Genomic DNA, 110,510 nt, shown 5'->3' on the forward strand with positions numbered 1-110,510 from the left:
GAAACCTTCTTCGACGATGTGACGGTGCCCAAGAGCTATGGCGAGGACGTCCCTGCCTATGTCGGTGAAATCAATCGCGGCTGGGACGTGGCGAAATATCTGCTCGGCCACGAACGCGAGATGATCTCGGGCGCCGATGGCGGCAACACCGGGACCATCGGCGCCGCACTGGCGCGCGCCAATGGCGACATCGATCCGGTGCTGCGCGCCGAACTGGCGCAGTTCGACGTCGATGCGCTGGCCTATGGCGCGATGGGCGAGAAATTCCTCGACGAAATCAAGGTCGGCAAGGCGCATCCCGCGCAGCCGAACATGATGAAATACGCCGGGACCGAGCTCAACAAGCGCCGCCACGAACTGATGATGGCGGCGGGCGGCTCGACCGCGCTCGAATGGGACAGCGAGGAGACCGGCGGCGGCAAGCCATCGCGCAACTGGCTGCGCACCAAGGCGAACAGCATCGAGGGCGGCACGTCCGAAGTCATGCTCAACGTCATCTCCAAACGTATTCTCGACCTGCCGGGAGCCTGATCGATGCCTCTTTATTACGACGACGACCAGGCGATGCTGGCCGATTCCGCAAGCCAGTTCATGGCCGAGGAAGGATCGACCAAGAAACAGCTGCGCCATTGGCGCGACCGCGACTGCAAGGATGGTTTCGGCCACGCGCTGTGGCAGCAATTCGCCGAAATGGGGTTCACCGGCATGCTGGTGGACGAAGATGACGGCGGGCTCGGCATGGGCCAGGTCGAAGCCAATATCGTGCTCGAGGAAATCGGTCGCAATCTGACCCCTTCGCCCTTCATGGCCTCCTCCGTGCTCGCGGCCACTGCGCTGAAGCATGGCAGCAATGATCTGAAGGGCCGCTGGCTGCCGCACCTCATCTCGGGCGAAAAAGTCTATTCGGTCGCCATCGACGAAGGCGCCAAGCACCGCCCCGAACGCATCGCCTGCAAGGCGGAAAAGTCGGGCAATGGCTTCAAGCTGTCGGGCAGGAAGGACTTCGTGGTCTATGGCGCCAGCAGCGAGATGATCGTCGTCGCCGCGCGCACCTCGGGCAGCGATAGCGACAAGGACGGCGTTACGCTGTTCGCCGTGCCGCAGGATGCCGCCGGGATGACGCACGACAGTGTGCGGCTGGTCGACAGTTCGATGGCCAGCCATGTCACTTTCGACAATGTCGAGCTCGATGGCGATGCGGTGATCGGCGAGGTCGATGGCGGCCGCGCCGTGCTCGATGCCATGCTGGTGGCGGGCCGGGTCGGCTCGGCCGCGGAAGGCGTGGGTGTGGCCCGCGGCGCGATGGACATGACCGTCGACTACCTCAAGCAGCGCAAGCAGTTCGGCAAGGTCATCGGCGAATTCCAGGCGTTGCAGCACCGCGCTGCGCATCTTTATTCCGAAGTCGAGATCGCCCGCGCGGTCACCGTCAAGGCCGCGCAGCTGGTCGATGGCGGCAGCGAAAAGGCCGATCTGATGGCCTCGGTCGCCAAGGCCAAGGTGGCCAAGGTCGCCGGGCTGGCGGTGCGCGAAGGCGTGCAGATGCACGGCGGCATCGGCATGACCGACGAATACGACATCGGCCTCTATATGAAGCGCGACCGCGCGCTGCAGGAATTCCTCGGCGACCAGTACTACCATGCCGGGCGCGTCGCGGAGCTGTCGGGCTACTGATCAAGCCGTCACCCTAGCGAAAGCTGGGGTCGCGGTCGGCATGCTCCGCACGGGCGGCGAGCGATCCCAGCTTTCGCTGGGATGACGAAAGGATGAATTAAATGAACCTAGAAGACCTGTTCAGCCTCAAGGGGCGCGTTGCGCTGGTTACCGGCGGCAGCCGCGGCATCGGCAAGATGATCGTCGAGGGCTTCCTCGCCGCGGGCATCGACCGCGTCTATATCAGCGCTCGCAAGATCAACGAGATCGAGGAAACCTGCGCCGAACTGGGCGAACGGGTGATCGGCATCCAGGGCGATCTGTCGACCATCGACGGGATCGAAGCGCTGGTGGAAGAACTGTCGGGCCGCGAAAGCAAGCTCGACATTCTCGTCAATAACGCCGGGGCTGCCTGGGGCGTCGATTATCTCGACTTCCCCGAGGCGGGCTGGGACAAGGTCATGGACCTCAACGTCAAGACGCCCTTCTTCCTCACGCAGAAGCTGCACACGCTGCTGACGGCCGCGGCCAGCGCGGACAAGCCGGGCAAGGTGATCAACATCACCTCGATCGACGGCCAGCGGGTCAACCCGTGGGAAACCTACAGCTATCAGGCATCGAAGGCCGCGCTGATCCATCTGACGCGGCGGATGGCCGCACGGCTGGTCAAGGATCACGTCTATGTCACCAGCCTCGCACCGGGGGCCTTCCCGTCGAACATGAACCGCGCGGCGCGCGACCACGAAGACGCGAGCGCGGCGGGCATTCCGTCGAAGCGCGTGGGCGACAAGTTCGATATGGGCGGCACCGCAGTCTATCTCGCCAGCCGTGCGGGCGATTATACGATCGGCGAAACGCTCACCGTCGATGGCGGGATCGTCAACGCCCTGCTGCCGACCCACTTCGCCGAACCCAGCTAAGGCCGGGTCGGCGGGGGCGACCCGTCAGGCGCAGAGGATGCAATTGCGGCCCGCGGCCTTGGCGCGATAAAGCGCCTGGTCGGCCTGCCGCAGCGATGCCGCATTGGCCTCGGCCCCGCCGGTGGCCAGTGCGACGCCGCCCGAGAACGAGATCAGCCCCATCGGCTCGTCGGTCTCGCGCAGCTTGAATTCCTTGTCGGCCAATTCGCTGCGCGCGAAATCGAGCAGCTTGACCGCCGCGGCGGCATCGTCGGACGGGATGACGACGATGAATTCCTCGCCGCCCCACCGGCCCACGAAATGCGGGCTGCAGGCGTCGTCCAGCGTATCCGCAACCAGCTTGATCACGCGGTCGCCGACATTGTGGCCATAGCGGTCGTTGACCGATTTGAAGTGGTCGATATCGCATAGCGCGATGATCCGCGGTTCGCCTTTCGCCGCGAGTTCGCCGAGATAGCCGTCGATCGCCCGGCGATTGGCAAGGCCGGTCAATTCGTCGCGCTGGGCATCGTGGCGCGCCGCCTCGAGCTCCTCGCGCAGCGCCTTGACTTCGTCCATCGCCGCGATCAGCCGGGTCTGCGTGTCGAGCGATTGCTCGATCATCCGCGCGACGATGGACAGCGTATTGCTGCTGTCGCCCGAAAATGCGCCCGCCTCTTCGCTCAGTTCACGCGCAAAGGCGCCGGTGGCATCGGCTGCCGAGGACGCGAGTTCGCCCAGCTTGATCGCCTGGTGCCGCAGATGCGCGGTCAGTTCGCCGTCATTGCGTTCCTGCGACCCGAATATCGCGATCCCGCCGTGGCGATCGAAAATCTCGTCCGCCTCGTCCTGCTTGATGCGGTAGCCTTCGGCGATGATCGCCTCGACCGCGCGGCCCATGGGCGAGCCCGCGTCGTTCAGCGCGATATAGGCGAGCGTGTAATTCTGCGGGGAGGGCGGCAGCCGGTGGCGTTCGAGAAACGCCATGACCTTCGCCGCATGATCGGACTGCATCGGGGACATATTTATCCGGCCGCCTCGAACTCTTGCCAAAACTCTGCCCGCCTAACGGTTGGCGGCGCGAAAAGGGCCCAAAGATTGAACATGCGCATATGCTGCGGGGTATCCCGGGCCCGTGTCAGGCCATCAGTTCGCGCACGAAGGGGATCAGCCCGGTCTGGCGCTGGCGCTTCATGCGTTCGGCGTCGAGGATTTCGCTGACCTTGTCGAAGCAGCTGCCGACATCCTCGTTGATCACTACGTAATCATAGGCGTCCCAGTGGCTGATCTCGGCGCGGGCGCGTTCCATGCGTGCGGCAATCACCTCTTCGGGATCGGTATTGCGGCTGCGCAAACGGCGTTCGAGTTCGGCGATGCTCGGCGGCAGGATGAACACCCGGACGACGTCCTGCTGGTCCTTCTGGAACAGCTGCTGCGTGCCCTGCCAGTCGATGTCGAACAGGAAGTCCTGCCCTTCTTTCAACGCATTGCGGATACGCCCCTTGGGCGTGCCATAGCGATGGCCGAAGACATGCGCCCATTCGTAGAAATCGTCTTCCTCGACCATGCGATCGAATTCGGCATCGTCGACGAAATAGTAATGCACCCCGTCCACTTCGCCCGCGCGCGGCGGGCGCGTGGTGACGCTGACCGAGAGCTTGATCTCGTCGTCGCTGCCGAGCAGCATGCGCGAAATAGTGGTCTTCCCCGCCCCGCTGGGCGAGGAAAGGATGAACATCAGCCCCCGGCGGGCAAGCGTAGCGGATTGCAGGGTGGATTCGGCCATGCGCGCTGTTGCCGCATCGGACGCCGCCAAATCAACCCCTGCGCGCAGTATCCTGTCAGATCTTGCTGTCGGAGGACGCCTGTTTGTGCAGCATGCGGTCACCCTTGCGGCGCGCCTGGCGCTTCGACTGGCTGCGATCGAACAGAACCTTCAGCGCGAGTCCGGTGGTCACCACCAATGCGCCGGGCACCGATTTGGTCGCGACCTTGGTCACGCCGTAAGCCGCCAGCGTGTGCACGAGGCTGCGGCTTTCGACCGCATCCTTGGCAAACTGCTTGCCATATTGCCGGCCCAGCACTGCCTTTTCGACCGCCATGCGCGACAGCCGTCCAGCGCTGCGCAGCAGGATGTCGTGGATGATCAGATTGGTCGCCGGATTGGTGCTCGGGCCCGGCACCGGATCGTCATGCGACGGCGACCCGTCGGTCACGCGTTCGAGTCCATCGCCGACCACATCGGTCAGATGGTTGGGTTTGTCTTCGTCGGTCAGTCCGAGTTTCGCCATGTCATGTCCCGCTCTACCGGGAAGACCCGGCGCTTACTTCTTGCGGCCGAAATCGACCGTGACGACATTGGAGCCGTCATCTGCCCCTTCAACGGCTTCGCCTACCGCCTGTTCCGTCCCGTCGTTATCGGGATGTTCGGTCGGCGCGGGGGCCATGTCGGCGACGGTCGCCTGGAACTGCAGTCCGAAATCCACCGCCGGATCGACGAATTGCGTGATCGCGGCATAGGGAATGTCGAGTTCGGCGGGGACCTGGTTGAACGACAGGCCGACGGCGAAGCCGTCTTCGCGCACGTTCAAATTCCAGAACTTGTTCTGCAGCACGATGGTCATCTCGTCGGGGAAACGCTCGCGCAGGGCGGCCGGGATCGAGACGCCGGGGGCGTGGGTCTTGAAAGTAATGTAGAAATGATGCGCGCCGGGCAGTTCGCTGCCGCCCTGCTCGATTTCGCCCAGCACGCGCCCGACCACGGCGCGCAGGGCTTCCTGCACGATGGAATCATAAGGGATCAGGCTGTCGGGCGTATCGTCGCTCATGCCGCGCTAGGTGGAGTGGCATGCGGGCGGGGTCAAGCGGTTTAAGAACGCCTTTACCGTGTAAGTGGTGCATTATCTTGCGCCTCGCCGCGCGCGGCTCTAGCGCGGCGGCATGCGTACAGGCCGGATCGAGCGAAACACTGCGGAAACCAAGATCCTCGTCGAGATCGATCTCGACGGGACGGGATCATATCAGGTCGAGACCGGGATCGGCTTTCTCGATCACATGGTCGAACAGTTCGCCAAGCATTCGCTGATCGACGTCACGATGAAGGTCGATGGCGACCTCCATATCGACCAGCATCACACCACTGAAGACAGCGCGCTGGCGCTGGGCCAGGCGCTCGCCGCCGCGCTCGGCGACAAGGGCGGGATCGCGCGTTACGGCAGCGCCTATTCGCCGATGGACGAAACGCTGGCCCGCGTCGCGCTGGATATTTCGGGTCGTCCCTACCTCGTCTGGAAGGCCGGGTTCAGCCAGGAAAAGCTGGGCGAATGGGACACCGAGCTGATCGAACACTGGTTCCATTCGGTCGCGCAGACCTGCGGGCTGACGCTGCATGTCGAACTGCTCTACGGCAGCAACAACCACCATATCTGCGAAGCGATCTACAAGGGGTTCGCGCGCGCGATGCGTGCGGCGGTCGAAGTCGATCCGCGCAAGCGCGGTGCCATCCCCAGCACCAAGGGGCAGCTCGGTGGGTGAAATCGTCGCGCTTGTCGATTACGGCGCGGGCAATCTGCATTCGGTTGAAAACGCGCTGCGCCGGGTCGGTGCGACCGTCAAGGTAACCGCCGATCCCGATGTGCTGCGCGCCGCCGACCGGATCGTGCTGCCGGGCGTCGGCTCGTTCAGGGCCTGCGCCGAGGGGCTGCGCGCCGAGCAGGGCGTGATCGAGGCCATGCGCGAGCGGGTCTTCGTCGGCGGGGCGCCGTTCCTCGGCATTTGCGTGGGCATGCAATTGCTCGCCACGCGCGGCCTCGAACATGGCGAGACGCCGGGTCTGGGCTGGATCGACGGCGCGGTGCGCAAGATCGAACCGAGCGATATCAGCGTGAAGGTCCCGCATATGGGCTGGAACGATGTTGCCCCGATGCCGCATGCGCGCGGGCACGATGTGCTGGTTGGCGGCGAGGCCTATTTCCTGCATTCCTACCATTTCAAGGTGCGTCACCACGAAGACGTGCTGGCGATGACCGATCATGGCGGCGGGCTGGTTGCCGCGGTCGGGCGCGACAATGTCGTGGGCGTGCAATTCCATCCCGAAAAGAGCCAGGCCTACGGGCTCGACCTGTTGAGCAAATTCCTCGAATGGAAGCCGTGATTTCGCCGACGTTACCGCGCTGCCCCCGGGCCGAAGCCGCACTGGACACCAGATCATGATCGTATTTCCCGCCATCGACCTCAAGAACGGCCAGGTCGTCCGCCTTGCCGAAGGCGATATGGACCGCGCGACCGTCTATGGCGACGATCCGGCGGCGCAGGCCGCCCTGTTTGCCGAAGCGGGCGCCGACCATTTGCATGTGGTCGACCTCGACGGCTCTTTCGCGGGTTCGGCGCAGAATCGCGGCGCAGTCGAGGCGGTCGTCGCGGCCTTCCCCGGACGCGTCCAGCTGGGCGGCGGTATCCGCACGCCCGCCGATGTCGAAGGGTGGTTTGCGGCAGGTATTGCGCGGATCGTGATCGGCACCGCGGCGCTCAAACATCCGCAATTCGTCAAGGACATGGCGCGCGACTATCCCGAGGCGATCGTGGTCGCGGTCGATGCGCGCGACGGCATGGTCGCGACCGATGGCTGGGCCGAGGTTTCCGACGTTCCGATCGCCGACATGGCGCGCCGGTTCGAGGATGCGGGCGTCGCCAGCCTGCTGTTCACCGACATCGGGCGCGACGGAATGCTCAAGGGCGTCAATATCGATGCCACCGTGGGGCTGGCGCGGCAGGTGGACATTCCGGTGATCGCCAGCGGCGGGGTCAAGGGCCTCACCGATATCGATACGCTCGCGCAATTCGCGAAGGACGGCATCGAGGGCGTGATCACCGGCCGGGCGCTCTATGACGGGCGGCTGGATCTGGCCGCTGCGCTACGCGTGGCGACGCGCGCATGACCGTCCGCATCCGTGTCATACCCTGTCTCGACGTCCGCGACGGGCGCGTGGTCAAGGGTGTGAACTTCGTCGATTTGCGCGATGCGGGCGACCCGGTCGAACAGGCGCAGGCCTATGATGCGGCGGGCGCGGACGAGCTCTGCTTCCTCGACATCTCCGCCAGCCATGAGGGGCGCGGGACGCTGCTCGACATGGTTCGCCGTACTGCCGAGGTCTGCTTCATGCCGCTGACCGTGGGCGGCGGCGTGCGCAGCGTCGAGGATGCGCGCGCGCTGCTGCTCGCCGGGGCGGACAAGGTCGCGGTCAATTCGGCGGCAGTGACGCGCCCCGAACTGGTGCGCGAGATCGCCGAGAAATTCGGCAGCCAGTGTGTCGTCGCCAGCGTCGATGCGCGCGCGTTGACCAGCGGCGATGTGCGCGGCTGGGAAATCTACACGCATGGCGGGCGCAAGCCGACCGGGATCGACGCGGTCGAACACGCGATCCGGCTGGCCGAGCTCGGGGCGGGCGAACTGCTGGTTACCTCGATGGACGGCGATGGCACCAAGAACGGATATGATGTCGATCTGACCCGCGCGATTGCCGATGCGGTGTCGGTGCCGGTCATCGCCAGCGGAGGCGTCGGCCAGCTCGACCACCTCGTCGAAGGCGTGACGCGCGGCCATGCGAGCGCGGTCCTTGCCGCCTCGATCTTCCATTTCGGCGAACACACCGTGGCTGAAGCGCATGCCGCGCTGCGCGCCGCGGGATTGCCCGCGCGCGGCTGACGCGGGCGGCGTCCCTTCACGGGACAGGGCCGGCGCGGTTCATCCTGTGTAGCGCCGACCCGTGATATGGAGCATCCATGACCAGCCAGTTCATTTCGCTGGCCGCGCAATTCGCGGATCTCGGCGGTCCCGCCGGTCTCGCCGCGCGGCTGGTCGAACCGAGCACGCTGACGCTGGTCGCGGTCGGGATTGCGGGCGTGCTGGTCGGGCGCTTCATGATCGGCCGCAACTGAGATTGACGCTGTGCGCAGGCGCCGTGCATAGCACGCCGTATGGACACGCTTTCCCGTCTCGCCCAGACCATCGCGCAACGCCGCGCGGCCGATCCGTCGCATAGCTATGTCGCCAGCCTCCATGCCAAGGGCCTGCCGCAGATCGCGCGCAAGCTGGGCGAGGAAGGCGTCGAGGCTGCCATTGCGACCCTGTCGGGCGATGACGGAGAACTGGTCGGCGAGGCGGCGGACATCCTCTTCCACCTGCTCGTCGCGCTGGATGCGCGCGACATCGATTTTGCCGAGGTCCTGGCCGAACTCGACCGGCGCGAGGGCGTGTCCGGGATCGACGAGAAAGCCAACAGGAGCGCCTAATGCCGATCGACCCGACGCTGCCCTTCGATGACGACAATATCTTCGCCAAGATCCTGCGCGGGGAAATCCCCTCGACCAAGGTCTATGAGGACGATTGGGCCTATGCCTTCGAGGACATCAACCCGCAGGCCGAAGTGCACACGCTGGTCATTCCCAAGGGGCGTTATGTCAGCTGGGACGATTTCAGCGCCACGGCGAGCGCGGAAGAGATCGCGGGCTTCGTCCGCGCGGTGGGCCAGGTCGCGCGCGACAAGGGGCTGGTCGAACCCGGCTACCGGATGATGGCCAATATCGGCGCGCACGGCGGGCAGGAAGTGCCGCACCTGCATGTCCATATCTTCGGTGGTGAGCCGCTGGGGCCGATGATCGCCGGGCGATAGGGCGCACGGGGCGCGACCGGCGCGGTCGGTTCGATACCGTTTGCGCACCCGAATAAGGTTGACCGAATCCCCGCCGCCGGTTAACGGCCCGCTTGATTTCGACGCGTCGGGACACCATTTCCGGCGCGCATTTATTTCCAGAGAGACATCATGAAGATCCGCAACAGCCTCAAGTCGCTCAAGGCCCGTCATCGCGATTGCCGCGTCATCCGTCGCCGCGGGCGCACCTATGTCATCAACAAGACCAACCGCCGCTTCAAGGCCCGCCAGGGCTAATTGGCGCGTCGCCCGCTGGGCGGCAGTCTTGCAGACCGGCCCGGCTCCGAGAGGAGTACGGGCCGTTCGCGTTTGAGGTGATGTGATGCAGGTTGAGGCCGTCGTATTCGATGTGGGCCGGGTGCTTTACCAATGGCAACTGGCGCATCTGTTCGAGAAGATCGTTTCCGATCCCGACCGTCTCGCCAAGCTGCTCGACGAAGTGGTGACCGAGGAATGGCACTTCGAGGCCGATGCCGGGCGCTCGCTTGCCGACATGGTCCCCGAACGCATCGCGCTCTACCCCGATTTCGAAGCCGAGATCCGCGCCTATGCGGCGCGCTTCAACGAGACCATTCCGGGGCCTGTCCCGGGCAGCCATGCGCTGGTCGAGCGACTCGACGCGCGCGGCATACCGCTATTCGCCATCACCAATTTCGGGGCCGAGTTCTGGGCCGGCTTTCGCCCCACCGCGCCGATCTTCGATCGCTTCGGCCAGATAGTCGTCTCGGGCGAGGAAAAGCTGGCCAAGCCCGACCCGGCGATCTTCGCGCTGGCACAGGACCGCTTCGGCAAGCCCGCCGAAGCCATGCTGTTCATCGACGACAACCCGGCCAATGTGGAGGCGGCCGCGGCCTGCGGCTGGCAGGTCCATCATTTCACGCAGGCTTCCGCGCTTGAGGGCGATCTCGCGAGTCGCGGGCTGATATAAAAAAGCCCCGGCGATCGAATCGCCAGGGCCCGCAAGGTAGCCACCCGAAGGAGAGGGGTGGGATTGGATACGGTTCAGCCGTTGCACTGCGCCAGCTTGTCGGCCTCGAGAACCTTGTCGTCCGCGGTGAACGCGGCGATTTCGCCATGTTCGCGCTGGAGTTCGCGGCACATGCGCAGTGGGCGTGAGCGGCCCTTCTGGGCCACGCAGGTCGTGCCCTGGCAGATCCAGGCGACACCGCCGGCCACGGTGGTGGTCCGTTCGGCAACCGGCTGCGCCAGTTCGACGGTGTAGAAAATGCCGTTGGAACGGGCTTCGGCAGCGGTCGGTGCGAGCAGCGCACCGAAGGTGAGCGAAGTGTAGGCAAAGGCGGCGGCGATGACGCCGACATTGATCGACCGGGGGAGGGGGGAGGTCATGGGGAAGTCCTTCCTGATTGCAATTATATCAACAGGGCTTGTGATCCACGCAATTGAGTTTCATTTAGCAACCTGTTGTGGGGAGGCTGTCTAGGCGTATAGGTTGCGTAATGCAACCCACATATCTAAAAATTTGGCAAAAGCCGATTATTCGCTAGATAGGTTGCTGGAAAAGGACTGAATTTATGGGTGACATCCGCGAACCGCTCCGTGAACTGACCGAATGCGGCCTGCCGCAAGCACTCGAAGTCATGGGCGAGCGATGGTCATTCATGATCCTTCGCGCCAGCTTCAACGGCCTCCACCACTTCGAGGAATTCCTCAGCGAACTCGGGATCGCGCGGAACATCCTGTCCAATCGGCTGGCCAAGCTGGTCGAGCACGGGATCCTCAAACGCGATCCCTGCGCCGATGATAAGCGCAAGATCGAATATCGCCTGACCGACAAGGGGCTCGATCTGCTCCCCGCCATGGTCGCGCTGCGCCAATGGGGCCAGAAATACGGCGCCGAAGTGGTCGAAAACCCGGTGCTGGTCGACGAACGCGACCGCCTGCCGATCGGCCCGACCGCGATTCTCAGCCATGACGGCCGCATTCTCGGCCCGGCCGATCTCCATTTGGTGGAGCGCGCCAATCTCGGCATTCGTGCCGATGGCAGCAAGGCCGAAGCCGGTGCCGCGTTGAAGCGTGGCGGCGTGGTCGACATTGCCAGCGCCCGCAAGGCCAAGAGCGCGGCCTGAACGACTCGGTCGAGCGTACCGGCGACGGACGCTATATCATCGTTCGCGGCCGGTTGTGGCGCGCCAGCAATCCCGCCTTGCCCGAGGCCGAACGCCAGCGTCTGGTCGACCGGCTGATGGATGCCCGCCGGGCGGTGGCGGCGGCCAAACGCGCGAAGGATGCCGCTGCCGAAAGCGCAGCCCGCGTCCAGGTCGATGCTGCGAAAATCGCGCTGGGTGAGCGCGGGCCGGTGTGGTGGGACGACGGCGCGCCCGACTACAACCGCCATCTGGTCAAGAACACGCCCTATGCGGTGGCAGCGCCCGAAGCGGATTAATTGCGTAGCCGGCGCCGCGCTGCCTCGCCCGGATCGATCTCGTAGGAGATCCTGATTCGCACCCACTCGCCGACCATCGGGCGGCCCCCGCGCTGGGGCGGACGGACCTTGAATTGCCACGCCGCCGCCAGCACCGCCTGGGCGATACCCGACCCTTGCGGCGATTCGCCCACCACGACGCAATCCTCGACACGGAAATCAGGCACGGTACGGCAGTCGATCAGCCCCCAGCCGGGCCCCTGTGCGGTCGACAGATACCCGGCGAGCTCATCGTCATACGGCCTGCGATACCAACGCGCGGCATAAAGCGGTTCGCCATTCGGCCCGCTCCCCGCGATCCGCGGCGTGTCGCCGGGCGAGGAGGTGTCGGGCGGACCATAGGCCTGCGGCTTCTCGGCCGGCGCTGGCGGGGCCTGCTGCGGGACGCGCTCTAGCGAGAAATCATTGCGCAGGACCGGGCGCGGTACGGGCAGCGGCGGGGTGACTTGCGGGCGGGGCTCCGCTGCCGCGTCCTCAGGCTGCGTCTGCGAGACCTGCGGCTGTGCCGCTTCGGGGACCTCCGCAGGCGTGGGTGCGTCGGCGACTGCCTCCTCCTCGTCTTGCGACGATGTGGTGAAGGCAACCAGCGTATCGGTCATGGCGACCACCTCGCGCTTCACGCTACCAAGCGAAAGCAGCACCAGCACTAGCAGGATCTCGACCGCCAGCGCGAGAGCGAGCGCGGGGATCCGCTGACGCCATTCGGGCGGCAGGTCGTCATACCGCTGCCGCAAGCCGGCGATCGGGGAGGCGGGTTCGGTCACGGGAACAGGGTTTCTCGAAATCGCGGTGTCTCGCCGGTTACCGGCACGCGCCGGTCGCACATCTACGCCCCACATCTGCGCGCATGGGCGATTGCGCGCGCGCCTTCAAGCAAAGACTGCGGGCCGGTAACGATTGCCGCGGCCCGCCCCGCCGAACGCCGCAGTGGCACCGTGACGTCATTGTTAAAGCGATCTCAACAAGTCGCTGTCACAAAGCCCCATTGTAACGAATCCACCCAGCAGAGCCGGACCTGCCTTGTGATCGAAATCGAAGTTCAAAACGAGACGCACCAGGATGTGCACCGCATCAAGGTGATGAACGTGCCACGCATTGGCGAAGGTATTCGCCTGCGCGAGCCCAGCGGCCAGTGGGCGTCCTACGATATCCTCGACGTGTGGTACCAGCAGGCCGAATATGGCGAAGTCTGGGTGCCCTATATCCATGTCCGGATGACGCCCGACGAGATGAAGACCGCCGAAATGGCGCGCGTGAACCCCTTGGTCGACAAGGGGCAGCAGGTGCCGATCGAGGATTTCCTCAAGAAGTTCGAAGGCGACCACGAGCACGAAACGGTCAAGCTCAACCTCGACATGAGCGAGGACGTCTGAGGCTCAGGCGCGCGGCGGCTGTCGCCGATAGCTGAGCGCTTCGGCGACATGGATGCGCCCGACCTGCTCGGCCCCCGCCAGATCCGCGATCGTCCGCGCAACGCGCAACATCCGCGTATAGCTGCGCGCCGATAGCCGCATTGCGGTCGCGGCCTGCAACAACAGCTGCCGTCCGGCCTCGTCGGGTTCGGCGAATTCCTCCAGTGCGCTGCCCTCGAGCTCGGCATTGGTCCGGGCGCCGGTTGCCTCTGCGCGAGCCGACTGGCGCTGGCGTGCGGCCGCGACTCGCGCGGCTACCTCTGCGCTGCCTTCCGCAGGCGGGGGCAGCGCCAGATCGGCGGCGCTGACCGGATCGACCTCGACATGCAGATCGATGCGATCGAGCATGGGGCCCGAAACCTTGCCCTGGTAATCGGCGGCGCAGCGCGGGGCGCGGCTGCAGGCCAGCGCAGGGTCGCCCAGATGGCCGCAGCGGCACGGGTTCATCGCCGCAATCAGCTGGACATTGGCGGGAAAGGTGACGTGCGCATTGGCGCGCGCGACATCGACCTTGCCCGTTTCGAGCGGCTGGCGCAGCGAATCGAGCACCGCGCGCTGGAACTCGGGCAGTTCGTCGAGGAACAGCACCCCCAGATGCGCGAGACTGACCTCGCCCGGCTTGACCCGCAGGCCGCCCCCGGTGAGCGCCGCCATGCTCGCCGAGTGATGCGGCGCACGGAACGGGCGCGCGCGGCTGATGCGCCCCTCGGCCAGCGTCCCGGCGACCGATTGCACCATCGACACTTCGAGCGCCTCGGCAGGCGCAAGCGGCGGCAGGATGCCCGGCAGGCAGCTCGCCAGTAGCGATTTCCCCGCGCCCGGCGGGCCGATCATCAGCAGGTTGTGTCCGGCTACACTCGCACGGATAAATGCTGTGGAAAGCGGTCGAGAATGGCGGGAAGTGGGCCGTTAGCGGTCTGTCCGGTTTGCGAATTGATCAGAGTAATTGCTGACATTCAGAGCACCTCTATTCAGCAGATATGCCGCTCCTCTCGACCACCGGCGGATGGCTACGCGATTAAGTGGCCAAGGCAAAAAACCTTTGATGGGAGCGCCGACAGGATATCAATCGGTTCGGAAAATAACGAACGACCAGCCGATTAAGCGCCTGAGCAGTTAGGCTGAACAACGCGGGCGCGTAAAATCCGCACCGGCTGCTCAAGGATTTGTTCTGCCATGGCAGCCAAGGGGCTGTCCGAGCTTACAGGCTGCTTGTGAATCTCGCGGACCACATCCATTCCGCAGATGACCTGCCCAAATACTGCAAAACCCTGTCCATCGGGATTGCGTTTACCGCCATGGTCGAGCGCGGGCTGAGGGCCGATCGATACGAAGAAAGACATGGCGGTGGTGGTGCCGATATCCCCGCGCGGCAACGACACCGCGCCGTCGATATGCTTCAGTCCGGTCTGGTTCGTGCCCTCGTGAGGAATGGGATCCTGATCGAGCGGTGGAGCGTGCTCACCAACAGCCGCCTGGACAACCTCGATCGGATTTTCCGTCCTGTCGTTATCCGGGCGCACCGCGCGGAAGAAACTGCCGCCATCATACTGTTGCGCGTTCACTTGTCCCAAAAAGGCGTCGCTCGAAGCTGGCGCCTCCTTCGAATGGATCAGAATGGTAATGACCCCGGCGTCCGTCTGTAGTTCGACAGCGGGATCCCCGTGCTCGCAGTCACGGCTTTCGACGACCGAAGGCAGCAGCACCCCCCACGCAGTCATCAGGCCAAGGATCGCGGCCCGCCGTATCACTCTGGCTTGCTCTCGGGTTGGCCATCCTTCCCGGCCTTAGATGCGCCGCCCTTCCGGCGCTTCATCTCGGCAATGGTATAGTCATAGCCGTTGATCAGCTCGAACTCCTTGGGCGGCGTTTTGCCTGCCAGATGTTCGACGAAATAGTCCCACCCCCGGCGTTGCGCGTAGCCCGTGTAAGAGTGGCCAGCACGCGGAGCGATCACCAGGTCGAAGTCCTTGTTCTCGTCCTCCAGCTTCTGGACCAGATTGAACAATGTGCCAGGCTGGACGCCCGTATCCATGAGGCCCTGATAAAGCAGCAGTTTGCCCTCCAGGTTCTTGGCATAGGTGAGATTGGCCTGCGCTAGGTAATTGTCGCCATCCAATTCGCCCTGATAACGCTCCCCCCAGCTATGCCAGAAGTCCCGCTGATCGTGATTGCCTGCACCGGAAACCGCGACTTTGTAGAAATCGGGGTAACGCAGAATCGCGCTGGTGCTCATGTAACCGCCACCTGAAAAGCCGGTGATACCAACCCGGTCGAGGTCCATATAGGGGTAGCGCTGCGCGAGCTGCCGGATGGCTGCGATATGATCCTCGACCTCGCTCGCCTTTTCGACGGCACCGTAGGAATGCTCATGGAATTCCCGGTCGCGGCCGGTCGTCCCGCGTCCGTCGATGATGACGGTGACGAAGCCTAGCTCAGCCAGCGGCATCGCCATATTGGCAAGTCCGTCCAGCGCGACCGGCACGACCGCCGCCTGCGGACCGCCGTAGATCAGGTCGATGACCGGGTATATCTTGCTTGGATCGAAATCGCTCGGCCGAAAAATCGCACCTTGTAGTATGGTCTTGCCGTTTGCGGCCTTCACCAGCACCGGTTCGGGCCGGCGGAAGCCCTCGGGCACATGGTTCAGGCTTGCGGTTTCGAGCGTCGCAACCTCCCGCCTGGATCGCGTCCTGATCACGCTGACCGCCGGCCGGTCGATCCGCTGGCGCGTTTCCACCCAGTAATCGCCGCTTGGCGAAACGCCGCTGCCGCGCGGCGCGCCGCCCAGCAGAAGCGCGAAGGACACGCCGTTGCGCCCGTCCGGCGCAATAAATCGGTGATCGTCGCCCTGGCTGAGAATTTCGCCGTTCCCGGTATCGAGATCGATGCGAAGAATCTCCTCGTAGTAGGGGTTCTTGGTCGGATCCCGGCCGGAAATGGAGATGAGCACCTCGCCACGGCTTTCATCCGCGCTCACGATGCGACGGACACCATAGGCATCGTCGGTCAGTTTGCGCACGAGCTGGCCGGTGGCAAGATCGTACAGATAGAGCTGTGGCCTGCCGGTTCGCTCGGAATACCAGATCACCTGGTTTCGTTCGGGCAAAGGAACGATCGAAGCCGCTTCATAGACGTTGTCGGACAGCTCGACGTAGCCGTCCGGATTGGTTTCGCTAAACAGCTCGGTCGTATCGCCCGTGCTTGCATCGGCGGAGATCAGATGAGCGGCTTTCTCTCCGCGCTCGACATCGACGAAGAACACGCGTTTGCCATCGCCGCCCCACCACGCTCGGCCGCCGTTGAAGGGCGCGTCGAGCATGCGACCCGCTGGCAGGTCGCGGTATTTGATGGGCACCTGTTTGCCGTCTTCGACGTCGACCACCAGCATGCGATACATCGGGATGTGCAGATCGCCTGGGAAGGCATAGGGCATGCTGAATGCCACCGGCCTTACGCCATCTTCGGGCGCATATTGAATGAAGGGGACGTCTTTTACCTGCCGATCGTCGGTCTGCACGGTGAAGACGCGCTTCGAATCCGGGGCCCAGCGCAACTCGCTGCCCCAAGTGAACCCTCTCGATGCGCCCGGTTTGGTGGCATAGGCATAGCGTTCCTGGCCATCGGTCGTAATGGGCTTTTCTTCGCCGGATTCGAGGTCTCGAACCCAGATATTCCAGTCCTTCACATAGGCTTCCAGCTTCCCGTCGGGGGAAACCACCGGCGCGGAAAGCAACGCATCCCCTAACTCTTTCAACACTCCATTGCTGTCGTAGGAATACCGCTTCTGAAATGCGGAAAAGGTGATCGTTCCATCGCCATCGACATATAGGTCGGTGATGCCCAGGTCGTCGGGCGGGAAGATATTGCCGCTTTTCTTTGTAAGCTTGGCCGCGAGGTCGCTGTGATCGAACAATAGCCGTGAATTGCCGGTGCGCGCGTCGACCAGGGTATAGGTACAGCCCGCTTCGGTCTGCTTGCAATACCAGAAGCGGTCTTCGCCGCCGATCCAGGTCGGGATGACCTGATTGTTCAGCGAAACGGGGCTTCCCCCCCGTGCGAGCATAGCCGCCCGCTCGTAACGCGCTTCCATTTCAGCGGTGGCTGCCGGCTCTTCTACCGACGTGTGCTGCTGCTCCGCCGTCTGGGCAAGTGCAGGGGCGGACGTAAGCGCGATCGCACACATGCCTGCAAGCAGGCCGTAATGGCGTTTGGTATTCATGAGTTTCTCACCTGAATTGCTACGGGCGGCCTGAACTTGCTCTCTCAGAAGCTGGCCCTGACCTGGGCGCCAAACGAACGCGGTATCGGGCGGCCGGGATAGGGAAGCGAGCCAAAGGCGGGATAGGTAACGCCGTATTCGTTGAGGATGTTCTTCGCGAACAACTGAATGGAAAACCCCGAAATTTCGGTGCCGACGTTGAGGTTCAGAAGGTGCTGCGTTTCCGACAGCGCCGGAACCGCCTGGAAACTGCGGAACCAGACCTGAATTCCATCGGCAAACTGATAGTCGAGACGTGCAAATGACGGCGCATCGCCCAGATCGAACCGGTATTCTGCAGACGCCGATCCCGAGTAACGCGGTGCGTAATCGGCGCGGTCGCCGGCAAAATGCTCCACGGTCGTCGTCTTGTATTCCATGTTGTTCCAACCGCCCGTCAAAGACAGCGTCAGCGAAGGAACCGGGCGATAGGTCAGCTGGGCGTCGATGCCGTTGCCGGCCATCTTGGCACCATTCACGGTATAGGTGTTCAACCCGTTGGGCGCGGTCGCGACGGACTGGATGTCGCTCCAGACATTGCGGAACACTGCGACTTCGCCGGTGAGACGCCTGTCGAACGATTCGTATTTGGCACCCAACTCGTAAGTCCAGACGGAGTCGGGATCATAAGAGGGCGGTATGACGACCGTTCCCCCGCCGACCGAGGTCGTGTTGAAGCCGCCGCTCCGGAAGCCCTTGGATGCGGTCGCATAAAGGTTGAGCGAGTCGCTGACCAGGTAAGATATGTTCAACTTGGGCGTAAAGGCACTGAAGGTATCTGCGCCTTGATCGAGCGATGGAGTGCCAAAAATCCTGGTGGCCGAGTTGGTCGTCCGCTTGTCTTCGAAATAACGACCACCGAGGTTCAAATCCAGTCCGGAGAGCAGTTCATAGGTAAGGTCGCCGAAAACTGCCCACGATTCAGAGGTTCCTTCGGTGTCGCCGAAATAGTAGTCGGCCGGGACTGCGGTGACCGGGTCGCTTTCCCCGGATACGAGACTCGTGCTTCTCGAGTTGCGATAGAAAGCCCCGATGAGAGCGCGCAGTCCGGTCGAGCTATCATACTGAGCGCGAACCTCTTGCGAAAAGGCGCGAAAACTCGAAGCTCCGTTGAAGACATAGGAGTTCAATGTCCCCGGCTGAAGTCCCTGCAAAAGCTCGACGGTTGGTGCCAGGATATCGGTGATATCGGTGACGTTGCTCCCATTGCGCTCCTGCCAGCTTGTCGCGCTCACCAATGATACCGCGCCCAGGTCGTAGTCGAGAACGGCGCTGAAAAGATTGATCCGATTCTTGATCGGGGTCGGAACCGCATAATAGACCTGACGATCCTCGTCTGCGGTATTGTTGCCTCCCGTGTCGATCTCCTGGTGCGACGCGAGAAGGGTCGCGATGAGATCCTCGCCAAGCCTGGCCAACAGTTTTCCGCGCACGAAGTAAGAACTGCCACCATTCAGGTTCTCTTCGCCGGTGCGGGGATTGTCGATCCAGCCAGCGATACTGGTATAGCCGCCGGCTACCCGCAGCCCGAGCTGATCCTCCACCAGAGGCAGATTGAACACGCCTTCGCCACGCCAAGCCAGTTCGCCGCCTTCTACGACGCTGAGTTCGCCTAGCGCCGATCCGCTGACAGCCGAGAGCTCGGGATCATTGGTGATGTAGCGGATGGTGCCGCCCATCGCACCTTGGCCGTAGAGGGTCCCCTGCGGACCGCGCAACAGTTCCACTCGTGCAATATCGACGAGCCGAATATCGGGCCCTTGGTCGGGCGCTTCGGTGTTGAGCGGAATTTCATCGAGATACTGCCCGATCTGGGCAAGACCGCTGAACGAAGACACGCCACGGAACTGGATGCGCTGCTGGCCCGGTCCGAACTCCGAAATGGAAAGGCCAGGAACCGTGTACTGCAGATCGGTGATTGTCTCTGCATTTCGGTTGCGGATTTCCCGCTGGCTTTTGACGCTGATGGATATCGGCACGTCGAATGCGGTCTCGGTGACTTTCTGCGCAGTCACCACGATCTCGTTGCTATAGTCGTCGGCGGACTGGACCTGTGACCGCGCAGCCTGAGGGCCCTGCGCGCGCGGCACTTTCGGGCTGGATTTTACTACGTAAACGCCCTGCGCGGTCGGTTGGGCCACCAAGCCGGTGCCACGCAGTGCCAGATCCAGTGCATCCTCGGTCGAATAGCTACCTTTGACCGCACGGCTGCGCTTGCCGCGAACTTCGTCTCCATCGAATATCACCTGGGACTTCGTGATCGAGGCGATCGCGCGAAGCGCCGACCCGATATCCTGCGTGCGCAGTTCGAAATTGTAGGTTTGTTGCTCAGCCTGCGCGGGTGTGGCGCTAGCCGCAACCACGATTGTAGCCAGACCGCAAAAAAGGGGCCAGTACGCATGGACATGATTTCCCCCCGGATTGTGGTCTTCATGGTACGATCGGTGGATCGCCCTCACACCATCTGACGCACGAGGTCGGGATTCACGCCCGATTATTTTTCGGGCAGTTTCAACTTTGCACTCGAAATCACAATCTTCTTCTCGTCCGCGCTGACCCTGACGGGGTACAGAGAGGCGACACCGCTGACGAAGGCGGCAGTATCGCCTGCATCGAACTCGCCATTGATGATCAGTCGTCCGGCAGCCGCATCACCCAGCACTATCGGAGTGTCCGAGGTCCGGTTCACCCGTTCGATCGCGAGCGATAGAGGTTCATCGATAAAGCTCAATCGACCGCCCTCCCAGCTAAGGGAACGCTCCACATCGCCGGGCGCAATCGTGGCCGTGCGAGCCTTTGTGGACAAGATCAGCTCCTGGCCGGGCATGAAGACCCGATCGCTCAAGGAGCCGTCTGCCAACAGCTTGGACGCATCCGCCAGATCGGTTGCCTCGGCCTCGTCGAGCACCGCGACATGCCCTTCGTAGAGAAATACTCTGATCTGTTGAGGCAGAAGTTCGACACTGAAGGCGGTGCCGATTGCGACAACGGTCTTGTCGCCCGCGGTTACAATGAACGGACGCAGCGGATCACTGGCGACGTCGAACTTGGCCCGTCCGCGTTCGATCGAAAGGGCGCGTCGCTCACGAGAATAAGTAACCTCGACACTGCTCGCAGCATCGAGCGAGAGCTTCGAGCCGTCTTCGAGACTGACGACCCTGCGCTCTCCGATACCGGTCGTATAGATTTCGGACTGGTTCCCAATGAACACCAGGCCGGTCAGCACGGCGAGAAGCATGACAGCGGCCGCAAAACCCGCGCCCATGTATACAAAACGCTTGGGCATTGGCTCATGCCAATCCGGCTGCCCCTCTTCCATCGCTGTTAACGCCTGCGCGCGCAGCGAGAGGAAGCCAGGCATTTCCGCTATCGCATCGGCCCCTTGCCAAACCAGAACCATTTTCTCGAACGCTTCTTCGTGGCGGGGGTCGGCACAGATCCAGGCGTCGAATTCCCTTTGTTCGGAGAGATCCAGTGCGTCTTCGGCAAGCAGGCAGCACCACTTCGCTGCCTGCTCTTCGAAGGGGGTCACACCCTCATCTTGGGTGGGAAAACTCATGGTCTTTTCTCTATCCGGCGTGCGAGCGCGACCATGGCGCGGGTAATGTGCTTCTCGACCGTGCGCACGTGGAGGGCGAAACTGTCGGCGATCGTCTGTTTGTCGATTCCCTCGACACGGTAGAGAACGAAAATCTGGCGAGTGGGCTCGGGCAGGGCCTGAATGCCTGACCACAGCGCTCCCAGTGTTTCGCGCGCTACAAGGGAGCGGTGCGGATCAAGCGGGTCGATACCCAGGCTTGTGTCCTGAAGAACCCGCGAACGATAGGCGTGACGCACACGTTGGCGGCGTGCGTGATCCCGCAAAATATTTGCGGCTATGCGAAAAATGAAGGGCTCGCTTACCTCCAGATTATCCTCGCCCTTGCGGGCGAGACGAATGAAAACCTCCTGCGTCATATCTTCGGCTTCGGCATGACTCGACACCCTGCGGCGAAAGTACGCGAGCAGTGCTGGTCGATACTGACGGCTAACCCTTTCAAGTTCGGCTGGGGCTCGCTCTGTCACGCACTCTCCTTGCCAACGTATTCATTGCCTTAAACGCGCGACCGCCCGTTATGCGCCCGCCAAACTTCTCGAACCCTAGATTGACGCCTCCATCTACACGGAATTCGTCATAGAGGGTTATGTTGGGTTGGAACAAATGTCCCTATCCTGAGGTTAATCATATCAGGCTGCAATCTCTGCTAATTACAAGAAGGATTGGAAGATGGAACTGACCGTCGAAAGGTTCGATCTCGACGATGCGGTTCGACTTCCGAACACTGACCGTCCGACGCCCCCAGGTGCTGTCATACCGACTGATTTCTATTTCGTCGTGGATGAGCAGACGGAACAGATCATCGAGCCGATCGCGATCTTCCTCTTGCAGAAGTTCAACGGACCTAACTCCTACAAGGGTGGGATTTGGGCGAAGGCCGCTTCCGCAGAGGCCGCAGCCAACGATCTGAAGAACTGGTGGAGTTTCATCGATGCACATCCGGGTGTCGAAGACTGGACCCAAGTCAGCGACCTAGTGCTAAACCAGTACATCCGATCCTTGGTGAAGATGCCGAGCAAAAAGACCGGTGACTTCCTCGATGCGGCGAGCATACGTCGTTACTGCGCATCGATCGAGAGCTTCCATGGTTTCGCCCGCGAAAAATGGCCGCAGCACAGCTTTCCTTCAATGGAGCGCGCTCGCGCGCTTCTCGGTAGCGCGGGCGGGGCTCCCAGTCATGCTGCGGATGAGCAACCGCGACCACTGTCACCGAAGAACATGCGGAAGCTGAATGCGCATATCGGCCCGAAGCCCTCCGAGGCGTCACAGAGCGAGTCCAGTAGAACGCGGCTCGCCTGGATGATCGCACATCAAACCGGACTACGCGTCGATGAGATAGTCAATCTCAAGGCCACCACCTTCGCCGATCTCGACATCAGCAGAAGGGCAGAGTTGTCGGTGGTGATCTTGACGGTATCCAAGACCAAGGGGCTCAAAGCGCGTGAGGTCTTCTTCCCCGTGTGGCTCGTCGGCGAGATAAAAACTTACATCGCTGGTGAAAGAGAGAGAAGTCGCAGGAAGGGTGCACCCCTTCTTGGTGCGGATGAACCTCAGAACCTGCTCCTCAACCGTCCAGACGCACCTGCCGGCAACGCGGGAAAGCGAGCCACTGCTGCAACAATCGAAGCCGACTTCGCGCGCGCCATCAAGGACGCCGACCTCATGCGGACCGAAGAGCATCTCGCGGGAACCAAGGATGCGACACTCGTCGAGGTCGCCATGCACACGTTCCATGACGGCAGACATACCTACGCTCACGGGGTCTTCGGAGGTCTGTTGGAACAGGGAATGGTCACCGACGCCGCTTGGCTCCTGCTGCGCAACCGGCTCGGCCACAAGCATACCCGAACGACGATCGACACCTATCTACGATCATTCAGCGAGATACCAGGCAACACCTCCGACCGGCTGGCCGAATATCTCGCCAAAACCGAGGATCGAAACTTCGTATGAGCAGCGTCGGCAGGAGGGATGCGGGAAGCGACCGCGCGGAATTCGCGCGAAGGCTCAAGGAAGATACTTTCGGCGAGCTTATCGAGGAAACGCTTTTCGAACGAAACGGTGTCACTTTTGCCAGATTCGATGATCACGGGATCAAGCGGCCTTTTGATTTGGGATACATCGATGAGTTCACAGATCCGGAAGCGGGCAGAGCGCTCATCGAGGGCTTCGTGGTGGCAGCGGCAGAGTGCAGTGGCTATGGGGGCAGGTACTCTCTCTACAAAGACATGAAATACAAGCTAGGCGGGTTCCTGCAGGGCCGCTCAATTGCCGGACCCGAATCTTTCGATACTGATCTGATCTCCGAGTTCGGTGATTGGCTTACAGAACGATATGCAGGCAAGCGCCGCCAGAAGGCGGCGGGTATCAATGTAGTCCGACGCCTCATTGATGCATGGCGTAGAATGCCGGCTTGGCAAGATCGCGTTTGCAGCGAGATAGCCTTTCCACCGCAACGCAAGGATCGCAGGTCTCCGACGGTGACCACGGATCCCTCGCTGAGCGAAGCGGATTACGAGAAACTGTGGTCAGTAGCTGCCCGCAAGTCCCGCAGGATCATTGCGCTCCATGAGCGTCGGAAGATCGCACTCGAGAAGTGGGAGGGTCGGCAGATCGAACTTTCGGATATGAAACGATCGCCAATCGCTTTGGCCGCCTATCTTTCTCGGACTTACGCGGACGAGATACCACCTCCTTACACGAAGATCAGCGGCCGTTACCTCGGCAGACGCATCAAGGTCCGAGATTGGCAGCGGGCTCGTGGAATTCTCATGCCCAGCGTGGACGAATTCATTCCTGCGATCATCATCCTCACCCTAATCTTCGCACTCAACCCATCAACCATCCAGGGCTTCCGCCACAAACGCGACTATCGACGGGAGGAAGTGCTCGGACGCGAGCGGCTCTTCATCATGCCGGTGAAGCGCCGAGCGAAGGGAAAGAAGCAGCGCAACAGCATCGTCTGCACAGAGGATGGTGACAATCCCTCGCGCATTCTCAGGTATGTCGAAGAGCGCACGGCTTTTCTCCGAGCCCGTTCCGAACCCCCGCATACCGAGTTGCTCTTCCAGTGGATCACCAAGGACGGCCTGCGCTCCTTCGCGGGCTCGGACTTCACATTCCGTACCGCGTTGGCGAAGTTCGCGAAACTCCACAAGCTGGAGGGGCTCCAGCTGAAGAAGCTGCGTCCGACCACCCTCGATGCGATCCACAAGATCACCGGAGGCGACCTCCTGCAGGTCAGAGATCATGCCAACCACGAATCCATCCAGACGACGTTCGTGGACTACCGCACCGATGCGATAGCGAGACGTGACGAGGAGAAACTCGGGCGGGCAATGATGCAGAACGAGCGCTACCTCGCGACTGGGGGAGTGATCCGTTCCTTCCTGGTCGATCCGAAACTGGACCGTGGTTCAGCAACACCGGGCTACGCCTGCCTCGATCCCCTGGACAGCCCGATCCCCGGTGAAGTGAAGGGGAGGCTCTGCGCAGCCTACGGGCGATGCCCCATCTGCCCGCTCGCCGCCGTCCAGCCGACGCCCAGCGGGTACGCATATCTGCTGAAGTTCCTCGACAAGATCGACGAAGCGTTCACAAGCGAACTCGTGAGCGGTCCCGAATGGATCGGTCGATGGGCGATCGTGAAGAAATCGGTGCTGCTGCATCTTCTCATGTTCGACGATGAAACGGTTCTGGCTGGGGAGCGGCAGCCGACACCGGAACTGCCGGCGATAGAGTGATGATCTCGGGCTCATCCAAACATCGACCGTTGAACCTTCGGGATCTCGCGCCACTCGCCGAGTTGGTGGCGAGAGACCCCTGGATATCCGGTCGTAGCCGGTGGTCGGACAAGCGATGGTACCTAGATGGCAAGACGCCGGGGCGTCCTCCGTTCTCGATTCACTGGCGGCTGGACGGCGTGAACGCAGAATTGGCGAACGAGTTGAAACTACTCGCCGCATGTCTTCTGCTTCCACGCCATGCGGATATTGCCTTGCAGAAGTTCTCCAATGGTCCGGTGATTGAGATCGCGCTCGTCTACCTTGCAAGGTTCATGGTCGAGGAGCGATATGAATCAATATCTGATCTGGATGTTGCGGCGTTCGCGATATTCAGAAGGCATCTCGAAGGGGCGGCCTCGCAGCCCTTCGATTTCTTGACTTCAGAGACCTATCCCGAAGATGATTGTGACGAGGCAGGCGATTTCTCGAGCCAAACCGGATCGGATCGCGACGTCGCCGCCGACGACATCGAAGTCGATCGCCCTACCTTCAACTTCGTCAGTCTCCGATTGAAGCCTTGGTCGTGGCTGCATCAGGTTCAGGGCGATCTCGGACGTGCGGGGGTGGCTGTCAATGCCGTAGGGCTGTTCGAGAGCAGGACGGTCGCGAGCATGGCGATGCAGATGTCGAGCGAGGGGCTCAAACGGCTCGAAGACCTACCTGACGAAGTCATCCTGCCCATCATCGGTGAAGCCCATAGGCTCATGGGAGCGCCCGCCGATCAGACCATCTGGGTCCAGGACGAATATCTTAAAATCGGGCCGCGTGACCTCAGCATCCCTTTCCAGACGACCGACAAGCGCAATCGTCTCGTCAATTTCCTGGATTTCAAGCTCGATGGCGAACGTTGGCTGCAGGAGAGCGGCGCTGCGGGCCGGGACCCCGGGATGCGGGTCGCGGAAGCAGTCAGGACGATCCGCGATGCCTGCTTGATCATTCTCAACGCCGGCATCGGGTGGCGGATAAGCGAGGCGGCCAGCGTCGAGGTCGAGCCGATGAGCGACGACACCGCTCTACCCAGTTGCATCGAGATCCGGCCTTCCTCGTCCGGCACGAACGAGCATTTCTGGTTGAAGGGCTATCTTTCGAAGAACCAGCGCAAGCCGACCCCGACCGAATGGCTGATCGGGGCTCGGGTCAGCGGCAGCGATGCAGAACCCATGACCGTGCGCGCCGTTCGAGTGCTAGAGCGGCTGTTCCGGCCGTGGAGAGAAAATGCTCCAACCCCCTTCCTCCGACGCCAACTGGTCCTCAATTGGTACAATTCCTCGATCACCTTCGACCCGCAACACATCGTCGAGATCAGGGCCGAGGGGATGCGGACGAGCGCTCAAGCGTTCATCGAGCGGCAGGTAGGACTCGCCGAGATACTGAAGCCACAGGTCGCCTCGAAGCCCGGCCTCGCCCCGTACTACGAGACCGGTGGCCGCTGCATCAGGCCGCATCAGTGGCGGCGTGCCTTCCACCGCATGATCTTCCGGACGAACCCCGATCTCGGCCCCGCGATAAGCAGGCACTTCAAGCATCTCTCCCTCGCGATAACGGAGAACGGCTACATCGCCCGGAGCCCTGCAGCGCTGGAGGAGAGCGAGGCGGTGGCAACGAACGAACTCGTAAGGCTGCTTTACGAACGCAACGAAGCCGACACCCCGGCAGTAGCCGGTGCTGACCGGATCCTCGAGCGTCACCGCGCGCGTCTTTCGGAAATCATCGATGGTGACGATCTGGAGAATGCGAGCGACCGGCTCCGGGGCTTCATCGAACACGCCGACCTTCGCCTCTGGCCTGCGGAACATGGAAGCTGTCTCATCGGGCTCCATCCGGACAAGGCCGCCTGCCATGTCCGCGGCGGCCGGATCGACTGGCGCGTCGAGGAACCGAACGTCGAGCGTCGGAATCCCGGCCTGTGCTGCAGTTGCCCCAACTTCATTCTCGGGAAAGCCGACATTCCGTTCTGGCAGCGCCGCTACGAGGAAAACCGAACCGCATGGGAGCGGTCCGGTAAGATCGCGGCATTCCGGGTGGCGAGGGATCGCGCCCATCAGGCCCGCACCATCCTCGCTCATCTCGGCGCGCCCGTACCCGCCGACGAAATCGATCAAACCGAAATCGTTCGAGGAGAACGCCGATGAGCCTCGTGCCGGAACTCGACCATCCAGAAGATGAATGTCCACGCCCGTATCGACGCTTGCTGGATGCTCTGCACCGTCTGCTCGACGGCACACCCCAGTCACCGGAACTGCTCGAGCAGATGGAAGATGCCGACGGTTCGCATAAACCCCTGATCACACAGACCAACGTCGCGATCGAAGCCGGCAGCCCCTCCCTGCGGAAGTACATCTCAGGAGAGAAATGCAAGTACCCGAGGATGGCCGCCTACATCGTCTCATTGCGATCCACCCATGGGGTCAGCGAGGGCACTCTCGAGAAGATCAGACGACAGGCGGAGCTCATCGCCCGGTACGAGCAGAAGGTCAGAGTCCTTCGCTCGAAGGTCCTCGATGCCATCCGGGAAAAGGACGAGGCCCTGCAGGCGCTGGCGGATGAGAGGTCGCGAGCGAGGCGGAAGGCCGACTAGCCCCGTCAGTGCGGTCCAGGAGGCTGGACCCCTCGAAGCCGCTTCCAACCGAGCATGCCAAGACGGGTCTGGGTCTCTTGATGCACACGCCCGGCTTTAGGCATTCGCCAGCGTGGGTAGCTCGAACGCCCGGACAGGGTCCCGACTATGCCTTCGGCAGCGCTCGCCGTGCCATGGAAGACATCTCCCGTCGCGAGATTGATCCAGTCGCAATGTGCAAGGGTCAGGTACAGTGTGGCAGCGGCAAGGTCGTCGCACCGCAGCATTCCCATGAAACCTTCATCACTCCCGATAGCGGCTCCGATGTGGTCCGAAGCGTCGTCGACCCTGTGCGCGAGCGTTGCGGCATCGACATCGAGCTTGAACGTATCGGGAGTGGTTGGGAGGAACCTGATACGATGTCGTCCGATGAAGGCCGTGTCGGAATTCGTGCGGAAACCGGCAACGGAGTTGCCTCGCAGAGCGGCCCGCAGGGCATCGACAGCACCCTCGACATAGGCAGCAGGAAGCGCTTCGCCGGACCTCGCGAGTTCCCCCCGAACGTCCTGTAGGTCGAGAAGCAATAGCTGAAGCCTTTCTCCGACATCCACACCTTGAAACGAGGGATTAGTCAACGGACAGATCCTTCGCGCAACTTCGCGAGCGCTAGGCGGAGCGATTGCGGCACCTTGGTGAGGGTCCGGGCGAGGGAAGTGCCTCGCGCGTCCTCGTCGTCGCCATGCAACCAGGACACCATCCCTGCGTCGAGCACGCGACCGAGCAGTTCGACCGTCAGCCGCAGCCGATGCTCCGCCCGCGAGTCCAGGCTCCGCCAGGTGCCGCCGTCCAACAGCACGATCTTCTCGAGCCATTCCGAACCCAGACCACAGTCAGCAGCTCTCGAACCGGCGACGGCCTTCAGATGGGCGACTTCGTCGAAGTTTGTCGTAGCGTCGGACATGGTAGAACTTTCCCCTTGATGCCGATCACAATGATAATACTTTAAAGTAGTTCCCAATGGCTACGTGTGAGATTGCGATGATCACGAAGACGGACTTCATCAGATTCCGGTCCTGTGCCAAATGCTTCTGGCTGCAGCGGACGAGGCCCGAAGAGTTTCCCACGCCGGGCCCATCGTCCTTCGATCGGCTCCTCGCGCGCGAAGGCCAGGAGGTCGAACGCATCGCCCTCGACCATTTGGCCGACCTAATCGGTTCGTCTTCGATGGCGAAACAGACGACGTTCGAGCACGGCGGCTTCCTCGCGCGTGCCGACGCGATCGATCGACGTCCGGACGCCATCGACATCTACGAGATCAAGGCTTCGACCTCGTATAAAGAGCACGTCATCGACATATGCTTCCAGCGTAATGTAGCCGAGTTGGCGGGGGAGACGGTCGGCAAGTGCTGCATCGTACACCTCGACCCCGGCTACCGGCTGGAAAACGTCCTCGAGCCTGAGCACCTCTTCGTCATTGCCGACGTAACTGACGAAGTGGACCGGATGGCATGCGAGGTACTCGCGTCGATGCGATCCGCCGAAGCCCTTCTCGACCAGGAGAGCATCGACGAGACCCGCTGCGATTGTCGCCATGTCGGTAGCCGGACGCGCCATTGTTCCGCCTTCAGTCATCTGAACAGTGACCTCCCCGACCTGACCGCGCACGATCTGCCGCGGGTGTCCAGCAAGCGATTGACGTCCTTGGACGAGGAGGGGCGACTGGCCATCGATGCGATCGAGGATGACGACGTCACACCCAAGCAGCGGGTGATCCTGCGCGCGCTGAGAAGTGGCGAAGCCCAACTGGACAAGGCGGCGATCTGGAGCTTCCTCGATGCTCTCGTATGGCCACTGCACCTATACGATTACGAGACGATCGCCCCGGCGGTTCCTGTGTCGAGGGGGCACGGTCCCTACATGACCCTGCCGGTCCAGGTGTCGATGCATGTCCTGAATGAGGACGGCGGCCTGCGGCATCACGAATGGATCGCCGCCGAATACGGACGACAGGACGAACTGGTTCGAATGCTGCGCGAGACTGTCGAAGCCAGAGGCTCGATACTGGTATGGAACAAGTCGTTCGAGATGGGGTGCAACAGGCGGATGGCGGACCTGCTTCCCGCACACGCCACGTTCCTCGCCGACATGAATGACAGGACGATGGATCTCATGTCACCGTTCCAGCAGGACTACGTCCATCCGGGCTTCAGGGGATCGACCTCCATCAAGAAGGTGCTGCCGGTGCTCTGTCCGGACCTCGATTACGGCGAACAGGCAATCCAGGACGGAGCGATGGCGATGGAGGGATGGACGCAGATGATCGGGGCGAGGGACGTTCGTCGCGAGCGTCTGAAGTCCGAACTTCTCTCCTACTGCCAACTCGACACGCTAGCGATGGTCAGGATCCTCGAACGACTGGCGATCGATGTCGGATGGAGCGCTCTGCCACTCATCCGCTATCAGTAGGGGCCTGTCGGATCGTGGAAGTCGAGGTCGCCTCCCAGCATTTCGCTTCGCACGACTTCGCCTGACGCCGTGATCTCTACGAACATCCTGACCTCGACATCCGCTTCGAGTTCGGCGGTGGCGCTCTCGGCACCGAAATAGCTGTCATCCTCCTTGTCGTAGAACGCCAGTTCGCGGTCTTCGAAATCCACCTGAGCCAGGATGGGCTGAACGAAGTCGACGATGACTCCGTAACGGTCGGCGGCAGCGGATATGACGGTCCAGCCGATCTCCTTCGCATCGCCGGCGGCCCGTGCCGACTCGATATCGCCATCGGCGAGATCGCCGTAGTAGACGATCCCGACGTCTCCGAGGTGCTCGTCGACGAGGCCCGCCAGTTCCTCAGCGAAGGTGGAGGCCCCTACCATCAGGTCCACTGCGGCTTCGACGTCAGGAGAATGTTCGCGTGTCGCCGATGAGAGGAGCTCCGCAAGCGTCTCCAGAGGAACGAGCCTCCCAGAAGCGAGAGCCGCTCTACGCATTCCTCCATCGCGCGTCACGACGTACATCGAGGTGTCGTTGTCCTCGCACCACTTGACGAGAGCCGCGATTACGAAAGCGTCGGGAAACTCCTTCGGTTTCTTCTTCTCATCGAACGGCGGGTGGCGATCGAAGTATGCCCTGAAGATGGGAACAGGATCCTGAGAGGCCGCGGCATGTTCGCGTGCTCCGTGGGTCTTCAGAGCCGTCCGGAAGGCACCGAAATACGTCTTGCTCCATGCCGAGTGATCGATGCCTGTCGGGACTTCGGGCATCTCCTGCGCATGTGCGGGTATCCTTCCTCGCCACTTCGTCGCCAGGCCGGCGGTCTTGCCCAGCTCCCTCACCAAGCCTTCCGTCAAAGCCCCGACGTGACGCAGGCATTCGCGCAGCGTGATGTCGGTCGTGTGCAGACGAAGTGTATCAGTCCCGATGTGTTCGAACAGGGCCGTGAGCGTCGGATGGCGGGTGTCGAACTCCACCTCACGATAAGTCTGAGTGTCGATGAATACATTGCGAGTGACGAGAGGACCAATGTTCTCTTCAGGAGCGCCATCTTCCTCACGAGATTGCATGGTCATTCCCCACGTGTCTCAGGGCACATTCCGGGTACGCGCGGACGAATTCAAGCATGGTCCGCATCAAGATACCGCATCGACCATTCCGTGGCCCCCACCACTTCGTTGTAATGCACGTCGGCTGATCGTTCGCCTGCGATCACCATACTGACACCTGCGGGATACGGACCATAGAAACGAAGGTCCGTCAACAACGCGTGCACCGCTGACATGACCTTGGAGCGTGCCTCGAATCGCACCTCCTCATCCTCGTCGTCGAGGGAGGCCCGCAATCGGTTGATGCGGGTCCATTGCTCCTCCTTGCTCGGAGTGTGCACCAGAAGGAGAAACCTCTCGCGGGCTTCTGCTAACTCTACGTCCGCGGCGTCGGCTTCCGCGGCAAGATCGGTCCAAGCAGTCTGCGCCTCGTGCCGACCGGTCTCTATGGCGATCCTGAGCGCCGATCCTGCACGGTCGCTGGCGATCTGCCACACTCGCTCGAGCCGCGCGATCTCGATCTCAAGATCTCGTATGTCGGATTGGGAAGCGGTCCGATCATCCTGTAACGCTTCGAAGATGATCGGGTCCAGTATGCCGGCTTCCCAGATCGCATAGTTGAAATGGAGACCGTTGTCGCACCCAAGCCCGCGCTGGTATCCGTCGCAGACCAGATAATCCTCATTGACCCAGGAACCATCGGCGCGCTGTTTGCGTCCCTTGCCACGGAAGGTCATCTTCGAACCGCACGTGCCGCAGCGCGCCAGACCCGAAAAGAGGTTCACCAGGCGGCGGCCGCGCCCCGTGAAGCGCCGGGTCCTTTCATCCATCGCGACAATCGCACGGCGATGGAGATCCGCGTCCACGACGGCCGGATAGTAGTCGACCAGGACTTCGCCGGTCAGTTCGCGTGCCGAACCTCGGGCCTTTCGTCCTGGATGGAGTTCGCCGATCACCGCCGGGTTGCGAAGGATCTTCTGGATGTACGAAGCATGCCATCCTTCGGCCCGGCCGAAAGTGGGCACACCATCACGATTGAGGTTCTTCGCAATGTGATGCTTGCCGTATCCTGCGACGGTCTCCTGGAAGATACGACATATCACCTCGACGCGCTCCGGGATCGGGATGAATGTCGGCGGGGACCCGACCACCTCGAGCCAGGCGGGAGCGCGCCGTGTCATCACGAACCGCTCACCGGCATTCAATCGGCGGCGTTTCGCCGCCCACGCAGCGCCGAGTCTCTCGCTCTTTTTCTGTGATTCCTCGTGACTCAGCTGCGCCTTGACGACGACCTCGATTATCGAAGCCATGTCGAAGTTGCCCTTCGAGTAGCGGCGGGCTCCATCCACCGTCGCCACGACAACGCCGGATTCGGTCAGGTTCATCATCCAGAGGAACACCTTGCCGGGTTCCTGGCGTGAAAGGCGGTCCAACTTCTCACAAAGGAGGATGACGCCGTCAGGGTATCGCCCTGCTTGGACGTCGTTCACGAAGCGCCCGAGCGCACCGGACGACGCATGCTCGCCCTTGAATGCACTTATGCCATCGTCGACCAGTTCGTCGATGACGGTCCAATCATTCTGACCCGCATACTGACGGCAGTCCTCACGCTGCCTCTCGAGACTCGAGCCCTTGGCTTGTTCGGTGCTTGACCACCGCATGTAGATGACGCAGTCCATGGAAAATTTCCTACGCTGTGTAGGTATATACTATCTTAGGAGGTTGTGCCCGCCGGCCGCCGCGATCTCGAGCGCGCGCTTGGCGGTCTCCTGTCCCTTGACCTGCTTGAGGTCGCCGCCGCCGACCTCGCTTTCAACCACGCCGGGTTCGGGGTCGGGCAGTTGCTGCGTGCCTTTGAGGTGATTGAGCAGGCTCGCCAGATCGGGGGCGGCGCAGACCGGTATCTCGCTCGCCCAGCGCGCTTCGGAGCCCTGCGCGCGTGGGCAGATCAGCCCGGCCTCCGCCTCGCTCGCGTGGATTGCCGCCAGCAGCACGCCGGGCGAGGGCACGATCCGCGCGTCGAGCGCCAGTTCGCCCACCGCGATCCAGTCGCCCAATTGCTCGGCATCGGTCACCCCCATCGCTGCCAGCAGTGCCAACGCAATCGGCAGGTCGTAATGCGAGCCTTCCTTGGGCAGGTCGGCGGGTGAGAGGTTGATGGTGATCCGCTTGGGCGGCAGCGCAAGGCCCATGCTGGACAGCGCGGCGCGCACGCGTTCCTTGCTTTCGCCTACCGCCTTGTCCGCCAATCCGACGATATTGAACTTGGGCAGACCCGGCGCGACCGAGCACTGCACTTCGACGCTGCGTGCCTCGAGCCCGAGATAGGCCACCGTTTTGACCAAAGCGACCAGGATTAACCCCCACCCCCGCAATCACCCCTAGCTGATGCCGTGAAAGCCCCTGTTTGTCGAGGGTTAACGGGTTCACACTGGAGGTGAAGCAGCATGGTTAACAGCGGGTTATCCATACCTCTTGAGCCGCTGGAAAGCGCGCGTGCGGCAAAAGATTGCCATGTTCAGAATTACAGCAATCCTCCTTTCCGCTCTTGGTACCCTGATCGCCGCTCCGGTGGCCGCACAATCGCTGACCCTGGTCAGCCTGCCGGTCGTCTATGTCGCCAGCCCGGTCGTCCAGCAGACGCACCAGGGCCGCGCGGTCCTTCCTGCCGCGGTAGTCCGCCCCCAGGCACAGCCGGTGCGCGAGCGGCAGAACCTTGCCGCTGTCCGCCCGCAGACCTACACGCCCGCCGCATTGCCGGTGTGGAAAGCCCCCGCCTTCATCGATCGCCGCTTCCGCGACTATAACCGCGGTCTTGCGCAGTACGGCCCGTTCCGCGTGATCGACGCGCGCCGGGTGGCGCTGGTGGGCGAAACCGATGCAGCGACCCCCGGTTATTTCCGCGCGATGATGCGCGACTTTCCCGGCATCGAGCAGCTCGACATGGTCGAATGCCCGGGCACCCGCGACGACCGCGCCAACCTCAAGGTCGGCCGGATGATCCGTGCAGCGGGCCTTGTCACCCACGTTCCCGCGATCGGTTCGGTCCGTTCGGGTGCGGTCGAACTGTTCCTCGCCGGTGTCGACCGCGACATTGCGCATGGCGCCGAGTTCGCCGTGCACAGCTGGATGGATGCCTATGGCCGCGAAGCCGACGATTTCTCGTTCGATGCTCCGGAGAACCGCCAGTATCTCGACTATTACCGCGAGATGGGTATGAGCACCGACCAAGCGCGTGCATTCTATGATTTCACCAATTCGGTTCCGCATGCGCGTGCCCTGTGGCTTGGTGCGAGCGACATGCGTCGCTGGTCGGGCCGCCCGCAGCAGGCCAAGACTCCCGCGCGGACCAAGGCTGTCCGGTCGGCCCCGACGCTGGCCTATGCCGACGTCACTTTTTCTTGACGCGAGAGGGCGGTTCGCCTAGGCGCGCGGCCCTGTAGGTCGTCGCTCGCAGGGGCGGCCCTTTTTGCTGGCCCGAATCACTCGAGCCGGCAGCCAACCGAAATCTTTTGTAAGGACGATCCGATGAAGCGGACATTCCAGCCCTCGAACCTCGTGCGTGCACGCCGTCACGGTTTCTTCGCCCGCAAGGCTACTCCGGGTGGCCGCAAGGTCCTGCGCGCCCGTCGCGCCCGTGGCCGCAAGAAACTCTGCGCGTGATGTGACGCGCCGCGCCTGAGGCGCGGCGACAATCGCACCACACTGGCGGGCTCCCATTCGGGGGCCCGTTCGCGTATCTGCCATCCATGCACCCGAGCCTCTCCGTCATCCGCAAGCGCGCGGACTTCCTCGCGGCGAATCGCGGGCTGCGGGTTGCGCGCCCCGGCTTCGTGCTGCTCGCGCGGCCCAATGACGGGCAGGGCAAGCGCTACGGCATCACCGTCACCAAGAAGATCGGCAATGCGGTGGTGCGCAACCGGATGAAGCGGCGGTTTCGCGAATTGCTGTGGGACGCGCTGCCCGGTGCGGGCCTGCCCGATCACGATCATATCCTGATCGGCCGCGAGGGCGGGATCGAGCGCGATTTCGGCGCCCTGCGCGAGGAACTGGCCGCCGCGCTCGCGCGCGCTGCTGAAGGCAAGGGCGACCGTCCGCGCAAGCCGCGCCACCATCGCAGCCGCCGCGCATGAAATATCCGCTGATCTGGATTGCGCGGCTGTGGCAATTGGGGCCCAGCCTACTGCTGCCGTCGACCTGCCGCTACCATCCCTCGTGCAGCCAGTATGCGATCGAGGCGCTGGGAAAATACGGCGCGATCAAGGGTGGATGGATGGCCTTCAAGCGTATATTGCGCTGCAACCCCTGGGGCGGCCACGGCCACGACCCGGTGCCCTAGTACTGTCTTGACAGGCTAAGACACCACCCCACATTCTGACTTTCGACCGGACAAAGACGGGACCGACCTTGGACAACCATCGCAATTTGATCCTCGCCATAGTGCTTTCCTTCCTGCTGTTGCTGGGATGGACCTCGGCGATGGACTACCTCTACCCGCAGCCCGAACAGGCGCTGGTCGGGGACCGGGCGGATACGCCGAGCGAACAGGTCGCCCAGGCGGCCGACGGGGCGGCAACGCGGCATTCGCGCACCGGCGGCCTCGTCGATCCGGCGATGCGCGCGCAGGAAGTGGCCGATCTGAAGACCGCGCTGGCCAGCCCCGACCGGCTGCCTATCGACGCACCGCGCGTGGCGGGGTCGATCAACCTGCGCGGCGGGGTGATCGATGACATCGTGCTCAAGGGCTATAACGAGACCACCAGCAAGGATAGCGAACCGGTTCGCATCTTCTCGCCCAGCGGCACGCCCGCGCAGCAATTCGCCCAATTCGGCTGGGTCGGTTCGAACCTCACGGTTCCCGGCCCGCAGACCTTGTGGGAAGCCGATGGCGATGTCCTGACCGCCGACACGCCCGTCACGCTGACGCATGACAATGGCGAAGGGCTGACCTTCGCCATCCGCTATTCGATCGACGACAAGTTCATGGTCACCGCCGAACAATCGGTTGCCAATAGCGGCGGCGCCCCCGTCGTCATCCAGCCCTTCGGCCTCGTCAATCGCACCAGCCGCACCGCGAGCGAGGATCTGTGGATCGCGCATTCGGGCCCGATCGGCGTATTCGGCGATAGCGCTGATTACGATGTCGATTACGACGATCTCGACGACGACCAGCGGATCTCGCCCGAAGGCCGCACCAGCTGGGCCGGCTTCACCGATATCTACTGGCTCGCCGCGCTCGTCCCGCAGGACGATACCGCGCCCGAAACCACCTTCCGCGCGCTGGGCGACGAAACCTATCGCGCGGACATGATCTACGAACCGAGCAATCTGGCTGCGGGACAGGCATACACCGTCACCTCGCGGCTCTATGCCGGGGCCAAGGAAAGCGTGATCCTCGACAGCTACGAGGATGCCGGGCTCCAGAAGTTCGGCCTCGCGATCGACTGGGGCTGGTTCCGCTGGTTCGAAAAGCCGTTCCTGTGGCTGCTGCGCACGATCTACGACGCGGTCGGCAATTTCGGCATCGCCATCATCTGCCTGACGATCATCGTGCGCGGGGCCATGTTCCCGATCGCCCAGAAGGGCTTTGCCAGCATGGCGTCGATGAAGGCGATCCAGCCGAAGATGAAGGCGCTCCAGGAACAGTACAAGGACGACAAGCCCAAGCAGCAACAGGAGATCATGGCGCTCTACAAGAAGGAGAAGGTCAACCCGGTCGCGGGCTGTCTGCCGATGCTGCTCCAGATCCCGGTGTTCTTCGCGCTGTACAAGGTGCTCTATCTCGCGATCGAGATGCGTCACCGCGACTTCCTGTGGATCACGGATCTGTCCGCGCCCGATCCGGCCAATCTGGCCAATGCGCTGTCCTATGTCGGTATCGAGGTGCCGCAGTTCCTGATGATCATCTTCGGACTCGGCGTGCTCGGTGTCCTGCTCGGCTTCACCATGTGGCTGACCTTCAAGCTCAACCCGAGCACGCTCGATCCGATGCAGCAGAAGATCTTCGACATCATGCCGTGGATCCTGATGTTCGTGATGGCGCCGTTTGCCGCGGGCTTGCTGCTCTACTGGGTGACCTCGAACATCCTCACGTTGGCGCAGCAGAAATACCTCTATTCGAAGCATCCGCAGCTGCGCGCCGCGATCGAAGAGGACAAGGCAAAGAAGGCCGCCGAAGCGGCCAAGGCGGGCTCGTGACCGAAGCCGAAGCCGCCGAACAAGCCGCGCTCGAACGGCGCGCGGGCAAGCTGTTCTCGGGCCGGGTGGATTTCCTCCTCTCGGCGCCGCAGCTCAAGTTCCTGCCCGAACCGACCGTCCCCGAGATCGCCTTCTGCGGGCGCTCCAACGTGGGCAAGAGCTCGCTGCTCAATGCGCTGACCGGGCGCAAGTCGATCGCACGCGCCTCGGTCACGCCGGGCCGCACGCAGGAACTCAACTTCTTCGAAGTGGGCGAACCCACGCTGTTCCGTCTCGTCGACATGCCCGGCTACGGCTTTGCCAAGGCGCCGGTGAAAGTGGTCGAGAAGTGGAAGAGCCTCGTGAAGACCTATTTGCGCGGCCGGCCCGTACTGGCGCGCACGCTCGTGCTGGTCGACGGGCGCCACGGCCCCAAGGATGTCGACCGCGAGATGATGACCATGCTCGACGAGGCAGCGGTGGGTTACCGTGTCGTGCTGACCAAGGCCGACAAGATGAAGGCGAGCGAACTCGCCAAGGTGATCGAGGCGACCGAAGTCGAAGCCCGCAAACACGTCGCCGCCTTTCCCGAAGTCCACGTCACCAGTGCGGAAAAGGGCATGGGTATCGGTGAGCTAAGGGCGGCTGTGCTGGGGGATGCGGGGGTTTAAGAGCCGTATACTGCCCTACTAGGGGCGACGACGGGTTGCACTGCCTGTAAACGCCGCAACCACGATGTCCAAAAGTTCATCGTCTTCGGGTATGTCTTTCGTGCCAGCGTTCAGGACAGGCATCGGGTCTCGTTGGTTACAAAGCAGGTCATTATGAAACGGGCTTTGCGGATACGAACGATTGTCCAATCGAATGCCCCAACCAAATCCCGATAGATCGAAAGTATATGCCCTCTTTCCCCATTTAGGGGCACCGTATGGTGGTACGGCAATCTCAGGATGTTCCTTTCCATCGACTGTCCAAACCTTGCGAACTACGATGACGCGCGGCTCGTCACCAACATCGTTGAAAACAAAATTGCGCAGCGAAAACTCCCACGGTCCCAAAGAAAGCCCTTCATGCGACATGTGGGGTGAAACGGCAGCGCGCCAAAGAGTGGCTGCCACGAACTTCACGAGAAGTGCGGGCTTTGGGTTAGGGACTTCGAAGCCTAAGCCACTAGGTAGCGAAACCGCCTTCTGACTGAAGCCTCGTATCCATCGCACCGCATAATCGTCGCAATCGCCGAGTGATGCTTCGCAATCTTGGCATAAGATTGACTTGTCCCAAGGGCCGGACTGATACTCGACCCACCGACCCCGCCCACGGTCCGCAGCAAACATTGCTGTCTCATCACCTCGTATCGAGTGCATCAATGATCGGGGAAGAATGTGTGACTTTACAGTCTTCCTTGCTCCACAGACCTTACAAGGCAATCCGCAATCCTTCGAAGACAAAACTCTTGATGGGTCAACGCGCGAACAGCATCGCGTCGTCGGCGAAGGCCTTCATCTCCAGCGCGTTGCCGCTGGGGTCGCGGAAGAACATCGTGGCCTGTTCGCCGGGTTGTCCCTTGAAGCGGATGGTCGGCGGGATCGCGAATTCGGTGCCTGCGGCCTCGAGCCGTTCCGCCAGCGCCTGCCAGTCCGCCATCGCCAGCACCAGGCCGAAATGCGGCACGGGCACGCCGTGCCCGTCGACATGGTTGTTCGCGCGGTCGCCCGCTTCGCCGGGGGCAAGATGTGCGACGATCTGGTGGCCGTAGAAATCGAAATCGACCCATTCGCCGCTGCTGCGTCCCTCGCGGCAACCCATCGTTTCGCCATAGAAGGCGCGCGCGGCGGCAAGGTCGTGAACCGGGAAGGCGAGGTGGAAGGGCCTGAGCGACATGTCTACTCCGTCGCCCCTGCGAAGGCAGGGGCCTAGATAAGGGGTCTTGCTGGCACACCTTGCGCCTGATGGAAACCGCATCGAGTATCGCTACCGTTATCCGGATTCCCGCCTGCGCCGGAATGACGAACCGGGGCCGGGCGGCCTTGCCTGTTCAGCCTCGACAGTGCCCGGTCGGGCCTCTACCGCCGCCCCACGCAAGGTGGGTGCACACATGAAGCTGATCATCGGCAACAAGAATTACTCGAGCTGGAGCCTGCGCGGCTGGCTCGCGGCCAAGCAGTCGGGCCTGTCGTTCGAGGAAATCACCGTGCCGATGTTCGGCAAGCAATGGGATGCGCTCAAGAGCGAGGATGGCGGCACACAGCCCTCGCATGGCAAGGTGCCGATCCTGTGGGACGACGAGGCGGTGGTGTGGGACAGCCTCGCGATCCTCGAATATCTCGCCGACAAGGTCGGGCGCGACCGGTTCTGGCCCAAGGACGCGGTCGCGCGCGGCATGGCGCGCTCGATGGTCGCGGAAATGCATTCCTCCTACCATGCTCTGCGCGGCGAATGCCCGATGAATGTGCGCAAGCGGTTCGAGGGCTTCACCCCGAGCGAGGCCTGCCGGCAGGACATCCTGCGCATCCTCGGGCTGTGGGCCGAGGCACGCAGCCGCTTCGGCAGCGGCGGGCCGTTCCTGTTCGGCACTTTCGGCGCGGCGGATGTCTATTTCGCCCCCGTCGTGTCACGGTTCATCAGCTATCAGATCGCCGTACCCGGCTTCGCCGCCGCCTATATGCAGGCGGTGTGGGAGCATGAGTGGCTGCAGGCGTGGATCGAAACATCGGAAAGCGAAGAATGGGTCATCGAACAATACGAAACCATTGCCTGAGCGCATGCGCCGCGCTGGCGGCGTTGCTGCTGCCCGCGCAGGCGCAGGCCTGGGGCTTCTACGCGCATACGGTGACCGCCGATATCGCGCTGGAAAACGTGCGCCCGCAGACGCACGCGGATATCGCCCGGCTGTTGCAGGCCTCGCCCATGCTGGGCACGCCCGATTGCGATCTGGACAGCCTGCAGGGTGCGAGCGTGTGGCCCGACTGCCTGCGCGGTCAGTACTGGCGTTGGGGCTACACCTTCGCCTGGCACTACCAGACCGAGCCGGTCACCGAGGAATATGACGCGCGCAAGAACTGCTCGGGCCTCGGCTGCGTCAGCGCGCAGGTCGAACGCAACCAGCGCATCCTCGCGGACGAGAGCCTGCCCGACAATGTCCGCGTTGAAGCGCTCGCCTTCCTCGTCCACTTCATCGGCGACATCCACATGCCGCTGCATTCGGGCGATCACGACGACCGCGGCGGCAACGACCGCGAGGCCGCCTATGGCATCGTCCCGGGGCTGAACCTGCACTGGGTGTGGGACGGGCCGCTGGCCGAACGCGCGATCAGCGGCAATCCGCCGATCGCGCGGCGCTATTCGGACGCCGAGCGGGCCGAACTGGCGGGGGGCAATGCCGCCGACTGGGGCCGCGAAAGCTGGCAGATCTCGCGCGAATTCATCTATCCCGAAACCTTCGGCTGCGACCCGTGCGAGGGTGCACTGCCGCGCGAGACCGCGCTGTCGCAGGAACTGATCGAACGCTCGGCCCCGATCGCGCGGCGCCGCGTGCTGCAGGCGGGATTGCGCATGGCCGAATATCTCGATCGCGCTTTCGAGCCGGGGCCGTTGCCCGAAGAGGTGCGCGACTAGGGCAGGCGTTCGGTCGGATAGCGGGTTCCGTCCTTGTGGGCATAGCCCTCGGCATCGAAGACCATGTCGATATCGGGATATTCGCCCGAATCCACTTCACTGCTGCCACCGCTGACGACCACGAAGACGCAATCGGCAGCCGAGCGGTTGTGCAGCCGGTGGCCATTTTCGACGCCTGCGGCCCATGCAACGACATCGCCGGGGCGGACCACGACCTCGCCCGTATCCTCGATCAGCACGGCCTCGCCTGCCAGCATGACCAGCAGTTCGTCCTTCTGCCGGTGCCAGTGTCGCTGCGATGAGAAGGCATCGGGCTTCAGCACGACATGGCTGGCCCCCAGATAGGTCAGCCCCGCCACAGGCCCCAGCCGGCGGTACCAGCGCCCCTGCACCTCGGCATCGTAGGGGGCCGGGTAACCGGTTGCTTTGGTCTGGGGGATGGCATCGAGATCGAGCTTGGGCATCGCTGGGCACTCCTGCTAGCGCGTGCAGCATGACTGATGTTCTCGATCTCGCCAAGCGGCTGATGGCCGCGCCCAGCGTCACCCCCGCCACCGGCGCGGTGTTCGACGCGATGGAAGCGATGCTGGTGCCGCTCGGCTTCGAGGTGACGCGGTTCACCCGCGGAGAAGGCGCCGTGGGCACGCCCGAAGCGCCGGTGGAGAACCTCTTCGCGATCCGCCGCGGGCCCGAAGGCTCGCGGCACCTGGCCTTTGCCGGCCATCTCGATGTCGTCCCGCCCGGTGGCGGCTGGACCAGCGAGGCCTTCGCACCCGAAGTGCGCGGCGAGCTGCTCTATGGCCGCGGCGCGGTCGACATGAAGGGAGCGATCGCCTGCATGGTCGATGCGGCGGCGCAGGTGCCTGCCGACGCGGGGACGATCAGCTTCATCATCACCGGCGACGAGGAGGGCCCCGCGCTGCATGGCACGCGTGCGCTGATCGACTTCATGCGCGAGCAAGGCCACCAGCCCGACCTCTGCCTCGTCGGCGAGCCGACTTCGGTCAACCGGCTGGGCGATATGATGAAGATCGGGCGGCGCGGTTCGGTCAACATCTGGCTCGAAGTGCAGGGCACGCAGGGGCATGTCGCCTATCCGCACCTGGCCGACAATCCGATCCCCAGGCTGGTCGCGATGCTTGCCGAACTCGACGCGCTGGTGCTCGACGAAGGCACCGACTGGTTCCAGCCGAGCAATCTCGAAGTGACCGAGATCGACGTGCCCAATGATGCACACAATGTGATCCCCGCGCTCGCCAAGGCGCGGATCTCGATCCGCTTCAACGATCTGCATTCGGGCGCATCGCTGTCCGAGAAGGTCGGCGGGATCGCGGAAAAGCATGGCGGCAGCGCGCTGCCGATCATCAGCGGCGAGCCGTTCCTGACTCCGCCGGGCACCTTCAGCGACAGTATCGCCGCGGCCGTGAAGGCGGAAACCGGCGTCGATCCCGAACCCTCGACCACCGGCGGCACCTCGGATGCGCGGTTCCTGCGCAGCGTCTGCCCGGTAATCGAATTCGGGCTGGTCAATGCGACCATGCACAAGACCAATGAGGCGGTCGCGGTGGAGGATCTCGCCACGCTGAGCCGGATTTACGCGCGGATCGCCCGCGACGTGCTCGGCGGGTGAACGCGCGCCTCCTCACAAGGCTTTGCAAGCCACGATAACTGCGGCATGAATCCGCGCGCGGCTTTGACCGCTCGCAATGACAAGACGAGGGGTTGGGAAGTTGCTGAGGACCTGGTTCGAAATTCCGCTGTGGCAGCGCGTGATTACCGCGCTCATTCTCGGTGTGCTCACTGGCTGGGCCTGGGGCCCGGAGGCCGAAAGCATCAAGTGGATCGGCGATTTCTTCATCAAGTCGATCAAGATGCTGGTCGTCCCACTGATCTTCTTCAGCCTCGTTTCGGGTGTCGCGGCGATCGGCGATTTGCGCAAACTGGGCGCGGTCGGCGGGCGGGCGATGCTCTTGTTCGTGGTCACCGGCCAGATCGCGGTCTGGCTCGGGCTGGGCCTCGGCACGCTGGTCCAGCCGGGCGCGGGGCTGGATACCGATGCGATCCAGAAGGGCGCGACGCCCGAACCCAACGAGACGTCCGCAGTCGACATGATCCTCTCGATCGTGCCCGAAAGCCCGGTGCAGGTGATGGCCGATGTCGCGGTGCTGCCGCTGATCGTGTTCAGCATGCTGATCGGCATCGGCATCCTGATGGCCAAGGAAGACGGCGTTCCGGTCCAGAAGGTCTTCGATAGCGGCGCGGTGATCATGCAGAAGGTCACCATGATCGTGATGGAACTGACCCCCTTCGGCGTCTTCGCGCTGATGGCGTGGGTGGCGGGCACGCTCGGCCTCGATGCGCTGGTCAGCCTCGCCAAGCTGGTCGGGCTCAACTACCTCGGCTGCCTGCTGATCATCACGCTGATCTACGGCAGCATGATCAAGTTCCTCGCCAAGCTGCCCGTGCGCGACTTCTTCCGCGGCATCCTCGATGCGATGGCGGTGAGCTATTCGACTGCCAGCTCCAATGCGACGCTGCCTGTCACGCTGCGCTGCGCCGAGCGCAATCTCGGCGTGTCGAATTCGGTGGCCAGCTTCGTCATCAGCCTGGGTGCGACGATCAACATGAACGGCACCGCGATGTATCTCGGTCTCGCCACGCTGTTCGGCGCGCAGATCTTCGGCGTCGACCTGTCGATGGGCGACTATTTCCTCATCTCGATCCTCGCAACGCTGGGCGCGGTCGGCGCGGCGGGCATCCCGGGCGCGGGCCTGATCATGATGGCGCTGGTGTTCGGCGCAGTCGGCGTGCCGCTGGAAACGATCGCCTTCGTCGCCGGCGTCGACCGGATCATGGACATGATGCGCACCACCACCAATGTCAGCGGCGATGCCGCGGTAGCGACCACGGTGGCGGTGATGACGGGCGAGATCGACACACGCGAGATGATCTCGGCGGACGATGTTTGATATATCTACTGATGACCGAGTCGAAAGCCCCGATTCTCGATCAAATATTCGCTGAACTGCGCTCGCGGTGTGATACCGACGGCTACATTCATACGTTTTATGTAGACGACTTGGAGCGTTGGTCCGGACTTCTCGGCCTCCCATGGTTCGAAAGCTTGAACTGCATCGGTATTGAATTGGCCAAGCGCTACGACAGCGGGTCAGTGAATTATGCCTTTGGAAATTCGCTTGCAAATGAATTGTGGAGCGAGATGATCTCACGTCTCGAGGAGATGCCGGAAGGTTGTTGGCCTCTGCAGTTCGATGAAGTTTACTCGGCATTCGATGCCGGAGAGTTTCGTCGGAAAAAGGATGGGGAAGCAGACCCGGTCAAGCTCTATACGGACCCGATGATCATGGATTTCGTCGCAAGTCTTTCCTAACGCCCCTTGGGCTTCTCCAGCGCCTTCTTGCTATAGCTACACAGGTCGACCACCGGGCAGTGCCAGCATTCGGGCGCGCCCGCCTTGCAGACATAGCGGCCGTGCAGGCTCAGCCAGTGATGTGCGCCTAGCCGGAAGGGCTGCGGCACGCTTTTCCAGCTTGGCTTCGACCTGCTCGGGTCTCGTCGGGATTGGCGTTCCGATCTCCGTCAACAATCCACTGATGGCGGATCAGGCCGCGACCGGTTGCAGTTCCTCTTGCTCCGGTTCGGCTGGGTCGCCCGCGATCGCCGCGAGCCATAGCGCGCCGATATGCCGGTCGAGTTCGGGCGGATCGAACGGGTCGAGCCCCGAGCCGGGATAGAAGGTGACCTCGCCGAATTTGGGTTGGCCATCAATCTCGTAGAAATCGATCCGCGCAAAGTTGAACGGCCGCGCCAGCGTCTCGGCTGCGGCCAGCATGCGGTCGAGATTCGCCGGCGCGGACGAGGGCGCCTCGTCCGGCATCGAGACCTGCGTCCATGCCCGGTCGTAGAGCGTCCAGCGGTGATTGCGCCCGCGATCGAGATGTACCTGCACCAGCACCGCGTGCCCGCCGAAGACATAGATCTTGTAATCCACCGGAAGCCGGTCGCCGCTGCCGAGAAAGGGTTCGACGATGTACCCGCGCGGCAGGTCGCGGTAAGCCCATTCGTCGAGCCACAGGCCGTAGGCCCTGCGCGTCCAGCCCGCAGCCCGCCGCCGCGCCGCCTGCCAATCCGCCGCGTCATGGCACACCACGTTCTGGTTGCAGCCATGGCTGGCCTTGAGAATGAACGGAAAGGGGGCGGGCGGGCCTGCGGGCAGGACGTTGCCCGTCCAGCGCGTGGGGATGATCCATTGCTCGCCCAGCAACCGCGCGGCCTGCTGCTTGGCGGAGACCTTGTCGACCCACACGGGCAGCAGGGGATTGCGGTCCTCCAGCTTGCGCTGCTGCACCAGTTCGGTGAAGCGGCGCGGGCGGTGCAGGTCGGGCCAGCGGCGGTGACGCCACAGATAGGTGAGGCTGATCCGGACCTTGGGCAGGGGCAGGAGCCAGTGCGGGAGGGAGGGCAGCTTCCGCAGGTCCATCGTCAGCGATACGCCGGTCGCGGGTTTGCGTTCCGCACGGGGTGAACCGGAAAGGGGGGCGGGGGCCGTTGCACCTAGCGCCCCCTGGGCTTCTCCAGCACCTTCTTGCGGTAGCTGCACAGATCGACCACCGGGCAGCGCCAGCATTCGGGCGTGCGCGCCTTGCAGATATAGCGGCCGTGCAGGATCAGCCAGTGATGGGCGCCCAGCCGGAAGGGCTGCGGCACGCGCTTTTCGAGCTTCGCCTCGACCTGCTCGGGCGTCTTGCCCTTGGCGAGGCCGGTGCGATTGCCGACGCGCAGGATATGCGTGTCGACCGCGAAGGTTTCCTGCCCGAACCAGCAGTTGAGCACGACATTGGCGGTTTTGCGGCCCACGCCGGGCAGGCGGACGAGATCCTCGCGCGTGTCGGGCACCTCGCCGCCATATTCGTCGACCAGCAGCTGGCTGAGCGCGATCACGTTCTTGGCCTTGGAATTGAACAGGCCGATGGTCTTGATGTGCTCCTTCAGCCCGTCTTCGCCCAGGGCGAGCATCGCCTGCGGCGTCTCGACTGTGCGGAACAGCGCGCGGGTCGCCTTGTTGACGCCGACATCGGTTGCCTGCGCGGAGAGCGCGACCGCCACCACCAGCTGGTAGGCATTGCCATATTCCAGCTCGGTCTCGGGCGCGGGATTGTCCTCGGCGAGCCGGCGGAAAAATTCGAAGATCTGGTCCTTGGTCATAATCCGGCGGTCACTCGGGGATCGAGCCTTCCATGTCCTCCAATGCGCGCGCCATCGCTTCGCGGCGGCGCTGCATCGCATCGCTGAAGGCGGCGGCGACGATGCCGGTGGGCAGTGCCACCAGCAGCACTCCGCCGATCGCCACTATCGAACCGATCAGCCGCCCCGCAGTGGTGACCGGATAGACATCGCCATAACCGACCGTCGTCAGCGTGATCACCGCCCACCACAGCGCGCGCGGGATCGATCCGAACTGCTTGGGCTGCAGGCTGCCCTCGACCCAATAGAGCCCCGCCGCGCCCAGCAGCACCAGCACCAGCGCCAGCGTGGCGCAGACGATCAGGTCGTAGCTGCGTTCGCGCAGCGCGGCGCCGATTTCGCGCATCGCGGCGGAAAAGCGGCTGAACTTGAGGATCGAGACGATCCGCAGCAGACGGATGACGCGCAGCACTGCGGCATTGGCGATGAAGAAGGGCGCCAGGCTCACTGCGACCACGATCAAATCGATGATCCCGATCGGCGACAGGATGAAGCGCCAGCGCTTGGCCCAGGCGGAGCCCGGCCCCTCGCGTTCGGGCGCGGCATAGATGCGCCCGAGATATTCGACTAGGAAGATCGTGCCGAAGACGAACTCGGCAATCAGGATTTCGCGCTGGTAGGGAATGCGGATCTGCGGCTCGGTCGCGACGATCCCGACCAGCAATGCCAGCAGGATCGTCCACACCACGAAGATGTTCAGCCCCGTCAGCCGGCCATTCGGCCAGGAGCCGATATGCAATTGCCGGTGCAGACGGGCGCGCAGGGTCACAGGCTCAGATCCCCAGCACCTGGTCCATCGAGTAGCGGCCGGGATCGCGCCCGATCATCCATTCGGCCGCGCGCACCGCGCCGCGCGCGAAGATCGAGCGATTCTCGGCGCTGTGCGACAGCGTGATGCGTTCTTCCTCGCCCGCCAGGATCGCGCTGTGTTCGCCCGCCACGGTGCCGCCGCGCAGGCTGGCAAAGCCGATCGCGCCTTCTTCGCGCGCGCCGGTGTGCCCGTCGCGTCCGCGTTCGGAATGGCTGGCGAGATCGATCCCGCGCGCCCCTGCCGCAGCTTCGCCGAGCAGCAGCGCGGTCCCGCTGGGGGCATCGACCTTGCGCCGATGATGCATCTCGAGGATTTCGATATCCCAGTCGGGTCCCAGCCTTGCAGCGGCCTCGCGGACCAGATGCGCGAGCAGCGTCACGCCGAGCGAGGTATTGCCCGTCTGCAGCACCGGCACCGCGCGCGCGGCATCGTCGATCGCGGCGTGATGCCGCTCCTCGAGCCCGGTCGTGCCGATCACCAGCGGCACGCCTGCGCCGATCGCGGCGTGGAGGTTGATGCACAGCGCGCCGGGGGTCGAGAAATCGACCAGCACCTCGCTTGCATCGGCCAGCCCGGCCGCGTCGCCGCCCTTGTCGATCCCGCCCGCCAGTTCATGCCCGCTTGCACCGATCACGGCGGCAAGCGCATGGCCCATGGCGCCTTCGCACCCGATAATCCCGATCCGCGCCATTCTTTCCCCTATCGGCCATGGTTCATGGCCGGTCTTTGACATGCCCTACCGCATCGCTACTTGAGGGCAAATGACCGATATGCGCAACATCGTGATCCTCACCGGGGCAGGTATCTCCGCCGAAAGCGGGATCGATACCTTCCGCGATGGCGGCGGCTTGTGGGAACAGCACCGGGTCGAGGATGTCGCCACGCCCGAGGCCTTCGTGCGCGATCCCGATCTCGTGCTGCGCTTCTACGACCAGCGGCGCGAGGCGATCCAGGCCAAGCAGCCCAATGCCGCGCATGAGGCGATCGCCCGGCTCGATGCGGAATGGGACGGCGAACTGCTGGTGGTGACGCAGAATGTCGACGACCTGCACGAGCGGGCGGGCGCGCGCCGCGTGCTGCATATGCATGGCACGCATCTCAACGCCTGGTGCACTGCCTGCGATATCCGTTCGCGCTGGACCGGGCCAATGATCGACCGTCCGCCATGCCCGGCTTGCGGCACGCCCGCGCTGCGGCCCGATGTCGTGTGGTTCGGCGAAATGCCCTACGAAATGGAGCGCATCCATGCCGCGTTGCGGCAGGCGGATCTGTTCGTCTCGATCGGCACCTCGGGCGCGGTCTATCCCGCGGCGGGTTTCGTCCAGGACGCCCGTGAAATGCGCGTCCGCACGCTCGAACTCAATCTCGAGGCGAGCATGGGATCGCGCTGGTTCCACCAGTCGCGGCACGGCCCGGCGACGCAGGTGGTCCCCGAATGGGTTGCGGAAGTCCTAGGCGGCTGACCCGCAGGCGGCGCAGGCGGGGTCCTTGGCGATGGTGAAGCTGCGCATGGCGGGCTTTAGCCCGTCGAGCAGGTGGACCCGGCCCCAATCGGCCTCGCCCAGCGCGCTGACCCCGTCGAGCAGGATGCGCACCGCCTGCAACGCCGCGAAGGTCGCGACCCAGCCGGCCATCGCGCCAAGCATGCCGTCCTCGGCGCAGGTGTCGCAATCCTCCGCATCGAAGGCATCGCCGACGAAGCAGCGGTAGCACGGCTGGTTGGGAAGGTGTCCGGCAAAGGCACCGACCTGCCCCTGAAAGCGCCCGACCGCGGCCGAGAGCAACGGAACGCGCTCCGCCACGCAGGCATCGGCAACCGCCAGCCTTGTGGCGAAATTGTCGGTCCCGTCGAGAATCAGATCGGCATCGACCACGAGTTCGTGTGCATTGTCGCGCGTGATCCGGCGGTCGCTGATGGTGACGTCGAGCGCGGCGTCGAAGCCGGTCACCCAGCGCTTGGCGATCACCGCCTTGCCGTGGCCGACATCGCGTTCGTTATACAGCGTCTGGCGCTGGAGATTGCTGGCATCGACCCGGTCGTCGTCGACCAGCGTCAGCTTCCCGATCCCCGCGCCGGCGAGATATTGCAGCGCGGGTGAGCCGATCCCGCCCAGGCCCACCAGCACGAGATGCTTGCCCGCCAGCGCGACCTGGCCCGCGCCGCCCACTTCGGGCAGCACGATATGCCGCGCAAACCGGTCGAGGCGGCCCGGTGGCAGGCTCATTGCAGCTCGTCCTGCGGCTCGGGCAGGCGTTCGCGGCGAAAGCCGTGCATGCCGTGCCACCATTGCAGCGCGATCACCCCGCCCTTGGCGGGCTGCAGCGTGACCAGCATGAAGATCACCGCCAGCGGGAGGATGATGGCGAGGATCGCCATGCTCGACAGCGCGAAGTCGCTCGCGAGGATGATCAGCACCGGCGCGAGCAGATGGCCGGTGACGAAGATCGAGACATAGGCCGGAAAATCGTCCGCGCGCTGGCCCGAAATGTCGAGCGCGCAGGCGGGGCAGCGATCATGCGGCTTGAGCCATTTGCGGAACAGCGGCGCTTCGCCGCACCGCGGGCACCGGCACCGCGCGCCGCGCCACAGTGCGGCGCCGAAGGAAGCGGGCAGGGCGATATCGGCGCGCGGGGCGGCGGGAGGTATCTGCGGCATGCAGGCTCTTTGGCGCGCGCAATGGCGCCTGTCGACAGCTCTGTGCACAGAGCTGTCGAAGCGGTGTGAACGGGGTGGGGAGCGGACGCGCCGGCGCCCGCGCTTATGCCGTCAGCTTTCGAGCTGCCGGAGCAGGCTGCGCACATCGCCGTCCATATCGGCATCGCGCTGGCGCAAATCCTCGATAAGCCGCACCGCATGGATCACGGTCGAATGGTCGCGCCCGCCGAACTTGCGCCCGATTTCCGGATAGCTGCGCGGGGTGAGCACTTTCGACAGATACATCGCCACCTGCCGCGGCCGCACCACGGCGCGCGCGCGGCGCTTGCTGCTCATCTCGCTGCGGTCGATACGGTAGAACTGGCATACGGTGCGCTGGATCTCGTCGATCGTGATCCGGCGGCGGTTGGCCGACAGGATATCGGTCAGCTGCTCTTCGGCCAGCTGGAGCGAGACTTCCTGCCCGGTCAGCTGCGCATAGGCGATCAGCTTGTTGAGCCCGCCGACCAGTTCGCGGATATTGCGCGTGATGGTACGGGCGAGGAAGTCGAGCACGTCCGCAGGCACGTCGAGCGGTGCGAAACGCGTCAGCTTGGAGGTTAGGATCTTCTTGCGCAGTTCGATGTCCGCGGCCTGGATATCGGCGACGAGGCCCATCGACAGGCGGCTGAGCAGGCGCGGTTCGACCCCGTCGAGCGCCTGCGGCGCACGGTCGGCGGCGAACACCAGCCGCTTGCCTTCGGCGAGCAGCGCATCGATCGTGTAGAGCAGTTCTTCCTGCGCGCTGGCCTTGCCGATGATGAACTGGATATCGTCCACCAGCAGCAGGTCGAAGCTGCGCAGCCGGGCCTTGAATTCGAGCATCTGGTTGGCCTTCAGCGCCTGGACGAATTCGACCATGAAGCGCTCGGCGCTGCAGTAGAAGATACGGCTGCGCGGATGTGCCTGCAGAAAGGCATGGCCGGTGGCGTGCAGCAGGTGCGTCTTGCCCTGGCCGGTGGCGGCCTTGAGGTAGAGCGGGCTGAACTGCGGCTTCTCGGTCGCGCCCATGCGCTGCGCGGCGTTGAAGGCCAGGACATTGGCTTCGCCGGTGATGAAGGCGGCAAAGGTGAGGCTGGGGTCGAGCCCGACCGAGCTGGTGAAACCGGTATCGCCCAGCGTGTCGGCGCCGATCGCCATCATCGAGGTGTCGGCCCCGTCATTGGCCGGGCGGCGCCCGTCCGAATGAAGGCGCAGATCGGCGACCTGGCGGCGCCCCGGATGGACCTGGATGCGGACGTCGCGCACTTCGCTACGCGCGATCTTCCACGCCAGGCTGAGCCGGTCGGCAAAGCGGTCCTTGACCCAATTGGCGCTGAATTCGGTGGGCAGGAACAGGTCGAGCGTACCGCTGTCCTTGTCGATCCCGCCGACCTGGATCGGCTTGATCCACTGGCTGTGGAGCTGGTGACCAAGATCCTTGCGCAGACCCTGGCTGATATCGGCCCAGTCCGCCGCCAGGTTCACCGCCTCTTGATCTTCCATGAAATCGTCCTGTGCCTTGCGCGAACCAATGTCTGATGCCTTACGCATTCTTGTATCATCCCCCGGTGAACGCCGCGGCGCCACTCGTTTGCTTCTAACATTGGCAAGGCCGGGCACAGCATCGCCACACTCCGGAATCGGTGCATCCGAAGGTCGCCCTCGCTCGTCGATAATCTAAAGGTCCGGGCTGTCCCGCCCCGAACCGAGAACCATTGTGTAGGTCGCTCGCCGGATGAGTCGCAAGGGGGATAACTGCAAAAAATCTGAAATATACTTGTTGACTCACGTGTAAGCCGCAGGCCCCCGTTCAAGTGACGGATATTACTTGAGTTCGCCCAAATTTGCGCTGCGAATCGTGAGTTTCGCGTGGGTTTTGTTACGAATGCATTTCAAGCCAGTATTCGAATGCAACTGAAATACGACAAAAGGGCCGCCGGTTAACCCGACGGCCCCACGAATACTGTCGAAGCCGGTCCCGGGACCGGCGAATCTCTTAGAGCGAAGCGACCCGCTTCGTCAGGCGGCTCATCTTACGCGCCGCCGTGTTCTTGTGCAGCACGCCGCGGGCAACACCGCGCGCCAGTTCCGGCTGCGCGCTCCTGAGCGCCGTCTGTGCGGTATCCTTGTCGCCGCCTTCGATCGCGACTTCCACCTTCTTGAGGAAGTTGCGGATGCGGCTCATGCGGGCACCGTTGATTTCGGCGCGGTTTGCGTTGCGACGGATGCGCTTCTTGGCTTGCGGCGTGTTGGCCATGTTTGTCCTCGTCAGGCCGCACGGCATGCGCGGCGGGAAATCTCGTAAGTGCGTGCGAAAAGGCGGCATGGGCCGCCGGAAAGCGGCGCACTTAGCGGCGCGCCTCCGAATCGTCAAGCAAATCGTCGACCATTCGCGGAACCGCGTGCATCGGCTCCGGCAGCGCCTATATGGTCTGTCCCAGACGAAAGGACAAGCCGTGAGCGACAAGCCCGAACACACCGCCGCCGAATGGCGCGAGAAGCTGACCCCCGAGCAATTCCACGTGCTGCGTGAAGCCGGGACCGAGCGTGCCTTCACCGGCAAATACGACAAGCATTACGACGCCGGTGAATATTACTGCGCGGGCTGCGGCCAGAAGCTGTTCGAGAGCGGCGAGAAATACAACAGCGGCTGCGGCTGGCCCGCCTTTACCGCCCCTGCCGAAGGCGAGGCGGTCGACGAGCACCGCGACGTGTCGCACGGGATGATCCGGACCGAGGTGACCTGCGCCAATTGCGGCGGGCATCTGGGCCATGTCTTCCCCGACGGGCCCCCCGATCGCGGCGGCCTGCGCTATTGCATCAACTCCGCCGCGCTCGATTTCGAGCCCGAGGATTGAGGCGTCCAACCGCGCATGGTTCCGTTCACGCTTGGTTAGACCTCGCCATGCAAGGTCGGGGCACTTATAGGGCGGCGAGCAACAAGGGTGCCAGCATAATCGATGGATAGACGAGGGAGCCGCCGCAAGAGTTCGGCGCGCAAGGAACGCGCTGCACGGGCCGCAGCGGACAAACCGCAAAGCTGGTTCGCGCGCTGGACCCGCCGCCTCGTCGTCTGGGGCGGCGCGCTGGCGCTGCTCGTGGCGCTGTTCCTGGCGCTCGCCGTGGGATTTTCCGCGCGCTCGATGCCGACCTATTACCAGCTGAAAGCGACGCAGAACGCGCAGACCATCGTGGTGCGCGCGCGCGACGGGACCGAGATTGTCGAGCTCGGCCCCAGTTTCGGCAAATGGCTGACCTCGGACGAGATCCCGCAGGTGATGAAGGATGCGATGATCTCGGTCGAGGACCGGCGGTATTATTCGCATTTCGGGATCGACCCCTGGCGCACCGGCGGTGCGATCATCGAAGGGCTGACCGGTTCGCGTGAACGGGTTGGCGGGACCTCGACGCTCACCCAGCAGCTCGCGCGCAACGTCTTCCTCAACAACAACCGCTCGCTCGACCGCAAGCTGCGCGAGGCGATCCTTGCGATGGCGCTGGAATGGAAATTCTCGAAGGAGCAGATCCTCGAGCTCTATCTCAACAAGGTCTATTTCGGCGGCGGTGCCTATGGCATCGACAGCGCCAGCCGGAAGTTCTTCAGCCATCCCGCGACCGAACTGTCGGTTGCCGAGGCGGCGATCATCGCCGGGCTGGTCAAGGCGCCCAGCCGCTATTCCCCGACTGCAGATGTCGACGCCGCGGTGGGGCGCGCCAGCGTGGTGCTGCGGCTGATGAAGGAACAGGGCCGGATCGCGCCCGATGTGACGGTCGATCCCAGCGCGGTGAAGCTCAAGGAAGAGGCGGGCCAGAATTCGGTGCGCTACTTCACCGACTGGGCGCTGCCGCAGCTCGACCTGCTGCTGCCCGAGACCTTCGAGCCGATCGAGGTGTGGACCACGCTCGATGTCGGGATGCAGCGCGCGGCGACCGCGTCGATCAAGTCGAACACGCCCGACGGGGCGCAGGGCGCGCTGGTCAGCATGGACCGCGACGGGGCGATCCTCGCGCTGGTCGGCGGCACCGATTACGTCGCGACCAATTACAACCGTGCGACCGATGCGCTGCGCCAGCCGGGTTCGGCATGGAAACTGTTCGTCTATCTCGCCGCGCTCGAGGCGGGCTACACGCCCAACGACCGCGTCGTCGATACGCCGGTCGAGATCGACGGGTGGAGCCCGCGCAATTCGAGCGGGCGCAATGTCGGCGAAATCGATCTGCGCACCGCCTTTGCCTATTCGATCAACACCGTCGCCGCGCAGCTGGGCAATGAAGTCGGCTTCGGCACCGTCGCCTCGATGGCGCGGCGGTTCGGCATAACGACCGAGATCAACACCTATCCCGCCATGGTGCTGGGTTCGAACGAAGTGCGGCTGATCGACATGACCCGCGCCTTCGCCGTCGTATCGGCGGAGGGGGCTTCGGTCGAACCGCATGGCATCCTCAAGGTCGAAACCGCCGATGGCGAATTGCTCTACCAGCACGAACCTGCGCGTTCGTCGCAGCTGGTGCCCGATTATGTCGCTGCCGGGATCACCGACCTGTTGCAGACGGCGGTTGCCACCGGCACCGGCCGCGCGGCGCAGATCGGGCGGCCGGTGGCGGGCAAGACCGGCACCACCAGCTCGAACAAGGACGGCTATTTCGTCGGCTTTTCCAGCGGGATCACCACCGGCGTGTGGATGGGCCGCGACGACAATGCGCGCGTCGGCGGCCTGCAGGGCGGCACCGCGCCCGCGCGCGCCTTTGCCGCCTATATGCGCTATGCGGTCAAGGATCGCCCGGTGGTCGAATTCGACACCGATCTCCAGCTGCCCGAATGGCAGCTCGAGCCCGACGACGAATACATGCTCGGCGATCCGGAGGATTACTACTTCATCGACGAGCAGGGCAACCTGATCGAGCCGGGTACGAGCGACAGCTCGCGCGGCGATCCCTTCGCCGACGATTTCGACCGGACGCTCGATCCGGCGCGTCCACGCACGCCGGCCGTGCCCGCACCGCGCGCACCGCAGCAGCCGCCCCGCGGTGCCGATGGCGCGCCGCAGGCGATCGGCGACGATTTCCTCGACGAGGCGACCGGCGGGCGGCGCGAACCCGGGCCGCAGCAGACCCCGCGCCCCAACAATTAGCCGGGCGGATATGAAAAGGGCGGCCCCCGCGAAATGCGAGGGCCGCCCTTGGCATGTCGGGTAGCGGCTTTAGCGCAGGCGCACCGCCACATAGGCCGGCTGGCGGCCACGTTGCTGGATGCGCAGCAGCACCGCTTCGCGGTTTTCGCTTTCCGCAGTGCGGATGGTGTTTTCCAGATCCTGCATGCTGGTCACTGCGCGATAGTTCGCGGTGAGGATGATGTCGCCGCGCTGCAGCCCCTTGCGGGCCGCATCGGAGTTCCGGTCGACCCCCGCCACGACAAGCCCCTGCGTGTCGGCGCCGACGCCCAGCTGGCGCGCGATCTGCGGCGTCAGCGGCAACACCTGCAGGCCGAGCTTTTCCTCGATCACGGCATTGTCGCTCGCTTCCATCGGATCCTCGTCCTCGGCATCGGGGTCGAACTGCTGCTGCTGGCGCAGTTCTTCCTCGCTCGGACGCTTGCCCACGGTCACATTGACGCGGCGCGTCTGCCCGTCGCGGATCAGCTCGACCGGGATGGTGGTGCCCGGCGGGGTATTGGCGACGAGATAGGACAGCGACTGGTCGGGCGTGACCGTCTGACCATTGATCTTGGTCACGATATCGCCCGCGCGAATGCCCGCCTCGTCGGCCGCCTCGCCCGGCTGGACCGACTGGATGAACTCGCCGCGGTTCTGTTCGATGCCCAGCGAATCGGCGAGATCGTCGGTCACCGGCTGGATCGAGACACCCAGATAGCCGCGCTCGATTTCGACGCCGTCGCGCAGCTGCTTGACGATCGGTGCGGCGATCTCGGCGGGAATGGCGAAGCCGATCCCCACGCTGCCGCCCGAAGGCGAAAAGATCGCATTGTTGATGCCGATCACATTGCCCTGCATGTCGAACAGCGGGCCGCCTGAATTGCCGCGATTGATCGCGGCATCGGTCTGGATGTAGCGGTCATAGGCGCCGCCCTGGCCGGTGTTGCGATAGACCGCCGAGACAATGCCCGAAGTGACCGTTCCGCCAAGCCCGAAGGGATTGCCGATCGCGACCACCCAGTCGCCCGGGCGGGCCTGCGCCGAATCGCCAAACTCGACGAAGGGAAAATCCGCGCCGCGGTTGATCTTGAGCACCGCCAGATCGCTCTGCGGGTCGGTGCCGACCAGTTCGGCGTTGTATTCGGTGCCGTCGGGCATGGTGACGGTGATTTCCTCCACCGTCCCGCGCCCGGTCGGGCTGACCACGTGGTTGTTGGTCACGACATAGCCATCGGCCGAAATGATGAAGCCCGAGCCCAGCGACTGGCCTTCGCGATATTGCGGTTCCTGTTGCTGGCTACCGCCGCGGCGGTTGAACAGGCCCTCGAACGGGGTGCCGGCGAAGGGATTGCCGCTACTGCCCGAAACCTCGATCCGCTGGCGGGTCGAGATATTGACCACGGCGGGCTGCAATTGCGCGGTCAGGTCGGCAAAGCTTTCGGGAGCGCCGGCACGCGGGACGACGCGGGCCATGTGGCTGTCGTCGTTCTGGGCGACCTGGGCGCCGGCCGGGTAGCCGGTCGCGAGCGAGATCGCGGCGCCGCCTACCAGCAGCGCGCTCGTCACGGAATATGCATATCGCACGGGCTTCACGTCCTTTTCGTCCTCTTCTCTAAAATGCAGGTGCCGCGGTCGGCAGCAAAGCTACCGCCATGCGGACCTGGCGTTCCGGCGGGCGATTTTCGCCCCCGCCGGTGAATGCCATTTGAACGGCGCGGACGCCGCTCGACGAACCGTCAACGACGCCCGCGGAACTGCCGCAGATACTCATTGTCCGGCGACAGGATGATGCTGCTTTCCGACGGATTATCGCCATTGGAGAAGGTCGCGTCATAGCTCTGCATCGCGCGGTAGAAGTCGTAGAATTCGGCGTCCTTGCCAAAGGCCTCGGCATAGATGCGCGCGCTTTCGGCATCGGCTTCGGCGCGGATGATCCGCGCGTCGCGGCTGCCGCCGGCCCGGATCGTGCGGGCTTCGCGTTCGCGATCCGATTCCATCCGGCGGAAGGCCGATTGCAGCGGGGCTTCGGGCAGGTCGGTGCGCATGATCTTCACATCGACCACCTCGGCCCCGTACTGCCGCGCCTGACGGTCGAGATTGGTGCGAACATTGGCCAGCGCGCTGCCGCGTTCGGCGGTCAGCATGGCCTGGAAGGTCCGGCGGCCAAGTTCCTGGCGCAGCACCGAGTTGAGGATCGGCTCGAGCGCATTGCGCACGCCATCGGTCGAACCGGCGCGTTCGACCATGCGGACCGGGTCGGTAATGCGGAACCGGGCGTAGGCATTGACGAGCAGGCGCTGCTGGTCGGCCGAGAGAACCTCTTCATCGGTCATCTCGAGATCGAGCAGGCGCTTCTCGACGCGGCTGACCCTTTCGATGATCGGCATGCGGAAATAGATGCCCGCGCCGGTCGTGCCATTGGGCGTATTGACCGTGCCGACCGGCTGGCCGGTACGGATGATGACGACCTGCTCCTCTTCGGGAACGACATAGGCGCTCATCATGAAAGCGATCACCGCCACGGCGAGCGCGATGACCCAGTTGCGGTGTTTCTGCAGGAAAGTGCTCATCTTACTGGCCCCCCGGTGCCGTGACAGTGGTCGCGGGCTGCTGTGACCGTCGGCGAATCTCGGGCAGCGGCAGATACGGGGTCACATTGTCGGTTTCGACGATTGTCTTGTCGGTCTGGCTCAGCACACGCTCCATGGTTTCGTAATAAAGCCGCTGGCGGGTCACCTGCGGGGCCAGGCGGTACTGCTCATAGACCTTGTTGAAAGCTTCCGCCTCACCCTCGGCCTGTGCGAGCACCTGCTGGGCATAGCCGCGCGCCTGGTTGCGCGCCGCATCGGCATTCTGTTCGGCGACCTGCACGTCGCGAAAGGCATCGACGACCTGCGCGGGCGGATCGGCCTTTTCGATTTCGACACCCAGCACGCGGACGCCCGCGCCATAGCTGTCGAGCGTGGCCTGCATGCGTTCGCGCACGTCGAGTTCGATCGCTGCACGGCCCTGGCCCGAGAAGGTCTCGTCGAGCTCGGTTTCGGCGACCGAGGCGCGCATCGCGGCTTCGGCGGCTTCGTTCACCGTCTCGATCGGGTCGACCACGCGGAACTTGTAGCCCTCGAGGTCCTTGATGTTCCAGCGGACGATATAGCTGAGATCGACGAGGTTCTGGTCGCCGGTCAGGATCAGCTTGACCTGGCTGTCACCGCCCGGAATGCGCACCGAACGGACGCCTTCGACATCTTCGACATCGACCGTTTCGATCGGGAAGGGGGCGGTGATCTGCAGACCCGGGCGCAGCGTGCGGGTGTACTCGCCCAGCGTCTTCACCACGGCCTGCTGCTGCGGACCGACAAGGTGGAAGCTGGTCGCGAGCAGGCCGAAGGCAATGATCCCGATGACTGCGATCGGGAACCAGCTCTTGCCGCCGGGGCGCTGGGGAAAGCGGAAATTGGGACCGCCGGGGCCGCCGCCGCTGCGGCGCGGGCCTTCGGGGCCGCGGCTCTTGAAGATATCCTCGATATTGGGGGCGCGGCGGCCATCCTCGCCGCCACCCGGCGGGAGCCATGGATTGCGCGGGCCGCGGGGTTTGTCGCCGCCCTTACTGCCCTCGGGATTGTCGTCGTCTCCGTCATCCCCGGAGCCGCCGCCCCAAGGGCTTTTGTTGCCCGCCATTGCCAGGGAAATCCTCTGTCCGAACCCGTCAAAAATTCTCATGTCTTTCCTTATAGGTGCGCCGCCACGGAAAAACAGGGGTTGCCGCGCGCTTTTCGATGCTACAGCAGCCGCGCCCATGAGTTCGACCAATCCGAAATCGCTGCTTCCCGCCAGCCTTGCCGACCGCGTTTCCGCGCTGACCATCAAACAGGGCCGGGCGATTGCCGTGGTCGATGCCGCCGGGCTGGGCGAGCAGGAGCGCGCCGATATCGAACGCGCGATCACCGATATCCTCGGCCAGCGCGACGATGTTTCCGAAACCCGCGTGGTAATGACCGCCGAGCGCCGCCAGCGGCGGCTGATCGCCGTCGGCAGCGGCAAGGGCGGGGTGGGCAAATCCACGCTGACCGCCAATCTGGCGATCGCACTCGCCCGCCTGGGCCACAAGGTCGGGCTGGTCGATGCCGATATCTACGGCCCTTCGCAGCCGGTCATCCTGGGCAATCAGGGCAAGAAACCCATCGCGCGCGATGAAAAGCTGGTCCCGGTAGAGAGCGAGTTTGGCATTCCGGTGCTGTCGATGGGCCATCTGGTCGAACCCGGCCGCGCGCTGGCATGGCGCGGGCCGATGGCGGGCAACGCGCTCACGCAATTGATCGATGCCCATTGGGGCGATGTCGATACGCTGCTGGTCGATCTGCCGCCGGGCACGGGCGATGTGCAGCTGACCATGCTGCAGCGGTTCAAGCCGATGGGCGCAGTGCTGGTTTCCACGCCGCAGGACCTCGCGCTGATCGATGCGGCGCGCGCAGGGCAGCTGTTCGACCAGGCCGAAGTGCCGGTGATCGGGCTGGTCGAGAACATGGCCGGCTATGTCTGCCCGCATTGCGGCGAACTGTCCGATCCTTTCGGCAGGGGCGGGGTCGAAACCGCTGCCGAGCGGCTCGAACTGCCGTTCCTCGGCCGGATCCCGCTCGACCTTGCCATCAGGGAAGGCAGCGATCGCGGCCAGCCGCCCGCCTGCGGCACGGGCGCGCTCGCCGCGCCGTTCCACGATATCGCCGCCAAGGTCGACGCATGGATTGGCGCGCAAAGCTGACCGCGCTTCCCGTAACGCGGCGCCAGCTGGTTGCGGGCGCCGCGGTGGGCGGGGGATTGGGCGTGGCCTGGTGGCTGTGGCCGCGTCATTACACCAGTCCGCTGTCTCCCGGTCCCAATGAACGCGATTTCGGCGGCTGGATCACCATCGGCCGCGACGGCGTGGTCACCGTGGCGGTGCCGCAGCTCGAAATGGGTCAGGGCGTCACCACCGTGCTGGCCCAGGTGGTGGCGGTCGAACTGGGCGCCGACTGGCGCCAGGTCGCGGTCGAACCCAGCCCGCCCGCGGGGCTCTACGCCAATATCCCGCTGGCCGCGAAATGGGCGCCGCTCTGGTCCAACCTGCCCAGCTTCGCCAGCGATCCCGACAGCCAGCTGGCGGAGAATTACGCGCGCAGCAATGCGTTTGCCGCGACGGCGGACGGAACCGCGCTCGCTGCGTATGAACTGCCGCTGCGCGAAGCCGCGGCGACCGCACGCGCGCTGTTGGCGATGGCGGCGGCCGAACGCTGGGACGTGGACTGGGAAGAATGCCTGGTCGAACGCGGGATCGTCCGCCACGCCGAACAGCAACTGGGCTTCGGCGCGCTGGTGGCGGAGGCCGCCGAACTTGATCCCCCCGATCCGCCGCCCCTGCGCGTAGCGCCTGCGAGCGAGGATCCCGTGCCCGCCGAGGCCGAACTGGCGCCCGATTTCCCCCGGCTCGACCTGCCCGCCAAGGTCGATGGCAGCTTCCTGTTTGCCGGTGACATCCGCCTGCCGGGAATGGTCTTCGCCTCGATCCGCCACGGACCGCTGGGCAAACCCGATCTGACGGGGTTCGAAGCGGCGGCGGTCGAGGGGCTGGATGGGCTGGTTGGCGTGGTCAAATCCAGGCGCTATCTCGCCGCTGTGGCCGAAAGCTGGTGGGTTGCCGAGCAGGCGCTCAAGGCGATGCGCCCGGTGTTCGCCGGACCGCCCGCGGTCGAAAGCGCGGCGGCGCTCGAGGCGCTCGACGAAGCGCATGGCACGGTCGAGCCCAGGCGCACGCTGGCACTGGGCGACGCCGACGAGCTGCTCGCCCGCCCCGACTATGCGCAGACCTATGCGGTCGGCCCCGCGGTCCATGCGGCGATCGAAACCGCCAGTGCCACCGCGCGCTACGATGGCGGGAAGCTGGAGCTGTGGATCGCCGCGCAGGCCCCCGAACTCACCCGGCGCGCGGCAGCCAAGGCGATCGGCATCGCGCCGCATAATGTCGTGCTCTATCCGACCGCTGCAGGCGGCAGTTTCGACGCGCGGTTAGAGCGGCGTCACGCGATCGAGGTCGCGCAGATCGCGCGGGAGATCGGGCGGCCGGTGCAGCTTACCTGGCCGCGCGCGCAGGAACTGCAGTCGCTCCCCGTGCGGACCCCGGTCAGCGCGCGGCTCGAAGCCGGTTTCGAGGCGGCCAGCGGCGGACGGATTGCCGCCTGGCGCGCGCGGCTGGCAATGCCCGCCACCGCGCGCGAATTCGGCTATCGCCTGTTCGACAACAAGACCCCGCAGGCCGCGCTGGAGCAGGCGGCGGACAAGGCGGATGCGCTGGCGTGCGACGGCGCGCTGCCGCCTTACGGGATCGAGCATGTCGCCATCGACCACCTGCCCGTCACCTTGCCTTTCCCGACCGGGCGGCTGCGCGGCAATGCCATCGCCTACAACGCCTTCTTCATCGAGAGCTTCATCGACGAACTGGCCGAACGCGCGGGGCGCGATCCGATGCTCTACCGCATGGAGATGCTCGGCCGGATGCCGCGCATGGCCGATACTTTGCGCCGCGCGACGCGGCTCGCGGGATGGGACGGCGGGCGCCGCGGGACCGGGCAGGGGCTGGCCATGGTCCGCATGGGCGCGCCCGATACCGGGGGCCGGATCGCCTGTGTCGCGCAGGCCGCGCTGGGCGAAGGCGGAGTGCGCGTGACCAGGCTGCATGCGGCGGTCGATATCGGGCGCGTGGTCAATGCCGATATCGCGCGCCAGCAGATCGAGGGCGGGTTGATCTTCGGGCTCTCGCTCGCAACCGGATCGAGCGTCGCCTATGAAGAGGGCCGACCGGTCCCCGCCCGGCTTGCCGGTCTGGGTTTGCCCACGCTGACGGATTGTCCCGAAATCGTGGTCGAATTCCTCGCCAGCGATGCCCCGCCTTTCGATCCGGGCGAACTCGGCGTGGCGGTGGCGCCCCCCGCTATCGCGAATGCGCTTTACTCGGCGACCGGAGTGCGCTTTCGCCGCCTGCCATTGCTTTCGGAGGGTCTATGACCTGGCAAGAACAGAAATTACCCGCCGACCATCCGCCCGTGAAATCGGGCAAGGTCGGCGTGCTCGTCGTCAATCTCGGGACCCCCGATGCCCCCGAAAAGGGACCGGTGAAACGCTATCTCGGCGAATTCCTGTCCGACCGGCGCGTGGTCGAGATACCGCCGATCGCCTGGCAGCCGATCCTGCGCGGGATTATCCTCAACACGCGCCCGAAGAAGAGCGCGCATGCCTACCAGCAGGTCTGGACCGATGAAGGCTCGCCGCTTGCGGTCATCACGCGCGACCAGGCCGCGGCCATGCAGGCCCGGCTGGGCGACGCGGTGATGGTCGACTGGGCGATGCGCTATGGCACGCCGGCGATCCCCGAGCGCATCCAGGCGCTGATGGACGCCGGGTGCGAACGCATCCTGCTCGCTCCGCTCTACCCGCAATATTCGGCCGCCACGACCGCGACGGTTGTGGACAAGGCTGCGGACAAGCTGCGGACAATGCGTTGGCAGCCCTCGCTGCGCACGCTGCCGCCCTATCACGACGATCCGGCCTATATCGATGCGCTGGCACAGGATCTGTCGCGCCAGCTCGATGCGCTCGACTTCGCTCCCGAAGTGCTGCTGCTGAGCTTCCACGGCATGCCGCAGCGCACGCTCGAACTGGGCGATCCCTACCATTGCCACTGCCAGAAGACCTCGCGGCTGCTGCAGGAGCGGCTGGCCCGGCCGGGCCTGCGGTTCCGCACGACCTTCCAGTCGCGCTTCGGGCCGGCCAAATGGCTGGGCCCCGCGACCGACGACACCTTCGCCGAGGAAGCGCAGGCTGGAACCAAACGGCTGGCTGTGGCTGCACCGGGCTTTTCGGCGGATTGTCTCGAGACGCTGGAAGAGCTGGCGATCCAGGGGCGCGAACAGTTTACCGAAGCGGGCGGAGCGCAGTTTGCCGCGCTTTCCTGCCTCAATACGTCCGCTGCCGGACTGGACATGCTCGAAACTTTGCTGCGCCGTGAATTGTCGGGGTGGATTCCCGCGTAAAACCTACTTACAACAAAGTAAGTTGTAAGGAGCTACCTAATGGCCACGCTTGCCCCGCACCAGTCTGCCGAGACCGCGCCATCGCATTGGCAGGAAGGCAATCCCGGCGACGATGCGCTCGCACATATCCCCGGTGAGGGAGGCTGGCCGATCGTCGGCAACACCTTCAAGATGCTCGCCGATCCGCATGGGCAGACGCGGCGCATGGTCGAAAAATACGGCCGCGTTTACAAGAACAAGGCCTTCGGTGGCTGGAATGTCGCGCTGATCGGGGCCGAGGCCAACGAGATGCTGCTGATGAACCGCGACAAGATATTCAGCTCCGAACAGGGCTGGGGGCCGATCCTCGACAAGCTGTTCCCGCGCGGTCTGATGCTGATCGATTTCGACCATCACCGCGCCGATCGCCGCGCGCTGTCGATCGCCTTCAAGCCCGGCCCGATGCGCCATTATGCGGACGCGCTTAACCGCGGCATCGCCAAGCGGGTCGAGGAATGGGGCGGCGATGGATCAGGGGCGGAAATGCTCTTCTATCCCTCGATCAAGGAACTGACGCTCGACCTGGCCGCCGACAGCTTCATCGGCATTCCCTGGGGCCCCGAGGCGGACCGGATCAACACCGCCTTTGTCGACATGGTCCAGGCCAGCGTGGCGCCGGTGCGCAAGCCGCTGCCCTTCACGCAGATGAAGCGCGGCGTCGATGGCCGCGCCTTCCTGGTCGACTATTTCACGCGCGAAACGCATCGCCGCCGCGCCGAAGGCGGCGGGCAGGACATGTTCAGCCAGTTCGCCACCGCCGAATATGACGATGGCAGCCTGATGTCGGTCGACGAAGTGGTCGATCACATGAACTTCCTGATGATGGCCGCGCACGACACCATCACCTCCAGCGCCACCTCGCTGCTGTGGCTGCTCGCCAAGCATCCCGAATGGCAGGACCGGCTGCGCGAGGAAATCGCCGCGGTCACCGGGGGCAGCGATGCCAGCGGCCGCCCGCGCGATCTTGAATATGACGATCTGGGCAAGCTCGACCTGACCGAAATGGCGTTCAAGGAAGCGCTGCGGTTCGTGCCGCCCGTGCCCTCGATGCCGCGCCGCGCGCTCAAGTCCTTCGAATATGGCGGCTATCGCATCCCCGCCGGGGCGCATGTCGGGATCAACATCCACTACACGCATCACGACGAGGAGCATTGGGAGGATCCCTACACCTTCGACCCGATGCGCTTTACGCCCGAGCAGGTGAAGGCACGGCACAAATACGCCTGGGTGCCCTTCGGCGGCGGGGCGCATATGTGCCTGGGGCTGCACTTCGCCTACATGCAGGTGAAGATCCTGCTGGCGCAGATGCTGCCGCGCTACCGTATCGAACTGGCGGCGGGCGATCCCGAATGGCAGGCGTGGCCGATCCCCAAGCCCAAGGACGGGTTGAAGCTCAAGCTTACTGCGATCTGATTCGGTTTTTTATCGGGCATCCTCGCTCACGCGACCTGACGGTCGCGTCGCTGCGGGCGGCCAGTCGGCCTTGCCTCGCCTGCGGCGCGGGGATTCTCGCCCAGCGATCGAGTTGTGCTAGCCCCGGCCCGGAATGAGGACGCACCGACGGATGTCGGTGCGCAACCGGAACATCGACTCAGAAATCGATCGCGATGCCGTCTTTCACCCAGTCGCCATAGCGCGTCGGGCTGAGGTCCTCGTCATCGCTGCCCTTCCGGGGCGCGGGCGGGGCATCATTGGTCCAGTGAGCGGGCTTCTTGAAGCCTTCGGGGCGGGTGGTGGCGCGTTTCGGCATGCTGCCAAGATGATGCCGCTGGCGGCTTTGTGCAAGTGCGGGTAGGGGCGCGGCCATGGCCCAACCCCAAGGTATCCACGCACGCCGTGCCGCGCTGCGCCTGCTCGACGCCGTAATCCGCCGCGGCGAGACGCTCGACATCGCCTTCGCCGGCGCCACCAAGGACCTGCGCAAGTTCGAGGATAAGGCGCTCGCGCGTGCCATCGCCAGCGAAGTGCTCCGCTGGCTGGTCGATCTCGATGCGCTGATCGACAGCGCGACCAAGAAGCCGCTGCCGCACGATGCCAAGGCGCGCATGGTGCTGCGGATGATGCTTGCGCAATGGCTGCGGCTGGGCACGCCGCCGCATGCGGTGGTGGCGACAGGGCTCGATTTGCTCGCGGGCGGTCCGCGGCGGCTGGCGCACGGCGTATTCTCCACACTGACCAAGCGCGAGGCGGCGCTGCCTGCCGCGCCGACGCTGCCCGCCGAAGTCGCGGCGCGCTGGGGCGAGCGGGCCGAGGCGATTGCCGCCGGTCTCGCCGAACCGCCCCCGCTCGACCTCACGCTGCGCGATCCTTCCGAAACCGCGCACTGGCAGGTCCAGCTTGCCGCCGACAGCCTGATGCCGGGTCACCTGCGGCTCCCGCGCGGCGCCAGTGTCGAAACGCTGCCCGGCTTTGCCGAGGGCGCGTGGTGGGTGCAGGACCTTGCTGCGGCGCTACCCGCGCGGCTGCTGGGGCAGGGGGAGGGGCGCCATGTGCTCGACCTGTGCGCTGCGCCCGGCGGCAAGACGCTGCAACTGGCAGCGCAGGGCTGGCAGGTCACCGCGCTCGATATTTCCAAGCGCCGGCTCGACCTGCTCAAGGCGAACCTCAAGCGCACCGGGCTCAAGGCCAATACCGTGCGCGCCGATGCGCTGAAATGGGAGCCCAAGCACCAGTACGATGCCATCCTGCTCGACGCGCCCTGCACCGCCACCGGCACCGCGCGCCGCCATCCCGATGTCCTGCACCGGATCGGCGCACGGCAGATCGAGGAAATGGCCGAACTCCAGGCCGCGCTGCTCCAGCAGGCACAGGGCTGGCTCAAGCCCGGCGGGACGCTGGTCTATGCGACCTGCTCGCTCGAACGCGAGGAGGGCGAGGACCAGACGGGCGCCGTCGCCATGCCCACGCTCGCCGTCTCGCCGGACGAATTGCCGACAGGGCTGGCGGCCACTGCCGAGGGCTGGATCCGTACCGATCCCGGCATGCTCGCCGAAGCGGGCGGTCTCGACGGCTTCTTCATCGCCCGCTGGCGACGCGAGGCCTGATCATTCGCCGATGAACGCGCCGACTTCGGTGACGAAGAAGTCCGGGTCGGTCATCAGCAGATAATGCGGCGCGGCCGCGCTGGCGGACAGGGTAATCTCGCCGCGCGCGCCCAGCCGGTCGACATAGGCAGCCGCGCCGTCATAGGCGGTCTTGGGGTCGAGCCGGCCCTGCAGCACCAGCGTGGGCGGAAGGCTCGCGGGCATCCGTCCCAGCGCCTCGCCGGGATCGTAAGTCGGGAACCCGCCCGGCAGCAGATGGCGGGGAAGCGGACTGGCGAAGAGCAGTCCGGCTTCTTCTTCGGCGATCATCTCGGCGGTCAGATCGGGACGGCGATTGTTCTCCGACCGGCTGATCAGGCTGACCAGCGGGATCGAGGACCCGAATTGCGGAAACGCCGCGAACCGCGCCTGTATGGCGCCCAGCTGCGCTTTGGCATGATCCAACCAGGCGGTCTCGCCGCGGTGCAGGTCGGCAATCACATAGGGCAGGATCGCGCGCGTCTCGGGAAAGTCGATCAGCGCCGCGAGCAGATATTTCGGGTTCGCGCCAAGCTGCTCCGACAGGGCCGGATCGGCGAGCAGGTCCGCCACGGCCTGCTCCAACGGCCGGTCGAAATACCGGCTGCACTCTGCACGCGCATCGCATTGCCGCAGCACCTTGCGTCCGATCGCATCGGTGACCTGCGAGCGGCGGCTGAGGTCGTGGAGCATATCGTCATCCGCGGGAACGAGCGAATCGAGGATCACCCCGTCGAGCGATGCGGGCGGGGCGACCGCCAGCGTGCGCAGGACCAGCTGCGTGCCGTAGGAGACGCCATAGAGATAGCGCCGGTCTGCGCTGCCCAGTTCGTCCATCAACAGCGTGATGTCATGCGCGGCATTGCTGATGGTGAAGGATTGCGTGCGCTGCGGGTCGGCATGCATCGAACCGATACAGCTGCCCCATTCGGCCCCTTCCAAAGCCATCCCGCCGTCGCTTTGCGCGCTTTCCTCGGCCGGACACAGCCGCGCCGAATAGCCGGTGCCGCGGTGATCGGGCACGATCAGGTCGAAGCCCGGGGCTGCCGCGCGCAGCGTGTCGATGAAGGGATAGAAGGAAGCGCCCGATTCCCCCGGCCCCCCGGCGATCAGCCAGAGCTCGCCTCGTGCAGGTCCGCGCGCGGGAAACTTGCGCACGAACAGGTCGATTGCGCCCTGCGCGGGCGCCGCATGGTCGAGCGGGGTCGATACGAGCGCGCATTGCGTGGCGGCGAGCGCGGGGTTCGCACCCGCGTCCGCGCACGCCGCAAATGCCGCCTCCGCCCCATCGCCGCCCACCTGCGCCTGTACGGCATGGGGAAGGATGAAGGCGGTCAGTGCGACCAGGAAACGCGGGACTGTGGGCAAGGTAAGCTCCTGCAGGAAAGGGATAAATGGCACCCAGGAGGTCATGGCCGCAAAAGCAAAGCCCAGTTCGATGACCGACCCAGTCACCCCGACCGGCGGCTAGATCCCGGCGATGCGATAGTCGATCGAGGTGCAGTCGCGCCGCGAATGGCCCAGTTGCATCCTCGCACAGCTAGCGATGCTGCCAAAGAAGGTCGGGTCCGCACCAAAGCCGAGGAGGTGAGCTGAGCAGCGGTGTTCCTCGCGCGCGGACGCGAAGGCCTCGAAGTGCGCTCAGCGGTTCGCGAGGATCGATGCAGTCGGCGTGAACTCCTCCGGGATGACGCGCGCATGTTGCTCGAAGGCTGCCTGCAACTCGGCGCTTTCGTCGAGCAACTCGACCGGATGCGGCAATTTAGACGGCGTATAGAACAGTTCGAAGGTGCTCGGCTGCAAGCCCCCCAGAACCTGACTGCGGTTCGGTTCGTCGGCGATCCCTTCAAGCAGCAAATCTACCGCTTCGGCGCGTTCTCCGACACAGAGCAGCGCCTGCGCGGCGAGTGTGTAGGATTCCGCCTTGTTTTCGCGCAGAAATGCCAATTCGGGAGCGATCTCATCCGCACGATCCAGTGCTGCCAGCGCGCAGGTGTGATCGCGGGCTATGATCATCCGTGCGTATTGCGATCCCCAGCTGTCGGCGACACGGCGCGCAAGCGAGGCGGCTTCGAGCCCGTCTACCCAGCGCTCATGACCGACGAGGCGCGATGCCCGGTTGATCACGAAATTGACGACCCATGGATGTTCCTCCGGGTCCAGCGCGGCCAGCTGGTCGAAAATCCGGTCGGCCTCGTCGCGGCGTCCCAGTGCGTCGTTGGCGTAGGCTTCGATATTGAGGGCCCAGCCATCGCCCTCCTCGATCGAAGCCATAGACCCATCCCGCTCGCGCCACTGGCGTGCAAGCGCAATCGCCTCTTCGAATCGTCCCGCATAATGAAGGGCGTGGGCTGCGTCCGAGAATCGATCGCGATCGCTGGGGTGGTTTTCAAGACGCGCGCTGGCCCAGAACACATACTCATCCGTTATGGCCTCGAGATTGGGGCCGGCCCGTTCTGCCGCGAAAGGCCAGATCGCTTCATATTCCCGCATGGACAGCAAGGTCAGGTAATCAGCGGGAGAGCGGATGGTCGCAAGCAATTGTGGAGCCATCTCAGCGCGGCCATGCCGGATCGCCGCGCTGAGCGCAGCCATGGCTACCCCGGCGTGCAAATCCGCCGGTAGGTATGCGAGACGCCGGGCATCGATCCACTCCAGCATGATGTCATCGAAGCGGTCTTCGGCACCCTGGTCACGAACCATGCGGAAGCCTTGCCAGAATCTTTGTGGTTCGAACTCCCCAAGCTGGCCATTGTCGAGCGCCCGCATGCGAGAAAAATACTCGGCCGCATTGTTCGAGCGAACCGCGAAGTACAGGCCGAGATCGGTAAAGTCGAAGTCCGGCCAGCCCGCCTCGAGCTGGCGGACCTTGGCCATACCCGCTGCATAATCGTCGCGTTCATCTTCGCACAGGGCGCCCGCGAAGAGTTGAGCCCGCGCGACATGTGTGTCCCCGAAGTCTCGTTCCAAAATCTCGCCGAACAGGGGAACGCCGATATCGCAGGGCTGTTCGAGCCAGCGATTGGCCTGCGCCTCTGCGAACAGCTCCCGGTCGCTCAGAACCGCAGCGTCGAAGGCCGCCTGCTGCTCGTCGGTTTGCTGTGCGGAAAGCGGTGCCGCGATCAGAAGTGTTGCAGCAGCGAATAGTCTATACATTTTGCCGACCCCCAGTTTGACCCCAAGACTTTGTCTTCTGGGGGCGGTCTTTGCAACCTGCTGTTTCGCCAAGACTAGATCTGTCTTTTCCCGGTCTGCGGTTCTTCCGGAGAGATCCGATACGATATATGCGTGCAGACGCGGCCGGACTGGCGAATGGCCATGTCCACCACGGTTTCGGCATCGCCCTCGGTCCGCTCGACCGTGAAGGGCACACCCAGTTCGACATAGCGGTCGAAGCGCATCTCGGCGGCGGTCACGCGGAACGGCTGGCCCGCGCGCAGCAGGCTGACGAATTGCCGGGCGACTTCGGCGAGATGCGCCGAGTTCACATGGTCGCCCGAGCCGTCGAGCCAGGGATGGGCGGGCGGCATGGCGTTGGCGTGGTCGAGCAGGCCGGTGGCGGCGCTGCCATCGAGCGGGCCAAGGAAAGGAAATTCTCCCGGCGCAATCCCCAGCGCCTCGCGCCCGGCATAGGCGAAGCGGTCCGATCGCACTTGCTCCCCGCGGTCCTTGGCACTGCTGCGCCACTGGGCGAAATCGCGTGTGCGGAACACCACGCCGCGCCCACCGAGGCGGCAGATCGGCGCGTCCTGCGCATCGTAGAGCTGGATCGAGAAGCTTTCCTTGCCTTCGATCCGTGTCCGTTCGTAACGGCCGCGGGCCATTCGCCCGGCACCGGGCTCGCCGCAGCTCCAGCGGGTCCAGGTCAGCGCCGACCATTTGTCCGGGTCCCACCCGCCCAGCGCCATGGCGCATTCGACGCTGAGCCAATAACTCGCCGCCTGGATCGCGCCCGGGTGGTGCGGGCCGATCAGCGTCCACGGCCACAGCGCATCGTCCTGCGAGCAGGCGAACGCGACACTGCCGTCATCATGGACGACATGGTCGCGGGTGAGGGCCTTGGTCGGTGCTCCCGGCATGACGCCGACAATTGCAGCTTGCGCGCTTTCCCACAATGACCCGCGCGGGGCAGCTGTGCCGTATGCCACGCGGCCCCTTTCCGATCGCGAAGTCGCCCCAGGGACCCGCGGGACTTTTCCTCAGGCGTCTTGCTTGAGGTATTTCTGGAAGCTTCTGCGCAGCTTCATCAGCTTGGGCGGGATCACCGCCTGGCAATAGGGATTGCGCTGGCCTTCGCCCTCCCAATATTCCTGATGGTAATCCTCGCCCGGATACCATTCGCCGCTCTCGATCGTGGTGACCGCTTGCTGGCCGGGGTGTTCGTCGTTCCAGCGCGCGATCGCCGCGCGCGCTTCGTCTTCCTGCCCCTCGAGCGGGAAGATCGCGCTGCGGTATTGCGTGCCGACATCATTGCCCTGCCGGTTCAGCTGGGTCGGGTCATGCGTGCCCAGGAACACATCGTAGAGCTGGCCCAGCGTGATCTGCGCATCGTCGAAGGTCACGCGCACGCCCTCGGCATGGCCGGTATTGCCCGTGCAGACCTCTTTGTAGGTCGGATTGGGCTGGTGCCCGCCGATATAGCCGCTTTCCACCGCGCTGACGCCGATCACATCCTTCATCACCGCTTCGGTGCACCAGAAACATCCGCCGGCAACGATCGCCTGTTGTTGAGCCATATTCGTCAATCTCCTTGTGCCCAGCAGATAGGAAGCCGTCTTCGCCTTGTCATCCACCCGCGGCAGGTCCAGAACACTGCCGGACGAATTGAGGAGGATTTTCCATGCGTCTTATGCTGACTGCCGCCGTTGCCGCTCTCGTCGCGTCACCGCTCGCTGCCGACAACCACGCCGCCGATCTCGAAACCGTGCTGGCAGCCGATGTGCGCGATGACGACCGAGCGCGCGACCAGTACCGCAACCCCGCCGAAACGCTCGAATTCTTCCAGGTCGCACCCGGCATGACCGTGGCCGAATACGGCCCGGGCGGCGGCTGGTACACGCGCGTGCTCGCGCCCTATCTGCACGGCACGGGCAAATATATCGCCTTCGATCAGGACAGCGACGGCGGCACCTACAACAGCCGGGCGCAGGAAGCGCGCGCCAAGGGCTGGACCGAACGGTTCAAGGCCGAAGTCGCCGAAATGACCGGTGTCGAAGCCGATAGCGTCACTGCGTTCGAGATCGACGAGATGCCCGAAGACCTTGCCGGCACGGTCGACCGCGTGCTGATCTTCCGCTCGATGCACGGGCTGAACATGGGCAATGCGGCTGACGACGTGCTCAAGGCCGCGCGCATGATGCTCAAGGACGACGGCATGGTCGGCGTGGTCCAGCACCGCGCGCCCGAAGGCGCCAGCTACGACGATTACGGCGCGCGCCAGCGCGGCTACATGCGCAAGCAGGATGTCGTCGCGATCTTCGCCGCCAACGGTTTCGAACTGGCCGATGAGAGCGAAATCAACGCCAATCCGAACGACCCGGCGAACTGGGAAGGCGGCGTGTGGACGCTGCCGCCGGTGCTGCGTTACGGCGACCAGGACCGCGCGAAATACGAAGCGATCGGCGAAAGCGACCGCATGACGCTGCTGTTCCGCAAGGCGCAGTAACCATTGTCTGGACGGCGGCGGCTGCCTATCTCGCGCGCATGAGAAAGCTGTCCGTCGCCGTCCTGCAATTGCCGCTCGCCCGCCCCGAGCCGGCCGACAACATCGCCGCCGTGTCCGCGCTGGTGGAAGAAGCCGCGGGCAAGGGCGCGCAGGTCATCCTGCCGCCCGAACTGTTCGCGGGCGAGTATTTCTGCCGCATGGAAGAGGAAGAGCTGTTCGACCTCGCGCATCCCACGCTCGAAAGCCCGAGCGTGCAGGCGATGCAGGAACTGGCGGCCAAGCTCGGCGTGGCGATCCCGACCAGCTTCTTCGAACGCGACGGGCAGCACTATTACAACACGCTGGCGATGATCGGCCCCGATGGCAACATCATGGGGACCTATCGCAAGAGCCATATCCCCGACGGGCCCGGCTACGAAGAGAAGTACTATTTCCGCCCGGGCAATGACGGGTTCAAGGTGTGGGATGTGTTCGGCACGCGCATCGGCGTGGGGATCTGCTGGGACCAGTGGTATCCCGAATGCGCGCGGGTGATGGCGCTCAAGGGCGCCGAAGTGCTGTTCTATCCCACCGCCATCGGCTCCGAACCCTATGACGCCGATCTCGACACCAGTCGCATGTGGCGCCGTGCGATGATTGGCCATGCGGTGTCCAACTGCATGCCCGTCTGCGCCGCCAACCGGATCGGCCACGAAGGCCCCGCCGATCGCCAGCAGAGCTTCTACGGCCACAGTTTCATCAGCGATGAATGGGGCGATCTGGTCGCGGAATTCGGCGGGTCGAGCGAAGGCGTGCTGACCGCCACGCTCGATCTCGACCGCGCGCGCAAGCACCGGGCCGGAATGGGCTTCTTCCGCGACCGGCGGCCGCAGCTCTACGGGCGGATCAGCGAGGATATCTGAGCTTGGCTGCGGGCATCGACCAGGCACGGCTCGATGCGCTCTTCACCGCCGCGCTCGAAGCCGCGATCGCCCGGATCGAAAAGGACGGGACGTTCTTCCCGCTGGTGTTCGAATTGCGCGCCAATGGCGCGATCCAGAATGTCGCGGTGCTCGAGACGGGTGCCATCGAAGGCGCGCAGGGCGTGCTCGACCGGCTCGCCGATGTGATCCGCCCGCGCGCTGCCGACGGGACGATCCGCGCCGCCGCCATCGTTCGTCACCGCACCGACGCCGCGACGATCGAAGTCCGCTTGCGCGCGGCCAATTATGCCGCCGATGTGCTGGTCCCGTTCGAGATCGCGAGCAGCGGATTGCTCGGGCACCAGCGCCAGCTCACGCTCGGCAGCTTCACCGCGCGGCCTGCCGCCAACGAGCTGTTCTAGCTGCCCGCCAGTTCCTTCAGCACGATGCTCCAGTGGTCGAGCCCGGCATAAAAGGCATCGGCCCGCATCCGCTCGTTGAGGCCATGCGCATAGATGTCCTGCGGCCGGCTCGCACCTGCGCCAATGGCCACCGTATCGTAACCCAGCGCGCGGTAATGCATGCCGTCGGTGCCGCCCGAAGACATGGTCGGGATCATCGGGATCGCCTGCCCGAACCGCGCGGTGAGCGATTTGGCCAGCGCATCGCGGACCTCGTCGGGAAACGCGCTCATCGGGCTTTCGGTCGCTTCGGCGCGCTGCGTCACGGTGATCGCTTCATTGTCGATCGCCGTTTCCAGCGCGGCCTTGACCGATTCCACCCCTTCGCCCGGGAAGACCCGGCAATTGACGGCGGCGCTGGCCGATTGCGGTAACGCGTTCTCGGCATGGCCGGCGTCGAGCATGGTCGCCACGCAGGTCGTGCGCAGCGTGCCGACATAGCCCGGATCGGCGCTGATCAGCGCGATTGCCTCGTCATCGGCGGGATCGGCGGCGAAGGTCCGCATGGCCGCGCCAAGCTCGCCCGGAATGCTCTGGCCCAGCGCGCCGAAATAGCTGCGGGTCAGCTCGCTCTCGCGCACCGGAAATTGATGCTGCGCAATCCGCGTCAGCGCGCCCGCAAGGTCATAGATCGCATTGTCGCTGCGCGGGCGCGAGGAATGGCCGCCCGGATTGGTCGCGGTGACATCGAAAGTGACATAGGTTTTCTCGGCCAGCTGCACCTGCTGCGCGAGCGGTGAGAAATCGTCCGCCAGGCCGATTCCCCCGGCATCCGAGTTGAGGATATAGGCGGGATCGACATTGTCGGCGACCCAGCGGGCCTGCGCGCGGGTGGAGACCATGCCCGTTTCCTCGTCGCCCGAAAACACGAGATAGAGATCGCGGTTTGGTAGCCAGCCCTCTTCCTTCAGCCGGATGAAAGTGCCCGTGAGGTTGGCGACGCCATATTTGTTGTCCTGCGTCCCGCGGCCGAAGAAATAGCCTTCGTCCTCGACCAGCGTGAAGGGATCGCGCTCCCAGTCTTCGGGCAGGGCGTCGACCACGTCCATATGCGCGAGCATGACGATCGGCTTGGCATTCGCAGAACCGTCACCGCGATAGCGCACGACCAGCCCCTGCGTCGGATCGCCTTCGCTGTCGTAATCGGTGACCAGCACATCCTCGTCGGCAAAGCCCGCTGCCGCCAGGCGGCCGGTAAGATAGGCGACCATCTCGTCCATCTGCCCGTGACCTGCCGCCGTGCGGAAGGCGATGATATCGCGGTAGATGTCGTAAACGCGCTGCTCATGCGCAGTCAGGTCGCGCGGCGCATGATCGTCCGCCGCTGCCTGCCCTGCCATGGCCAGCGCCCCAGCCGCCACGATTGCCTTGATCTTCATCTACCTGCCGCTCCCGATTGGCTCTTGTCGGCGGGGACGCTAGGGCGGGCACATGGGCGAGGCAAGCGAGCATCAATATCTGGTCGCGCTCGGCTCGAACTGCCGGGTGTCCGGCGTGGGCGCGCCGCGCGCGGTGCTGGCGGCGGCAGTGGCGGCGCTGGCCGAAAGCGGCTGGGGGGTCGAGGCGGTCGCGCGCGTGATCGACAGCGCGCCGGTCGGTCCTTCGCTGCGGCGCTATGCCAATGGCGCGGCGATCATCACGGGCGATCTCGCGCCGCCCGACGCGCTAGAGAATCTGCAGGATATCGAGCGCGCCTTCGGCCGCAACCGGCGCGGACAGCGCTGGCGCTCGCGCACGCTCGATCTCGATATTGTGCTGTGGAGCGGCGGGGCCTGGCATACCGGCGAGCTGGCGATCCCGCACCCCCTGTTCCGGCAGCGCGCCTTCGTCCTGCGCCCTGCCGCCGAGATCGCGCCGCACTGGCACGATCCGGTGACGCATCTGACGGTGCGCCAGCTAGCCGCGGGGCTTTCCTGAGCGCAGGCGCGGTATCGGCCGCATCACCGGCTTGACCACCCGCGACAGCGCCCCTAGGTGGCACGCCGTGGTCGGGCCGTTAGCTCAGTCGGTAGAGCAACTGACTTTTAATCAGTAGGTCGCTGGTTCGAACCCAGCACGGCTCACCACATTGTATTTCGCCCCGAGGCCGGTGCGCCGGCACCTCTAGTCCGGAGCCATTATCCATGAAAACCCGCGCTGCAGTCGCCTTCGCCCCCAAGCAACCGCTCGAAATCGTCGAGCTCGACCTGGAAGGGCCCAAGGCAGGCGAGGTGCTGGTCGAGATCATGGCCACCGGCATCTGCCACACCGATGCCTACACGCTCGACGGGCTCGATTCCGAAGGCCTTTTCCCCAGCGTGCTCGGCCATGAAGGCGCGGGCATCGTGCGCGAAGTCGGTGCGGGCGTCACCAGCGTATCGCCCGGCGATCATGTGATCCCGCTCTACACGCCCGAATGCCGCCAGTGTAAATCGTGCCTCAGCGGCAAGACCAATCTGTGCACTGCGATCCGCGCGACGCAGGGCAAGGGGCTGATGCCCGACGGGACCACGCGCTTCTCCTACAAGGGCGAGCCGATCTTCCATTACATGGGCTGCTCGACCTTTTCGAACTTCACCGTGCTGCCCGAAATCGCGGTCGCCAAGATCCGCGAAGACGCGCCGTTCCAGTCCAGCTGCTATATCGGCTGCGGGGTCACCACCGGCGTCGGCGCGGTGACCAACACTGCCAAGGTGCAGGTGGGCGACAATGTCGTCGTGTTCGGCCTCGGCGGGATCGGCCTCAACGTGATCCAGGGCGCGCGGCTGTCGGGCGCGGGCATGATCATCGGGATCGACATCAATTCCGACCGCGAGGAATGGGGCCGCAAGTTCGGCATGACCCACTTCCTCAACACCAAGGGCATGAGCCGCGACGAGGTCGTCGCCAAGGTGGTCGAAATGACCGATGGCGGCGCCGATTACACCTTCGACTGCACCGGCAATACCGAGGTCATGCGGACCGCGCTCGAGGCCTGCCATCGCGGCTGGGGCACCAGCATCGTCATCGGCGTGGCCGAAGCGGGCAAGGAAATTGCCACCCGCCCGTTCCAGCTGGTGACCGGGCGCAACTGGCGCGGCACCGCGTTCGGCGGCGCGCGCGGACGCACCGATGTGCCCAAGATCGTCGACTGGTACATGGACGGCAAGATCGAGATCGACCCGATGATCACCCATGTCCTGTCGCTCGAGGAAATCAACAAGGGCTTCGACCTGATGCATGCCGGGGAAAGCATCCGCAGCGTGGTGGTTTTCTGATGGGCGGCAAGATTTACCCCGATGCCGCGGCAGCGCTCGACGGCGTGCTGCGCGATGACATGCTCATCGCCAGCGGCGGCTTCGGCCTGTGCGGCATTCCCGAACGCCTGCTGACCGCGATCCGCGACAGCGGCGTGAAGGGGCTGACCTTCGCCAGCAACAATGCGGGCATCGACAATGAAGGCATCGGCATGCTGCTGCGCACCCAGCAGGTGAAAAAGATGATCTCCTCCTATGTCGGCGAGAACAAGGAATTCGAACGCCAGTTCCTTTCGGGCGAGCTCGAGGTCGAGTTCTGCCCGCAGGGCACGCTCGCCGAACGCATGCGCGCCGGCGGCGCGGGCATTCCCGGCTTCTACACCAAGACCGGCGTCGGCACGCAGGTCGCCGAAGGCAAGGAAGCCAAGGCCTTCGACGGCGAGGACTATATCCTCGAACGGGGCATCTTCGCCGACCTCGCCATCGTCAAGGCATGGAAGGCGGATGAAACCGGCAACCTCGTGTTCCGCAAGACCGCGCGCAATTTCAACCAGCCCGCGGCAACCTGCGGCAAGGTCTGCGTGGTCGAGGTCGAAGAGATCGTGCCCACCGGCAGCCTCGACCCCGACTGCATCCACCTGCCGGGCGTCTACGTCCAGCGGATGATCGTGGGCGCGCCCTACGACAAGAAGATCGAATTCGAGACCACGCGCGAAAGGGAGAGCGCCTGATGCCCCAGGAAGCAGCAGGCTGGGACCGCAACCAGATGGCGGCCCGCGCCGCGCAGGAATTGCGCGACGGCTATTACGTCAATCTGGGGATTGGCATTCCCACGCTGGTCGCCAACCACATTCCGCAAGGCATGCATGTCACGCTGCAGAGCGAGAACGGCATGCTTGGTATCGGGCCGTTCCCTTATCCCGACGAAGTCGACGCCGACCTGATCAATGCGGGCAAGCAGACCATCAGCGAACTGCCGCACAGCGCCTATTTCGACAGCGCGGCCAGCTTCGCCATGATTCGCGGCGGGCATATCGACCTGACCGTGCTGGGCGCGATGGAAGTGGCCCAGAACGGCGATATCGCCAACTGGATGATCCCGGGCAAGATGATCAAGGGCATGGGCGGCGCGATGGACCTCGTCGCGGGCGTCAAGCAGATCATCGTGGTGATGGACCACACCGCCAAGGACGGCTGCCCCAAGTTCATTCCCGAATGCACGCTGCCGCTGACCGGGCAGAACGTGGTCGACATGATCGTCACCAATCTGGCGGTATTCCAGCGGCCCGACCATGACAGTGCCTTCCGGCTGGTCGAACTGGCGCCGGGCGTGACGGCGGACGAAATCGCCGCGAAGACGACCGCGAAATACGAGGTCGCGCTATGACCACGGCGGGCACGCTCGAGACGGTATCGGAAAATTGCAGCCATGGCGGCGTGCAGGGCGTCTACCGCCATGCATCGGCCAGCACCGGCACGCAGATGACCTTCTCGGTCTTCGTCCCGCCGCATGCAGACGGCGCGAAGCTGCCCGTGCTGTGGTTCCTGTCGGGGCTGACCTGCACCCACGCCAATGTCACCGAGAAGGGCGAATTCCGCGCTGCCTGCGCCGAGCACGGGGTCATCTTCGTCGCGCCCGACACCTCGCCCCGCGGTGAGGACGTACCCGATGACGAGGCCTATGATTTCGGGCAGGGCGCGGGCTTCTATGTCGATGCGACGCAGGCGCCCTGGGCGCAGCATTTCCGGATGCGTAGCTATATCGAACAGGAACTGCCCGCGCTGCTGGCCGAGCATTTCCCCGCGGACATGCAGCGGCAGGCGATCAGCGGCCATTCGATGGGCGGCCACGGCGCGCTGACCATCGGGCTGCGCAATCCCGACCGCTTCCGTTCGATCAGCGCCTTCTCGCCGATCGTCAGCCCGCTGAACTGCCCGTGGGGCGACAAGGCGCTGGGCGGCTATCTGGGCGATGACCGCAGCGACTGGCGCGAATACGATGCCTGCGCGCTGATCGAAGACGGTGCGCGCCATGCGAACCTGCTGGTCGACCAGGGCACGGCGGACAATTTCCTCGAGGAACAGCTCAAGACCGATCTGCTGGTCGATGCCTGCAAATCCGCCGACATGGCGGCGGACATCCGCATGCAGGAGGGTTACGACCATTCCTATTACTTCATCTCGAGCTTCATGGCCGAGCATGTCGGCTGGCATGCGCGGCATTTGCAGGGCTGAACGCTGGGCGGGATAGATTTGCGCCCGCCATGCGTTGGGGCAGCATGATACTCGACACTCCCTGGCCGGATACCATCGCCCGCGGCGTATTGCTGGCAATTGCCGCCATCATCTGGGTGGTGGTGCTGATCCGCCTCAACGGGCTGCGCTCGCTGTCCAAGATGACCAATTTCGACTTCGTGATGACGATCGCGCTCGGCAGTCTCATCGCGGGTGCGGCGCAGGCGAGCGACTGGAAAGCCTTCGCCCAGGCCATGGTCGCAATGGCGGGCCTGTTCCTCGTCCAGGCGACGTCGGCGCGGCTGCGCAAGACCTCCGACCATGTCGAGGACCTGATGCAGAACGATCCGGTCTTCCTGATGCGCGACGGCAAGTTCTGCGACGATGCGCTGACGTACACGCGTGTCGCCAAGAGCGATCTGGTCGCCAAGCTGCGCGAAGCCAATGTGCTCGATCTGGGACAGGTCCGGGCAGTGGTGCTCGAGACCACCGGCGATGTGTCGGTGCTGCACGGCGACCATCTCGAGGAGACGATCGTCGAGAAAGTGAAGCGCGTCTAGCGGCGGTCCAGCCAGCGGGCGAAGGCAACCCCGCCGGTAATCAGGAACGGCACCAGCACCAGGCTGAGCACGACCTTGGCGATGATCTGCCCGATCATCAGATTGGTGATCGCGAACTGGCCATAGAAGGCGAGCGTGATGAAGATCACCGAATCGATCGCCTGGCTCAGCGCCGAGGCAATCGCCCCGCGCGCCATCAGCGACAGCGTCGATGCGCCTTCGGACGATCCGCGCAGGCGCGAGAATATCCACACATTGAGCAGCAGCGAAACGATATAGGCGGCCGGGCCTGCCAGCCACACGCGCCACAGCGTCGCATGCACGCGCTCGAACGCGGCGAGGTCGTCCCCGCGGAACTGCGACATCTCGGTCGAGGCAGGGAGCGAGAGCACCAGTTGCATGAGCAGCGAGGCCACCAGCAGCGGGATGAACCCCCACCACACGATCCGGTTGGCCAGCTTCTCGCCATAGAGCTGCGCCATCGTGCTCGAGATGACGACCAGCAGGAGGAAGGCGAAAATGCCCGATTCCACCGCCAGATCGGTCGGCCACAACTGCACCTGCTTGAAGGCCAGCACGCCCGCCAGCACCGTCATCCCGCCATAGAGCAGCGTGTAGACGAACTGCCCCAGCGGCATGGCGGCAGCGGCGAGACGGGTCTCGTTGGCGGGTTCGGTCATCACACGGCCTCGACAAGTTTGGTGGACGGCGAGGCCGTCTGCGGGTCCCGAAAATTGACTATTGCGGCAGCGCGCGCAAGACAGCGACCGATTTCATCCGCAATTAGTCCTCCCCGAAGGGAACCCGATGTCGCCCATCCTGATCAATCTCGTCGGTATCGTGGCGATCCTGCTGCTCGCCTTCCTGCTGTCGACGGGCAAGCGCCGTATCAGCCTGCGCGTGGTCGGGGCCGCCTTTGCGCTGCAGGCGCTGATGGCGCTGCTGGTGCTGCGGACACCCTTTGGCGTGCAACTGATCCAGTCGCTGTCCAACGGGGTGATCGCGCTGCTCGACTACTCCAAGGTCGGGATCGAGGCGGTGTTCGGGCCGATGGGGGCCAATCCCTTCACCAACACCTTCGTCATCGCCGCCTTGCCGGTGATCGTGTTCTTCGCGGCGATCGTGTCGATCCTCTACCACTGGGGCATCATGCAGCGGCTGGTGCGCTGGGTCGGCGGCGCGATCGGCTGGATCACCGGCATCAGCAAGGTCGAGGCGCTGGGTAGCGCGGCCAATATCTTCGTCGGCCAGTCGGAAAGCCCGCTGGTGGTGCGTCCCTATCTCGCCGCGCTGACCCCCAGCCGGCTGTTCACACTGATGAGCGTAGGGATGGCGGGCGTGGCGGGGACCATCCTCGCCGCCTATGCCAGCTTCATCGGCGCCGAAGCGGTGCCCTTCCTGCTTGCCGCGGCCTTCATGTCCGCCCCCGGCGGCATCCTGATGGCCAAGATCATCATGCCCGACGACCAGAGCGACCTGGCCCGCGATGCCGCGCAAATGTCCGGCGTCGATCCCGAAGGCGAGATCGTGCTGCCCAAGAGCCGGATCAGCGCCGAAGGCCCCGCCGCGCTGACCGAAGGCGGCAAGGCGCATGAAGTCGAAGTCGCCGAGACCTTCGAGGAAGGCCACAAGCCCGCCAATATCATCGAAGCCGCCGCGCAGGGGACGCAGACCGGCGTGAAGCTCGCCGTGGCGGTTGGCGCGATGGTGATGGTCTTCGTCGCGCTGGTCGCGCTCGCCAATGGCATCCTCGGCGGTATCGGCGGCTGGTTCGGCTATCCCGATGTCAGTTTCCAGCAATTGCTCGGACTGGTGTTTGCGCCGGTGATGTATCTGATCGGCATTCCATGGGAGCAGGCCGGTGCCGCGGGCGGATTGTTCGGCACCAAGATCGTGCTCAACGAATTCGTCGCCTTTATCGAACTGGGCGCAATGGACGCCAGCGTGCTGACCGATCGCAGCCGCGCGATCGTCACCTTCGCGCTGTGCGGCTTTGCCAATTTCAGCTCGATCGCGATTCAGATGGCCGTGACCGGCGGGCTGGCACCCAACCAGCGCCCAGTCATCGCCAAGCTCGGCCTGCGCGCGCTCGCGGCGGGCAGTCTCGCCAATCTGATGAGCGCGGCGCTGGCGGGACTCTTCCTGCCGTATTAGAGGGCGCAGCCATTATGACCGATTCGAACACCGATATCGCGGTCGTGTCGCTGGCACAGCCGCTCGACTCCATCGCCGCCGAACTGGGCCGCAGCTTCGAGGAATACGGCTTCGCCGTCGTCCGCGACCACGGCATCCCGCAGGAATTGATCGACCGCGCCGAAACGCTGGCGAAGCAGTTCTTCGCGCTCCCCGACGCGGTCAAGCGCGCCTATCACATCCCCGGCGGCGGCGGCGCGCGCGGCTATACCCCTTTCGGGACCGAGAAGGCGAAGGACGCCAAGGTCCACGACCTCAAGGAATTCTGGCACGTCGGGCGCGAGCTGCCCGCAGGTCATCCGCTGGCCGAGTTCATGGCCGACAATGTCTGGCCGTCCGAGGTCGAGGGCTTTCGCGAGACCTTCTCCGGACTCTACGCCGCCTTCGAGGAAGCCGGTGGCCGCGTGCTCGAGGGCATCGCGCTGCATCTCGGGCTCGACCGCGGCTTCTTCGCGCCCACGGTCGAGGACGGCAATTCGGTGATGCGCCTGCTGCGCTACCCGCCGCTCGAGGGCGCGGAGGCCGAGGGCGCGATTCGCGCCGCCGCGCATGGCGACATCAACACGATCACGCTGTTGCTCGGCGCGGAGGAGGCGGGGCTCGAACTGCTGACCGCGCAGGGTGAATGGAAAGCGGTTGCGCCGCCCGAGGGGGCGCTGGTGGTCAATGTCGGCGACATGCTCGACCGGCTGACCAACGGCAAGCTGCGCTCGACCACGCACCGGGTGGTGAATCCGCGCGGGGAAGCGGCCTATCGCGCGCGCTACTCGATGCCGTTCTTCCTCCACTTCCGCCCCGATTACGTGATCGAGACGCTGCCCTCGTGCATCGACCCGGCGCAGCCCGAAAAGCGGCCCGAGCCGATTTCGAGTCATGAATTCCTGCTCCAGCGCCTGCGCGAGATCAATCTGGCCTGAGGCCCCGCCGCATTCGGCGAGCGTTGTATTTATGCATCGGTTCCGGAAAGAATCGGATTTGTTGCCTTTTTGCAACTAGCCTAAGTCGCAGAAATCCAAGCAAATTTTATTGCGCTGCAGCGAAACGTCTCGCAGGTGCAATACATGTCTTGATCATGTCATAAAAAGATCGCTTTGGCGCAACGTCCTCCCCGCAAAGGGAGCTGGCTTTGACGTACCAGCCTACTTTTAACGAGACGAAGGGATCCTCTCGATGAAGTTCAAATATCTCCTGGCCGCATCGGTGGTCAGCACCGCCAGTGCAATGGTCGCCGCCCCGGCCGCCGCACAGTCGACCGGTTCGGTCGATTTCGACGACTCGGTCATCATCGTTTCAGGTGCTCGCACCACCGGCGTCGGCGGTGTCGACATGCCCAACACGCCGAAGGCGAAACAGGTTCTGGGCGAGGAAATCATCCGCCGCCAGCGCCCCGGCCAGACGGTCAACGACATCGTCAACCTGGTTCCGGGTGTCAGCTTCCAGAACAACGATCCCTGGGGTTCGTCGGGCGGTAGCTTCACCATCCGCGGTTTCGACGACAGCCGCATCTCGCAGACGCTCGACGGCCTGCCGCTGAACGACTCGGGCAACTATGCGCTCTACACCAACCAGCAGGTCGATCCCGAAGTTCTCGAATCGATCAGCGTCAACCTCGGCATGACCGACGTCGACAGCCCGACCGCTTCGGCCGTCGGTGGCACGATCAACATCCGTACGCGCGAGCCGGCCGACGATTTCGGCGTCACCATGACGCTGACCGCCGGCGACATCTTCGCCGAGGGCAACAATGCGAACTACGACCGCAGCCGTCTCTATGGCCGCGGCTTTGTGATGATCGATACCGGCGACATCACCGGCATGGGCACCAAGGCTTTCGCCTCGGCCAGCTTCACGCGCTACAACAACCCGTTCAACAATTACGGCGTGGTCGAGAAGCAGCAGTATAACGGCCGCATCTGGCAGGACATCGGCGACAATGGCGATTTCGTTGCCATTGCCGGTCACTACAACCAGAACCGCAACAATTTCTTCGGTTCGGTTCCGCTCCGCGTCGATCCGGACTTCGAGCCCGGTTCGGGCTTCACCAACCGTTTCCCGGCGACCAAGGAAGAACGGTTCTACGAAATCAACTATCCCTGCACCGTCGAGGGCCCGACCCCGGGCACTGCCGGCAGCGACAACAATTGCGGTGCCGAATTCGATCGCCGCTTCAATCCGTCGAACACCGGCAACATCCGCGGTTCGTCGCGCTTCACGCTGGCTGACGGCCTGATCCTGACGGTCGATCCGAGCTACCAGTACGTCAAGGCCAATGGCGGCGGTGACGAAGAACTGCTCGAAGGCACGCGTGATGTCGGCGGCGTCGACATGACCGGCTTCATCGGCGGCCGTTACTACTTCGGTCGCGACCTCAACGGCGACGGCGACACGCTCGACGAAGTCACGGGTCACGATCCGAGCCAGACCCGCACGCGCCGGTTCGGCGTGATTGCCAACCTGGCTTACGAGATCAACGACGATCACCGCGTTCGCCTGAGCTACACCTATGACGATGCCAACCACCGTCAGACGGGCCAGACCTCGGTCGCTCTCGCCAATGGCGAAATCGCGGATGTCTTCCCGATCAATAACCCGTTGGCCACTGCGGACGGCTTCGTGCTCAACAAGCGCGATCGCCAGTCCTATGCGACGCTGCACAAGGTTGCGGGTGAATATCGTGGTCGCTTCTTCGACGACTTCACCGCAGTCCTCGGTCTCAGCGTGCCCTTCTACAAGCGCGACCTGAACCAGTTCTGCTACACCACCTCGGCCAGCGGTTTCCTCGACTGCGTCGGCGGTGTGAGCGCTGCATACGAAGCCGCCAACCCCTATGTGACCGACCCCAACACCGGTGAAGTCATCAGCGGTTCGGCTCCGCCGCAGTCGCGTGAATACAATTACGACAAGCTGCTGCCGAACGTCGGCTTCACCTATGAATTCGGTGATGCATCGTTCTTCGGCAACTACGGCAAGGGTCTTTCGGTCCCGGGTACGGACGAGCTCTACGACTCGATCTACTTCCCCGATGTCGAAAGCGCGCGTCCGGTGGCCGAAACCACCGACAGCTTCGACCTTGGCCTGCGTTTCCAGAATGGCGACCTTCAGGCGCAGCTGGTCGGCTGGTACACGCGGTACAACAATCGCCGTGCAACCGCCTACGATCCGATCCTCGACGAAACGATCACCCGTAACCTGGGTGTCGTCGACAAGTACGGCATCGATGCCTCGGTGGCTTACAGCCCCACCCCGAACACGCTGCTCTATGTCTTCGGTTCGCTCAACGAATCGGAAATCCGCGACAACGTGCAGCTGGACGCGGGCGAATTCGCCCAGACTGCCGGCAAGCGTGAAAGCGGCGCACCGACCTTCACGGTTGGCGCACGTGGCCAGTACAACTTCGGCCCGGCAGAACTCGGCGTGCAGGTCAAGCACACCGGCAAGCGCTACGTGAACGACGAAAACCTCCCGCGCGATCCGCAGGGCTTCGTCGGCGAAAGCGTCGGCTTCCCGGCGACCGTCGACAGCTACACGCTGGTGGATATCGACCTGCGTGTTCGCCTTGGCGAATACTTCAACGGTCGCGATGCCGCGGTGCAGTTCAACATCACCAACCTGTTCGACGAGCTCTATGTCGGCGGCTTCGGTGGCGGCCTCACCTCGGGCGATCTGCCCTTCGTGCAGATGGGTCCGCCGCGGGCAGCCAGCGTTTCGCTGATCCTCGGCTACTAAGATAACCGGCATGGGGCTCGGCCCCATGTGCAGACTACGGGGCGGTCCTCCTTCGGGAGGGCCGCCCTTTTTCCATGCCGCTGGACCCGGTCGGGCGGCTTTGCCATGATCGCCCGATGGCCGAACCCGCGACCCGCTATGCGCAGACCAAGAAGCGCCTCAATCCCTGGGTGATCGCGCTGATCGCGCTGATCCACCTCGGCCTGTTCTACCTGCTGGCGCGCGCATTGGCGCCGACCGCCGTCTCCGGGGTGGAGCGCTCGGTGGTCTCGGCCTTCACCGTCACGGTATCCACGCCCGAAGAAGAACCCGAACCGACCGAGCCCGAGCCCGAAGGCGCGCAAGGCGATCCGGGGCGCGAGGCGGTGCCCGATGCGGTCACCGCGCCCGAGCCCGAGCGGCGCATGCGCGAGGATCCGCCGGCACCGCGTGCCTCCTCCACCGGGACGGCAAATACCGCCGGCGCGACCGATCAGGGGCAGGGCACCGGCCGGTCCGGGTCGGGCGAGGGTACGGGCAGCGGCGAAGGCGGCGGCGGCCAGGGCGGGGGGGCGGCGACCAAGCCGGTGCTGACGCGCGCGATTACCGATGCAAGCGCCTTTCCCGTTCCGCCGGGCGGACGCCAGGCGCGGATCGGCCAGTCGGTCATCGTCAGGCTGACCGTGTCGGCGCAGGGGCGCGCGACGCGCTGCAGCATCTACCGGCCCAGCCCGTTCCCCGAAACCGATGCGGCGGTCTGCCGCCTCGCGCTCGACCAGTTGCGCTTCGAACCGGCGCGCGATGCGAGTGGCAACCCGGTTGCCGCGACGTTCCACTACCAGCAGCGCTTCTTCAACTAGCCGCGCCGCACGGGCCGCGGGGTCAGTCGTCCTTGTCGTAGCTGCCGATCACTTCGACCAGCTCGTCCTTGCCGTAAGGCTTGGTCAGCAGGCCCGATGCGCCCAGTTCTTCGAGCCGGTCCTGCATTTCGCCATAGCCCGTCGCCAGCCAGAACGGCACGCCCATCTCCCTGAGCCTGGCGGCGATCGGCTCGCTGTTTTCCTTGCCCAGATTGTAGTCTAGAATGGCCAGTTCGGGCTGGCTCTTCGTCAATGCGTCGAGCGCCGCTGCGACCGAGCTTTCGATCCGCACGGTCCCGATCCCGAGTTCCTTGAGGCAATCTTCCGCATCGAGCGCGATGATCATGCTGTCTTCGACCAGCAGCACACTGGCGGGCAGGTTTTCCAACCGGGCGTCCTTCTTCGGCTTGGCCGCTGCGCTCTTTTCGCCATCGCGCGAACGCCATTCGACATAGCGCGCGGGGATGCAGAACCGGGCCTCGACACCCTCCAAGCGGTAATTGATCTCGGCGGTGCCATCGAGTTCGTAGGGGATCGAGCGTTCGGTGATCGTGCTGCCGAACCCGCGGCGGCTGGGCGGCTTGACCGGAGGCCCGCCGCTTTCGCGCCATTGCGCGCAGAAATTGTCCTCGGAGTCGCGGGTCACTTCCACCTCAAGCTTGCCCGATTGATCGCTAAGCGAGCCATATTTAGCCGAATTGGTTATCATCTCGTGGATCACGAGCGCCATCACCGTATAGGCTTCGGGCGCGATCATCGCTTCGGGGCCGCGCAGGTCGAGCCGGTCCCGGCTCGCTGAAAGATAGGCATTGGCCTCGGTCTCGATCAGCTCCGAGAAGGGCGCGTGCGACCAATTGCCCTTGGTGATGTTGTCATGCGCCGACGCAAGCGAGGCGACCCGGCCCGCGACGATTTCGACGAAACTCTCGATATCGCGCGCATCGCCCTTGGACTGGTTGATCAGCCCGCGGATCAGGTTAAGGATATTGCGTACGCGGTGGTTGAGCTCCGCGATCAGCAATTCCTGCTGCTGCTGCGCGCGGGCGCGTTCGGTCACCGCCTCGTCGGTCAGCCGCAGGATGATCTCGAGCAGCGTGACGCGCAGGCTCTCGGCAATTTCGATCTCGGCGCGCGACCATTTCTCGGCGCGGCCCTCGACCGTTTCGCGCCAGGCCTCGAAGCTCTTGCGCGGGGTCAGCCGGTCGCCATTGGGACCAGCCTCGACCGCCTTTTCGGGATTGCCGGCCCAGGTCACGGTCTGGGTGAGCGGCTTGCGCCACAGGATCAGGTAATCGCGCGGCGTGCGCGAGACCGGGATGACCAGCGCGCCCGTCGCCCGGTCGGCAAACCGGGCAGCGCGCGGGAGGCGTTCGGCAATCGCCTCGGTGGCGAGCAGCTTGCTGGTCGCGGTGCCGTTGAGATTGGCGACGATCGCACGGAATTCTTCCTCATTGGGAGCAGAGCCGCGCGCGTCGTAAATGTCCTCGACGAAAATGCTCACCCCGTCATGCGGGATGACCTGCTGGATGACCGGTTCGATCATCGGCAGGCTGGCGGACAGCGGGGTACCAGCGACGACATCGCGCATCAGCCGGGTGTGGACCTCGCGCCCCATTTCGCGGCGATCCGCGCTCTGGCGGGCCAGCGTACGGTCGAGCGTCAGCGAGAAGAATTCGGAGAACAGCTCGGCTGCGGTGCGCTGCGAATAAGGGAGCAGTTTGGGGCCGTAATGATGGCAGGCGAACAGCCCCCACAGCTTCCCGCCGATAATGATCGAGATCGACAGCGAAGCGCCGACGCCCATGTTCTTGAGATATTCGATATGGATCGGCGAAACCGCGCGCAGCGTGCTCATGCTGAGGTCGAGCGGCTCGCCATCGAGTGACACGCCGGGTTCGACCGGGACCGGCTCGGCCTCGACATCGGCAATGATGCGGAAGCGGTTGCGGACATAAAGCGCGCGCGCCTGGTCGGGGATGTCCGAACGCGGATAGCGCAGGCCGTGGAATTTCTCGAGATCGTCGCGCGCGGCTTCGGCGATGACTTCGCCCGACAGATCCTCGCGGAAGCGATAGACCATGACGCGGTCGATCTGCAGCGCCAGCCGCAACTGGCGGGCGGCTTCGTCGACCAAGGGCTGCACTTCGGTATGCTTTTCCAGCCGGGTCATGATCGGCCGCAGAATGCTCAGCTGGCGGTTGAGATCGCCCGCCGCATGCGGTTCGATCTCGATCACCGTGTTCCCGTCCGAACTGTGCAGCGCACAATCGAACAGCGCGTCGGTGTCGAACAGCGCGAGACCGAACAGCCGTTCGACCTGGTCGGGCATGGTCAGCGCGGTGGCCGAACTGCGCAGTTGCTGCAATGCGGCGGGGGAGAGCAGCTGCGAGAGACGATCCCCGATTTCGACCGTGCGGCCGGCGCCGAACAGGGCTTCCAGATTGGTCGAGCGATGCGCGACGAACCAGTCGGAATTGACCGCGATAAGCGCGCCGAAACCCTGGATCCGGCCAAGCTGGTGAATCGGTTCGCGATCGCAATTGGAAAGATTGACGTCCTGCGGGTTCATTATGCGGCCTCGCGCGCGAGGCTGTCGGCCACGATCGCGTTAAAGTGGGAAAAGGTGGCTTGCGCCGCGTGCAAGGCGGCTTCGTCCATGGCGATGGAATGCGGTCGTTCGAGCGCGGGCAGCAGGCTTCGCCAATAGGTGGTCATGCCAATGTCGGACAGGAAATCGACCGGCCAGTCCACCTTGTTTTTCCTGAGCCGCGCGAGGATTGCGCGATTGCCCAGCGATGATCCCGCCAGCACCCAGCATACGCCCAGCGCGTCGCTACCCGCGGGAGGGGTGAAGGCCGGGGCATCTTCGGGGACCGCGCGTCCCAGCGCGGACATGTCCTGCGCCAGCAAATTGCTCTGGCATGGCGGCGGGGTCCCGCTGCCGGCCAGCCAGTCTTCGACGCCCACGCGCGCGCGGTACTGGATATCGAGAAACGCTGCATAATCGCGCGCATCGCCCGTCACCAGCGCGCCCAGCCGCGTATCGAGCCGGTCATGGCTCGCCGCAGTTCCGTTCTTGAGATAAGTCCTGGTGGAGCGACACGCCCCGTTTGCTACCGGCATTCGCTCGGCCTCGCTTCCCTACCGTCTTGCCCCATGTGGATCAGCCATGCATCCGCATCCGGATTCCTGATCCGCCCCAGTGCAGAGCGCTCCGCAAAGGAGATCGTTCCGCAGTCGGGAAAATTTCTCGGCGGCGCGGGCGAAATTACTTCGGCGCGATCAGTTTCTGGCCCTGCTTGCGGATCGCGCTGGCGACCATCGGTTCGACGAAGGACAGCGCGGGCGGCAGATTGACCTCGAACACCACCTGGTCGTCCTCGATGATCACGCAGCCGTCGACGCCCTGGCCCATGGCCCTGACCGCCAGGTCCATCCGGTCCTCGCTCGGCCAGCTGGTGGTGACGTCGGCCATGCCGCCGGGGATATACTGGGCGATCTCGTGGCTGTGTGACTGGAGGCGGCGTCGCACTTCTTCCTTGCCGAGGCTGTGGGAAATGGGAACGCGCATCAGTTCTTGTGCTCCAGTTGCGGGCTGGTCTGCGCCCCTTCGCCAAATTTGTAGTCGAGATAGCGGTGCTTGATCGCCAGATCGTCGAGCGAGCCTTCGGCCAGCTGCCGGGTGATCGAATCGATCTCGCCGCTGATCTTGCCGAGGCTGTCGGTCAGCTGCTGGTCCGGGGTCGCGCCGGCGCGTTCTTCCTTGCGCAGATGCGCCGGGATCCGCTGGTAGCTGTCGATCATCTGCGGCAATTGCTCGCCCACCAGGCTGCGCACTTCGCGCGCCTTGGGATGGTCCTGGTCGAGCCCTTCGAGCTGCAGGCCCAGCGCGTCGAGCTGGACGCCCATATCGCCGACGATCTGTGCCGCGGGCGGGGGCAGGGCGGGGCGCTGCGCTTCGAGCCACAGCTCGGTGCGGCCGACCATCTGCTGGACGTTGCCCTTGTTGATGTCGGCGCGCTTGGGCGTCTTGATCTTCGGATAACTGGAGAAGATTGCGGTAGCGATGGCCGTGGCGACAACCACAGCCATGACGCCCCAGAAACCGATGCCGCTGAAGATCGCCCCGGCAATTCCGGCTCCCACCCAGATGACGGCCACCGCGATCAGGAGGTTGCGCACCTTTTGCATCAAGTGGTCGCGCTTGGCCTTGGCCGATCCCTGCCCGATCGAGGGCGCGCGCCGGTGGCGGCCGCCCTCGCGGTTGTCGCGCACCAGCGCCTTGCTCTCGGACAATATGCGGTCGCTGTCGCGGGTGAGGTCGTTCACGATGCCGCCCTCAGCCCTCGATGCTCAGCAGGCTGCTTTCGGCGACCTGCTTCTGCGCCTGTGACTGGCCTTCGGCGCGCGCGATGTAGCCCTTCGACTTCTCGACCTCGTCGGTCAGCAGCGTGACCGTCTGCTTCATGCTGTCGAGCGCGCGCAGCTTGAAGCTGTCGACCTCGTCCATCGTGTCGTAGATGTTCTGGAAGGCGCGTTGCAGCGTTTCCAGCGGGATCGTGCTCGCCGCGGCCTGTTCGTGGATCTTGCCGGTCTGGTCGCGCAGCAGCGTGCTGGTGCTGTCGATGATGCCCGCAGTGGTTTCGTTGAGCGCGGTGATCTGGCCCAGCACGAGGCGCTGGTTGGTCATCGCCTCGGCCACGGTCACTGCCGTGCGCAGCGCGCCGACGGTGGTGGTGCTGGCGCGGTCGACACCCTTCACCAGCTCGACATTGTTCTTCTTCACCAAATCGAGCGCAAGATAGCCCTGCACGCTCACCGCCATCTGGGTGAGCAAATCCTGCGTGCGCTGGCGGACATAGAACAGCGCGGTTTCGCGCACCGCCTTGGCCTTGGCCGGATCGGTCGCATCGAGTTCGGCGGCCTTTTCCTCCAGCTTCGCGTCGAGCGAGTTGGAGATGTGGATCATCTGTTCCAGATTGCCCATCGCCTCCCACAATTTCTGCCGTTCGACGTCGATCGCGGCATTGTCCATGATCAGCTCGTCCTTGCCGCTGGCGAGGTTGTTGAGGATCGACTGGATATGCGTCTGCGCGCTCTGGTAGCTGCGGAAGTAATTGGTCAGCTTGTTGCCGAAGGGAATGATGCCGAGGATCTTGCGCGGACCCGACAGCTTGCCGCGCTTGCCCGGGTCGAGGTCCTCGACCACGCGGCGCAATTCGGAAAGATTGGCGCCGACGCCTTCGTCCTTGTCCATCGCGCGCACCGGGCGGTCGAGGAAGCGGTTCGACATGCCCGCCGCGGCCATGATTTCCTTGCGGCCCATATTGGTCAGCTGGTCGACCTTCTTGCCGAATTCGGGAGAATTCGCATCCTCGGCGATCAGATCGGCGACGAAGCCGTCGACCTTGGTCTGCAGCTTGCTCTTCACCTCTTCCGAAACCGGGACGAGGCCCGCAGCCTTCTCCGGCTTGACCTCGGGCACGGGATCGGGCGGCGTGAGGTCGAAGGCGGTTTCGGTGGCAGTTGCGGTCGGCGTTTTCGTATCGCTCATGGGCGCAGATCTCTCCAAGCGGCTATAATCCTGTATTAGGGTGGCAATACACGATCTTCAAGCGCGCAGTCGCGCGGCGCGCCGATAGTGCCGCGCCGATGGCGCGAAGCGCAAGGCAATTCTGCCGGTGGTCCGTCGCGCGGAGGGCCGCGTTGGCGCAGGCCTCAGGCGGCGAGGTCGAGCGGGACGATTTCGCCTGCAAGATACTGTTTTTTCGCCTTGGCCCGGCTGAGCTTGCCCGAACTGGTGCGCGGCAGCGTGCGCGGCGGGACCAGCTCGACCACGCAGCTCATCCCGGTGACGCCGCGGACCTTGTCGGCGATCTGGTCGCGCAGCTTGATCCGCTCGACCGGGTCGGACACGCGGCAGTGCACCAGCACCGCGGGGGCTTCCTCGCCCGCCTCGGTATCGATCGAGAAGGCCGCGATGTCGCCATGGTTGAAGCCCGGCAATTGTTCGACCGCCCATTCGATGTCCTGCGGCCACAGGTTCTTGCCGTTGATGATGATCATGTCCTTGGCGCGGCCGACGATGAACAGATAGCCATCGCCCATGTAGCCCATGTCGCCCGTGTCGAGCCAGACGTCCCCATTGTCCTTGGCGACGAGGCAGTCGGTGGTCGCTTCCTCGTTGCGGAAATAGGAGTGCATCACGCTCTTCCCGCGGCACCAGACCTTGCCGATCTGGTGGTCGCCGCGAAGCTGGTCGTTCTCGCCGCGGATCTCGACTTCCATGCCGGGGATCGGCTTGCCGCAATTGACGATGGCGCGGTAGCGCGCGGGCTTGGACAGGTCGCGCGGGCGGCCAGAGAGGCGTTCCTCCTCGACCAGTTCGACGCGGATCCCTTCGCCCGGCGGCATCACCGTGACCGCCAGCGTCGCTTCGGCGAGGCCGTAGCTGGGATTGAAACTGTTCGCCTGGAAGCCCGCGCCGGCGAAGGCGTTCACGAAGTTCTGCATCACGTCGGGGCGGATCATGTCCGCGCCATTGCCCGCGACGCGCCAGCGCGACAGGTCGAAGCGGTCGGCCACGCTGCTCTGGCTGGAAATCCGGCGGGCGCAGATGTCGTAGCCGAAGGTCGGCGAATAGCTCAGCGTGGTGCCATGGTTGCGGCTGATCAGGTCGAGCCAGGCCAGCGGGCGGCGCGCGAAATGTTCGGTGCGCAGGTAATCGACCGATACCTGGTTGGCGACCAGCGACAGGAAGCAGCCGACCAGCCCCATGTCGTGATACCACGGCAGCCAGCTGACCACGCGGTCGTTCATGCCGATTTCCATCGATTCGGCATGACCGCGCAAATTGTGCAGCAGCGCTTCATGCGTGACCGCGACCCCGGTCGGGAAGCGGGTCGAACCCGAGGAATATTGCAGGTAGCAAATATCTTCGGGCTGCGCTTCGGGCAGGTCGACCGGCGGCGCCGGGCGCTGCGCGAAATCGTCCCAGCTTTCGCCGCCGCAACCCTGCCGGTCGGCCGCGGCCTTGGCCATTTCGGCAATTTCGCCGGGATAGATCAGAATCGTCGGGTCCGCGCTCTTCAACTGGACCGAAAGCTGCTCGATATAGCTTTCCTTGCCGCCGAAGGTCGTCGGCAGCGGCAGCGGCACCGGCCAGGCGCCCATCAGCGTGCAGGCGCAGAACAGTGCGGCGAACTCGGGGCTGGTCTCGGCCACCAGCGCGACGCGGTCTTCCTTGCCGATCCCCATCGCCACGAGCCGGTAAGCCGCTTCAAGCGCATCCTCGCGCATTTGCGCATAGGGATAGACGCGTTCGAGCGTCCCGCGCATGTCGTGGAAATTGAGACCCTTATCGCTGCGCGCAGCGTAGTCGATGGCCTCGTTGAAGGTCGCGAAATCGGAACGGCGACGCGGTAGGTCGCAGTCGTTCGGCGTCGGCGTCAGTACGGCGTCGGTCATAATTATCGGCGATACCCGTGAATAGCTGGGGCCTTGCGGCTTCCCTCATTGCTTGATGTCTCACACGATCTGGAAGATCGCGCGCTCTCCCATGTTTCCCAATCTTAAAGGAGTGTGGCAGGAATATGGCCGATGGATGATGAACGCGCAACATCGGGCCGCACCCGCCGCCGGGCAAAACCGCTTGATCGCACGCGGCTGGAGGAGCTGGCGGTGGCTTATGTCGCGCGTTTCGCGACCAGCGCGGGCAAGCTGCGCGCCTACCTCCAGCGCAAGCTGCGCGAACGCGGGTTCACCGAAGACGAGGAGCCCGATCTCGACAGGCTGATCGCGACATTCGTCGAGCGGGGCTATGTCGACGACGAAGCCTATGGCCGCGCCAAGGCGGGCGATCTGGTGGCGCGCGGTTATGGCGCGCGGCGGGTCGATCAGGCGCTGCGGTCTGCCGGGATCGACGAGGATTTGCGCCATTCGCTCGAGCCGGGAGAGGCGCAGAAGCGCCAGGCGGCGCTGGTACTGGCGCGCAAGCGCGGCTTCGGGCCGTTCGGGCAGCACGCAGACCTGGGGCCCGAGGAAGCGCGCAAGCTACGGGAAAAGCGGCTTGCCGCATTGGTGCGCGCGGGCCATGATTTCGATATAGCACGGCGCATCGTCGAGGCGCGCACGGTCGAGGAGCTTGAGGAATGGGTCGCAGAAGCACGGGACGAGGAGCAATAAAGCGCCTGGCCGCGATGGCAGGGCTGGCCGCGCTGCTGGCCTGTTCACCCCAGACGCAGGCCGAATCGTCCGCCGAGCCTGCCGGTGCGGGCGCCGAGACGGCGACGACGCACCCGATCTCGGGACTCAAGGTGATCCCGCTGACCGTGACGACCGACGATGGCCAGATCGCGATTGCGGCGGAACTGGCCGATACGCCCGAAACACAGGCGCGCGGGCTGATGTTCCGCACCGAGCTCGGCGATCATGAAGGCATGATCTTCCCCTATGAGGGGACCACTGCGCAAAGCTTCTGGATGAAGAACACCCCGCTTGCGCTCGATATCATCTACATCGGTCCGGATGGGCGCATCAGCAATATCGCCGCGATGACCGAGCCCTATTCGCTCGAACCGGTCTATTCAGTCGGCCCGGTGCTCGGCGTGCTCGAATTGCGTGGGGGCCGGGCGGAGGAACTGGGCATCGCCCCGGGCGACCTGGTCGAATGGTAGGGATCACGCACGAGCGGAAGCCCAAGTGCGCGGTTGCGCACGGCGGCGCTTGAGGCCCGGCAAATAAACGGCTAATCGCGCGGCCATGAACATCCTCGGCAAGATTTTTACCTGGTGGGACGGCGCCACGATCGGCACGCTCCTGTGGTCGTCGCGCAATGGCGAGCAGGTTGGCACCGATGCGCAGGGCAACGCCTATTACCGCTCGAAAAAGAAGAGCGGCGATGGCCGCGAGCGGCGCTGGGTGATCTATGAGGGTGCCAACGATGCCAGCCGCGTGCCGAGCGAATGGCACGGCTGGCTCCACGGCTCGTTCGACGACGTACCCGAAAGCAATCTGCCCGCGGCGCGGATCTGGGAAACCGATTACACGCCCAATGCCACGGGTACGGCGACTGCCTATCGCCCCGCCGGTGCGCTCGAGCGCGGCGGCAAACGCGCCCGCGCGACGGGTGATTACGAAGCCTGGTCGCCCGAGGCGTGACGATGCGCGGGGCGCTTGCCCTCCTGGCCACGGCGGCGCTGGTCGCGGCCTGTGACCAGCAAGCGGACGCGCCCGCCGATGCGACCGCGACCACTATTCCCGAGGAACTGCAGCAGGGCGAATTGCCCGCGCGTCCCGCCGCCGAAGCGGGTCTGGGCACGCCGATGGCAGAGCGTGTCGCCACGCTCGGCCTGCTCAACAAGCGCAACAATGTCAGCCAGGACCTCGAACTGCGCCCCGGCGAGCAGCAGCGGGTCGGCGATGTGATCGTCCGCCTGCAGGCCTGCGAGCGCACCGCGCCGTGGGAAATGCCCAAGGAAACCGGCGGTTTCGTGCAGGTGCTGGTCAAGGAACGCGGGACCGAGGACAATTTCCGCAAGGTCTTCTCGGGCTGGCTGTTCAAGAACTCGCCCAGCCTCAACGTGGTCGAACACCCGATCTACGACGTCTGGATCAAGGACTGCGTGATGGATTTTCCGGGTGAGGAAGATGCGCCGAATCGCGCGACGACATCGGGCAACGCGGCCACCGGATAACCCTCCAGCCGGGCCATCATCTGCATATATTGCGCTTGGCTGACTGCCACTGCGCCCATGGTCGCCAGGTGTTCGGTCATGAACTGGCAGTCGAGCAGCGCATAGCCCGCCTCGCGCATCGCCGCGACCAGCCACGCCAGCGCCACCTTGCTGGCATCGGGCGTGCGGCTGAACATGCTTTCGCCGCAGAACACCCGGTCGAAACCGACGCCATACAGCCCGCCGACCAGTGCGCCGCCCTGCCAGCATTCGATCGAATGCGCATGCCCTGCCAGATGCAGCGCGTTGTAGCTGGCCTCGATCCGGTGGCTGATCCAGCTTTCGGCATGTTCTTCGCGCGGGGCTGCGCATTCGGCGATGACCCCGGCGAAATCGGCATTGCAGGTGACACGGAAGCGATCCTGCCGCAGCGTCTTCTTCAAACTCTTCGACAGGCGGAAACCATCGAGCGGGATGATCGCGCGTTCGCGCGGCTCGACCCAATAGACTTCGGGATCGCTGCGATGGTCGGCCATCGGGAAGATTCCCCCGCGATAGGCGCGCAGCAGCAATTCGACGGGTATCCGGGATGTGGCGGGGGCGTGCATCGCGGAGCATCTTAGCACTTCCATGCCTCTGGCGATATGGACCTTGCCAAGTGCGATTGGTCCCCCTAATGCGCGCCCTTCCTGCAGGGGTGTAGCTCAGCTGGTAGAGCATCGGTCTCCAAAACCGAGGGCCACGGGTTCGAATCCTGTCACCCCTGCCATTTCTTCTTCGATGACTTGTCGTTGCCGCAAGCGCGGCCTATCGCGCGCCAGATGACAGAAGATGAAAAGCGCCGGCGCGGTATCGAAGACCGCAAATTCTACGCCGCCAAACAGGAAGCCCGGTTCGAAAAACAGGGCCTCGAATCCCATACCCCGCAGACCGAGCATCCCAGCTACAAGCTGGCGTTCCAGGATACGGACTTCCTCCTGCGCGAGGAACTGCGCCCGGTGCGCTTCCAGCTCGAATTGCTCAAGCCCGAAATGGTCCTCGACGAGGCCGGGGTTGGCTCGACGCTGGTGATGTATGGCAGCGCGCGGATCCCGCCTCCCGAAGCCGCAGATACCGCGCTCGAAGGCGCCAAGGACCTGCCCGAGGAAGAGCGCAAGATCGTCGAAAGCCTGGTCGCCAAGTCGAAATATTACGAAGAAGCGCGCAAGCTGGCCAAGATGGCGACCGAGAAGTCGATCATCGAAAACGGCAAGCGCCAGTTCGTCGTGTGCTCGGGCGGCGGTCCGTCGATCATGGAGGCGGCCAATCGCGGCGCCAGCGAGGCGGGGGGCGAATCGATCGGCCTCAACATCATCCTGCCGCACGAACAGGCGCCCAACCAGTATGTGACGCCCTACCTGTCGCTCAACTTCCACTATTTCGCGCTGCGCAAGATGCACTTCCTGCTGCGCGCGCGCGCGGTGGCGGTCTTCCCCGGCGGGTTCGGCACGTTCGACGAATTCTTCGAACTGCTGACGCTGATCCAGACGGGCAAGATGAAGCCCATCCCGATCCTGCTGTTCGGCAAGGATTTCTGGTCGCGCGTGGTCAATTTCGAAGCGATTGCGGAAGAAGGCACGATCTCGAAGAAGGATCTCGAGCTGTTCCGCTGGTGCGAAACCGCCGAAGACGCATGGGAATATCTGTGCGACTTCTACGATCTGGGTTGCTGATCGCGCTCGCTGCGATTGCGGACTGCGTGATGGCCCAGCGGGCCTGATCCCTCGCCGAAACCGGGCGCCTGCTCGATCGCGGCATGGGTAAAGGCGCGTGCAATGCGGATCGCGTGGGTGAGCGGCTGGCGATAGCCCAGCATGGTCGCCAGCGCGGCAGACAGCGTGCACCCCGTCCCATGCGTATGCCGCGTTTCGATCCGCGAATGCGCGAAGCTGGCATATTTGCCGCTGGGCGAGGCGATCCGGTCGACCACCTGCGTTTCGTCCCCTGCATGCCCGCCCTTGGCGAGCACCTGGACCCCGTGCCGGTCGGCCAGTTCCTTCGCTGCCTCGAACATGTCCTCATCCGCGATCTCGGTGCGCCCGGTAAGCGCCTCGAGCTCGGGCAGGTTGGGGGTCACGATGGTGGCGATTTCCATCAGCGCAGCGAAGCCGGCGATTGTCGCCTCGTCCGCCAGCACCGAGCCGCTGGTGGCGACCATCACCGGATCGAAGACGATCGGGCCGGCGAATGTGTCGAGCCGCTCGGCGAGCAGCCGCGCGGTTTCGGGTGAGCCCAGCATGCCGATCTTGATCGCGTCGGCGCCGATGTCGGACAGGCAGCTATCGACCTGCTGCAACACGAATTGCGGCGACAGCGCCTCCACCCCCTGTACGCCAAGCGTGTTCTGCGCCGTCACCGCGGTGATCGCGGTCATCGCATAACCGCCCAGCATGGTGATCGTCTTGATATCCGCCTGGATACCCGCGCCGCCCGAACTGTCGGAGCCGGCGATCGAGAGGATACGCGGGGTCATTGCGTCGCTCACCCGGCGAACTTCCGTTTCGTGCCGGGCGGGAATTTCTCGTGCAATTGCTTGGCGCGGGTCGGGCGGTCCATCAGCTCGCCGCTGCAATTGGGGCAGACATCGTCGAGCGCTTCGGCGCATTCGGTGCAGAAGGTGCATTCGAAGCTGCAGATGAACGCACCGGCACTTTCGGCCGGAAGGTCGGTCCCGCAGCGTTCGCAATCGGGGCGCATTTCAAGCATCAGGCGGCCTCTTTCACAGCAGCGCAAATCCGGTCGACCACGGCCTCGACCTGGGCGGCATCGTCGCCTTCGGCCATGACCCGGATGACCGGCTCGGTCCCCGAGGGGCGGATGACGAGGCGGCCCTTGCCCGCAAGCTCCTGCTCGGCCTCGGCAATGACCTGTTTGACCGTCTCGTTCTCGAGCGGCGTGCCGCCGGCATAGCGCACATTCTTGAGCAATTGCGGGACCGGGTCGAAGACATGCAGCAATTCGCTGGCCGGCTTGCCCGAACGCACCAGGCTCGCGAGCACGCGCAGCGCGGCCACCGTACCGTCGCCGGTGGTGCCGTGATCGGTCAGGATCATGTGGCCCGATTGCTCGCCGCCGACATTGAAGCCGCCTTCGCGCATCCGCTCGAGCACGTAGCGGTCGCCGACCTTGGTCCGTTCGAGCGTCAGGCCGAGACCGGCGAGATAGCGTTCCAGACCGAGGTTCGACATGACCGTGGCGACCACGCCGCCGCCGGTCAGGTCGCCGCGCGCCTGCAGGCGGCTGGCGATCAGGCCCATCAGCTGGTCGCCATCGACTGTCCTGCCTTTCTCGTCGATCACGATCAGCCGGTCGGCATCGCCATCGAGCGCGATGCCGATGTCGGCGCCTTCCTCGACCACGCGCGCCTTGATCGCGTCGAGCGCGGTGGACCCGACGCCGTCGTTGATATTGATGCCATCGGGCGCGACGCCCATCGCGATGACCTCTGCGCCCAATTCCCAGATCGCGCTGGGGGCGACCTGGTAGGCCGCGCCATGCGCGCAATCGACCACCACTTTCAGCCCGTCGAAGCGGATGTCGCTTGCCACCGACTGTTTCACCGCGTGGATATAGCGCCCACGGGCGTCCTCGATCCGGCGCGCGCGGCCGATCCGGTCGGGCTGGACCAGCAACGGTTCCTGTTCGAGCAGGCGTTCGATCGATGCCTCGGCCTCGTCGGACAGCTTGAACCCGTCGGGCCCGAACAGCTTGATGCCATTGTCCTCGAACGGGTTGTGGCTGGCGGAGATCATTACGCCCAGGTCGGCGCGCATCTCGCGGGTCAGCAGCGCGATCGCCGGGGTCGGCAGCGGCCCGGTCATGATCACGTCCATCCCGACGCTGGTGAAGCCCGCGACCAGCGCGCTCTCCATCATATAGCCCGACAGGCGCGTGTCCTTGCCGATCACTACCCGGTGACGATGCCCACCGCGGAGGAAATGCGTCCCCGCCGCCTGGCCGACGCGCATGGCGGTGGCGGCGGTCATCACACCCTCGTTGGTGCGTCCGCGGATGCCGTCCGTGCCGAAGAATTTGCGTGCCATCTGCGGGCGGTCTCCTTGTGTCGGCTCCCCCATGGCGCGATTGGCACGCGAATAAAAGCCTGCCTGCCCCCCTTTTCGCGTACAATATCGGCGCTATGTGCAACCACGCGCCCATCGCGGCGTTAGGGATACGCGTAGGAAACTGATTCACACCAACCCAAGAGGGGACAATCCATGGCTTTTGAGCTGATCGACCTGCCTTACGACGACACCGCGCTGGAACCGGCGGTTTCGGCCAAGACGCTGTCGTTTCACCACGGCAAGCACCACAAGGCCTATCTCGACAAGACCAACAAGGCGATCGAAGGCACCGACCTCGAGGGCAAGGAACTCGAAGCGGTGGTCGCCTCGGCGCGCGACAGCGACCAGGGCCTGTTCAACAATTCGGCGCAGAGCTGGAACCACGGCTTCTACTGGCACTCGATGGCGCCTTCGGAAACCAGCCCGTCGGACGAACTCAAGAGCATGATCGACGATGTCTTCGGCTCGGTCGACGGCGTGAAGGAAAAGCTCGCCGAACGCGGCGCGGGCCATTTCGCCAGCGGCTGGGTCTGGCTCGCCATCAAGGACGGCAAGCTGACGATCGAGGAAACGCATGACGGCGACACGCTGGCCGATCTCGACGGGGTGAACCCGCTGCTCGTGATCGACCTGTGGGAACACGCCTATTACCTCGATCACCAGAACGCGCGTCCCGCCTATCTCGATGCGGTCAACGGCAAGCTCAACTGGAGCTTCGCGAGCGAAAATCTCGCACGCGGCACGACCTGGAAATATCCCGGCTAAGCCGCACGGCAGCTGATGAATACCGGGCCCGTCGCCAGCAATGGCGGCGGGCTCTTGCTATGGGGCGGGGGTGTCGGTCTTGTCCGCTTCGTCGAACAGGCTGGTCGCGAACAGGGGTTCGCCGAAGATGAAACCGACGAGGTTGGGCCGCCCGATATGGTCGAACAGCGCGGTCAGCATCAGCAGGATCGGGACCGACAGCAGCGCGCCGAACACGCCCCAGATCCAGGTGAAGTAGGACAGCGCGATCAGAATCATCACCGGGTTCATCGTGAAGCGCGCGCCGAGGATCGACGGGGTGATGAAATTCGCCTCGACCGTATGCAGCGCGAGATAGGCGGCCGCAGGCACCAGGCCGAGCACGATCGTTTCGGTCGTTCCGATCCCGAACAGGCCGAGCAGGGCGACCATCACGATCGGGCCGACATAGGGCAGGAAATTGAGCAGCGCGGCGAGCCCGCCCCACATGATCGGCGCATCGACGCCCAGCGCCCAGGCGCCCAGTGCGACCACCAGCCCGACCATCGCATTGATCCAGCCCACCGTGAGTATATAAGCCGCGACCCGGTCCTGCACTTCGCGGATCACGCGCGCGGCCTTGATGCTGGTGCCGAAGCTGGCCCGGCCGAACAGCAGCCGCTGGCGCAGGCGGACGCGCGCTTCGATCATGAAATAAGCCATCAGCAGTGTCAGGATCGTCTCGATGATCAGGCTCGGCGTGGCGAAGGCGACCTGTTCGAGCAGGCTGGGCGCGGCCAGCACCACTTCGCGCGTGCCGTCACTGTTCATCAGCGCGCCAAGCTGTTCATTGAGCGCGGCGACCCAGGCGAAGCGCTCGCGCAATTCGCCGAAGCGCGCCATCACGCCCTGCGCCATCGCGGGAACATCGTCGAACAGGGCGACCGCAGGTTGCAGGATCAGCGCCAGCGCAAGCAGCAGGATCGCGAAGAAGAACAGCAGCGCGGTGAGCGAGGCAAGGGCATTGGGCAGGCCCCAGCCGTTCAGCTTATCCGCCAGCGGCGACAGGATCACGGTCAGCACCAGCGCGGTGACCACCGGCAGGAACACCACCGAGCCGATCGACAGTACGAAGGGCAGCGCGAGGAACAGGCCCAGGCCGATCAGCAGGACCAGCGACGAAATCAGCCGCAGTTCCTGTTCGGCAAAGGCCAGCCTGCGCGACCGGCGCGCGGGGGCGGGCGGGGCGCTCTGTTCGGAAGGCTGGGTGTCGCTCATCGCCATCTATCTGCCTTGCGCGGCAAATCGTGACAAGCGGCCCAGCGACGAAGTTATTCTATCTGCGGCTGCCACCCTGGCCCGCGGCGACTTCGTCGAGTTCCTCGAGGATCGCGCGGTGGGCAGCGTGGTCGTTGATCGAGCGCTTGGGGATGTTCCCTTCCGCGAGCATCGAGTTGAGCGCCGCGCGGGCGCGCCCGACGCGGCTCTTGATCGTGCCCACGGCACAGTCGCAGATGGTCGCGGCTTCCTCGTAGGAAAACCCGCCTGCACCCACCAGCAGCAGCGCCTCGCGCCGTTCGGGCGGCAGCGTCAGCAGCGCGCGGTGCATGTCGGACAGGTGGATCGGTTCCTCCTGCCCGGCCGGCGCGGTCAGCACGCGTTCGGCGACCGTCTCGTCATATTCGCCGCGGAAGCGGTTGCGCCGCATGTCGGTGAGATAGGCGTTGCGCAGGATCACGAAGGTCCATGCGCGCATGCTGGTGCCGGGCTGGAAGCGCTCCTGCGCCGCCCAGGCCTTGAGCAGCGTTTCCTGCACCAGATCGTCGGCCATGTCGGCGCGTCCGCACAGGCCGCGCGCAAATGCGCGCAGGTGCGGCACCACCTCGGTCAGCTCGCGCTTGAAATCGGCTGCATCGGATGCCGTCCGTTCCCCGGCGGCCATCAGGACTTGGCGTCCAGCTGGTCGAGCAGGTTCTGGAAACTGTCGGGCAGCGGTTCTTCGACCACCGAATCGTACAGCTGCCTGAGGCCATTGGCCCAATCGGGGTCCTTGCCGCGGCCACCTGCGCCGGAACTCGGGGGCGGTCCGCCGGCGGTCGACCGCTGCGGTTTTTTTGGTGTGTCGGACTTCATGACTTGAAAGGTAGTACCCTCTTATGGTTCTCGCTAGGGGCTGTACCCGCTAGCGAGAGCGACGATCCCGGATGTGCTTCGCACAACGCACGGATCATATGCGGGTTCCCGCAAGTTGCAAAATGGAACCAAACCCGCCGCGCGGCATAGTATAACGCCGGGTAAATCGACAGGGACAAGAAGCTGGTCAGCGAAGAACTCCAACGCAAGGGACGCCGACGGCGCTGGTTGATCGATTATCCGCGCGGTATCCCGGTGCTGATTTTCATCCTCGTGACCGGCATCACCGTGCTCAGCGTGTTTGCGATCGAGCGGGGCGAGAAGCAGCGCGATGCCGCCGATGTCGCGCGCAAGGCGCAGGCGATGACCTCGGCGATCGAGCGCCGTGCCTATACCAGCTCGGCCTATCTGCGCGCCGGCGCGGCGCTGCTGTCGACGCAGGACGAGGTGACGCCAGAACTGTTCCGGCGGTTCGTCTCCGAATTGCGGCTCGATGCCAATTATCGCGGTGCGGAGGGGATCGGCTGGGCTCCGGTTATCGAGGCGGGCGAGGTCGAGCTTTTCGAGAACCGTCTCGGTGTCAGCCGGGTCGAGGAAAAGCGCGTTTCCCCCACGCTCGAAGAGCAGCCGCGCGACATGCTGACGCCGATTCTCTATCTCCAGCCCGACACCGTCCGCAACCGCCGCGCGCTGGGTTACGACATGTATGCCGAACCGATCCGCCGCGCGGCGATGGATCTGGCGGCGGCCAACGACCGCCCGACCGCAAGCGGCCCGATCGTGCTGGTGCAGGAAGGTGGCGGCAGGGAGGCGGGCTTCCTCATCTATATGCCGGTCTACGAAGGGCTCAGCAATACGCGCGGGCTCAAGGGCTTCATCTACAGCCCGTTCAACGCCACCCAGTTCCTCGATTCGGCCGGCGAGCTGGTGAGCTATGATGCGGTCGGTGCGCGGCTGCTCGATGGCGAGACGCCTGCACGCATGTCGATGGCGCAGAGCGAGGGGTGGGTCGAAGGGCGCTCCGCCGTGACCCGCGAGGTGAATCTCGCCAACCGCGCGATGGTGCTCGAAGTGCAATCGACGCGCGAGGCCGGGCTGTCCTCGATGTCGATGATTACGCTGCTGTTCGGTCTTGCGGTTGCCAGCCTGCTCATGCTCGTATCGCGCCTGCTGACCCAGCAGACGCTGGAAGACCGGCGGGCGATCAGCTGGTTCGAGGAGCAGAATTCGATCCGCAATTCGCTCACCCGCGAGCTCAACCACCGGGTGAAGAACACGCTCGCCAACGTGCTCTCGATCGTCTCGCTGACTCGCCGCCGGTCGGACGACCTGGATGAATTTGCCGAGGGGCTCGACGGGCGCATCCGTGCGCTATCCGCCACGCATGACCTGCTGACGCAGTCGGAATGGGGGACCACGCCGATCCGCTCGGTGATCGAGGTCGAACTGGCGCCCTATGTGCGCGACGAGGATCACACGCTCGAGCTGGACGGCCCGCATACCGAGCTTGCGCCCAATGATGCGCTGTCGCTGGGACTGGCCATCCACGAACTGGCGACCAATGCCGCCAAATACGGTTCGCTCAGCATTGCCGGGGGCAGCGTGTCGGTACGCTGGAGCCAGCTCAACGATACGCTGGCCAAGATCGAATGGATCGAAAGCGGCGGCCCGCCTGTCGGCAAGCCGCAGCGGCGCGGGTTCGGCACCGATCTGATCGAGAAGATCGTCGCGCATGAACTGCGCCACCCGGTCGAGCTCAAATTCGATCCCGAAGGCGTGCGCTGCACGCTGATGGTCCCGGTGCGCGAGCCGAGCGAGTTCGAATTGCGGCGCAAGGGCCCCGGCGGCCGCAGGAACTGACCGCCGCCACGTCGCAAACGACAAAGCCCGATACGAAAAACCCGGACCTTGCGGCCCGGGCTTTACCGTATTCAATTATCGGCTGACGCTCAGCCCAGCGGGCGGCTCGATCCGAAGAACAGCGCCTGGCTGATCGCGGCGCGGACCGTCTGCTCCTGGAACGGCTTGGTGACGAGGTAGGTCGGCTCGGGCCGGTCACCGGTCAGCAGGCGTTCGGGGTAGGCAGTGATGAAGATCACCGGGACGCTGCTGATGGCGAGGATATCGTCCACCGCATCGAGGCCCGACGAACCATCGGCCAGCTGGATATCGGCCAGCACCAGACCAGGGGTCTTTTCCGCGACCACTTCCTGCGCCTGCGTGCGCGTGGCAGCAGTCCCGCAGACTTCGTGGCCGAGCGAGGACACGAGGTCTTCGAGTTGCATCGAGATCAGCGGCTCGTCTTCGATGATGAGCACGCTGGTCGACGATTCACGGTCGATCTCGGAAATGGCTTCCTGCGCCAGGCGCTCGATGTCGTCGGCTGCCATATCCATGATTTCCCCCGCCTGGTCGGACGAGAAGTCCTCCAGCGTGGTCAGGAGCAGCGCCTGGCGGTTGAGCGGCGTAACCGATTTCAGCCGGTCCTGCGCGGCGCCTTCGTGGCGGTCGTCGCCGACGTTTTCCGGAACATCCAGATAAGCGCTCGACCAGACTTTGTTGAAGGCCCGGTACAGCGGCACGCGGCCGCCTTCGAGCGATTGTTTGAGTTCGCTATCGGCCAGAGCGGCTTCAAGCGTGGCACGGACAAATGCGTCTCCCGTAGCCTGCGAACCCGTCAGCGCGCGCGCATAGCGGCGGAGGTACGGCAAGTTACGAGCAATCTGATCACCAAGTGACATTTAGACCCCTTCCTTAAGGTGCGCGCTTCTAACGTCCCGTGGGGCAGTAGGTTCCAAGTCGGCGGCCTGCAAGCTGCGGTTTGACAAACCCGGTTGTTGGGGCGCATCCCGCGCGCAATTCGCTGCCTCAAGGAGATCGTGCGTTGCACGAGATTGCCGATCCGATCGCCTGCCGGAACTGCCCGCTCCAGTCCTGTCCGGGCCTGAGAACGCTGGAAGAGCATCAGCTCACCTATATGCAGCGGTTCAAGGACGGCGAGGTCGGGCTCCTGCGCGGCGATACGCTGATCGAGGAGGGCACCGCGCACGACCGGCTCTATACCGTGCTCGACGGGGTGCTGATCCGCTCGCGCACGCTCGCCGACGGACGGCGGCAGATCCTCAACTTCATGTTCCCCGGCGATCTCGTCGGCTTGCAGGGCGCGTTCGATGCCCCGTCGAACCATGCGATCGAGGCTTTGGTGGATGCGCGGCTATGCCGCTTCAAGCGCGGCGATTTCATCGACCTGATCTCGGAGCACCCGCGGCTGGGCTACGATATCACCTGGCTCGCCGCGCAAGAAGAAGCGGCGCTGGAAGGGCATATCGTCTCGCTCGGCCAGCGCAGCGCGCGCGAGCGGGTGACCTATCTGGCGGTATGGTTGCTCGACCGTGCGCAGGCGACCTGCCTCGCCGGCGACCAGAATATCGTCTCGCTGCCGATCACGCAGGCGCAGATCGCCGACATGCTCGGGCTGTCGCTGGTGCATACCAACCGCACCGTGCGCCAGCTCCACCGCGAAGGGCTGGTCGACTGGAAATCGCGCACAATTCATGTGCCCGACCTCGCCCGGGCGGCCGACTTCGCGCAATTCGATCGCGAAAAAGAGACGTGCAGGCCGTTCATTTGACGCGGTTTTTTGCAGGTCCCAAAAAAAATGGACCGGCGTGGGAACCCTCTTTTTGGCGGCGCGTATTCTCTATGTCACCGCCGAGACCCCCCCTCCCGTCCAAGCGGCTGGTGATACGATCCCGAAAGGCCTCCGTTGCACTGCAACGGAGGCCTTTTTTCTGTCCGGCGCCTATCTTCGACGACAGCGCGGTCTTCCGCATGCGGGCTGAAATCGGGAAAAGGATGGGGTTTTAGCGCAGCGCGCCGCGCAGGCGCGAGATGATCCCGCGCCGTTTGGGTTGCCGCAGCACATCGATCAGCACTTCGGCATCATAAGGCTTTTCCAGCGTACAGCCGAGTGCCGCGATATCCTTGGGGATGTCCTGCGGCGCGCCGGTCGAGAAGATGATCCGCGGGCTGTTGGGGCCAAGCGTGCGGACCAGCTCGGCAATTGCCCAGCCATCGTCGCGATCGGCGAGATGGACGTCGAGCACGATCGCCCCGGGCCGTTCCTGCCGCAAATGCTGCATCGCCTGTTCGGTGGACGAGGACAGCGCGACCTGCGCCACGCCCGCATCGAGCAGCGCCTGTTCCAGAACCATGCCGAGGACAGCGTCATCCTCCACCACAAGCACGTGGTCCGGCAATGTCTCGGCTGAGACCGTCTGGGAAGGCTGCGTCATCGGTTCTCGCATGGCTCCGCGACAAGGATGCCGCGTCTGTTCTGCCAACGGGACAAGGCCTTGCACAGTTCCCGGCGCATGGCGTTCAGGCGTGGACCGTGGCGCAATTGCGACAGAAGGCCGGGATCAGGTCGTCAGCGCCTTGCGGTAGATCGCATATTCGCGGTTGACGCTGCTCTGGATCGCATCGGCGATGGCCTTCATCCCCTGGTTGTCGTCGAGGATCCAGCCGATCTCGGCCCGCGTGGTGGCGTATTTCGTGGTCGCGGTTTCGCGGATCTGGCTGATCATCATGAAGGCCAGCTGGCTCGCCAGCCGCGAATTGTGCAATTCGCGCCGCACCCCCATCAGCGGCACGCGCATGCCCGCGTCCATCGGCTTGCGCATCCAGCGCAGCAGGTGGAACCAGCCGAACGGAAGCAGTCGGCCCTTCACCTTGCGCAGCACGCCGTTCACGTCGGGGAAGGTCAGCATGAAAGCCACCGGCTTGCCGTCGAGTTCGGCAACCATGTTGAGTTCAGGATGGATGATCGGTTTCAGCTTCTTGCCGGCATAGGCGATCTCGGCATTGGTGAAGGGCACGAAGCCCCAGTTGTTCGACCACGCATCGTTGAGGATGGTCAGGAGGGTCTCGACCTCTTCGTCCCAGCGCGAAATGTCGATCGGGCGCACGGTGATGCGGTCGTTGCGCTGGCCCGATTGCACGATCCGCTGGATCAGCGGCGGGAACCCATGCGTCACATCGAGGTGGTAGGTCAGCAGCGTCTTCTCGCGGACATAGCCAGCGCTTTCGATCCAGTGCTGGTACGCCGCCGGATGGTGACCCATCATGATCATCGGATCGTGATCCTGCCCCTTTACCAACAGGCCCGGCTCTTCCCAGATCGACATCGAGATCGGTCCAATCGCGCGGTCCATGCCCTGGCCGCGCAGCCAGTCCTCGGCCGTGCGCAGCAGCGCATGCGCGACCGCCTCGTCCGCGGCATCGAAATAGCCGAACATGCCCGCGCCGGGCCCGAAACCCTGTTCGCGCGGCAGTTCGAGCGCGAGATGGTCGATATGCGCAGAGATCCGCCCCACCGCCGTGCCGCCGCGGCGCGCGACGAACAATTGGTGCGAGGCGTGGCCGAAGAACGGGTTCTTGTTCGGGTCGACCAGTTCGAGCTGTTCGGAGCGCAATTGCGGCACCGCATGCGGCTCGCGCGCGGCAAAGGCGCGGCCGATGTCGACGAATTCGGCCCGTCCCGACTTGCCCTCGACCGGTTCGACCACCACATTCCCGTCAGACATTCACGCACACTCTCGTTCAGCTTGGATTAGCCCTGTGTGCGCTAGCTGTTCTTTGTCAAGGAAGCCAAGGCAGCGATCACTATGATCGACAGCGCGCGCTGTATCGCGCGCGTGTTTTCGGCTAGGGGCCTCCCAGGAAATTCGATTATGACCGTGCAACAAACCAGCATTTCGAGTGCCGACCTGCTTTCGCGCCGCGACGCGGGATCGGGCTGGCATGCCCAGATTCCCGACGACAAGACGATGCTGCGCGCCGCGCGCGACCTGACCAAGGACATCGCCGCGCACCGCGCCGACATCTACTGGCCCGACATGGTCGGTTCGGCGCTGGTCGGCTATGGCGCACTGGCTGGCGCGATCCTGACCGGCAGCCTGCCGCTGGCGATCCTGCTGGCGGGCGTCGCGGTGCTCGCGCTGTATCGCGCGCTGCTGTTCATCCACGAGATCTCGCATTTGCGGAACGGTACTCTGCCCGGCTTCCGCACCGCGTGGAACGTGCTGGTCGGCATTCCCATGCTGACCCCGTCCTTCATGTATGAAGGCGTCCACACGCTGCACCACAAACGCACGCAATATGGCACGATCGAAGACCCCGAATATCTCCCGCTCGCGCTGATGAAGCCGTGGAGCCTGCCGGTGTTCGTGCTGGTCGCGCTGCTGGCACCCGCAGCGCTGCTGCTGCGCTTTGCCGTGCTGGTCCCGCTGGGCGCGATCGTCCCGCCGATCCGGCGGCTGACGTGGCAGCGGCTGAGCGCGCTCGCGATCAATCCCGAATTCCGCCGCCGTCCGCCCGAAGGCGATCTGCGTCCGCGCGTGTTCTGGCAGGAAGTGGGTGGCATGGTCTGGGGCTGGGCGCTGATTGCCAGCGTGTTCGCCTTCGGCTGGAAGCCGCTGCTGGTGGCCTTCGCGGTCGCCGCGGTGGTCGCGCTGCTCAACCAGCTGCGCACGCTGGTCGCGCATCTGTGGGAGAACGAGGGCGAGGCGATGACCGTCACCGCGCAGTTCCTCGACAGCGTCAATGTCCCGCCGCCCGGGCGGATCGCCGAAATCTGGGCGCCGGTGGGCTTGCGCTATCACGCGCTGCATCACCTGATGCCCTCGATGCCCTATCACTCGCTGCCCGAGGCGCACCGCCGCCTGGTGGGCGAGCTGGCGACCGATTCGAGCTACCACGGCGCGAACCATGCCGGGATGGGGGTGCTGGTCGCCCGCATCGCGCGCAACACCATGCGCCCGCGCGCCTGATCCTGCGCTGCGCCGGCGCCGCCCGGTAGCGCGCCTGTCAGCCGAGGAAGTGGATCATCGCGATGCGCCGCTGGGCGGGCAGTCCGGCCTCGATCTCGGCGGCGATTTCCTCGGCGAGCCGGGGATGTGCGGCCAGGTCCTCCACTTCGACAAAGCCGATCCGCGTGTAGAACGGACCGTTCCACGGCAGGTCGCGGAAGGTCGTCAGCGTCACCGCGCGGAAACCCGCATTGCCCGCATCGATCAGGCAGGCACGCAGCATGACCGCGCCGATGCCTTGGCCCTGGCAGCCGGGATGGACATCCATTTCGCAAATATGCAGTTCGCGGCCGCATGGCTGCGTGGCGAGGAAACCGACGATCCGCTCACCCCTTTCGGCGACCAGGCAATGGCCGCGCGCAATCAGCCGGCGATAGTCCGCGGCGGAGCGAACCGCATCGAAATCGATCTCCGCGCAATCGGGATCGTCCGCGAACAGCACTGCGGCGGCGCGTTCGACAGCGGGGAACGCCTCGGCATCCTCGCTTCGCGCCAGCCGAATCGAAAACTCGCTCATTCCTCGGTGCGGATGAGCACCGTCTCGCCGATCAGCAGGAACAGGAAGAACGGCGCCCAGGCCGCGAGCGAGGGCGGGTAGCCGCCGAAACTGCCCATCGCGAGCGCGGCATTGTCGATCACGAAATAGGCAAAGCCCAGCGCCATCCCGATCACCGCGCGCACGAACAGCTGGCCCGACCGCGCCAGCCCGAAGGCGGCGACCGCGCCGAGCAGCGGCATCAGGAAGGCCGACAGCGGCCCCGATATCTTGTGCCACCACTTGGCGCGCAATTCGGAGGTTCGCCGCCCCGCGCGCTCGAATTCGGCGATCGAGCTGGTCAGCGTCCAGAAGGGTTCGGTATCTGGGTCGATCTTGGCGAGGTCGATCTGGTCGGGGGTCAGCCCTTCGCCCACCACCATGGTGGCAGGCCGTTCGGTCACTGCGTTCTGCACGCTGAAGCGGGTGATCCCCTCGAGCTGCCAGCCGGGGCTGGCATAGCGCGCGGTATCGGCCTGCACCTGTTCGACGATCATCCCCTCGGCATTGCGCTGGTACCACGTGACCTTGCGCATCGCGATCGCGTCGCCCGTACCGGCGAGATAGGCGGCGGTGAGGATATTGCCGTTGTCGGTCAGATAGATATTGGTCCGCACCCGGCTGTCGGTCGGGATGGGGCCGAAATCGACCGCTTCCCACGCCTTGAGCGTTGCGGTTGCGCGGGTAACCACGCGTTCGTTGAACCCGAAGGTGACCAGCGACACGATCCCCGCAGTCAGCAATAGCGGCGCGAGCACCTGATGCGCGGATAGCCCCGCCGCCTTCATCGCGATGACCTCGCTGTTCTGGTTGAGCGTCACCAGCGTGATCAGCGTCGCCAGCAGCACCGAATAGGGCAGGAAGCGCGAGATCAGCTGCGGTATCCGCAGCCCCGCATAGGTCAGCAGCTCGCCCTGCCCGTTACCCGGCACGGCGAGGATTTCGCCGCTGCTCGAAAGCA

The 110,510-nt window shown here is 64.4% G+C and carries 116 protein-coding genes, 2 tRNA genes and 2 pseudogenes (2 of these 120 cut by a window edge); 64 read left to right on the top strand and 56 right to left on the bottom strand.

Features of this window, described 5'->3' with window-relative positions:
- The 3 genes from J2S32_RS12980 to J2S32_RS12990 form a co-directional block, all read left to right on the top strand.
- Positions 1–531 carry the end of an acyl-CoA dehydrogenase family protein gene (locus J2S32_RS12980; protein WP_253522020.1) on the top strand. It extends 654 nt beyond the left edge of the window, so the window shows 531 of its 1,185 coding nt (coding positions 655–1,185); the start codon falls outside the window, past its left edge; its stop codon occupies positions 529–531.
- Positions 532–534: 3 nt separating this feature from the next.
- Positions 535–1,674 carry an acyl-CoA dehydrogenase family protein gene (locus J2S32_RS12985; RefSeq protein ID WP_253522023.1) on the top strand — a complete coding sequence of 380 codons (1,140 nt, stop codon included), beginning with the start codon at positions 535–537 and terminating at the stop codon, positions 1,672–1,674.
- Positions 1,675–1,775: 101 nt separating this feature from the next.
- Positions 1,776–2,573 (top strand): SDR family NAD(P)-dependent oxidoreductase, encoded by a 798-nt coding sequence (locus J2S32_RS12990; RefSeq protein ID WP_253522026.1) that lies wholly within the window; start codon positions 1,776–1,778, stop codon positions 2,571–2,573.
- 24 nt (positions 2,574–2,597) lie between these two features.
- On the opposite strand, the gene J2S32_RS12995 is transcribed toward J2S32_RS12990, so the two are convergent.
- The 4 genes from J2S32_RS12995 to J2S32_RS13010 form a co-directional block, all read right to left on the bottom strand.
- A complete protein-coding gene (locus tag J2S32_RS12995; RefSeq protein WP_253522029.1) occupies positions 2,598–3,566 on the bottom strand; it encodes a GGDEF domain-containing protein in 969 nt (322 codons plus the stop codon).
- Between the two features lie 124 nt (positions 3,567–3,690).
- Complete coding sequence (gene gmk, locus J2S32_RS13000) at positions 3,691–4,338, bottom strand: guanylate kinase (protein ID WP_253522033.1); 648 nt, start codon at positions 4,336–4,338, stop codon at positions 3,691–3,693.
- 55 nt (positions 4,339–4,393) lie between these two features.
- On the bottom strand, positions 4,394–4,843 hold the full coding sequence (locus J2S32_RS13005) for a hypothetical protein (protein WP_253522036.1): 450 nt from the start codon (positions 4,841–4,843) through the stop codon (positions 4,394–4,396).
- Positions 4,844–4,876: 33 nt separating this feature from the next.
- On the bottom strand, positions 4,877–5,380 hold the full coding sequence (locus tag J2S32_RS13010; RefSeq protein WP_253522039.1) for an SspB family protein: 504 nt from the start codon (positions 5,378–5,380) through the stop codon (positions 4,877–4,879).
- A gap of 112 nt (positions 5,381–5,492) precedes the next feature.
- Between J2S32_RS13010 and hisB the strand changes: the two genes are divergently transcribed.
- The 9 genes from hisB (at position 5,493) to J2S32_RS13055 (ending at position 10,190) form a co-directional block, all read left to right on the top strand.
- Positions 5,493–6,086, top strand: coding sequence for an imidazoleglycerol-phosphate dehydratase HisB (hisB, locus tag J2S32_RS13015; protein ID WP_253522041.1), 594 nt, complete (start codon positions 5,493–5,495; stop codon positions 6,084–6,086).
- Positions 6,079–6,705, top strand: coding sequence for an imidazole glycerol phosphate synthase subunit HisH (gene hisH / locus J2S32_RS13020; protein WP_253522043.1), 627 nt, complete (start codon positions 6,079–6,081; stop codon positions 6,703–6,705). Before hisB ends, hisH begins: the two co-directional genes overlap by 8 nt.
- A 55-nt stretch (positions 6,706–6,760) precedes the next feature.
- Positions 6,761–7,489 (top strand): 1-(5-phosphoribosyl)-5-[(5-phosphoribosylamino)methylideneamino]imidazole-4-carboxamide isomerase, encoded by a 729-nt coding sequence (hisA, locus tag J2S32_RS13025; protein ID WP_253522045.1) that lies wholly within the window; start codon positions 6,761–6,763, stop codon positions 7,487–7,489.
- Entirely contained in the window at positions 7,486–8,256 is a 771-nt protein-coding gene (gene hisF / locus J2S32_RS13030; protein WP_253522048.1) for an imidazole glycerol phosphate synthase subunit HisF, read from the top strand. Before hisA ends, hisF begins: the two co-directional genes overlap by 4 nt.
- A gap of 77 nt (positions 8,257–8,333) precedes the next feature.
- Positions 8,334–8,489, top strand: a complete 156-nt coding sequence (locus J2S32_RS13035; RefSeq protein WP_253522050.1) for a hypothetical protein — start codon at positions 8,334–8,336, stop codon at positions 8,487–8,489.
- A gap of 39 nt (positions 8,490–8,528) precedes the next feature.
- Positions 8,529–8,843, top strand: a complete 315-nt coding sequence (locus J2S32_RS13040) for a phosphoribosyl-ATP diphosphatase (RefSeq protein WP_253522052.1) — start codon at positions 8,529–8,531, stop codon at positions 8,841–8,843.
- Positions 8,843–9,223, top strand: a complete 381-nt coding sequence (locus J2S32_RS13045) for a histidine triad nucleotide-binding protein (RefSeq protein ID WP_253522054.1) — start codon at positions 8,843–8,845, stop codon at positions 9,221–9,223. Before J2S32_RS13040 ends, J2S32_RS13045 begins: the two co-directional genes overlap by 1 nt.
- A gap of 150 nt (positions 9,224–9,373) precedes the next feature.
- Positions 9,374–9,499 carry a type B 50S ribosomal protein L36 gene (gene ykgO / locus J2S32_RS13050; RefSeq protein ID WP_118857849.1) on the top strand — a complete coding sequence of 42 codons (126 nt, stop codon included), beginning with the start codon at positions 9,374–9,376 and terminating at the stop codon, positions 9,497–9,499.
- 85 nt (positions 9,500–9,584) lie between these two features.
- Positions 9,585–10,190 (top strand): HAD family hydrolase, encoded by a 606-nt coding sequence (locus J2S32_RS13055; RefSeq protein ID WP_253522055.1) that lies wholly within the window; start codon positions 9,585–9,587, stop codon positions 10,188–10,190.
- Positions 10,191–10,264: 74 nt separating this feature from the next.
- Here J2S32_RS13055 and J2S32_RS13060 read toward each other — a convergent pair whose 3' ends face one another.
- Positions 10,265–10,609 carry a CC_3452 family protein gene (locus tag J2S32_RS13060; RefSeq protein WP_253522056.1) on the bottom strand — a complete coding sequence of 115 codons (345 nt, stop codon included), beginning with the start codon at positions 10,607–10,609 and terminating at the stop codon, positions 10,265–10,267.
- A 185-nt stretch (positions 10,610–10,794) separates the two neighbouring features.
- On the opposite strand from J2S32_RS13060, the gene J2S32_RS13065 reads away from it, so the two are divergent.
- Together J2S32_RS13065 and J2S32_RS13070 are read left to right on the top strand one after the other, a co-directional pair.
- The gene (locus J2S32_RS13065; protein WP_253522057.1) at positions 10,795–11,349 is read left to right on the top strand and encodes a winged helix-turn-helix transcriptional regulator; all 555 of its coding nucleotides are present in this window, start codon (positions 10,795–10,797) and stop codon (positions 11,347–11,349) included.
- Positions 11,350–11,426: 77 nt separating this feature from the next.
- Positions 11,427–11,666, top strand: a complete 240-nt coding sequence (locus tag J2S32_RS13070; protein WP_367398982.1) for a hypothetical protein — start codon at positions 11,427–11,429, stop codon at positions 11,664–11,666.
- On the opposite strand, the gene J2S32_RS13075 is transcribed toward J2S32_RS13070, so the two are convergent.
- Positions 11,663–12,469: a hypothetical protein gene (locus J2S32_RS13075; protein ID WP_253522058.1), complete on the bottom strand. Its 807-nt coding sequence runs from the start codon at positions 12,467–12,469 to the stop codon at positions 11,663–11,665. The two genes, J2S32_RS13070 and J2S32_RS13075, sit on opposite strands and share 4 nt — an antisense overlap.
- A gap of 258 nt (positions 12,470–12,727) precedes the next feature.
- Between J2S32_RS13075 and J2S32_RS13080 the strand changes: the two genes are divergently transcribed.
- A complete protein-coding gene (locus J2S32_RS13080) occupies positions 12,728–13,078 on the top strand; it encodes a hypothetical protein (RefSeq protein ID WP_253522059.1) in 351 nt (116 codons plus the stop codon).
- Positions 13,079–13,081: 3 nt separating this feature from the next.
- Here the strand turns inward: J2S32_RS13080 and J2S32_RS13085 are convergent.
- From J2S32_RS13085 to J2S32_RS13110, 6 genes and pseudogenes are all read right to left on the bottom strand, one after another.
- Positions 13,082–13,978 (bottom strand): annotated as a pseudogene (locus J2S32_RS13085) (YifB family Mg chelatase-like AAA ATPase); the annotation flags it as partial.
- 239 nt (positions 13,979–14,217) lie between these two features.
- Positions 14,218–14,838, bottom strand: a complete 621-nt coding sequence (locus J2S32_RS13090; protein WP_199797757.1) for a peptidylprolyl isomerase — start codon at positions 14,836–14,838, stop codon at positions 14,218–14,220.
- A gap of 26 nt (positions 14,839–14,864) precedes the next feature.
- A complete protein-coding gene (locus tag J2S32_RS13095) occupies positions 14,865–17,339 on the bottom strand; it encodes a S9 family peptidase (RefSeq protein WP_219150312.1) in 2,475 nt (824 codons plus the stop codon).
- A 44-nt stretch (positions 17,340–17,383) separates the two neighbouring features.
- Positions 17,384–19,741, bottom strand: a complete 2,358-nt coding sequence (locus J2S32_RS13100) for a TonB-dependent receptor domain-containing protein (RefSeq protein WP_253522060.1) — start codon at positions 19,739–19,741, stop codon at positions 17,384–17,386.
- A 131-nt stretch (positions 19,742–19,872) separates the two neighbouring features.
- Positions 19,873–20,937: a FecR family protein gene (locus J2S32_RS13105; protein ID WP_103025098.1), complete on the bottom strand. Its 1,065-nt coding sequence runs from the start codon at positions 20,935–20,937 to the stop codon at positions 19,873–19,875.
- A complete protein-coding gene (locus J2S32_RS13110; protein ID WP_158246677.1) occupies positions 20,934–21,443 on the bottom strand; it encodes an RNA polymerase sigma factor in 510 nt (169 codons plus the stop codon). Before J2S32_RS13110 ends, J2S32_RS13105 begins: the two co-directional genes overlap by 4 nt.
- 202 nt (positions 21,444–21,645) lie before the next feature.
- On the opposite strand from J2S32_RS13110, the gene J2S32_RS13115 reads away from it, so the two are divergent.
- The 5 genes from J2S32_RS13115 to J2S32_RS13135 all read left to right on the top strand — a co-directional run bounded on the left by J2S32_RS13115 (position 21,646) and on the right by J2S32_RS13135 (position 27,890).
- Entirely contained in the window at positions 21,646–22,929 is a 1,284-nt protein-coding gene (locus J2S32_RS13115; protein WP_067675041.1) for a tyrosine-type recombinase/integrase, read from the top strand.
- Positions 22,926–24,719: a hypothetical protein gene (locus tag J2S32_RS13120; protein WP_253522062.1), complete on the top strand. Its 1,794-nt coding sequence runs from the start codon at positions 22,926–22,928 to the stop codon at positions 24,717–24,719. Before J2S32_RS13115 ends, J2S32_RS13120 begins: the two co-directional genes overlap by 4 nt.
- A gap of 254 nt (positions 24,720–24,973) precedes the next feature.
- Positions 24,974–26,893 (top strand): hypothetical protein, encoded by a 1,920-nt coding sequence (locus J2S32_RS13125; protein ID WP_067673913.1) that lies wholly within the window; start codon positions 24,974–24,976, stop codon positions 26,891–26,893.
- Entirely contained in the window at positions 26,890–27,339 is a 450-nt protein-coding gene (locus tag J2S32_RS13130) for a hypothetical protein (RefSeq protein ID WP_067673915.1), read from the top strand. Before J2S32_RS13125 ends, J2S32_RS13130 begins: the two co-directional genes overlap by 4 nt.
- A 173-nt stretch (positions 27,340–27,512) precedes the next feature.
- The gene (locus J2S32_RS13135; RefSeq protein WP_067673917.1) at positions 27,513–27,890 is read left to right on the top strand and encodes a hypothetical protein; all 378 of its coding nucleotides are present in this window, start codon (positions 27,513–27,515) and stop codon (positions 27,888–27,890) included.
- Positions 27,891–27,949: 59 nt separating this feature from the next.
- Here J2S32_RS13135 and J2S32_RS13140 read toward each other — a convergent pair whose 3' ends face one another.
- Complete coding sequence (locus tag J2S32_RS13140) at positions 27,950–28,279, bottom strand: hypothetical protein (protein WP_067673903.1); 330 nt, start codon at positions 28,277–28,279, stop codon at positions 27,950–27,952.
- A 77-nt stretch (positions 28,280–28,356) separates the two neighbouring features.
- On the opposite strand from J2S32_RS13140, the gene J2S32_RS13145 reads away from it, so the two are divergent.
- A complete protein-coding gene (locus tag J2S32_RS13145) occupies positions 28,357–29,784 on the top strand; it encodes a DUF2779 domain-containing protein (RefSeq protein WP_067673907.1) in 1,428 nt (475 codons plus the stop codon).
- Here J2S32_RS13145 and J2S32_RS13150 read toward each other — a convergent pair.
- The 3 genes and pseudogenes from J2S32_RS13150 to J2S32_RS13160 all read right to left on the bottom strand — a co-directional run.
- Positions 29,778–30,884 (bottom strand): PIN domain-containing protein, encoded by a 1,107-nt coding sequence (locus J2S32_RS13150; RefSeq protein WP_156492816.1) that lies wholly within the window; start codon positions 30,882–30,884, stop codon positions 29,778–29,780. The genes J2S32_RS13145 and J2S32_RS13150 overlap by 7 nt on opposite strands.
- 44 nt (positions 30,885–30,928) lie before the next feature.
- Positions 30,929–32,536 (bottom strand): recombinase family protein, encoded by a 1,608-nt coding sequence (locus tag J2S32_RS13155; RefSeq protein WP_253522064.1) that lies wholly within the window; start codon positions 32,534–32,536, stop codon positions 30,929–30,931.
- 36 nt (positions 32,537–32,572) lie between these two features.
- Positions 32,573–33,211: pseudogene (locus J2S32_RS13160) on the bottom strand (magnesium chelatase domain-containing protein); the annotation flags it as partial.
- Between the two features lie 160 nt (positions 33,212–33,371).
- Between J2S32_RS13160 and J2S32_RS13165 the strand changes: the two are divergent.
- From J2S32_RS13165 to yihA, 6 genes are all read left to right on the top strand, one after another.
- Entirely contained in the window at positions 33,372–34,262 is an 891-nt protein-coding gene (locus tag J2S32_RS13165) for an alpha/beta hydrolase (protein ID WP_253522066.1), read from the top strand.
- A gap of 123 nt (positions 34,263–34,385) precedes the next feature.
- Positions 34,386–34,520 (top strand): 50S ribosomal protein L34, encoded by a 135-nt coding sequence (gene rpmH, locus J2S32_RS13170; protein WP_057884309.1) that lies wholly within the window; start codon positions 34,386–34,388, stop codon positions 34,518–34,520.
- A gap of 86 nt (positions 34,521–34,606) precedes the next feature.
- Positions 34,607–34,990 carry a ribonuclease P protein component gene (gene rnpA / locus J2S32_RS13175; RefSeq protein ID WP_253522068.1) on the top strand — a complete coding sequence of 128 codons (384 nt, stop codon included), beginning with the start codon at positions 34,607–34,609 and terminating at the stop codon, positions 34,988–34,990.
- A complete protein-coding gene (gene yidD / locus J2S32_RS13180) occupies positions 34,987–35,196 on the top strand; it encodes a membrane protein insertion efficiency factor YidD (RefSeq protein WP_253522070.1) in 210 nt (69 codons plus the stop codon). Before rnpA ends, yidD begins: the two co-directional genes overlap by 4 nt.
- Positions 35,197–35,264: 68 nt before the next feature.
- Positions 35,265–37,055: a membrane protein insertase YidC gene (yidC, locus tag J2S32_RS13185; RefSeq protein ID WP_253522072.1), complete on the top strand. Its 1,791-nt coding sequence runs from the start codon at positions 35,265–35,267 to the stop codon at positions 37,053–37,055.
- Positions 37,052–37,705, top strand: a complete 654-nt coding sequence (gene yihA / locus J2S32_RS13190; protein WP_253522074.1) for a ribosome biogenesis GTP-binding protein YihA/YsxC — start codon at positions 37,052–37,054, stop codon at positions 37,703–37,705. Before yidC ends, yihA begins: the two co-directional genes overlap by 4 nt.
- Positions 37,706–37,723: 18 nt before the next feature.
- Here yihA and J2S32_RS13195 read toward each other — a convergent pair whose 3' ends face one another.
- Together J2S32_RS13195 and J2S32_RS13200 are read right to left on the bottom strand one after the other, a co-directional pair.
- On the bottom strand, positions 37,724–38,113 hold the full coding sequence (locus J2S32_RS13195; protein ID WP_253522076.1) for a hypothetical protein: 390 nt from the start codon (positions 38,111–38,113) through the stop codon (positions 37,724–37,726).
- A gap of 382 nt (positions 38,114–38,495) precedes the next feature.
- Positions 38,496–38,915, bottom strand: coding sequence for a VOC family protein (locus tag J2S32_RS13200; RefSeq protein WP_253522078.1), 420 nt, complete (start codon positions 38,913–38,915; stop codon positions 38,496–38,498).
- A gap of 214 nt (positions 38,916–39,129) precedes the next feature.
- Between J2S32_RS13200 and J2S32_RS13205 the strand changes: the two genes are divergently transcribed.
- Together J2S32_RS13205 and J2S32_RS13210 are read left to right on the top strand one after the other, a co-directional pair.
- Entirely contained in the window at positions 39,130–39,792 is a 663-nt protein-coding gene (locus J2S32_RS13205; protein WP_253522080.1) for a glutathione S-transferase family protein, read from the top strand.
- A complete protein-coding gene (locus J2S32_RS13210; protein WP_253522082.1) occupies positions 39,759–40,649 on the top strand; it encodes a S1/P1 nuclease in 891 nt (296 codons plus the stop codon). Before J2S32_RS13205 ends, J2S32_RS13210 begins: the two co-directional genes overlap by 34 nt.
- Here the strand turns inward: J2S32_RS13210 and J2S32_RS13215 are convergent.
- Positions 40,646–41,113, bottom strand: coding sequence for a cupin domain-containing protein (locus J2S32_RS13215; RefSeq protein WP_253522083.1), 468 nt, complete (start codon positions 41,111–41,113; stop codon positions 40,646–40,648). The two genes, J2S32_RS13210 and J2S32_RS13215, sit on opposite strands and share 4 nt — an antisense overlap.
- A 29-nt stretch (positions 41,114–41,142) precedes the next feature.
- Here J2S32_RS13215 and dapE point away from each other — a divergent pair, with 29 nt between their 5' ends.
- From dapE to J2S32_RS13230, 3 genes are all read left to right on the top strand, one after another.
- The gene (gene dapE, locus J2S32_RS13220; protein WP_253522084.1) at positions 41,143–42,279 is read left to right on the top strand and encodes a succinyl-diaminopimelate desuccinylase; all 1,137 of its coding nucleotides are present in this window, start codon (positions 41,143–41,145) and stop codon (positions 42,277–42,279) included.
- A 100-nt stretch (positions 42,280–42,379) separates the two neighbouring features.
- A complete protein-coding gene (locus J2S32_RS13225) occupies positions 42,380–43,618 on the top strand; it encodes a dicarboxylate/amino acid:cation symporter (RefSeq protein WP_253522085.1) in 1,239 nt (412 codons plus the stop codon).
- Between the two features lie 11 nt (positions 43,619–43,629).
- A complete protein-coding gene (locus J2S32_RS13230; protein WP_253522086.1) occupies positions 43,630–44,040 on the top strand; it encodes a hypothetical protein in 411 nt (136 codons plus the stop codon).
- Here J2S32_RS13230 and J2S32_RS13235 read toward each other — a convergent pair.
- From J2S32_RS13235 to dapB, 5 genes are all read right to left on the bottom strand, one after another.
- The gene (locus J2S32_RS13235; protein WP_253522087.1) at positions 44,037–44,189 is read right to left on the bottom strand and encodes a hypothetical protein; all 153 of its coding nucleotides are present in this window, start codon (positions 44,187–44,189) and stop codon (positions 44,037–44,039) included. The two genes, J2S32_RS13230 and J2S32_RS13235, sit on opposite strands and share 4 nt — an antisense overlap.
- 82 nt (positions 44,190–44,271) lie before the next feature.
- A complete protein-coding gene (locus tag J2S32_RS13240; protein WP_253522088.1) occupies positions 44,272–45,150 on the bottom strand; it encodes an ATP-grasp fold amidoligase family protein in 879 nt (292 codons plus the stop codon).
- Between the two features lie 74 nt (positions 45,151–45,224).
- Complete coding sequence (nth, locus tag J2S32_RS13245; RefSeq protein WP_253522090.1) at positions 45,225–45,875, bottom strand: endonuclease III; 651 nt, start codon at positions 45,873–45,875, stop codon at positions 45,225–45,227.
- A gap of 10 nt (positions 45,876–45,885) precedes the next feature.
- Positions 45,886–46,683, bottom strand: a complete 798-nt coding sequence (locus J2S32_RS13250; RefSeq protein ID WP_367398983.1) for an ion transporter — start codon at positions 46,681–46,683, stop codon at positions 45,886–45,888.
- Positions 46,684–46,687: 4 nt separating this feature from the next.
- Entirely contained in the window at positions 46,688–47,416 is a 729-nt protein-coding gene (gene dapB, locus J2S32_RS13255) for a 4-hydroxy-tetrahydrodipicolinate reductase (protein WP_253522092.1), read from the bottom strand.
- A 70-nt stretch (positions 47,417–47,486) separates the two neighbouring features.
- Here dapB and J2S32_RS13260 point away from each other — a divergent pair, with 70 nt between their 5' ends.
- Complete coding sequence (locus J2S32_RS13260; RefSeq protein WP_253522094.1) at positions 47,487–48,188, top strand: NAD-dependent deacylase; 702 nt, start codon at positions 47,487–47,489, stop codon at positions 48,186–48,188.
- Here the strand turns inward: J2S32_RS13260 and J2S32_RS13265 are convergent.
- The 4 genes from J2S32_RS13265 to rpsT all read right to left on the bottom strand — a co-directional run bounded on the left by J2S32_RS13265 (position 48,177) and on the right by rpsT (position 51,659).
- Positions 48,177–48,950, bottom strand: coding sequence for a HesA/MoeB/ThiF family protein (locus J2S32_RS13265; RefSeq protein WP_253522096.1), 774 nt, complete (start codon positions 48,948–48,950; stop codon positions 48,177–48,179). The genes J2S32_RS13260 and J2S32_RS13265 overlap by 12 nt on opposite strands.
- Complete coding sequence (locus tag J2S32_RS13270) at positions 48,947–49,381, bottom strand: DUF983 domain-containing protein (protein WP_253522098.1); 435 nt, start codon at positions 49,379–49,381, stop codon at positions 48,947–48,949. Before J2S32_RS13270 ends, J2S32_RS13265 begins: the two co-directional genes overlap by 4 nt.
- Before the next feature lie 111 nt (positions 49,382–49,492).
- Positions 49,493–50,953 (bottom strand): chromosomal replication initiator protein DnaA, encoded by a 1,461-nt coding sequence (dnaA, locus tag J2S32_RS13275; protein ID WP_253522099.1) that lies wholly within the window; start codon positions 50,951–50,953, stop codon positions 49,493–49,495.
- A gap of 445 nt (positions 50,954–51,398) precedes the next feature.
- Complete coding sequence (rpsT, locus tag J2S32_RS13280; RefSeq protein ID WP_253522100.1) at positions 51,399–51,659, bottom strand: 30S ribosomal protein S20; 261 nt, start codon at positions 51,657–51,659, stop codon at positions 51,399–51,401.
- Between the two features lie 199 nt (positions 51,660–51,858).
- Between rpsT and msrB the strand changes: the two genes are divergently transcribed.
- Positions 51,859–52,260 carry a peptide-methionine (R)-S-oxide reductase MsrB gene (gene msrB / locus J2S32_RS13285; protein ID WP_253522101.1) on the top strand — a complete coding sequence of 134 codons (402 nt, stop codon included), beginning with the start codon at positions 51,859–51,861 and terminating at the stop codon, positions 52,258–52,260.
- A gap of 102 nt (positions 52,261–52,362) precedes the next feature.
- Positions 52,363–54,534 carry a transglycosylase domain-containing protein gene (locus tag J2S32_RS13290; protein ID WP_253522102.1) on the top strand — a complete coding sequence of 724 codons (2,172 nt, stop codon included), beginning with the start codon at positions 52,363–52,365 and terminating at the stop codon, positions 54,532–54,534.
- A 69-nt stretch (positions 54,535–54,603) separates the two neighbouring features.
- Here the strand turns inward: J2S32_RS13290 and J2S32_RS13295 are convergent, their stop codons facing one another.
- The 3 genes from J2S32_RS13295 to hflK all read right to left on the bottom strand — a co-directional run bounded on the left by J2S32_RS13295 (position 54,604) and on the right by hflK (position 58,233).
- Positions 54,604–56,139: a Do family serine endopeptidase gene (locus J2S32_RS13295; protein ID WP_253522103.1), complete on the bottom strand. Its 1,536-nt coding sequence runs from the start codon at positions 56,137–56,139 to the stop codon at positions 54,604–54,606.
- A 152-nt stretch (positions 56,140–56,291) separates the two neighbouring features.
- Positions 56,292–57,125 carry a protease modulator HflC gene (hflC, locus tag J2S32_RS13300; RefSeq protein ID WP_253522104.1) on the bottom strand — a complete coding sequence of 278 codons (834 nt, stop codon included), beginning with the start codon at positions 57,123–57,125 and terminating at the stop codon, positions 56,292–56,294.
- Between the two features lies 1 nt (position 57,126).
- Positions 57,127–58,233, bottom strand: coding sequence for a protease modulator HflK (gene hflK, locus J2S32_RS13305; protein ID WP_253522107.1), 1,107 nt, complete (start codon positions 58,231–58,233; stop codon positions 57,127–57,129).
- Positions 58,234–58,351: 118 nt separating this feature from the next.
- Here hflK and J2S32_RS13310 point away from each other — a divergent pair, with 118 nt between their 5' ends.
- Genes J2S32_RS13310 through J2S32_RS13325 form a run of 4 tightly spaced genes read left to right on the top strand, consistent with a single transcriptional unit; the run spans position 58,352 to position 64,067 of the window.
- Positions 58,352–59,314 carry an Mrp/NBP35 family ATP-binding protein gene (locus tag J2S32_RS13310; protein WP_437181925.1) on the top strand — a complete coding sequence of 321 codons (963 nt, stop codon included), beginning with the start codon at positions 58,352–58,354 and terminating at the stop codon, positions 59,312–59,314.
- Positions 59,293–61,590: a xanthine dehydrogenase family protein molybdopterin-binding subunit gene (locus tag J2S32_RS13315; RefSeq protein WP_253522109.1), complete on the top strand. Its 2,298-nt coding sequence runs from the start codon at positions 59,293–59,295 to the stop codon at positions 61,588–61,590. Before J2S32_RS13310 ends, J2S32_RS13315 begins: the two co-directional genes overlap by 22 nt.
- Positions 61,587–62,615, top strand: a complete 1,029-nt coding sequence (hemH, locus tag J2S32_RS13320) for a ferrochelatase (RefSeq protein ID WP_253522111.1) — start codon at positions 61,587–61,589, stop codon at positions 62,613–62,615. Before J2S32_RS13315 ends, hemH begins: the two co-directional genes overlap by 4 nt.
- 39 nt (positions 62,616–62,654) lie before the next feature.
- Entirely contained in the window at positions 62,655–64,067 is a 1,413-nt protein-coding gene (locus tag J2S32_RS13325) for a cytochrome P450 (protein ID WP_253522112.1), read from the top strand.
- Positions 64,068–64,245: 178 nt separating this feature from the next.
- On the opposite strand, the gene J2S32_RS13330 is transcribed toward J2S32_RS13325, so the two are convergent.
- Entirely contained in the window at positions 64,246–64,404 is a 159-nt protein-coding gene (locus tag J2S32_RS13330) for a DUF1674 domain-containing protein (protein WP_230833257.1), read from the bottom strand.
- Between the two features lie 55 nt (positions 64,405–64,459).
- Here J2S32_RS13330 and J2S32_RS13335 point away from each other — a divergent pair, with 55 nt between their 5' ends.
- Entirely contained in the window at positions 64,460–65,698 is a 1,239-nt protein-coding gene (locus J2S32_RS13335) for an RsmB/NOP family class I SAM-dependent RNA methyltransferase (RefSeq protein WP_253522113.1), read from the top strand.
- Here the strand turns inward: J2S32_RS13335 and J2S32_RS13340 are convergent, their stop codons facing one another.
- The 4 genes from J2S32_RS13340 to msrA form a co-directional block, all read right to left on the bottom strand.
- A complete protein-coding gene (locus J2S32_RS13340) occupies positions 65,699–67,084 on the bottom strand; it encodes an alpha/beta fold hydrolase (protein ID WP_253522114.1) in 1,386 nt (461 codons plus the stop codon).
- Between the two features lie 273 nt (positions 67,085–67,357).
- Positions 67,358–68,944: a hypothetical protein gene (locus J2S32_RS13345; protein WP_253522115.1), complete on the bottom strand. Its 1,587-nt coding sequence runs from the start codon at positions 68,942–68,944 to the stop codon at positions 67,358–67,360.
- A gap of 2 nt (positions 68,945–68,946) precedes the next feature.
- Positions 68,947–69,864 (bottom strand): hypothetical protein, encoded by a 918-nt coding sequence (locus tag J2S32_RS13350; protein ID WP_253522117.1) that lies wholly within the window; start codon positions 69,862–69,864, stop codon positions 68,947–68,949.
- 51 nt (positions 69,865–69,915) lie between these two features.
- Positions 69,916–70,452, bottom strand: a complete 537-nt coding sequence (gene msrA, locus J2S32_RS13355) for a peptide-methionine (S)-S-oxide reductase MsrA (protein ID WP_253522119.1) — start codon at positions 70,450–70,452, stop codon at positions 69,916–69,918.
- Between the two features lie 104 nt (positions 70,453–70,556).
- Between msrA and J2S32_RS13360 the strand changes: the two genes are divergently transcribed.
- Genes J2S32_RS13360 through J2S32_RS13370 form a run of 3 tightly spaced genes read left to right on the top strand, consistent with a single transcriptional unit; the run spans position 70,557 to position 72,705 of the window.
- Positions 70,557–71,381, top strand: coding sequence for a class I SAM-dependent methyltransferase (locus tag J2S32_RS13360; RefSeq protein WP_253522121.1), 825 nt, complete (start codon positions 70,557–70,559; stop codon positions 71,379–71,381).
- Between the two features lie 38 nt (positions 71,382–71,419).
- Positions 71,420–72,283: an N-carbamoylputrescine amidase gene (gene aguB / locus J2S32_RS13365; RefSeq protein ID WP_253522122.1), complete on the top strand. Its 864-nt coding sequence runs from the start codon at positions 71,420–71,422 to the stop codon at positions 72,281–72,283.
- Between the two features lie 2 nt (positions 72,284–72,285).
- The gene (locus J2S32_RS13370) at positions 72,286–72,705 is read left to right on the top strand and encodes a hypothetical protein (protein ID WP_253522123.1); all 420 of its coding nucleotides are present in this window, start codon (positions 72,286–72,288) and stop codon (positions 72,703–72,705) included.
- On the opposite strand, the gene J2S32_RS13375 is transcribed toward J2S32_RS13370, so the two are convergent.
- Positions 72,702–74,123 (bottom strand): M20/M25/M40 family metallo-hydrolase, encoded by a 1,422-nt coding sequence (locus tag J2S32_RS13375; RefSeq protein ID WP_253522124.1) that lies wholly within the window; start codon positions 74,121–74,123, stop codon positions 72,702–72,704. The two genes, J2S32_RS13370 and J2S32_RS13375, sit on opposite strands and share 4 nt — an antisense overlap.
- A 52-nt stretch (positions 74,124–74,175) precedes the next feature.
- Between J2S32_RS13375 and folK the strand changes: the two genes are divergently transcribed.
- The 7 genes from folK to J2S32_RS13410 all read left to right on the top strand — a co-directional run bounded on the left by folK (position 74,176) and on the right by J2S32_RS13410 (position 78,754).
- Positions 74,176–74,661 carry a 2-amino-4-hydroxy-6-hydroxymethyldihydropteridine diphosphokinase gene (gene folK / locus J2S32_RS13380; RefSeq protein ID WP_253522125.1) on the top strand — a complete coding sequence of 162 codons (486 nt, stop codon included), beginning with the start codon at positions 74,176–74,178 and terminating at the stop codon, positions 74,659–74,661.
- A gap of 73 nt (positions 74,662–74,734) precedes the next feature.
- Positions 74,735–74,810: transfer RNA gene (locus J2S32_RS13385), tRNA-Lys, on the top strand.
- A 57-nt stretch (positions 74,811–74,867) separates the two neighbouring features.
- Positions 74,868–75,980: an S-(hydroxymethyl)glutathione dehydrogenase/class III alcohol dehydrogenase gene (locus J2S32_RS13390; RefSeq protein ID WP_253522126.1), complete on the top strand. Its 1,113-nt coding sequence runs from the start codon at positions 74,868–74,870 to the stop codon at positions 75,978–75,980.
- Positions 75,980–76,690, top strand: a complete 711-nt coding sequence (locus tag J2S32_RS13395; protein ID WP_253522127.1) for a CoA transferase subunit A — start codon at positions 75,980–75,982, stop codon at positions 76,688–76,690. The genes J2S32_RS13390 and J2S32_RS13395 overlap by 1 nt, the downstream gene beginning before the upstream one ends.
- Positions 76,690–77,346 carry a CoA transferase subunit B gene (locus J2S32_RS13400; protein ID WP_253522129.1) on the top strand — a complete coding sequence of 219 codons (657 nt, stop codon included), beginning with the start codon at positions 76,690–76,692 and terminating at the stop codon, positions 77,344–77,346. The genes J2S32_RS13395 and J2S32_RS13400 overlap by 1 nt, the downstream gene beginning before the upstream one ends.
- Positions 77,343–78,194, top strand: a complete 852-nt coding sequence (gene fghA, locus J2S32_RS13405; RefSeq protein ID WP_253522131.1) for an S-formylglutathione hydrolase — start codon at positions 77,343–77,345, stop codon at positions 78,192–78,194. Before J2S32_RS13400 ends, fghA begins: the two co-directional genes overlap by 4 nt.
- Positions 78,195–78,238: 44 nt before the next feature.
- Positions 78,239–78,754 carry a DUF421 domain-containing protein gene (locus J2S32_RS13410; protein WP_253522133.1) on the top strand — a complete coding sequence of 172 codons (516 nt, stop codon included), beginning with the start codon at positions 78,239–78,241 and terminating at the stop codon, positions 78,752–78,754.
- Here the strand turns inward: J2S32_RS13410 and J2S32_RS13415 are convergent.
- Positions 78,751–79,434 carry a queuosine precursor transporter gene (locus J2S32_RS13415; RefSeq protein ID WP_253522135.1) on the bottom strand — a complete coding sequence of 228 codons (684 nt, stop codon included), beginning with the start codon at positions 79,432–79,434 and terminating at the stop codon, positions 78,751–78,753. The genes J2S32_RS13410 and J2S32_RS13415 overlap by 4 nt on opposite strands.
- Positions 79,435–79,561: 127 nt before the next feature.
- On the opposite strand from J2S32_RS13415, the gene J2S32_RS13420 reads away from it, so the two are divergent.
- From J2S32_RS13420 to J2S32_RS15770, 4 genes are all read left to right on the top strand, one after another.
- The gene (locus tag J2S32_RS13420) at positions 79,562–80,908 is read left to right on the top strand and encodes a NupC/NupG family nucleoside CNT transporter (protein ID WP_253522137.1); all 1,347 of its coding nucleotides are present in this window, start codon (positions 79,562–79,564) and stop codon (positions 80,906–80,908) included.
- Positions 80,909–80,922: 14 nt separating this feature from the next.
- Complete coding sequence (locus J2S32_RS13425) at positions 80,923–81,864, top strand: isopenicillin N synthase family dioxygenase (protein ID WP_253522138.1); 942 nt, start codon at positions 80,923–80,925, stop codon at positions 81,862–81,864.
- 253 nt (positions 81,865–82,117) lie between these two features.
- Complete coding sequence (locus tag J2S32_RS13430; RefSeq protein ID WP_253522139.1) at positions 82,118–84,673, top strand: TonB-dependent receptor; 2,556 nt, start codon at positions 82,118–82,120, stop codon at positions 84,671–84,673.
- A 116-nt stretch (positions 84,674–84,789) separates the two neighbouring features.
- On the top strand, positions 84,790–85,512 hold the full coding sequence (locus J2S32_RS15770) for a TonB family protein (protein WP_301298947.1): 723 nt from the start codon (positions 84,790–84,792) through the stop codon (positions 85,510–85,512).
- 22 nt (positions 85,513–85,534) lie between these two features.
- On the opposite strand, the gene J2S32_RS13440 is transcribed toward J2S32_RS15770, so the two are convergent.
- The 6 genes from J2S32_RS13440 to J2S32_RS13465 all read right to left on the bottom strand — a co-directional run bounded on the left by J2S32_RS13440 (position 85,535) and on the right by J2S32_RS13465 (position 92,979).
- Positions 85,535–88,081, bottom strand: a complete 2,547-nt coding sequence (locus tag J2S32_RS13440; RefSeq protein ID WP_253522140.1) for an HWE histidine kinase domain-containing protein — start codon at positions 88,079–88,081, stop codon at positions 85,535–85,537.
- On the bottom strand, positions 88,081–88,635 hold the full coding sequence (locus tag J2S32_RS13445; RefSeq protein ID WP_253522141.1) for a biliverdin-producing heme oxygenase: 555 nt from the start codon (positions 88,633–88,635) through the stop codon (positions 88,081–88,083). The genes J2S32_RS13440 and J2S32_RS13445 overlap by 1 nt, the downstream gene beginning before the upstream one ends.
- 145 nt (positions 88,636–88,780) lie before the next feature.
- Positions 88,781–89,083, bottom strand: a complete 303-nt coding sequence (locus J2S32_RS13450) for a polyhydroxyalkanoic acid system family protein (protein ID WP_253522142.1) — start codon at positions 89,081–89,083, stop codon at positions 88,781–88,783.
- Positions 89,083–89,841, bottom strand: a complete 759-nt coding sequence (locus tag J2S32_RS13455; protein ID WP_253522143.1) for a hypothetical protein — start codon at positions 89,839–89,841, stop codon at positions 89,083–89,085. Before J2S32_RS13455 ends, J2S32_RS13450 begins: the two co-directional genes overlap by 1 nt.
- A 10-nt stretch (positions 89,842–89,851) precedes the next feature.
- A complete protein-coding gene (locus tag J2S32_RS13460) occupies positions 89,852–91,066 on the bottom strand; it encodes a toxic anion resistance protein (RefSeq protein ID WP_253522145.1) in 1,215 nt (404 codons plus the stop codon).
- 164 nt (positions 91,067–91,230) lie between these two features.
- The gene (locus tag J2S32_RS13465; protein ID WP_253522146.1) at positions 91,231–92,979 is read right to left on the bottom strand and encodes a fatty acyl-AMP ligase; all 1,749 of its coding nucleotides are present in this window, start codon (positions 92,977–92,979) and stop codon (positions 91,231–91,233) included.
- Between the two features lie 132 nt (positions 92,980–93,111).
- Here J2S32_RS13465 and J2S32_RS13470 point away from each other — a divergent pair, with 132 nt between their 5' ends.
- The 4 genes from J2S32_RS13470 to J2S32_RS13485 all read left to right on the top strand — a co-directional run bounded on the left by J2S32_RS13470 (position 93,112) and on the right by J2S32_RS13485 (position 95,207).
- The gene (locus J2S32_RS13470) at positions 93,112–93,696 is read left to right on the top strand and encodes a regulatory protein RecX (RefSeq protein WP_253522147.1); all 585 of its coding nucleotides are present in this window, start codon (positions 93,112–93,114) and stop codon (positions 93,694–93,696) included.
- On the top strand, positions 93,663–94,187 hold the full coding sequence (locus J2S32_RS13475) for a DUF192 domain-containing protein (protein WP_253522148.1): 525 nt from the start codon (positions 93,663–93,665) through the stop codon (positions 94,185–94,187). Before J2S32_RS13470 ends, J2S32_RS13475 begins: the two co-directional genes overlap by 34 nt.
- A gap of 85 nt (positions 94,188–94,272) precedes the next feature.
- Entirely contained in the window at positions 94,273–94,671 is a 399-nt protein-coding gene (locus J2S32_RS13480; RefSeq protein WP_253522149.1) for an NADH:ubiquinone oxidoreductase subunit NDUFA12, read from the top strand.
- A 2-nt stretch (positions 94,672–94,673) separates the two neighbouring features.
- Positions 94,674–95,207: a DUF2155 domain-containing protein gene (locus J2S32_RS13485; protein ID WP_253522150.1), complete on the top strand. Its 534-nt coding sequence runs from the start codon at positions 94,674–94,676 to the stop codon at positions 95,205–95,207.
- Here J2S32_RS13485 and aat read toward each other — a convergent pair.
- Complete coding sequence (gene aat / locus J2S32_RS13490) at positions 95,111–95,794, bottom strand: leucyl/phenylalanyl-tRNA--protein transferase (RefSeq protein WP_253522151.1); 684 nt, start codon at positions 95,792–95,794, stop codon at positions 95,111–95,113. The genes J2S32_RS13485 and aat overlap by 97 nt on opposite strands.
- 85 nt (positions 95,795–95,879) lie before the next feature.
- Between aat and J2S32_RS13495 the strand changes: the two genes are divergently transcribed.
- Both J2S32_RS13495 and J2S32_RS13500 read left to right on the top strand, forming a co-directional pair.
- Positions 95,880–95,955: transfer RNA gene (locus tag J2S32_RS13495), tRNA-Trp, on the top strand.
- Positions 95,956–96,007: 52 nt separating this feature from the next.
- Positions 96,008–96,898 carry an LOG family protein gene (locus J2S32_RS13500; protein ID WP_253522153.1) on the top strand — a complete coding sequence of 297 codons (891 nt, stop codon included), beginning with the start codon at positions 96,008–96,010 and terminating at the stop codon, positions 96,896–96,898.
- Here J2S32_RS13500 and thiD read toward each other — a convergent pair.
- From thiD to glmM, 3 genes are read right to left on the bottom strand one after another with little or no spacing between them, the layout of a single operon-like run.
- Entirely contained in the window at positions 96,880–97,698 is an 819-nt protein-coding gene (thiD, locus tag J2S32_RS13505) for a bifunctional hydroxymethylpyrimidine kinase/phosphomethylpyrimidine kinase (RefSeq protein ID WP_253523120.1), read from the bottom strand. The genes J2S32_RS13500 and thiD overlap by 19 nt on opposite strands.
- 8 nt (positions 97,699–97,706) lie before the next feature.
- Positions 97,707–97,931 carry a DUF1272 domain-containing protein gene (locus J2S32_RS13510; RefSeq protein ID WP_253522155.1) on the bottom strand — a complete coding sequence of 75 codons (225 nt, stop codon included), beginning with the start codon at positions 97,929–97,931 and terminating at the stop codon, positions 97,707–97,709.
- Positions 97,931–99,268, bottom strand: coding sequence for a phosphoglucosamine mutase (gene glmM, locus J2S32_RS13515; RefSeq protein ID WP_253522156.1), 1,338 nt, complete (start codon positions 99,266–99,268; stop codon positions 97,931–97,933). Before glmM ends, J2S32_RS13510 begins: the two co-directional genes overlap by 1 nt.
- Before the next feature lie 174 nt (positions 99,269–99,442).
- On the opposite strand from glmM, the gene J2S32_RS13520 reads away from it, so the two are divergent.
- Positions 99,443–100,054 carry a superoxide dismutase gene (locus J2S32_RS13520; protein WP_253522157.1) on the top strand — a complete coding sequence of 204 codons (612 nt, stop codon included), beginning with the start codon at positions 99,443–99,445 and terminating at the stop codon, positions 100,052–100,054.
- Between the two features lie 57 nt (positions 100,055–100,111).
- Here J2S32_RS13520 and J2S32_RS13525 read toward each other — a convergent pair whose 3' ends face one another.
- The 3 genes from J2S32_RS13525 to J2S32_RS13535 are packed head-to-tail and all read right to left on the bottom strand — an operon-like array spanning position 100,112 to position 102,145.
- A complete protein-coding gene (locus tag J2S32_RS13525; RefSeq protein WP_253522158.1) occupies positions 100,112–101,290 on the bottom strand; it encodes an AI-2E family transporter in 1,179 nt (392 codons plus the stop codon).
- A gap of 58 nt (positions 101,291–101,348) precedes the next feature.
- Positions 101,349–101,954, bottom strand: coding sequence for a sigma-70 family RNA polymerase sigma factor (locus J2S32_RS13530; protein WP_253522160.1), 606 nt, complete (start codon positions 101,952–101,954; stop codon positions 101,349–101,351).
- On the bottom strand, positions 101,954–102,145 hold the full coding sequence (locus J2S32_RS13535; RefSeq protein WP_253522162.1) for a NepR family anti-sigma factor: 192 nt from the start codon (positions 102,143–102,145) through the stop codon (positions 101,954–101,956). The genes J2S32_RS13530 and J2S32_RS13535 overlap by 1 nt, the downstream gene beginning before the upstream one ends.
- A 228-nt stretch (positions 102,146–102,373) precedes the next feature.
- On the opposite strand from J2S32_RS13535, the gene J2S32_RS13540 reads away from it, so the two are divergent.
- The gene (locus tag J2S32_RS13540; protein WP_253522163.1) at positions 102,374–104,005 is read left to right on the top strand and encodes a CHASE domain-containing protein; all 1,632 of its coding nucleotides are present in this window, start codon (positions 102,374–102,376) and stop codon (positions 104,003–104,005) included.
- Positions 104,006–104,094: 89 nt separating this feature from the next.
- Here the strand turns inward: J2S32_RS13540 and J2S32_RS13545 are convergent, their stop codons facing one another.
- On the bottom strand, positions 104,095–104,886 hold the full coding sequence (locus J2S32_RS13545; RefSeq protein WP_253522164.1) for a response regulator: 792 nt from the start codon (positions 104,884–104,886) through the stop codon (positions 104,095–104,097).
- Positions 104,887–105,029: 143 nt separating this feature from the next.
- Here J2S32_RS13545 and J2S32_RS13550 point away from each other — a divergent pair, with 143 nt between their 5' ends.
- The gene (locus tag J2S32_RS13550) at positions 105,030–105,776 is read left to right on the top strand and encodes a Crp/Fnr family transcriptional regulator (protein ID WP_253522165.1); all 747 of its coding nucleotides are present in this window, start codon (positions 105,030–105,032) and stop codon (positions 105,774–105,776) included.
- Positions 105,777–106,008: 232 nt separating this feature from the next.
- Here J2S32_RS13550 and J2S32_RS13555 read toward each other — a convergent pair whose 3' ends face one another.
- Both J2S32_RS13555 and J2S32_RS13560 read right to left on the bottom strand, forming a co-directional pair.
- A complete protein-coding gene (locus J2S32_RS13555) occupies positions 106,009–106,440 on the bottom strand; it encodes a response regulator (protein WP_253522166.1) in 432 nt (143 codons plus the stop codon).
- Between the two features lie 126 nt (positions 106,441–106,566).
- Positions 106,567–107,730 (bottom strand): N-acetyltransferase, encoded by a 1,164-nt coding sequence (locus tag J2S32_RS13560; protein ID WP_253522167.1) that lies wholly within the window; start codon positions 107,728–107,730, stop codon positions 106,567–106,569.
- A 147-nt stretch (positions 107,731–107,877) separates the two neighbouring features.
- Here J2S32_RS13560 and J2S32_RS13565 point away from each other — a divergent pair, with 147 nt between their 5' ends.
- The gene (locus tag J2S32_RS13565; protein WP_253522168.1) at positions 107,878–108,975 is read left to right on the top strand and encodes a fatty acid desaturase family protein; all 1,098 of its coding nucleotides are present in this window, start codon (positions 107,878–107,880) and stop codon (positions 108,973–108,975) included.
- A 37-nt stretch (positions 108,976–109,012) separates the two neighbouring features.
- Here J2S32_RS13565 and J2S32_RS13570 read toward each other — a convergent pair whose 3' ends face one another.
- Entirely contained in the window at positions 109,013–109,531 is a 519-nt protein-coding gene (locus J2S32_RS13570; protein ID WP_253522169.1) for a GNAT family N-acetyltransferase, read from the bottom strand.
- Positions 109,528–110,510 carry the 3' portion of an LPS export ABC transporter permease LptG gene (gene lptG / locus J2S32_RS13575; protein ID WP_253522171.1) on the bottom strand. The gene runs 115 nt beyond the window's last position, so the window shows 983 of its 1,098 coding nt (coding positions 116–1,098); the start codon falls outside the window, past its right edge; it ends in the stop codon at positions 109,528–109,530. The genes J2S32_RS13570 and lptG overlap by 4 nt, the downstream gene beginning before the upstream one ends.

The organism is Qipengyuania citrea, from assembly GCF_024171405.1.
Classification (GTDB): domain Bacteria; phylum Pseudomonadota; class Alphaproteobacteria; order Sphingomonadales; family Sphingomonadaceae; genus Qipengyuania; species Qipengyuania profunda.

What these genes read in the sequence shown, in the direction of transcription:
- J2S32_RS12985 (WP_253522023.1), top strand. Translation starts at nt 535, where the DNA reads ATGCCTCTTTATTACGACGACGACCAGGCGATGCTGGCCGATTCCGCA.
- J2S32_RS12990 (WP_253522026.1), top strand. Translation starts at nt 1,776, where the DNA reads ATGAACCTAGAAGACCTGTTCAGCCTCAAGGGGCGCGTTGCGCTGGTT.
- J2S32_RS12995 (WP_253522029.1), bottom strand. Translation starts at nt 3,566, where the DNA reads ATGCAGTCCGATCATGCGGCGAAGGTCATGGCGTTTCTCGAACGCCAC.
- gmk (WP_253522033.1), bottom strand. Translation starts at nt 4,338, where the DNA reads ATGGCCGAATCCACCCTGCAATCCGCTACGCTTGCCCGCCGGGGGCTG.
- J2S32_RS13005 (WP_253522036.1), bottom strand. Translation starts at nt 4,843, where the DNA reads ATGGCGAAACTCGGACTGACCGACGAAGACAAACCCAACCATCTGACC.
- J2S32_RS13010 (WP_253522039.1), bottom strand. Translation starts at nt 5,380, where the DNA reads ATGAGCGACGATACGCCCGACAGCCTGATCCCTTATGATTCCATCGTG.
- hisB (WP_253522041.1), top strand. Translation starts at nt 5,493, where the DNA reads ATGCGTACAGGCCGGATCGAGCGAAACACTGCGGAAACCAAGATCCTC.
- hisA (WP_253522045.1), top strand. Translation starts at nt 6,761, where the DNA reads ATGATCGTATTTCCCGCCATCGACCTCAAGAACGGCCAGGTCGTCCGC.
- hisF (WP_253522048.1), top strand. Translation starts at nt 7,486, where the DNA reads ATGACCGTCCGCATCCGTGTCATACCCTGTCTCGACGTCCGCGACGGG.
- J2S32_RS13035 (WP_253522050.1), top strand. Translation starts at nt 8,334, where the DNA reads ATGACCAGCCAGTTCATTTCGCTGGCCGCGCAATTCGCGGATCTCGGC.
- J2S32_RS13040 (WP_253522052.1), top strand. Translation starts at nt 8,529, where the DNA reads ATGGACACGCTTTCCCGTCTCGCCCAGACCATCGCGCAACGCCGCGCG.
- J2S32_RS13045 (WP_253522054.1), top strand. Translation starts at nt 8,843, where the DNA reads ATGCCGATCGACCCGACGCTGCCCTTCGATGACGACAATATCTTCGCC.
- ykgO (WP_118857849.1), top strand. Translation starts at nt 9,374, where the DNA reads ATGAAGATCCGCAACAGCCTCAAGTCGCTCAAGGCCCGTCATCGCGAT.
- J2S32_RS13055 (WP_253522055.1), top strand. Translation starts at nt 9,585, where the DNA reads ATGCAGGTTGAGGCCGTCGTATTCGATGTGGGCCGGGTGCTTTACCAA.
- J2S32_RS13060 (WP_253522056.1), bottom strand. Translation starts at nt 10,609, where the DNA reads ATGACCTCCCCCCTCCCCCGGTCGATCAATGTCGGCGTCATCGCCGCC.
- J2S32_RS13065 (WP_253522057.1), top strand. Translation starts at nt 10,795, where the DNA reads ATGGGTGACATCCGCGAACCGCTCCGTGAACTGACCGAATGCGGCCTG.
- J2S32_RS13090 (WP_199797757.1), bottom strand. Translation starts at nt 14,838, where the DNA reads ATGACTGCGTGGGGGGTGCTGCTGCCTTCGGTCGTCGAAAGCCGTGAC.
- J2S32_RS13095 (WP_219150312.1), bottom strand. Translation starts at nt 17,339, where the DNA reads ATGAATACCAAACGCCATTACGGCCTGCTTGCAGGCATGTGTGCGATC.
- J2S32_RS13105 (WP_103025098.1), bottom strand. Translation starts at nt 20,937, where the DNA reads ATGAGTTTTCCCACCCAAGATGAGGGTGTGACCCCCTTCGAAGAGCAG.
- J2S32_RS13115 (WP_067675041.1), top strand. Translation starts at nt 21,646, where the DNA reads ATGGAACTGACCGTCGAAAGGTTCGATCTCGACGATGCGGTTCGACTT.
- J2S32_RS13120 (WP_253522062.1), top strand. Translation starts at nt 22,926, where the DNA reads ATGAGCAGCGTCGGCAGGAGGGATGCGGGAAGCGACCGCGCGGAATTC.
- J2S32_RS13130 (WP_067673915.1), top strand. Translation starts at nt 26,890, where the DNA reads ATGAGCCTCGTGCCGGAACTCGACCATCCAGAAGATGAATGTCCACGC.
- J2S32_RS13135 (WP_067673917.1), top strand. Translation starts at nt 27,513, where the DNA reads ATGGAAGACATCTCCCGTCGCGAGATTGATCCAGTCGCAATGTGCAAG.
- J2S32_RS13140 (WP_067673903.1), bottom strand. Translation starts at nt 28,279, where the DNA reads ATGTCCGACGCTACGACAAACTTCGACGAAGTCGCCCATCTGAAGGCC.
- J2S32_RS13145 (WP_067673907.1), top strand. Translation starts at nt 28,357, where the DNA reads ATGATCACGAAGACGGACTTCATCAGATTCCGGTCCTGTGCCAAATGC.
- J2S32_RS13150 (WP_156492816.1), bottom strand. Translation starts at nt 30,884, where the DNA reads ATGACCATGCAATCTCGTGAGGAAGATGGCGCTCCTGAAGAGAACATT.
- J2S32_RS13155 (WP_253522064.1), bottom strand. Translation starts at nt 32,536, where the DNA reads ATGGACTGCGTCATCTACATGCGGTGGTCAAGCACCGAACAAGCCAAG.
- J2S32_RS13165 (WP_253522066.1), top strand. Translation starts at nt 33,372, where the DNA reads ATGTTCAGAATTACAGCAATCCTCCTTTCCGCTCTTGGTACCCTGATC.
- rpmH (WP_057884309.1), top strand. Translation starts at nt 34,386, where the DNA reads ATGAAGCGGACATTCCAGCCCTCGAACCTCGTGCGTGCACGCCGTCAC.
- rnpA (WP_253522068.1), top strand. Translation starts at nt 34,607, where the DNA reads ATGCACCCGAGCCTCTCCGTCATCCGCAAGCGCGCGGACTTCCTCGCG.
- yidD (WP_253522070.1), top strand. Translation starts at nt 34,987, where the DNA reads ATGAAATATCCGCTGATCTGGATTGCGCGGCTGTGGCAATTGGGGCCC.
- J2S32_RS13195 (WP_253522076.1), bottom strand. Translation starts at nt 38,113, where the DNA reads ATGTCGCATGAAGGGCTTTCTTTGGGACCGTGGGAGTTTTCGCTGCGC.
- J2S32_RS13200 (WP_253522078.1), bottom strand. Translation starts at nt 38,915, where the DNA reads ATGTCGCTCAGGCCCTTCCACCTCGCCTTCCCGGTTCACGACCTTGCC.
- J2S32_RS13205 (WP_253522080.1), top strand. Translation starts at nt 39,130, where the DNA reads ATGAAGCTGATCATCGGCAACAAGAATTACTCGAGCTGGAGCCTGCGC.
- J2S32_RS13210 (WP_253522082.1), top strand. Translation starts at nt 39,759, where the DNA reads ATGGGTCATCGAACAATACGAAACCATTGCCTGAGCGCATGCGCCGCG.
- J2S32_RS13215 (WP_253522083.1), bottom strand. Translation starts at nt 41,113, where the DNA reads ATGCCCAAGCTCGATCTCGATGCCATCCCCCAGACCAAAGCAACCGGT.
- dapE (WP_253522084.1), top strand. Translation starts at nt 41,143, where the DNA reads ATGACTGATGTTCTCGATCTCGCCAAGCGGCTGATGGCCGCGCCCAGC.
- J2S32_RS13230 (WP_253522086.1), top strand. Translation starts at nt 43,630, where the DNA reads ATGACCGAGTCGAAAGCCCCGATTCTCGATCAAATATTCGCTGAACTG.
- J2S32_RS13240 (WP_253522088.1), bottom strand. Translation starts at nt 45,150, where the DNA reads ATGGACCTGCGGAAGCTGCCCTCCCTCCCGCACTGGCTCCTGCCCCTG.
- nth (WP_253522090.1), bottom strand. Translation starts at nt 45,875, where the DNA reads ATGACCAAGGACCAGATCTTCGAATTTTTCCGCCGGCTCGCCGAGGAC.
- dapB (WP_253522092.1), bottom strand. Translation starts at nt 47,416, where the DNA reads ATGGCGCGGATCGGGATTATCGGGTGCGAAGGCGCCATGGGCCATGCG.
- J2S32_RS13260 (WP_253522094.1), top strand. Translation starts at nt 47,487, where the DNA reads ATGACCGATATGCGCAACATCGTGATCCTCACCGGGGCAGGTATCTCC.
- J2S32_RS13265 (WP_253522096.1), bottom strand. Translation starts at nt 48,950, where the DNA reads ATGAGCCTGCCACCGGGCCGCCTCGACCGGTTTGCGCGGCATATCGTG.
- J2S32_RS13270 (WP_253522098.1), bottom strand. Translation starts at nt 49,381, where the DNA reads ATGCCGCAGATACCTCCCGCCGCCCCGCGCGCCGATATCGCCCTGCCC.
- dnaA (WP_253522099.1), bottom strand. Translation starts at nt 50,953, where the DNA reads ATGCGTAAGGCATCAGACATTGGTTCGCGCAAGGCACAGGACGATTTC.
- rpsT (WP_253522100.1), bottom strand. Translation starts at nt 51,659, where the DNA reads ATGGCCAACACGCCGCAAGCCAAGAAGCGCATCCGTCGCAACGCAAAC.
- J2S32_RS13290 (WP_253522102.1), top strand. Translation starts at nt 52,363, where the DNA reads ATGGATAGACGAGGGAGCCGCCGCAAGAGTTCGGCGCGCAAGGAACGC.
- hflC (WP_253522104.1), bottom strand. Translation starts at nt 57,125, where the DNA reads ATGAGCACTTTCCTGCAGAAACACCGCAACTGGGTCATCGCGCTCGCC.
- hflK (WP_253522107.1), bottom strand. Translation starts at nt 58,233, where the DNA reads ATGGCGGGCAACAAAAGCCCTTGGGGCGGCGGCTCCGGGGATGACGGA.
- J2S32_RS13310 (WP_437181925.1), top strand. Translation starts at nt 58,352, where the DNA reads ATGAGTTCGACCAATCCGAAATCGCTGCTTCCCGCCAGCCTTGCCGAC.
- J2S32_RS13315 (WP_253522109.1), top strand. Translation starts at nt 59,293, where the DNA reads ATGGATTGGCGCGCAAAGCTGACCGCGCTTCCCGTAACGCGGCGCCAG.
- hemH (WP_253522111.1), top strand. Translation starts at nt 61,587, where the DNA reads ATGACCTGGCAAGAACAGAAATTACCCGCCGACCATCCGCCCGTGAAA.
- J2S32_RS13325 (WP_253522112.1), top strand. Translation starts at nt 62,655, where the DNA reads ATGGCCACGCTTGCCCCGCACCAGTCTGCCGAGACCGCGCCATCGCAT.
- J2S32_RS13330 (WP_230833257.1), bottom strand. Translation starts at nt 64,404, where the DNA reads ATGCCGAAACGCGCCACCACCCGCCCCGAAGGCTTCAAGAAGCCCGCT.
- J2S32_RS13335 (WP_253522113.1), top strand. Translation starts at nt 64,460, where the DNA reads ATGGCCCAACCCCAAGGTATCCACGCACGCCGTGCCGCGCTGCGCCTG.
- msrA (WP_253522119.1), bottom strand. Translation starts at nt 70,452, where the DNA reads ATGGCTCAACAACAGGCGATCGTTGCCGGCGGATGTTTCTGGTGCACC.
- J2S32_RS13360 (WP_253522121.1), top strand. Translation starts at nt 70,557, where the DNA reads ATGCGTCTTATGCTGACTGCCGCCGTTGCCGCTCTCGTCGCGTCACCG.
- aguB (WP_253522122.1), top strand. Translation starts at nt 71,420, where the DNA reads ATGAGAAAGCTGTCCGTCGCCGTCCTGCAATTGCCGCTCGCCCGCCCC.
- J2S32_RS13375 (WP_253522124.1), bottom strand. Translation starts at nt 74,123, where the DNA reads ATGAAGATCAAGGCAATCGTGGCGGCTGGGGCGCTGGCCATGGCAGGG.
- folK (WP_253522125.1), top strand. Translation starts at nt 74,176, where the DNA reads ATGGGCGAGGCAAGCGAGCATCAATATCTGGTCGCGCTCGGCTCGAAC.
- J2S32_RS13390 (WP_253522126.1), top strand. Translation starts at nt 74,868, where the DNA reads ATGAAAACCCGCGCTGCAGTCGCCTTCGCCCCCAAGCAACCGCTCGAA.
- J2S32_RS13395 (WP_253522127.1), top strand. Translation starts at nt 75,980, where the DNA reads ATGGGCGGCAAGATTTACCCCGATGCCGCGGCAGCGCTCGACGGCGTG.
- J2S32_RS13400 (WP_253522129.1), top strand. Translation starts at nt 76,690, where the DNA reads ATGCCCCAGGAAGCAGCAGGCTGGGACCGCAACCAGATGGCGGCCCGC.
- fghA (WP_253522131.1), top strand. Translation starts at nt 77,343, where the DNA reads ATGACCACGGCGGGCACGCTCGAGACGGTATCGGAAAATTGCAGCCAT.
- J2S32_RS13410 (WP_253522133.1), top strand. Translation starts at nt 78,239, where the DNA reads ATGATACTCGACACTCCCTGGCCGGATACCATCGCCCGCGGCGTATTG.
- J2S32_RS13415 (WP_253522135.1), bottom strand. Translation starts at nt 79,434, where the DNA reads ATGACCGAACCCGCCAACGAGACCCGTCTCGCCGCTGCCGCCATGCCG.
- J2S32_RS13420 (WP_253522137.1), top strand. Translation starts at nt 79,562, where the DNA reads ATGTCGCCCATCCTGATCAATCTCGTCGGTATCGTGGCGATCCTGCTG.
- J2S32_RS13425 (WP_253522138.1), top strand. Translation starts at nt 80,923, where the DNA reads ATGACCGATTCGAACACCGATATCGCGGTCGTGTCGCTGGCACAGCCG.
- J2S32_RS13430 (WP_253522139.1), top strand. Translation starts at nt 82,118, where the DNA reads ATGAAGTTCAAATATCTCCTGGCCGCATCGGTGGTCAGCACCGCCAGT.
- J2S32_RS15770 (WP_301298947.1), top strand. Translation starts at nt 84,790, where the DNA reads ATGGCCGAACCCGCGACCCGCTATGCGCAGACCAAGAAGCGCCTCAAT.
- J2S32_RS13440 (WP_253522140.1), bottom strand. Translation starts at nt 88,081, where the DNA reads ATGAACCCGCAGGACGTCAATCTTTCCAATTGCGATCGCGAACCGATT.
- J2S32_RS13445 (WP_253522141.1), bottom strand. Translation starts at nt 88,635, where the DNA reads ATGCCGGTAGCAAACGGGGCGTGTCGCTCCACCAGGACTTATCTCAAG.
- J2S32_RS13450 (WP_253522142.1), bottom strand. Translation starts at nt 89,083, where the DNA reads ATGCGCGTTCCCATTTCCCACAGCCTCGGCAAGGAAGAAGTGCGACGC.
- J2S32_RS13460 (WP_253522145.1), bottom strand. Translation starts at nt 91,066, where the DNA reads ATGAGCGATACGAAAACGCCGACCGCAACTGCCACCGAAACCGCCTTC.
- J2S32_RS13465 (WP_253522146.1), bottom strand. Translation starts at nt 92,979, where the DNA reads ATGACCGACGCCGTACTGACGCCGACGCCGAACGACTGCGACCTACCG.
- J2S32_RS13470 (WP_253522147.1), top strand. Translation starts at nt 93,112, where the DNA reads ATGGATGATGAACGCGCAACATCGGGCCGCACCCGCCGCCGGGCAAAA.
- J2S32_RS13475 (WP_253522148.1), top strand. Translation starts at nt 93,663, where the DNA reads ATGGGTCGCAGAAGCACGGGACGAGGAGCAATAAAGCGCCTGGCCGCG.
- J2S32_RS13480 (WP_253522149.1), top strand. Translation starts at nt 94,273, where the DNA reads ATGAACATCCTCGGCAAGATTTTTACCTGGTGGGACGGCGCCACGATC.
- J2S32_RS13485 (WP_253522150.1), top strand. Translation starts at nt 94,674, where the DNA reads ATGCGCGGGGCGCTTGCCCTCCTGGCCACGGCGGCGCTGGTCGCGGCC.
- aat (WP_253522151.1), bottom strand. Translation starts at nt 95,794, where the DNA reads ATGCACGCCCCCGCCACATCCCGGATACCCGTCGAATTGCTGCTGCGC.
- J2S32_RS13500 (WP_253522153.1), top strand. Translation starts at nt 96,008, where the DNA reads ATGACAGAAGATGAAAAGCGCCGGCGCGGTATCGAAGACCGCAAATTC.
- thiD (WP_253523120.1), bottom strand. Translation starts at nt 97,698, where the DNA reads ATGACCCCGCGTATCCTCTCGATCGCCGGCTCCGACAGTTCGGGCGGC.
- J2S32_RS13510 (WP_253522155.1), bottom strand. Translation starts at nt 97,931, where the DNA reads ATGCTTGAAATGCGCCCCGATTGCGAACGCTGCGGGACCGACCTTCCG.
- glmM (WP_253522156.1), bottom strand. Translation starts at nt 99,268, where the DNA reads ATGGCACGCAAATTCTTCGGCACGGACGGCATCCGCGGACGCACCAAC.
- J2S32_RS13520 (WP_253522157.1), top strand. Translation starts at nt 99,443, where the DNA reads ATGGCTTTTGAGCTGATCGACCTGCCTTACGACGACACCGCGCTGGAA.
- J2S32_RS13525 (WP_253522158.1), bottom strand. Translation starts at nt 101,290, where the DNA reads ATGAGCGACACCCAGCCTTCCGAACAGAGCGCCCCGCCCGCCCCCGCG.
- J2S32_RS13530 (WP_253522160.1), bottom strand. Translation starts at nt 101,954, where the DNA reads ATGGCCGCCGGGGAACGGACGGCATCCGATGCAGCCGATTTCAAGCGC.
- J2S32_RS13535 (WP_253522162.1), bottom strand. Translation starts at nt 102,145, where the DNA reads ATGAAGTCCGACACACCAAAAAAACCGCAGCGGTCGACCGCCGGCGGA.
- J2S32_RS13545 (WP_253522164.1), bottom strand. Translation starts at nt 104,886, where the DNA reads ATGTCACTTGGTGATCAGATTGCTCGTAACTTGCCGTACCTCCGCCGC.
- J2S32_RS13555 (WP_253522166.1), bottom strand. Translation starts at nt 106,440, where the DNA reads ATGACGCAGCCTTCCCAGACGGTCTCAGCCGAGACATTGCCGGACCAC.
- J2S32_RS13560 (WP_253522167.1), bottom strand. Translation starts at nt 107,730, where the DNA reads ATGTCTGACGGGAATGTGGTGGTCGAACCGGTCGAGGGCAAGTCGGGA.
- J2S32_RS13565 (WP_253522168.1), top strand. Translation starts at nt 107,878, where the DNA reads ATGACCGTGCAACAAACCAGCATTTCGAGTGCCGACCTGCTTTCGCGC.
- J2S32_RS13570 (WP_253522169.1), bottom strand. Translation starts at nt 109,531, where the DNA reads ATGAGCGAGTTTTCGATTCGGCTGGCGCGAAGCGAGGATGCCGAGGCG.